We start from the raw sequence: 111,928 nt of genomic DNA, 5'->3' as shown, positions 1-111,928 counted from the left end.
CCTTGCCGAGTGAAGAGACGACACCACCGGTGACGAAGACGAATTTGGTCATAAACCGAGCTTGCCGGGGAAATCGGGATTATACATGAGAGCCCGGCTGCTGCAGCGCCGCATTTAAGACAAGTGGCCTTGCCCGCCAGGCGCTGAGATGCATTCGCCCCTCGCGCCGCGCCCTGCGCCGCCGCCCTGCGCCGCGCCGGCTACCGGCGCGCGATCATGGGCGAATCGCCCCGCATTTCGCCGACGAGATCGCGGATCAACCCGGCCGTCTGATCGGGCTGCTCCATCGGGTAACGATGCGGGGTGCCCGCCTTCAGTCCTGGGTGCCGGCGCGTTCGCGCGTGGCGCGCACCGGCTGGCCCCAGCGGTCGCCCTCGCCCTGGCGCGCCAGTGGAAACTCCGCCGGCGCGGCGGCATCCCATTGCGGATCGCTGATCTCGCCGAACACCTGGCGCAGGCGGTGCCCCCAGGTATCGCGGATCATGCGGAAGTAGGCGTTCTTCTCGTCGATATTGACGAAGCGGGTCACGCGCAGCGAATCGCCCTCGTAGACCAGCAGGTCCAGCGGCAGGCCCACCGAGATATTGGATTTCAGGGTGGAATCCATCGAGATCAGCGCGCACTTGGCCGCCTGGCCAAGCGGCAGCGACGGCTCCACCACGCGATCGATGATGGGCTTGCCGTACTTGGCCTCGCCGATCTGGAAATAGCAGTTCTCCGGCGTGGCTTCGACGAAATTCCCGGCCGCGTACACGTGGAACAGGCGCACCCGCTCGCCACGGATCTGCCCGCCGAAGAGCAGGCTCACATTGAACTCGATGCCGGCCTCGCGCAAGGCATGGGCATCGTGCTTGTGCACCTGGCGCACTGCGTCGCCGACGATGGCGGCCGCCTCGAACATATCGCGCGCAGTCCAGAGCAAGCGCTTCTCGTCCCGGCCTTCGGCGAGTATCTGCCGCACCGCCTGGCTGATCGCCAGGTTGCCCGCCGTCAGCAGCACCATCACGCGATCGCCCGGCTCCTCGAACACGGTCATCTTGCGCGCGGTCGAAATCGCATCGACCCCGGCATTGGTGCGGGAGTCGGAAAGGAACACCAGACCGGCATCCAGCCGCATGGCTACACAGTACGTCATGATCTCGTCTAGTTATGGTGCACGGTCGCCCCGGCGCCCTGCACGGGGTCAGGCCACACTCTGGCGCCGCCCCCCGCGCGGCGGAACACTGTGGCCGGAACACCGCATTCCGCCCGCTTCTGGTGCTTTACGCACCACCTCGCTCACTGCAGCGGTGCAATGGTAATCTCTACCGCCAACCGCTCGCCGTCGCCGCCTTCCCGAATGCCTCGCACCGGCGCAGCCATACGGTAATCGCGCCCGACCGCCAGCCGGACATGGCGCGCGTCGCTCAGGCAAGCGTGCGTCACGTCGATACTGCACCAGAGCGCCTTGTCCGCATCCACGCAGACATCGGCCCAGGCATGGCTTGCCAGCGCGGACGCCGCCGGATCGTAGAAATAGCCGCTGACGTAGCGCGCCGGCACGCCCAAGGCGCGGCAGCACGCCACCATTACCTGTGCCTGGTCCTGGCAAACCCCGCTGCCCAGCCCGAAAGCCCCGCTCGCCGAAGTACCCACATCCGTGCTATCCGCCTTGTAGCGCACCCGCGCGGCAATGCCGCCGGCCAGGGCCAGCAGGGCTGGCACGTCCAGCCCCGCCGCCAGGTAGGGCGCGGCAAAGCGGATCATCTCCGGATTCGCGGTAGTCAGCGGCGTGCTGCCCAGGTAGTACAGCGGCGAGACGCGCGTCTCGCCCGCCGGCGGCGCATCGCAGAAGTACGACACCGCGCCGCTGCCGGGCGGCGTCACCTCTACCACGCCAGAGGCCTCGATCTCCAGCATATGCGCCGGGCCCGACACGGTAAAGCTGTGCACGATATTGCCGAAGCCGTCGCGTGCCTCGGAAAGGTTGCCGGGCACGGACAACTGCCATTGCTGCACGGCCTGCAGCGGGCCCGAACGCGGCGCGAGCCGCAGTTCGTGCACGCTGCGCCGAACCGGCTCGGCGTAACGGTAAACCGTTTTGTGATGGATCTTGTATTTCACGATGTGGCGAGGCCGGCATCACCTCCCACGTAATGTCGTGGATCAGGCAGCCAGCAACGGCACGAGGAAATCCCGGCTGATGCCGTTGCCGAGGTCGCCGATGCGCTCCAGGAAACTGGTCAGGTAAGCATGCAGCCCGACGGCAAAGATGTCGTCGATGCGCGCATATTTCAAATCAGCGTGGAGTTTACCAGCCTGCCGCTCGGTTTCCGAGGATTGCTGGTTTCCGACCAGCGCCAGGATCGCCACCACCTCGTCCATGCTCGACACCAGCGAACGCGGCATGTCAGGGCGCAGGATCAGCAGCTCGGCCACGCGCTCGGGCGTGATCACCGTGCGGTAGATCTTGCGATAGACCTCGAAGCCGGACACCGAGCGCAGCACCGCCGCCCAATGATAGAAATCGTTGGCATCGCGATCGGGGTCGCTGTCGTCCAGCGTGTCGGCCTGGAACTTGACGTCGAGAATCCGCGCGGTATTGTCGGCGCGTTCCAGGAAGGTACCCAGCCGCATGAAGTGGAAGGCATCGTCCTTGAGCATGGTGCCGAACTGCACGCCGCGCGCCAGGTGGGAGCGGAACTTGACCCATTCGAAGAACTGCGAGGGATCGTCGGCCAGGATGCCGTCGGCGATCATGCGCTGCACATCGAGCCAGGTGGTGTTGATGGTTTCCCACACCTCGGTGGTCAGCGAGCCGCGCACCGCGCGCGCGTTCTCGCGGGCCGCCCGCAGGCAGCTCATGATCGACGAGACATTGGTCATGTCCCGCACCATGAAATCGATCACGTCATCGCGCGTGAGCAGGTCGTATTTGTTGTCGAACACCTGTGTCAGCTCGGAAATGTCGAGCATGGCCCACCAGCCCTGTTCCGCCACTTCGGCGGATTGCGGCAACAGCGAGGTCTGGTAATTCACATCGAGCATGCGCGCGGTATTCTCCGCGCGTTCGGTGTAGCGCGCCATCCAGAACAGATGGTCGGCAGTGCGGCTAAGCATGTCAGTCCCCTCGTATGGCGCTGTTCGCCCGCACACCGCCGGCATGGCGGCGGCCGGCGCGTGCATTCTCAAACCATCCTTGCTCAAACCATCCTTGCGTGCACCGCGCCTCAGCGCTCCAGCACCCAGGTGTCCTTGGTGCCTCCGCCCTGCGAGGAATTGACCACCAGCGAGCCCTCCCGCAGCGCCACGCGCGTCAGTCCGCCGGGCACCATGCGCACATCCTTGCCCGACAGCACGAAGGGCCGCAGGTCGATGTGGCGCGGCGCGATGCCGGACTCGACATAGGTCGGGCAGGTGGAAAGCGCGAGCGTGGGCTGCGCGATGTACTGCTCCGGACGCGCCCGCACGACCTCGCGGAAGGTGTCGATCTCGGCGCGCGTGGCGGCCGGGCCCACCAGCATGCCGTAGCCGCCGGCGCCGTGGGTTTCCTTCACCACCAGTTCGTCCATGTGATCGAGCACGTACTGCAGGTCGTCGGGACGGCGGCACATATAGGTCGGGACGTTGTTCAGGATCGCTTCCTCGCCGAGGTAGAAGCGGATCATGTCCGGCACATAGGGGTAGATCGATTTGTCGTCCGCCACGCCGGTGCCGATGGCATTGCAGATGGTGACGTTGCCGGCGCGATAGACCGACAGCAGCCCCGCCGCGCCCAGCGTGGAATCGGGCCGGAATACCAGCGGGTCGAGGAAGTCATCGTCGACCCGGCGATAGATCACGTCGATGCGCTGCGGACCCTGCGTGGTGCGCATATAGAGATGATCGTCCTCCACGAACAGGTCGCTGCCCTCCACCAGCTCCACACCCATCTGCTGGGCCAGGAAGGCGTGCTCGAAGTAGGCGGAGTTGTACATGYCGGGCGTGAGCACCACCACCGTGGGATCGGTGATGTTCTGCGGCGAGACGCCGCGCAGCATGTCGAGCAGCAGGTCGGGATAGTGGGCCACCGGCGCCACGCGGTTGCGCGCGAACAGGTCGGGGAACAACCGCATCATCATCTTGCGGTTTTCCAGCATGTAGGACACGCCGGAAGGCACGCGCAGGTTGTCTTCCAGCACGTAGAACTCGCCCTCGCCAGCGCGCACCACGTCGATACCCGCGATGTGGGCGTAGATATCGCGCGGCACGTCGATGCCGAGCATCTCGGGCCGGTACTGCGCGTTGTTGTAGATCTGGTCGGGCGGGATCACGCCGGCGCGGATGATGTCCTGGCCGTGATAGATATCGTGGATAAAGCGGTTCAGCGCGGACACCCGCTGGCGCAGCCCGCGCTCCAGCGTAGCCCACTCGCTGGCGGGGAAAATCCGGGGAATCACGTCGAACGGGATGGTGCGCTCGGTGCCGCTGTTGGACTCGTCCTTCTCGCCGTAGACGGCGAAGGTAATGCCAACCCGCCGGAAGATCAGGTCCGCCTCGGCACGCTTGTTGCCCATGGTCCCTTCGGACTGTCGCGCCAGCCAGTCCGCGAACTGCTTGTAATGCCCGCGCACGGCACCTGCCGGCAGGGACTCTCCCGCGTGGACTGCTGCTGCCACGCCCTCGTGCCAATCTAGCATCTCGTCGAAAAACCGCGCCGCCATGATGGCCGTTCCCCCTTGATTTGGGCGCCGCCCAAACTGCCGGCAATCCCGTTTTGATTGGCTTGTTGCTCCCGGCACGGCATCTTGCGGCCACCACCCGAGGCCGGCGGCAAGGCCGCGGACCGACTCGTCACGCTTCGAAGTGCTGTACCTGCCGTACCTATAGGATACCTATGGCCACGAAAGCCGCAAGCAGCCTGCATTCGCGCCATCAGACATGGATTAAGCAAGATGTTTGCCAGCCCCTCCTTCAGTCGCACCAACAGGGATCAACAACCGGAAAGCGGAATGCGAAAAACAGAAACGGACCGGCCGGCGACGACACCGCCCTAGCGCGCGACCGCCGCCCCCGTGCACGCCGGCACTTCGGCCAGGATGCGCTGCACCAGGGCTTGCGGCGTCTGGCGGATATCGAGCACCAGGGCATCGCGCGGCTCTTCCAGGGTTTCGAACTGGCTCTGCAGCAGCGCCGGGTTGAAAAAGTGGTCGCTGCGCTCGGCCAGGCGGCTGCCGATCACCGCGGCATCGCCCTTCATGTAGACAAAGGTCACGCCGCCGTCGGACGGCGTCAGGCGGTCGCGATAGGTCTGCCGCAGCGCGGAACAGGTGAACACATGGGTGCGCCCTTCGGCGCGGGCCCCGTCGATCGCGGCGCGCATGGCGGCCAGCCAGGGCCAGCGGTCTTCGTCGGCCAGCGGGATGCCGTTGTGCATCTTGGCCTTGTTGGCGGCGCTGTGGAATTCGTCGGCATCATGGAAGCCGCAGTGCAGGGTCTCGGCCAGCAATTGGCCGACGGTGCTCTTTCCGCTGCCGGAAACGCCCATCAGGATGTAGATCATGTCTGCTCCAACGATCATGGTCGGATGGTTTTCCCATCCTTGTCGGTAGTCCCCGCGCCGGCCGCCGGACGGTTCCGGAAACCATACGGCAATAAAGCCATGATAGGACCCGCATGGGCCGGCTCGGGGTCGCCCCCGTCAGCAATTGGCTGCCGGAGACACAAATGACACAAATAGCAGGGGCGCTGCCTATTGTGCGACGACAGCGCCGGTTTGGACAGCACCCGGTGCATCGGCCTCGGACAGGTCGAGCGCGCTGCCCCCCTCCTCCGCGATCCGCGCATTGCGGCGGAACAGGCCGAACAACCCGCGGCCGACGCTGAAGCTGGCGAAGGCGTCGTCCGGCAACACCGCCGAAGCGCGCGCCGCGAATTCGGCTTCCCTGGCTTCCCTGGCTTCCCCGGCCCCCCCATCGGCGCCACCCAGCCATTCCAGCGTGCCGGCGACGGCATCCACGCGGATACGGTCGCCATCGCGCACGCGCGACAAGGGGCCGCCAGCAAGTGCCTCTGGGCACACATGAATGACCGCGGGGACCTTGCCGGAAGCACCGGACATGCGTCCGTCGGTGACCAGCGCCACCTGGTGGCCGGCATCCTGCAGCGCGCCCAGCACCGGCGTAAGACGGTGCAGCTCGGGCATGCCATTGGCATTAGGCCCCTGGAAGCGCACCACGGCGACCACGTCCCCGGCCAGTTCGCCGGCTTCGAACGCGGCCTGCAAGGCTTCCTGCGAATCGAAGACGCGGGCCGGCGCGTCCACCACCCGGTGCTCCGGCGCCACCGCCGACACCTTGATCATGCCGCGGCCCAGATTGCCCTGCAGCAGGCGCAGGCCGCCTTCGGCGGAAAACGGCTCCCCGGCGGTGGCCAGCACGGTGGCGTCGCCGCTGGTGGCGGCACCATCGCGCCACTGCAGCACGCCGTCGATCATCACGGGTTCCTGCGTATAGCGGGCCAGGCCAGGCCCGGCCACGGTCTGCACGTCCTCGTGCAGCAGCCCGGCGTCGAGCAACTGGCGGATCACGTAGGCCACGCCGCCGGCGGCATGGAAATGGTTCACGTCGGCGGAGCCGTTGGGATACACCCGTGCCAGCAGCGGCGTGATGCGCGAGAGGCGGTCGAAATCGTCCCAGTCGATGATGATGCCGGCTGCGCGCGCCATCGCCACGAGGTGGATGGTGTGGTTGGTCGAGCCGCCGGTTGCCAGCAGGCCGACCACGGCATTGATCACGGCGCGCTCGTCGACGATGCGCGCCAGCGGCAGGTAGTCCGCGCCCCGCGCCGTCAGCGCCAGCGCGCGCTGCGCGGCGGCGGCGGTGAGCGCGTCGCGCAGGCCGCTGTCGGGATGCACGAAGGCGGCGCCCGGCATATGCAGCCCCATGATCTCCATCAGGAACTGGTTGCTGTTGGCGGTGCCGTAGAAGGTGCAGGTGCCGGCGCCGTGATAGGCCTCGCACTCGGCTTCCAGCAAGGCTTCGCGGCCGACCTGCCCGGTGGCGTAGAGCTGGCGCACGCGCGCCTTTTCCTTGTTGGACAAGCCGGTCGACATCGGCCCGGCCGGCACGAACACCACCGGCAGGTGGCCGAACTGCAGCGCGCCCATCAGCAGGCCCGGCACGATCTTGTCGCACACCCCAAGCATCACCGCCGCATCGAAGGTGTTGTGCGACAGCGAGACCGCCGTCGCCATCGCAATGGCGTCGCGCGAGAACAGCGACAGCTCCATGCCGGCGTTGCCCTGGGTGATGCCGTCGCACATCGCCGGCACGCCGCCGGCCACCTGCGCCACTGCGCCGACCGCGCGCGCGGCCTCGCGAATCACGCCAGGATAGCGCTCGTACGGCTGGTGGGCCGACAACATGTCGTTATAGGCAGTGACGATGCCGAGATTGGCGGCATGCTCGACCCGCAGCCTGAGCTTGTCATGCACAGGCAGCGCGGCCAGGCCGTGCGCGAGGTTGGCGCAGGACAGGCCACGCAAGGGTCCCAGCTCTTGCTGGGCACGGTCGCAACGCGCCAGGTAGGCGGCACGGCTGCGCTGGCTGCGCGCGATCGCGCGCGCGGTGACGGCCTGGACTTCGGCGTGGAGGGCTTTTGGCATTGGTGGGATTCCTGGTCGTGATGCCTGATCGTATCCGGGAGGACTGGGGGGACGCATTTGTTTGTAGATTTTCTACATTATATCGAAAGGCAATTTGAAATCACCATGCGCTCGCATCACAAAGCGCCGAATACATGGCACAAATGCCCACAATCAGGGAAAGCCCCAGTCACAATCCAGACGCAAGCAGACGTGACCTCGATTCAATTTATGTAGAATATCTACATACCGTTCGACCCATCGAACCCCGGATTCCGGGGCCAACGCCACCAGAATGCCCCGGCACTGACAGCCTTCCTCCTTACCATGCGCGACCGAATCCTTGCCGTCTACGACACGCTTCGACCCTCCGAACGCCGCCTTGCCGACTATGTCGCCCGCCACGGCGCCAGCGTGATCCGTTTGTCGATGCCCGAACTGGCCGAGCGCGCGGGCGTCTCCCAGCCCACCATCGCGCGCTTTTGCGCCGCGCTGGGCTATGACGGCTTTCGCGAGTTCAAGCTCCAGTTCGCCCAGAACGTCGGCGGCGGCACGCCCTTCGTGCACCAGGACGTCAAGGCCGAAGACCGCCCCGCCGACATCGCCGGCAAGGTGTTCGACCGCACCATCGCCACGCTGATGACCGTGCGCAATGCGTTGTCCGCGGACCAGATCGAGCACGGCATCCGGCTGCTCGCGGCGGCGCGGCGGATCGAGTTCTATGGCTGCGGCAACTCGGGCATCGTCGCGCTGGATATCCAACACAAGTTCTTCCGCCTGGGCATTCCCACCGTGGCCTACTCGGATTCGCATGTGTTCAGCATGTCCGCGGCGCTGCTCGGTCCGGGCGATGTGGCGGTGCTGGTCTCCAACAGCGGACGCACCTGGGACATGCTGGCCGCTGCCACGCTGGCCCGCGCCAGCGGCGCCAGTGTGCTGGCACTGACGCACAGCGGCTCGCCACTGGCCGCGCTGGCGGATGTCTGCGTGTTCTCGGACGTGGAAGAAGACAGCGAGGTCTACACCCCGATGACCTCGCGCATCTGCCACCTGGTGCTGGGCGATGTGCTCGCGGCGGGCGTCGCGCTGGAGCGCGCCGACGTGGTCAGCGCCGGACTGCAGCGTGCCAAGGCCCATCTGCGCGAGCGCCGCATCGCCCAGGCCGAGCCGGCGCATCTCAGCGAGGCGCAAGCGGCGCCGCGCGCCAATAGCGCCGCTCGTGCTGGCGATAAGCCCGCACCTCGTAGGACTCGCCGCGCGTCATAAGGTGGACGGAGCCGGTTTCGTCGCTGCGATAGCGGGCGATGCCGTGCGAGCCGTAGCGATCCCAGATTTCCGGCCGCGGATGGCGGTGGCGATTGCGATAGCCCATCTGGAACAGCGCCAACTCGGGCGCCACCACGGCCAGGAACTGCCCGCTCGACGAGGTGTTGCTGCCATGGTGCGGCACCTGCAGGAAATCGGCGCGCAAATCCTGCACCGGCAGGCGCGCCAGCAGCGCCGCCTCGTCGCGCCGGGCGATATCACCAGTCAGCAGCAAGCTGCGCGCGCTGCCCGCCACCTTGAGCACGCAGCTGCGCGCATTGCTGTCGATGGCGGCGTTCTGCGCCACGCCGGGCAAGGGGTGCAGCATTGTGAAGCGCACCCCGTCCCAATCCCACTGCTGCCCTGCTTCGCAGGGCTGAGCCTCCAGCGAGCCCGCGCTTGCCGGCGGCACCAGCAGCCGATGTCCGGGCGGCGCGCCGGACAACAGGCGCTCGACCTTTAGCGCAGCCATCACATCGCGCGCGCCGCCGGCATGGTCGGCGTCTTCATGGCTGATCACCAGTGTGTCGAGGCTGCGCACGCCCGCGCCGCGCAGGTATGGCACGACGGCGCGCGCGCCCGCGCTGTTGCCCGGCTCACCACGCGTGGCGCCCCACCCATAAGCCGGCCCGGCATCGTAGAGCAGCACACGCGAACGCGTCTCCACCAGCACCGCGGTGCCCTGCCCGATATCGATCGCGGTGGCGCGAAATTCGCCATGCGCGACCGGCTGCCGCCCCGCCAGCACCATCGGCAACAGCAGCACCAGGCCATGCAGCCGCGCCCGCGCGCCGCAGCGCACCGGCGCCAGCAGCAGCAGCGTGCCAGGCACGGCCAGGGCGAGCGCGAACGGCCCGGCGCGCGCAGCCTGCCACACCGCCCACGGCGGCGCCGCCAGCCACTCCAGGCCCGTCACCAGCCAGTGCAGCAGCAGATGCGCGGGTCCGAGCAACCAGCCCGCCAGCGGTGCCGGCGTGGCCGCGGCCAGCAAGGCCAGCGGCGTCACCAGCAGGCTGACCAGCGGAATCGCCACCGCATTGGCCAGCGGCGAGATCACCGACACCTGCTGGAACAGGAGCAAGGTCAGCGGCACCAGCCCGATGGTGACGGCCCATTGGGTGCGCGCGGCCTGCGCCAGCGTGGAACGCAATCGCTGCCACCACGAGGAGGCGGCAGGATCGGCAGGCTGCGCCGCGGCCAGGAAAATCACGCCCACCGCACCGAAGGAAAGCCAGAAGCCGGGCGACAGTACCGCCCAGGGATCGAGCCCGATCGCCACGCATGCGGCCCACGACAACACCAGCGACGCGGGCGGCGTGCGCCCGCTCCATAGCGCCAGCGCGGCCACCACCAGCATCGACACGGTACGCAGCGCCGGAACCTGCATGCCGGCCAGCAGGCCGTACACGAGTCCGGCCATGACCGCCGCCACCAGGGCGGCGCGGCGTGCCGGCCAATACAGCGGCAAGGGCCGCCGCAGCCAGCGGCCAAGGCCGAACGAGTGCCGCCACAGCCAGTATGCGAAGCTGGAAGCCAGTCCGGAGATCATGGTGATATGCAGGCCGGAAATGCTGATCAGGTGGCCAATCCCGGTGCGCGTGAACAAGGTCCAGTCGCGTTGCCCGATACCACGCTGATCGCCCACCACCAGGGCCGCCAGCACCGGGGCAAAACGGGCATCCGGAGGCAGGCTGCCCAGCACGTGGTCGCGTACCTGCGCGCGCCACCGCGCGATCCGCCACGCCAGGCGTTCGCCGACGGCGTCCTGCGGCTCGCCCTGGACGTCGCGCACGTAACCAGTGGCGCCGATGCCGGCCGCCATCAGCCAGTATTCGTAATCGAAACCATGGGGATTGGCCAGCCCGTGCGGCCGGCGCAGGCGTAGCGAGAAGACATAGCGCTCGCCGGGACGCAATTCAGGTGGCGCATCGTCCCAGCTCAACAGGAGGCGCGAGGGAACGCCGGACGCCGCATCCCGGACGCCAGCCTCGTCGCGCGCAAACGCAAAACGCTGGCCGCGCGGGGCCTGTGCCGGCAGGCCCGCCACCACGCCGCTCACCACCAGGTCCACGCCCTCCTGCCCGGGCGCCAGGCGTTCTCCCAGCCTGAGTTCGGCGCGCCATGCCGACCAGCCGAATCCGGCCAGCACCGACAGCGCGATCAAGGCCGCCCGCGCCCAGCCAGGACGGCCCACGCGCATGCGAAGCGCGAGCGCGGCAGCCGCAAGCCCCGCCGCCACCAGGGCCCATGCCGCACCACCGCGCGGCAGCGAGCCTTGTTGCTGCAGCCACCAGCAGCCCGCCACGAAGGCGAGCAGGATCAGACGCATGCCATCTCCCGGGAGGGAAGTCAGTCACGCCTGCTTATACGTCCGTTAGCGGCCGCGAAACTTGTCAGGATGAGACGGGAACGTTGCCAGTTGTTGCGGCTGGCGCCGCGCTCGGGAACATGGTCGCCGCGAAGGCCGCCAGACGGGGCAGCGCGGCCACCGAGTTCTGCCACATCGCCTGCGCCAGCGTTGCGTCATCGAGACCACGCAATTCGCCCAGCACCCTGGCCACGCCCGCCACTTCGGCGGGCGCATTGCGCGCCTTGTGCTGCTCGCCGAACTGGTCGTCGGACAACCACGCGGGCGCGAGGTCCGGCGCGTCGGTTTCCAGCACGATGGCCTCGAGCGGCAACTCCAGGGCCAGTCGCCGGATCTGCCTCGCCCGGCTGAAGGTCAGGTTGCCGCCAAACCCCAGCTTCAGGCCCTGGTCGACAAAGCCGCGCGCCTGCTGCGGGCTGCCGTTGAAGGCATGGGCGATGCCCTGGCGCACGCCAATGCGCCGCAACTGCGCCGCCACCTGGTCCTGCGACCTGCGCACGTGGAGCAGCACCGGCAAATCGAACTCGCGGGCTATCTTGAGCTGCTCGGTGTAGATCCAGGCCTGGTGCGCGGCATCGAGGCCGGGCACGAAGAAATCGAGCCCGATCTCGCCGATGCCGACGAAGCGCGGATCGGCCAGCGAGGCCCGCACCTCGCGGCGCAAGGCATCGAGATCGGACTGCGCGGCACCGGGCGTGCACAGCGGATGGATGCCCAGCGCGTAGACGCAGCTGTCGTGGCGATGCGCCAGTGCCCGCACCGCGGCGAAATTCGACACGGCCACCGCCGGCAGCACGATGCCCGTCACCCCTGCCTTGGCAGCGGCGGTGGCAACGGCATCACGATCGGCGTCGAATTCGCCGGCGTCGAGGTGGCAATGGGTATCGATCCACATGGCAGTGCGTCGGTGTGGCGATGCGCTTCAGCGTTCGCGGTGGAGATGCCCGTCGCGCAGGCGCAGCACGCGATCGCAGCGGCTGGCCAGGTCGAGGTCGTGGGTCACGATCACGAAGCTGGTGCCCAGCGTGCGCGACAGCTCCAGCATCAGGTCGTAGACGCCGCCCGCGGTGTGGTCGTCCAGGTTGCCGGTGGGCTCGTCGGCCAGCACGCAGGCCGGGCCGCCGACCAGCGCGCGGGCAATCGCCACCCGCTGCCTTTCACCGCCGGACAGTTCGCCGGGCCTGTGCTGCGCCCGGTCGCCCAGGCCCACCCTGTCGAGCACCTGTTGCGCCGCCGCGCGCGCCTCTGGCTGCCGCAGGCCGCGGATGCGCATCGGCATGGCCACGTTGTCCAGCGCGGTGAACTCGGGCAGCAGGTGGTGGAACTGATAGATAAAGCCCAGCTCGCGGTTGCGCACGATATTGCGCTCGCTCTCGCGCAGCGCGGTGAAGGGCCGGCCCTTCAGGGCAACGCGGCCGCTGTCGGGGTCGTCGAGTCCGCCCAGCACATGCAGCAGCGTGCTTTTGCCGGAGCCGGACGCGCCCACGATGGCGACCTTCTCGCCGGCCTCCACCTGCACGTCCACGCCCCTGAGCACGGTCACGTCCAGGCCGCCCTGGCGGAAGCGCTTGGTCAGGCCCTCGGCCAGCAGCACGGGCGTGCCCGTGGCGTTGGCCGGCGCATCGGCGGCACCGCCGGCCAGTTCGGCGCGCAACAGGGTTTCACTCATAGCGCAGCGCCTCCGCCGGGTTGACGCGGGCAGCGCGCCAGCTTGGGTAGAGTGTGGCCAGGATGGACAGCACAAAGGAGACGATACCGATGGTGGCAATGTCGTTCACGCGGGGATCCGAGGGCAGTTCGCTGATGAAATAGATATCGCGCGGCAGGAACTGCACATGCAGCAGCCGCTCGATAAAGGGCACGATGATGTCGATATTGAAGGCGATCAGCGCGCCGCCGGCCACGCCTGCCAGCGTGCCGATAAAGCCGATGGCCACGCCCTGCACGATAAAGATCTTGGTGATCGAACCAGGCTGCGCGCCCATGGTGCGCAGGATGGCGATGTCTGCCTGCTTGTCCGTCACGGTCATGACCAGCGTGGACACCAGGTTGAACGCGGCCACCGCGATGATCAGCGTGAGGATGATGAACATCATGCGCTTCTCGGTCTGCACCGCGGCAAACCAGTTGCGGTTCTGCTTGGACCAGTCGCGCAGGTAGAGCTCGCCACTCAGCGTGCCGGCCAGTGCGTCGGCCACCTGGGGCGCGCGCTGCATATCGGTCAACTTCAGACGGACACCCGTGGGACCCGGCAGGCGGAACATGGCTTCCGCGTCCCTGATATTGATCAGCGCCAGCGCATTATCGAACTCGAAATGGCCCGACGAGAACACCCCGGTCACGGTGAACTGCTTGAGCCGCGGCAGCACCCCGGCCGGCGTGATGGTGCCCTGCGGTACCACCAGCGTGACCTTGTCGCCCACCTGCACGCCCATGGCGTTGGCCAGCTCGTTGCCCAGCGCGATGCCGAATTCGCCCGGCAGCAGGCGATCCATGCTGCCGCCACGGAACTGCTTGCCGATATCCGAAACCTTCGGCTCCTCGGATGGCTCGACCCCGCGCAGCAACACGCCGCGCACGGCGTCCTCGCGCGTCAGCATGGCCTGCGCGGCCACATAGGGCGCAGCCCCGATCACTTCCTTGTTGCGCATCGCTTCGGCGGCGGTCTTCTGCCAGTCCGGCAGCGCCCCGGGCCCGACCACCTCGATATGTGACAGCACCGACAGCATGCGGTCGCGCACTTCTTTCTGGAAACCATTCATCACGGACAGCACCACGATCAGCGCCGCCACGCCCAGCGCGATGCCGAGCATGGAAATCATCGAGATAAAGGAAATAAAGGTGTTGCGGCTGGCACGCTTGCTTGCGCGGGTGTATCGCCAACCGATCTGCCACTCGTAAGGAAAGTTCAAGAGGGTTCCTGTTGTCAAGGAGAAACGCCGGCGCCACACCGCCGACGCCGCTTGTCACGTATTGGTTGCGTGCGCCTGCATGGTTGCAACCCGGCCGGGGGGACGATATTTCCGCCGACCGCCAGCCGCAAGTTTACAATCTCGGCACCATGATGACGCACCTGACCCTGATTGTGCCCTTTTCCGTCCCGCCCGGCGCCGCCATCGACGCGGACGGCGGGGGCAACGACGCCATGCTGGAAGCCCTGGTGCGGCAATTGGAGTTGCCGGCGCTGGGAAAGTTGCTCACCCGCGCCAGCCCTGGCCCGCGCGAGCGCCACGACGATCCCTTCCTGCGCTCGCTGCCGCATGAGCGCTGGCTGGCCGAACGTGCCGGGCTCGACACTGCGCGCGTGCCCAGCGCCCCGTTCATGCGCCTGGCGGACATGACCGCCGCCGGCACGGGCGCCGCCGCGGACGACGGCCAGCCCTGGGCCTGCCTGCAGCCAGTGCATATCCACGCCGCGCGAGACCACCTGGTATTGATGGATCCCGCCCAGTTGCACATCCGCCCCGAGGAGTCGGCCGCCCTGCACGCCGCGGTGGCGGACCTGCTGCGGGAGTCCGGCATTACGCTCGAAACGCCGCATCCGGCCCGCTGGTATATCCCGGAAGCCGTGTTCGGGCCGCTTGTGGCCGCCAGCCCGCTGCGCGCCACCGGCCGCAATATCGATGTGTGGATGCAGTCCGGCGAGCGCGCCCGCGACTGGCGCCGGATCCAGAACGAAATCCAGATGACCTGGCACGACCATCCGGTGAACCAGGACAGGGAAGCGGCCGGGGAACTCTCCATCAATTCCGTCTGGCTCCACGGCGGCGGCGCCCTGCAACAAGTACCCCGCCTGGCCGACACAGTACTGACCGGCGACGCCTTCCTGCGTGGCCTGGGGCTGGCCGGCGGCGCGGCCTGCCAGCCCCAGCCGCCACGCCTCAAGGCCATCGAAGGCATCCAGGGCAGCGCCATGGTGCTGCTGGAAGATGGCATCGAAGCCCATATCGCCGAAGACTGGGGCCTGTGGATCGAGCGCATGCACGCGCTCGACGCCGAGTGGTTCGCCCCGGCGCTGGCTGCCCTCGAAAGCGGCCAGGTGCAGGCAGTGACGCTGATGCTGGCCGGTGACAACCACTACGCCGAGTTCACCGTCCGCCGCGCCGACCTGCGCAAGTTCTGGCGGGGCCTGGGGCAGCGCGGCGACTGGCGCGCGCTGCTGTCCGACCTCGCCTATGCCGCCTGACCACCGTTCTTCCGCAAGCCGTACATGACCCGAATCGCCGTTCGCTCCTTTTCCACCGAATTTGCCGGCAAGCTGGCCGGTTGCGGCCTGCACCCCACGCTGGCGCGCATCCTGTCGGCGCGCGGGGTGCGCGAACCCGCCGAACTCGCCACCGAACTGCCGGGCCTGGTGCCGCCCGCCGCCTTGAAGGGCATCGACCAGGCCGCCACCTACCTGGCCGACGCCATCGCCGCCGGCCGGCGCCTGCTGATCGTGGCCGACTACGACTGCGACGGCGCCACGGCCTGCGCGGTCGGCGTGCGCGGCCTGCGCATGCTGGGCGCGCGCATCGACTACATCGTGCCCAACCGCTTCGAGTACGGCTACGGCCTGACCCCGGAAATCGTGGCGCTTGCCGCCAGGCAGGCGCCGGACGTGATCGTGACGGTGGACAACGGCATCGCCAGCGTCGACGGCGTGGCCGCGGCCAATGCGCTCGGCATCGACGTGGTGGTGACCGACCACCACCTGCCCGGCGACCAGTTGCCGGAGGCTGCGGTGATCGTCAATCCCAACCAGCCCGGCTGCGAGTTCCCGAGCAAGAACCTGGCGGGCGTAGGCGTGATGTTCTACGTGCTGCTGGCGCTGCGGGCCGAGTTGCGCCGCCGCGGCGTATTCGACGCCAAGACCCAGCCCCGGCTCGATACCCTGCTCGACCTCGTCGCGCTGGGCACCGTGGCCGACGTGGTCAAGCTCGACAGCAACAACCGCATCCTGGTGGCGCAAGGCCTGAAGCGCATGCGCGCCGGGCGCATGCACGCCGGCGTGGCCGCCCTGTTCCGCGCCGCCGGGCGCGAAGCGACACGCGCCAACACCTTCGACCTCGGTTTCGGCGTGGGTCCGCGCCTGAACGCGGCCGGGCGCCTGGCCGACATGTCGCTCGGCATCGAATGCCTGCTGACCGACGACGCCAACCGCGCCTGGGAAATCGCCCAGGAGCTCGACGGCATGAACCGCGAGCGGCGCGAGATCGAGGCCGGCATGCAGCAGGAAGCGCTGCAGATCCTGGAAGGCCCGCTGGGCGCGCTGGACCCTGCCGCGCGCTTCACGGTCAGCGTGTTCAACGAAACCTGGCACCAGGGCGTGATCGGTATCGTGGCCTCCCGGCTCAAGGAAAAATACCACCGACCCACCATCACCTTCGCGCCGGGCGACGAGGATACGATCAAGGGCTCGGGCCGCTCGATCCCGGGCTTTCACCTGCGCGATGCGCTGGACCTGGTCTCCAAGCGCCACCCCGGCCTGCTGAAGAAATTCGGCGGCCACGCCATGGCGGCGGGCCTGACCTTGAGCGCGGGCGACTTCGGGCCCTTCATGGAGGCATTCGAGACCGTGGGACGCGAATGGCTGAGCGATGAGCAGCTCGCCCGCGTGATCGAGACCGACGGCGATATCGAGGATGCCTGCTTCAGCCCGGAGTTCGTTTCGCTGCTGGAGCAGCAGGTGTGGGGCCAGGGCTTCCCCGCGCCTACTTTCTGTGGCGAGTTCAACGTCTTGCGCCAGAGCGTGCTCAAGGGCAAGCACCTCAAGCTGCAGCTGGGGCGCGGCAGCCAGCGCTTCGACGCGATCTGGTTCAACCACGCCGATTCGCTGGGCGCCAGCGCGCTGGTGGCCTACCGGCTCGACAACAACACCTTCAACGGCGTCACCCGCGTGCAGATGGTGATCGAGCACGCGCAGTAACGCGGCCGCCTTGCCCGCACTTCAACCGCGGGCGGGCAGCAGCCCCGTCGGGTCGACCGGCTTGCCGTTGTTGCGCACCTCGAAGTGCAGCTCGCTGTCGGCGGTGCCCATGCGGCCCACCTCCTGCCCACCCGACACCTGCGCCCCCTCGCTGACCAAGGGCTTGTCCAGGTTGCCATAGACCGTCAGCCAGTTGTCGTCGTGCTTGATGATCACCAGCATGCCGTAGCCGCGCAGGTTGCCGACGTGGATGGCCTTGCCCCCCGCGGCGGCGCGCACCGTGCTGCCGGGCGCAGTGTCGATGCGCAGGCCCTTGCTGGCTGGCGGCCCGTAGCCGGCGGTGACGCGGCCGTCGGCCGGCCATTGCAGGCGGATGCTGGTGGCCGGGGCCCGCGACGGGCCGCTGTTGTCCACGCGCGGGGTATCCCCCACCGCCACCGGCCCGCTGCCGGCGCCGCCGCCCGTGCCGGCACTGGCGCTGGCACCTGCCGGCGGGCGCACCCGCAGCAACTGGCCCACCTCGATGCGATCCGCGCTGGGCAGCTGGTTCCAGCGCACCAGGTCGCGCACCGAGCGCTTGTGCCGCCGGGCGACGGTGTACAAGGTATCGCCGCCCTGCACCCGGTAGTAGCCATCCGGCGCCGGCTCGCTGGCCATGGTGCCGCAGCCCGCTGCCAGGCATGCCGCGGCTGCGGCGGCGAGCAGCCCGAGCGCGCCGCGCCGCGTGGTAATGGTGTCGTCTTTGCTCTGCTTCATGCGTAGTTGTCGTCCATCCCTGTCCATGTCTTGTCGCCGGCGGCACGTCCGGGTCTGCCTTGGCGCACCCGCAACTGTAGACCCTCCCGGGGGAAAACCGTTCGAAATCACGCAACAGACGCCATGGTAGCCGGGGGAAGAGCCCCCGATCCGCTATAATTCAGGGTTTTGAAAGCGCAGGAACATCATGGAAGCAGAACGCCTCAACGCCATCTCCGGTGCCATCTCCGATCTCCGTTCGCGAACGGAAGATCTACGGGGGTATCTTTGACTACGATGTCAAAGTAGGACGGCTCGACGAAGTCAACGGCGAACTCGAGGACCCCGAGGTCTGGAACAACCCCAAGCGGGCCCAGGATCTCGGCAAGGAAAAGAAAATGCTGGAGGGCGTGGTCGGCGTGCTCGGCAAGCTCACCGATGACCTCGGCGGCGCCGACGAGCTGTTCGAGCTCGCGCGCGAGGAAGGCGACGACGACACGCTGGAGGCCATCGAGACCGATGTCGCGGGCTTTGAAGCCATCGTCGCGGACATGGAATTCCGCCGCATGTTTGCCGGCGAGATGGACCAGGCGAACGCCTTTATCGACATCCAGGCCGGCGCCGGCGGCACCGAAGCCTGCGACTGGGCCTCGATGCTGCTGCGCCAGTACCTGAAGTACTGCGAGCGCAAGGGCTTCAAGGCCGAGGTGCTGGAAGAATCCGAAGGCGACGTGGCGGGCATCAAGAGCGCCACGATCAAGGTCGAGGGCGAATATGCGTTCGGCTATCTGCGCACGGAAACCGGCGTGCACCGCCTGGTGCGCAAGTCGCCGTTCGATTCGTCGGGCGGGCGCCACACCTCGTTCTCGTCGGTCTTCGTCTACCCCGAGGTGGATGATTCCTTCGAAGTCGAGGTCAATCCCGCCGATCTGCGCGTGGACACCTACCGTGCCTCCGGCGCGGGCGGCCAGCACATCAACAAGACCGATTCGGCGGTGCGGATCACGCACATCCCGAGCGGCATCGTGGTGCAGTGCCAGAACGACCGCTCGCAGCACCGGAACCGTGCCGAAGCCATGTCGATGCTGAAATCGCGCCTGTACGAGCACGAGATGCGCAAGCGCCAGGCCGAGGCCGACAAGCTGGAGTCGTCCAAGACTGACGTGGGCTGGGGCCATCAGATCCGCTCCTACGTGCTGGACCAGAGCCGCATCAAGGACCTGCGCACCAACGTGGAAATGTCCAACACGCAGAAAGTGCTGGACGGCGATCTGGACCCGTTCATCGAAGCCAGCCTGAAGCAAGGGCTGTAACACGCAGCAGCGGCGCCACGCCGCCGAGGCGCGCCCCGCAGGCATGGGGCGCGGCGCGGCGGCCGGTGCGGCCACTCATCCGCCGGGACACTCTCGACCATGACCGCAGCAACGCAACTGATCATCATCACCGGTACCTCGCGCGGACTGGGTGCCGCGCTCACGCAGGCCCTGCTCAAACCGGGCAACCGCCTGCTGTGCGTGGCGCGTGGCCGCAACCCCGAACTGGAACGGATCGCGTCCGCCAGCGGCGTCAAGGTGGCGTGGCACCTGCAAGACCTGTCGCAGCCGGGTCCGGCGGCGACCTGGCTCGGCAGCGTGCTCGATGCGGTCGAGGAAATCCCTGCCAGCGTCACGCTGATCCTGAACGCGGGCATGATCGAACCGATCGGCCCGATCACCAGGCTGCGGGAACCGACGCTGGTGCCGCACCTGCTGACCAACCTTGCGACGCCGATGACCATGACCGCGGCGTTCCTGGCGCAAACCGAGCGCTTCGGCTGCCCGCGCAAGATCCTGGCGATCTCGTCCGGCGCGGCGCGCCGCCCGGTCGAAGGCTGGAGCGCCTATTGCGCCGGCAAGGCAGGCCTGGACATGTTCGTGCGCTCGATCAACGCCGAATACGCGCAGGCCCCGGCCGAACGCGCCGTGCGCGCCGTCGCGCTGGCCCCGGGCGTGATCGATACCGGCATGCAGGCCACCATCCGCACCGCCGATTTCGCGCAGGCGCAGCGCTTCCGCGATCTCAAGGAAAACGACCAGCTGGCCTCGGCCGACGACGCCGCACAGCGCATCGCCGCGTACCTGGAGCGGCCGGACTTCGGCAGCACCGAGCTCGACGATATCCGCAATACCTGAACATCGCGCGGCCAGCGCCGCGCGGCTCACCAAGACATCATGACCGAATCCAACCGCGCTCCCGCCGAGGCCAACGCCCCGGCCGCAGCCGACGAAAACAAGATCATCGCGGAACGGCGCGAGAAGCTGCAGGCCCTGCGCCAGCAAGGCCCTGCCTTCCCCAACGATTTCCGCCCGACCCACCAGGCCGCCGCGCTGCACGCCCAGTACGCCGAAACCGAGCAGGCCGCGCTCGAAACCAGCCGCGTGGAAGTCGCCATCGCAGGCCGCATGATGCTCAAGCGGGTGATGGGCAAGGCCAGCTTCGCCACCGTGCAGGACGGCTCGGGGCGCATCCAGTTCTACATCAGCCGCGACGCGATCGGCGAAGACGTGTACGCCGGCTTCAAGAAGTGGGACCTGGGCGATATCGTCGCCGCGCGCGGCACGCTGATGAAGACCAAGACCGGCGAGCTGTCGGTGGCGGTGACCGAACTGCGCCTGCTGTCCAAGAGCCTGCGCCCCCTGCCGGGCGACTACTACGGCCTGGCCGACCAGGAACAGAAATACCGCCAGCGCTATGTCGACCTGATCGTCTCGCCGGAAACGCGCGCCACCTTCCGCGCCCGCACCAATGCGATCAGCTCGCTGCGCCGGCACATGGCCAATGCCGACTTCATGGAAGTGGAAACGCCGATGCTGCACCCGATCCCGGGCGGCGCCACGGCCAAGCCGTTCATCACCCACCACAACGCGCTGGACATGCAGATGTTCCTGCGCATCGCGCCCGAGCTGTACCTGAAGCGCCTGGTGGTCGGCGGCTTCGAACGCGTGTTCGAGATCAACCGCAACTTCCGCAACGAAGGGGTGAGCCCGCGCCACAACCCCGAGTTCACCATGATGGAGTTCTACGCGGCCTATACGGACTACCGTTGGCTGATGGACTTTACCGAGGACCTGATCCGCCAGGCCGCCATCGATGCCGGCGGCAGCGCCGTGCTGACCTACCAGGGCCGCGAACTGGACCTGTCCAAGCCCTTCCATCGCCTCACCATCACCCAGGCCATCCAGAAATTCGCGCCGCAGTACACCGACGCGCAACTGGCCGATACCGAATTCCTGCGCGCCGAGCTGAAGAAATTCGGCATCAACACCGGCGCGCCGCAATTCCTCAACGCCGGCCTGGGCACGCTCCAACTGGTGCTGTTCGAGGAAACCGCCGAGAGCCAGCTGTGGGAGCCGACCTTCATCGTCGACTACCCGGTGGAAGTCTCGCCGCTGGCGCGTGCCTCGGATACCCAGCCGGGCATCACCGAGCGCTTCGAGCTGTTTATCACCGGCCGCGAGATCGCCAACGGCTTCTCGGAGTTGAACGATGCCGAGGACCAGGCCGAGCGTTTCCGCAAGCAGGTCGACCAGAAGGACGCGGGCGACGAAGAAGCGATGTACTTCGACGCCGACTACATCCGCGCGCTCGAATACGGCATGCCCCCGACGGGCGGCTGCGGCATCGGCATCGACCGCCTGGTGATGCTGCTGACCGACAGCCCGAATATCCGCGACGTGATCCTGTTCCCGCATCTGCGCCGCGAGGACTGAGGCAACGTTGACCGCATGATGCAGGCCGCCAGGTAATGGAAAAGCCCCACGCAAACGCTGGGGCTTTTTCGTCTGGAGGCGGCACTATGACGGGGTGACTCCCTTGACCTGAGAATCGCGAAGTCCCCTCCTGGTTGACTAGCTGGCGGGCGGTACCGGGGCGGGCCGTGCGCTTTCGCGCGGTGCGACACCTACCCCTGTCAAATCTTGATAATGGTGTCGCTGTAAAGCGCCACCACCGGGTCATGGGTCATCAGCCGCATGGGTTCGACAAGCGCCTGGGCAACAAGAATGCGGTCAAACGGGTCTTGATGGTGCGACGGCAATTCTCCTGCGGCAACCGCATGCTCGGCATCGACTGCCAGAAAACGGTAGCCCGAGTCCAGGAAGTGGCGCATCGCATCTTGGCCGGAAACAGGCATGTCGCCGCGACCCAAGGCATGTTTGATGGCGATTTCCCAAACATTTGCGGCGCTGACCCATACGGTTGTCTTGGGTGAGGCGATGATGTCACGCGCCTTCGGCGCCAACTTTGGGCTGTCCGTAATCGCCCAGAGAGCGACATGCGTATCGAGAAGGAGATTCAAGCCTGCCTTCCACCCATGAACATCCGCGCCACCTCATCGTTGTGCGCGTCGATGGATTCGGGCACCTCGAACACACCTTTTGCAACACCGATGCGCTTCCCAGCAGGGGCGCTCTCCATCGGCACCAGCTTGGCCACCGGGCGACCATTGCGGGCAATGATGATTTCACGCTCCTGTCCTTGCTCGATGGCTTCCACCAGGCGGGACAACGAAGACTTGGCCTGCAACATGTTGACGGCTTGCATCACATTCTCCAATAATGAGGTTAGTCTAGTCTAGCTAATACCGACCGGCAAGCCTCTTGTTGGTGCCAGGCCGGCCTTGTTACAAACGACGGCCTTGAATACAGCCTGCCTCAACCTGCAAACCATTGATTAAAAACGATTTTCCGACCTACATAAGCTTACAAAATCAAACGGAAAACCGCGCCTGGTTCGGCCACACTGGTGTTATCGAGACACTGGCCGGCAGCATCCTTGCCTGGCAGTGCTTCGCGAGGAAAAACAACATGCCGAACCCGACCTTGCAACCATTGAACGAACCCGCCCTGTCCTCGTCGCCGCCCGTGCAGCGCCGCCTGCATCCACTGGTAGGCGCCGCGGCGGTGGCCATCGTGATTGCCAGCCTGACTGCCGTCGCCGCGATGACCGGCGTGCTGCCCCTTGGCAAGGCGACGCAGGATGCGCCCCAGTCCCTGACTGCGCCGATCGCGGCCACCAATGCTGCAGCCGCTGCAGCCGCTGCAGCCGCTCAGCCGGTGGCGCCCGGCAGTACCATCCGCCCACCCGAAACGGCAGCCCCTGAACTGGCGCAGGCGCCTGCCGCCGCGCCCGCCCCGGCACCGGCGGCCCGGCGAGCCGCCCAGCGGAACGCCAACCCGGACGCGGGATATGGCCCCGAGGCGAGCCGCGCCGACAACGGCGCCCCTGCCCCTGCCCAACGCCAGCCGGCGCAAGGCAGCGCCTATACCGGCCACATCGTGGCCATCACGCCCATCGAGACCGCCAAACCGGCCAGCGGCCTGGGCGCAGTTGGCGGCGCGGTGGTCGGCGGCCTGCTGGGCAACCAGATCGGCAGGGGCAATGGCCGCATCCTGGGCACTGTGGCCGGCGCCGTAGGCGGCGGCTTTGCCGGCAACCAGATCGAGAAGAGCGTGCGCAAGGACACGTCCTACCAGGTGCGCGTGCAGATGGACAATGGCAGCTACCGCACCTTCACCTATCATGCCGATCCTGGCGTGCAGGTGGGCCAGCGCGTGCGATTGCAGAATGGGGTCCTGGTCACGGCCTGAGCCGCCGGACGAGGGCTGGAAGTCAAGAAAAGGGCCGGATCACCGGGATCCCTTGCCCAGCCTAAGGCTTCTCTGCCGACCGTGTCGACGAAAATTCTCCGGTGATCTTGCTGATGGGAATTGTGCTGACTACGGTACTTATGTACCCCCCCGGATTGTCGTGCACCTTGACCACAAGACGTAATTTGTCTATGTTTCCGTTAACAAATTCTGTAATGGATGCGCAATGTCGATTCGTGCTCAAGATGTTGTTCCCATCAGCGAGGCGCGCTCACGGTTGACGGAGCTGGCCGAGGACGTAGTGGCAGGTGCCGAGAAGTTGCTGACAAAGAATGGCACTGCCTTCGTGGCCCTTGTCGATGCCAGGAAGCTGGACTACTACCACAACCTCGAGCGGAGAGAACGGGGGCGACTGCTGATGTTGGCCGATGCCGAAAGGGGTATCAAGGACGCACTTGAAGGTCGCGTCAAGTCTCTAGAGGAGATCCGGGAATCCATGCGTCGACATCGACGTGATGGATCCCGCAAATGACGCGGGTCGATTTTGCGGATACTTTCCAGGAGCGGATGGAGACCATTGAAGATTTCATGTTGCTCCGGGACGTGAGTTCAGCGCCGCGGCGAATGGATGCGCTATGGGAAGAGATCTATCGGTTTCGTGATTTAGTGATGACGCATCCCCGGCTTGGCCGCCCCGCCGAGATCCTCGCCGCAGGCTCCGATCAGGAATCGGCGCGACTCAACGATCTGCTCCGACTGGCCGTTGAGGCGGGGGTGCCGGATTTTCGCGAGTACGTCATTCACTCCCATGTCATTCTGTATGCGTACTCCGACTCACGCGTCCTCGTACTCTCGATTCGACATCAGCGAGAGCTGGGATACGCACCGGACGGCGAGTGACCTCCAAAAGCGCTGGCGCCCTGCGTGCCGGGGCTTCCCGCGAATCGGACGGGGGAGCGCCGCCTCCGACCCTCCCCCTGATACTTTCCCCATGCGTGTCCAAATCGAGGTGACCGGCAAGGGGTTCGCCGTTTCAAATGGCGATTTTGAGGTTCGGCCCTTTTGCTTTTTTACTCCGCCTCTTCAATCCAGGCGGACTGGATCGCCTCCAGGATCTTCTCGCCCGAACGTTCGGGCACGTCGGCAAAGCCATCCAGTTCCATCACCCAGCGATGCAGGTCCGTGAAGCGAATCGTGGTGGGATCCACGTCCGGGTACTTGTCGTACAGGGCGGCGGCGATGTCGTAGGTGTCAGTCCACTTCATGGGGAATCTCTCTGTCAGGTCGGCAACGGAACGAGCAGGCGCACAGGCGCTCAGTGCCCTTCCTTGGCGTAATTGATCGTGTACTTGGGAATCTGCACGGTAAGGTCCTCGTCGGCAACAATCGCCTGGCACGAGAGCCGCGAATTGGGCTCAAGCCCCCACGCCTTGTCCAGCAGGTCCTCTTCCTTCTCTTCCGGCTCGTTGAGGGAGTTGAAGCCCTCGCGCACTACCACGTGGCAGGTGGTGCAGGCGCACGACTTCTCGCAGGCATGCTCGATGTCGATGCCATTGTTGAGCAAGGCGTCGCAGACGCTGGTTCCGGTCTTGGCTTCGAACACGGCGCCCTCGGGACAGAGTTCGACGTGGGGCAATACGATGATCTGTGGCATTGGAAAGTCCTGGATTTGGATACGGTGCGAAAGTCCTCGGGGATCAGCCCAGGTCCTCCACCTTGCGGCCGGCCAGCGCGCTCTTGATCGAGCGGTCCATCCGGCGGGCGGCGAATTCGTCGGTGCCGTGGGACAGGGCTTCCACCGCTGCCTTGATGGCGTGGTGATCCTCGCCCTTGGCGATATCGACCGTTGCCGTGATCAGCTGCTCCACGCCGGCACGCTCCTCGGCCGAGAGCAGGTCGCCATCGAGCTCCAGTGCGCGTTGCGTGGCTTCGATCAGGCGCGCGGCGTCCACGCGCTCTTCGGCCAGCGCGCGGCTCTGCATATCGTGCTCGGCCTCGCGGAAGCTGTCCTGCAGCATGCGGGCGATCTCGTCGTCGGCGAGCCCGTAGGACGGCTTGACGGCAATGGTCGCTTCCACGCCGGACTGGGTCTCGCGCGCGAACACGGACAACAGCCCGTCGGCGTCGACCTGGTAGGTCACGCGGATACGTGCCGCGCCGGCCACCATCGGCGGAATGCCGCGCAACTCGAAGCGCGCCAGCGAGCGGCAATCGCTAGCCAGCTCGCGCTCACCCTGCAGCACATGGATGGCGATCGCGGTCTGGCCGTCCTTGAACGTGGTGAATTCCTGTGCGCGCGCCACCGGGATGGTGCTGTTGCGCGGAATGATCTTCTCGACCAGGCCACCCATGGTTTCCACGCCCAGCGACAGCGGGATCACGTCGAGCAGCAGCCAGTCCTCGCCCGGCGCGCCATTGCCGGCCAGCAGGTTGGCCTGCATCGCCGCGCCCAGTGCCACGACCTTGTCCGGATCGAGGTTGGTCAACGGCGGCTGGCCGAAGAAATCGGCCACCGCCTTGCGGATCGAAGGCATGCGGGTAGCGCCGCCGACCAGCACCACGCCCTTGACGTTGTCGGCTGCCACGCCCGCATCGCGCAGCGCCTTGCGTACCGGGGACAAGGTCTTCTGCACCAGCGGCGCGGTCATCTCGACAAAGGTCGTCGCCGACAGCGTCAGATGCACGATCTCGCCGCTTTCCAGCACTGCGTCGATCACCGTGGAGTCGGCCTCCGACAACGCTTCCTTGGCGGCGCGCGCGCGCACCATCAGCAGGCGCATATCCTCGGCCGACAGCGGTTGCAGGCCAGCCTGCTCGACGATCCAGCACATCAGGCGCTGATCGAAATCGTCACCGCCAAGGGCGGAGTCGCCGCCGGTGGCCAGCACCTCGAACACGCCCTTGCTGAGCTTGAGGATGGAAATGTCGAAGGTGCCGCCACCGAGGTCATACACCGCGTAGATGCCCTCGGAAGCGTTATCCAGCCCGTAGGCGATCGCCGCCGCGGTCGGCTCGTTGAGCAGGCGCAGCACTTCGAGCCCGGCGAGCTGGGCGGCATCCTTGGTGGCCTGGCGCTGCGCGTCGTCGAAATAGGCGGGCACGGTGATCACCGCGCCAACCAGTTCGTCGCCCAGCGAGTCTTCGGCGCGCTGGCGCAGCGTGGCCAGGATTTCCGCCGATACCTCGACCGGGCTTTTTACGCCGGCCACCGTCTTGATCTGCACCATGCCGGGCGCGTCGACGAAATCGTAGGGGCTATGCTCGATATGCGCGACATCGCGCAGGCCGCGCCCCATGAAACGCTTGACCGAGGCAATGGTGTTCTTGGGGTCGCGCACGGCTTCGTCCTGCGCGCGGTAGCCGATCTGCGTGCCCTTGGGCAGGTAGCGCACCACCGAGGGCAGCAGCGCGCGGCCGCTTTCGTCGGTCAGGACTTCGGGAATGCTGTTGCGAACTGCCGCCACCAGCGAATTGGTGGTGCCGAGGTCGATGCCGACCGCAAGCCGCTTCTGGTGGGGTGCCGGCGACATGCCGGGTTCGGAGATCTGGAGCAGTGCCATGATGAATCGTCTTTAATCGTGCGGTGGCAAGGCGGCCTGCAACACAGGCCGGTCCCGCGCCGGGGCGCCATTGTGGCATGGCGGCGGCGAACGTGCCGGAAGGCCCTGAACGCCTAGTCTTCCAGGCGGTCGATCGCCTCGCTGGTGTCGTGTTCGATTTTCTCGATGAACATCAATTGCCTGGCCGCGCCGCCGGCTGCCGCGTTGTCGCCGGCATCCAGCAGTGCACCCAGCGCCGCGTGGCGCTCGCGCTTCTCGCCGCGCAACTCGCGCAGCAGCGCATCGAGCCGCGCGACATCTTTTTCCCCGACCGCTTCCTGCAGCGCCTCGCGCCATTCCATCTGCTGCATCAGGAAGGCGGGGGCCATGGCCGTATTGTTCTCGGCCTGGATGTCCACGCCCCGCAGCGTCAGCAGGTAGATCGCGCGCTTGAGCGGCTGGCGCAGCGTGCGGTATGCCTCGTTGGCATGCGCGGCCCATTGCATCGCGACGCGGCGCTCGGCATCGCCGGCATTGGCGAAGCGATCCGGGTGCGCCTGCGACTGCACGGTCAGGTAGGCGGCGTCCAGCGCCGCTTCGTCGACTGCATACCCCACCGGCAAACCGAACAGGGCGAAATAATCGTCTTTCAACACCTTCCCCAACAAAAAAGAGCGGCTGCGCCGCCCCTTTGAACTTCCTTCAGCGTGAAAGCGGCTCGCTGGCCGCGCCGATACCCTGCTACGCCCGGCTCGCCGCCCAAGCCGCCGGCGGCTCCGCCCGATCGCACTTCGGGCAGTTCACCACCTCGCCGATCCGCGCCGCCCGCCCCTGCGCCGTCAGCGTCCACGGACGCATCTGCCAGGGCGGGTCATGGCGCATATGCTGGCCGTGGCCACAGTCGAGTTCCGCCACCCAATGGTTTTCCTCGTCCTGGTGGAAGCCGACGATACCGCGTTTCATCCCATCCCGCGCAAGGGCCTCGGCCATCGCGCGCTCAGACCCGGAACGACTCTCCGCAACCGCATTCGTCCTTGACGTTGGGGTTGTTGAAGCGGAACCCCTCGTTCAGGCCTTCGCGGGCGAAATCCAGCTCGGTGCCGTCGATATACGGCAGGCTCTTGGGATCGACGATCACCTTGATGCCGTGCGACTCGAATACGCTGTCTTCCGGCAACAGGTCATCGACGTATTCCAGCTTGTAGGCAAGGCCCGAGCAGCCGGTCGTCTTGACGCCGAGGCGCAGGCCAACGCCCTTGCCGCGGCGGTCCAGGTAGCGCGCCACATGCTTGGCGGCCTTCTCGGTAAGCGTGATCATCGATGCTTTATCCCTTGATGGATCGCGGAACTCAGGCAGCCTTCTGCTCGGCGCCTTCGTGCTTCTTCTTGTAATCCTCGACCGCCGCCTTGATGGCGTCTTCGGCCAGGATCGAGCAGTGGATCTTCACCGGCGGCAGCGCCAGTTCTTCGGCGATGTGCGTGTTCTTGATTTCCAGTGCCTGATCCACGGTCTTGCCCTTGACCCATTCGGTCACGAGCGAGGAGGAAGCGATGGCCGAACCGCAGCCATAGGTCTTGAACTTGGCGTCTTCGATCACGCCGGCTTCATTGACCTTGATCTGCAGCTTCATGACGTCGCCGCAAGCCGGTGCGCCGACCATGCCGGTACCCACGGCGTCGTCGTTCTTGTCGAACGAGCCCACGTTGCGGGGGTTTTCATAGTGGTCGAGAACCTTGGTGCTGTATGACATTTTGGCTACCTCTTGGCGTATCGGTATTTATGGGGTCTGGCGTGGGGTTTGGCGCTTAGTGCGCGGCCCACTGGATGGAGTTCAGGTCCACACCGTCCTTGAACATTTCCCACAGCGGCGACAGGTCGCGCAGCTTGGCGATCTTGCCCTTGAGCAGTTCGACGGTGTAATCGACTTCTTCTTCGGTGGTGAAACGGCCCACCGTAAAGCGGATCGAGCTGTGCGCGAGTTCGTCGTTGCGGCCCAGGGCGCGCAGCACGTACGAAGGCTCCAGCGACGCCGAGGTGCAGGCCGAACCCGACGACACCGCCACGTCCTTGATCGCCATGATCAGCGATTCGCCTTCGACGAAGTTGAAGCTGACATTGAGGTTATGCGGCACGCGGCGTTCCAGGTCACCGTTCAGGTAGACCTCTTCCATGCCCGACAGGCCGCGCCACAGGCGGTCGCGCAGCATGCGGATACGCTCGTTTTCCGTAGCCATTTCCTCGCGGGCGATGCGGAAGGCTTCGCCCATGCCGACGATCTGGTGCGTGGCCAGCGTGCCCGAACGCATGCCGCGCTCGTGGCCTCCGCCGTGCATCTGCGCTTCCAGGCGCACGCGCGGCTTGCGGCGTACATACAGCGCGCCGACGCCCTTGGGGCCGTAGGTCTTGTGTGCCGAGAACGACATCAGGTCGCACTTCAGCGTGTTCAGGTCGATGGCCACCTTGCCGGTGGCCTGGGCCGCGTCGCAATGGAAGATGATGCCCTTGGCGCGGCAGATCTCGCCGATCTGCTCCACATCCTGGATCACGCCGATCTCGTTGTTCACCAGCATCACCGACACCAGGATCGTGTCCGGGCGGATCGCCGCCTTCAGCACTTCGATGTCGACCAGGCCGTTATCCTGCACGTCGAGGTACGTCACCTCGAAACCCTGGCGCTCCAGTTCGCGGGTGGTATCGAGCACGGCCTTGTGCTCGGTCTTCACCGTGATCAGGTGCTTGCCCTTGCCGGAGTAGAAATTGGCCGCGCCCTTGATGGCGAGGTTATTGGACTCCGTCGCGCCCGACGTCCACACGATCTCGCGCGGGTCGGCGCCAACCAGGGCCGCCACCTGCTCGCGTGCCTCTTCCACCGCGCGCTCTGCGTCCCAGCCGTAGGCGTGGCTGCGCGAAGCCGGATTGCCGAACTGCTCGCGCAGGTACGGAATCATCTTGTCCGCGACGCGCGGGTCTACCGGCGTGGTGGCCGAGTAATCCATGTAGATGGGGAAATGGGGAGTGCTCATCGTTATGACTGCCTTTTAGGGACCGCTATGCTTGACATTGCTCTATGCTCTCTCGCCGGCTGCCCGTCTTACGACTGAGCCAGGCTGAAAACCGAATTCACCACCCGCGGACGCGCGGGCTTTTCCTGTTTGTCCGCCTTGCCCAGCGGCACGGCCGCGGCTTGCGCCACCGGCTCTTCGCGCATGTCGTGCAACACCGCGGGAGACTTGGCGCGCTGCTGGTCGACCAGGTTCCTCAGGGAGACGGAATCGAGATATTCGACCATTTTCTGGTTCAGCGTGGCCCACAGCTCGTGGGTCATGCAGCGAGCRGTGCCTTCATCTCCGTTACAATTGCCCTTTCCCCCGCACTGGGTGGCGTCGAGCGGCTCATCGACAGCGATGATGATGTCGGCCACGGTGACGTCCTCTGCCTTGCGGGCAAGGCTGTAGCCGCCGCCCGGGCCACGCACGCTTTCCACGATCTCGTGGCGGCGCAGCTTGCCGAACAGTTGCTCAAGGTAAGAGAGGGATATTTTCTGGCGCTGGCTGATGCCCGCTAGCGTAACGGGGCCCTGATCCTGGCGCATGGCCAGGTCAATCATGGCGGTTACCGCGAAGCGGCCTTTGGTCGTCAGTCTCATGATGCTGGGGAGTACTTGATCATTTTGGTCGAGTATAAGAGAAGTTGACTAAATCGGTCAAGTACCCCTGCCGCATTGCATCAAACCCGCTCCTCTTCCGGCGCCGCCGCGGCTGGCGTGCGCGGCGGCACGATCAGGGACCAGGGGTTTTTCAGGATGCGCTGCCGCACGGCCGCGCTCAATGCGTGACGGTCRACCCGGCGCAGGCTGCGTGAGCGCAACGCCATATTGAAGGCCAGGGCGAAGCTCACCGCCACGTTAAGCAAGCCCATCAGCGCGATGCCCGCCACCGCCAGCCAGAACGACGGCATCTTCAGCACGGCGATGCCCAGCACGCCGATCGAGGTGCCCACCGCCCCCGTCGACAGCGTGACGTGGCGCACTTCCATATGCGGGCCGAAGAAGCTGAGGATCTCCGGCCCCAGCCCCAACAGCAGGCCCAGCGAGACATTGGCCGCGACCCCCGACATGTTGCGCTTCCAGAAATCCGCCATGCGCATGGCCCCCTGCGCGCCCAGCACGTAGCGCAAGCGGCGGTTGTACGCCATCACGTCGTGCACCTTGTGCAGCGCGAACCAGTTGTCGGCCCAGCCCGCCACCAGGCTGGAAAGCCACAGCAGCACGCCGGTAAAGATGGCATAGAGCGGCGTGGGGCCGAGAATGGAAAAGGACTCGATGGTGGCGATCGCCTTGGCCGGTGTGATCAGGTTGGCACCCAGGATGCGATTGACCAGCCACTGGATCGCCAGCGCGATCGGGAACACTGCCGCCAGGTTGCCGAAAATTGCCGCGGCGTTGGAGCGGATCATCGCGATGGTGTCGTCGACAAAGATCTCCCGGCCCTCCGGCTTGCCGACAGCATCGAGCCGGTGCGCCAGCGCCGGGCCGGTCATCGCCGGCTGCTTGGTGGCCAGTGTGAAATGCGCGAAATGAATCACCAGGAAGCTGCCCGCGTAGTTGAGCGAGGCAAGCAGGCCCCCGATGAACTTGTCCAGCTGCAGCCCGCTGAGGAGGAACTTGAGATAGACGGTGCCCACCGTGATCATCCCGCCGCCGGCTGCCGCCTTCATCAGATCGCGGTACTCGCGGCGGTCGCGCGTAATGTAGTGCTCGCCGGTCTCGGCGGAGCGCTCCACCACCTTGCGTGCCAGTTGCGAGAACGAGGTGCCGGCCAGATGGACGATGCTGCGGCGCGCCTGGGTGGAGCGGATCAGCGCGGCGATCAGACGGGCATGCCGGTGGCGCCGCTGCGGCTCGACCCAGGTTGCCAGCAACAGCTCGATGCGCGCAAGCCGCACTTTCATGCGCTCGATCTGGAACACGACCTCCACCGACACGCCATTCTCCTCGAGGTCGTCGTAGACGCACTGGGCCGCCTGGTGGCAGCCATCGAGCAGCGCACGGAAATAGTTGAGGCGGTGCGCGAACGCCTCGCCGCCTTGCTGCGCCGCCTCCTCCTGGCACAAGGCCTCGGCGGCACTGCCCAGGCGATAGAACGCCGTGTCCTGCACCTTGCCCTTGAGCCGCGAGCGGATCGCCTGGCTCAGGCCGGTGGCACGCACCTGGCTGACCAGCACCTGAATGCTGGTGGCCAGCGTGCGGTCGAAACGATCCCACTCGGGCAGCGCGGCGGTATCACCCGCCTCCGGGTCGTCCGTGCGCAGCACCGCGGCCAGGCGGTCGAGCAGGTCGTTGTCCAGCGCCTCGACCCAGTCGGCATCGTTGCCATCGATAAACAGCAGCGCGAACAGCCCCGCCAGATCGCCGCAATTGGGCGGCGGCGGCAGGAAGCGCGCTTGCAGCCGATCGAGCACCTCGCTCCAGAAACCCGGGTGAGACGCCACGCCGGTATCGCAAAGCAAGGTCGTGGGGTCGTTGTCGCGCACCAGCGAACGCACCATGCTGGCAAAGCGACCCGCCATTTCCGGGTTGCGGCCAAGCACCTGCAGCAGGTAGCGCAGCCGCACGTGCTCGCGGCGGCTCTTGTCTGCCGCCACGCCTTCGGCGCCAGGCAGCCCGTCGCGCCGAATCCAGTAGCCCAGCTCGATCAGCCAGCTGTTACGGTCGGCCAGCGGCGCCTCCGGGTCCGCGGCCGCCAGGATTGCGTCGAGTTGCAGGCTGGCATTGCGGGATTCCCGCCATTTGCGGAACAGGGAACGAAACATGAAACCTCGTGAAATGAATGATCCGCTGGAAGCGGTTCGCGCGTCCGATCAGGCCGCGCCGTCCAGCCCCTTTGCGCGCAGCATGGCGACCACGCCATCGCTGGCGTCCTCCACGTAGTCGAGCACGCGCTCGAAGTCGTCGCCCTCTCCATAGTAGGGGTCCGGCACTTCGTCCGCGGCATGCCGGCTGGCGAAGCTCATCAGCAAGCGCAGCTTGTCCCGGCTGCCCGGTGGGCAGATCGCGTGCAACGCTGCGAGGTTGTCGCGATCCATGGCGAGCAACAGGTCGAAACGCGCGAAGTCCTGCACCACCGCCAGTCGCGCGCGCTGCGCGGACAGGTCATAGCCACGGGCCAGCGCATGGCGCTGGGAACGCGCATCCGGCGCCCGCCCTACGTGATAGCCGTGCGTGCCCGCGGAATCCAGTTCGACCAGATCGGCCAGCCCCGCTGATTCCAGCTTGGCACGCATCACGCCTTCGGCAGTGGGCGAACGACAGATATTGCCCATGCAGCACATGAGAATGGCATATTTCTTCATAGGAGTCAGGTACCTGGGGCTCAGCGAGTAGACGCAAATGCAGCCCGAACGTGCAGATGCGCCACAATGAAATCAGCGACTTACAGGGCGGGTTGAACACTTGTGCCGGGCTTTCGCCGATGTTGCAAACCGGATTCTACCCGCTGCCACCGATGCGCTCGGCCGGGGCCGGCAGGCGGCGCGAACGCGATTCGGGGTGGCTGCACCGTGGCAAACAAGGTGACGCAAAGTCGTCACACCCTCATAATCGCGGGGTGAAATTCCACCTCAGCCCCGTCCTCGTATGGCCCATCCTGCTTTGCGCAACGGTGGCCTGCGCCGCTGAGGCCGGCGCGGACGCTTCCTCGGCTTCAGGYTGCGAAAGGCTGCTCTGCGTCGTCCGGCGCAGCCTGGAGGATGAAATCGGCGCGGCATGCCCGGCACCGGCCACGGCATGCGCGGCGCAACGCGAACCGCTGCGCACCATCGTGGATTTCATTGGCAAGCGCCATGCGGACGATGCCGACGCCTGCGAAACCCTGCTGGAAGTGAACAAGCGCTTGCGCGCACTGCCGCCGAAGGGCTAGCCCGCGCCTGCCGCTACTCCTTTGCTTCGCGGTGGCGCGGCGCGGCTCAGGGCAGCTTGGCCGCCAGCACGTCCAGCTTCTCGATGGAAGGCGGTTTGGCGAAGAGGTCCGGCGCCTTGGCCATCAGGGCTGCCGCCACCTTGCCGGAGAGATGGGCCTGGCGTCCGGCCTCATCGGGAAACGCATCGAATATGCCATACAGGGATGGCCCCAGGCGGAGCGCAAACCATGCCGTGGTACCTGTCTCTTCCTGCACCAGCGGCAGGCCGGAGAGCAGGAATTCTTCCACTTCCTTTTCCTTGCCGGGTTTCGCATGCAGCGGAACCCACAGAGCGAACTTGACCATGAGCCATCTCCTCACTACGGACCGGGATTCCAACTATAGACGGTAGCAAGGCCAACGCCTGCATGCGGCAGGCGCATCGCCGTCAGGACGCCGCCGCGGCCGGCGGCAGATGCTCCCCGTCGCCGCTGGCGCCGAACACCTGGCGCTTGAGCTTGGCCAACTGGTCGCGCACCTGCCCGGCCTTTTCGAACTCGAGATTCCTGGCGTGCTCGAACATCTGCTTTTCGAGCCGCTTGATCTCCTTCGCGACCTGCTTCTCGCTCATGTCCTCGTACCTGGCGCGCTCTTCCGCGGCCAGCAGCTCCGCCTTCACCTCACTCGGGTCGTAGACGCCGTCGATGATGTCCTTGATGCGCTTGACCACGCCGCGCGGCACGATGCCGTTGGCCTCGTTGAACGCAATCTGCCTGGCACGGCGCCGCTCGGTCTCGCCGATCGCCCGTTTCATCGAATCGGTCATCCGGTCCGCGTAAAGGATGGCGGTGCCGTTGACGTTACGGGCCGCGCGGCCGATGGTCTGGATCAGCGAACGCTCGGCCCGCAGGAAGCCTTCCTTGTCGGCGTCGAGAATCGCCACCAGCGAGACTTCCGGAATATCCAGGCCCTCGCGCAGCAGGTTGATGCCGACCAGCACATCGAAGGTGCCCAGGCGCAGATCGCGGATGATTTCCACGCGCTCCACGGTATCGATATCCGAGTGCAGGTAGCGGACCTTGACGCCATTCTCGGTCAGGAACTCCGTGAGCTGCTCGGCCATGCGCTTGGTGAGCGTGGTCACCAGCACCCGCTCGCCGATCGCCACCTTCGCGTGGATCTCGGACAGCAGGTCGTCGATCTGCGTGGTCGCCGGCCGCACGTGGATGATCGGATCGACCAGGCCCGTGGGCCGCACCACCTGTTCCACCACCTGGCCCGCATGCTCGTTTTCGTAGTTGGATGGCGTGGCCGAGACAAACATGACCTGCCGCATCTTGCGCTCGAACTCCTCGAACTTGAGCGGACGGTTGTCCAGCGCCGACGGCAGGCGGAAGCCAAAATCGACCAGGGTGGTCTTGCGCGCCCGGTCGCCGTTGTACATGCCGTTGAACTGGCCCATCAGCACGTGCGACTCGTCCAGGAACATCAGCGCGTCGGGCGGCAGGTAGTCGACCAGCGTGGGCGGCGGTTCCCCCGGCCTGGCGCCCGACAGGTGGCGCGAATAGTTCTCGATGCCCTTGCAGAAGCCAAGCTCGGAGAGCATTTCCAGGTCGAAACGGGAGCGCTGCTCCAGCCGCTGCGCCTCCACCAGCTTGTTCTCCTTGTAGAAGAAGTCCAGGCGCTCGCGCAGTTCGACCTTGATGTCTTCGATCGCCCGCAACACGGTTTCGCGCGGGGTCACGTAATGGCTCGACGGATAGACCGTGAAGCGCGGGATCTTCTGGCGCACGCGCCCGGTGAGCGGATCGAAGAACTGCAGCGAATCGACCTCGTCGTCGAACATGTCGACGCGCACCGCCAGCTCGGCGTGCTCCGCTGGAAAGATATCCAGCGTATCGCCGCGCACGCGGAAGGTGCCGCGCTGGAAATCGGTCTCGTTGCGCGTGTACTGCATGGCGATCAGGCGCGCGATCACGTCGCGCTGGCTGATCTTGTCGCCCGTGCGCAGGGTGAGGATCATCTTGTGGTATTCGGACGGGTTGCCGATACCGTAGATGGCGGAGACGCTGGCCACGATGATGGTGTCGCGCCGCTCCAGCAGGCTCTTGGTGGCCGACAGGCGCATCTGCTCGATATGCTCGTTGATCGAGGAGTCCTTCTCGATGAACAGGTCGCGCTGCGGCACGTAGGCTTCGGGCTGGTAGTAGTCGTAGTAGCTGACGAAGTACTCCACGGCATTGCGCGGGAAGAACTCGCGGAACTCGGAATACAGCTGCGCGGCCAGCGTCTTGTTGGGCGCGAACACGATGGCCGGACGCCCCATGCGGGCAATCACGTTGGCCATGGTGAAGGTCTTGCCCGATCCGGTCACCCCCAGCAGGGTCTGGTACGAAAGGCCGTCCTCGACGCCTTCGACCAGCTGGCGAATCGCCTCGGGCTGGTCGCCTGCCGGCAGATAGGGCTGGTAGAGCTGGAAGGGCGAGCCGGGGAAGGTCGCGAACTTCTCTTCATCCAGCGCAGGCGCGACTTCAACGAGATTCGACATAGGCTGGCAAGGGAAAACCTCAGGAAAACGGGCAGATACGCTAGAATCTTGGGGTTGGCGGCCAGGTATCAAGATGGGGGCCGCCCGCACTCCGGAGCGCAGTCCGGAGCATTCTACGCCTTCCCGTTTTGTTACATAGCTGACCACGAGATCCCAAATGAGTTTGTTTTCTGCCGTCGAGATGGCCCCGCGCGACCCGATCCTGGGCCTGAATGAAGCCTTCAATGCCGATACCCGTGCCACCAAGGTCAATCTGGGTGTTGGCGTGTACTTCACCGACGAAGGGAAAATCCCTCTGCTGCGCGCCGTGCAGGAAGCCGAGAAGGCCCGCCTGACCACCGCCACCCCGCGTGGCTACCTGCCGATCGAGGGCATCGCCGCCTACGACCAGGCCGTGCAGACCCTGCTGTTCGGCAAGGAATCGCCGCTGATCAGCGAAGGCCGCGTTGTGACCGCCCAGGCACTCGGTGGCACCGGCGCGCTGAAGATCGGCGCCGACTTCCTCAAGCGCCTGTATCCGGACGCAAAGGTCGCCATCAGCGACCCGAGCTGGGAAAACCACCGCGCCCTGTTCGAGGCTGCCGGCTTCCCCGTGATCAACTATGCCTATTACGACGCAGCCAGCCACGGCCTGAATTTCGCCGGCATGGTGGCGTCGCTGAAGTCGTACGCGCCCAACACCATCGTGGTGCTGCACGCCTGCTGCCACAACCCGACCGGCGTCGATCTCTCGGCCGGACAATGGGAGCAGGTGGTGGAACTGGTCAAGGAGCGCAACCTGATCCCGTTCCTGGACATGGCCTACCAGGGCTTTGCCGATGGCATCGATCCGGACGGCGCCGCGGTGCGCCTGTTCGCCGAATCCGGCCTGCCTTTCTTCGTCTCCAGCTCGTTCTCGAAGAGCTTCTCGCTGTACGGCGAGCGCGTGGGCGCGCTGTCGATTGTCACCACGGGCAAGGAAGAAGCCCAGCGCGTGATGTCGCAGGTCAAGCGCGTCATCCGCACCAACTACTCCAACCCGCCGACCCACGGCGGCACCGTGGTCGCCACCGTGCTGAACAGCCCCGAACTGCGCGCCATGTGGGAGCAGGAACTGGGCGAGATGCGCGAGCGCATCAAGCTGATGCGCCATGCGCTGGTGGACAAGCTGGCAGCCAAGGGCGTGCCGGGCGACTTCTCCTTCGTCAAGGCCCAGCGCGGCATGTTCTCCTACTCCGGCCTGAACTCGGACCAGGTGGACCGCCTGCGCAACGAACGCGGCATCTACGCCGTGGGCACCGGCCGCATCTGCGTGGCGGCGCTGAACAGCCGCAACATCGACGCGGTGGTCGACGCCATCGCCGCCGTGCTGTAATGCGGCAAGCGTAAAGTGGCGGGAAAGGCGACTTCGGTCGCTTTTCCCACTTCTAGCCATATTTTTTTACGTTTTTTTGCGTTTGTCAGCGAGAAGTACAGCGTTTGTCCTATTGTCTTTTTTCAATGCGAGCGTACCTTTCGGTATATGCTGCGTCGCAAGATCCATAGTGCGCATAATCGCCAACACATTAGCAACTCCGTGTTTGTTGTTGATTGCTGTATTTGTAATGTCAAGGCGTTGAATTCCAGCTTCGCCCCCAGCCTGATAGGGACCCGTCATGCTTTACCAGCTGCATGAATTCCAGCGCTCGATGCTGCACCCGCTTACCGCATGGGCGCAGGCTACAGCCAAGACCTTCACCAATCCCCTGAGCCCGATGTCGCTGCTGCCCGGCGCCACGCGACTGGCCGCCGGCTACGAGTTGCTCTACCGGCTAGGCAAGGAATACGAGAAGCCTGGCTTCGATATCAAATCGGTACGCTCCAATGGCAGGGACATCCCGATCGTCGAGCAGACGATCGTCGAGAAGCCCTTCTGCAAACTGGTGCGCTTCAAGCGCTATGCGGACGACCCCGAGACCATCAAGCTGCTCAAGGACGAGCCGGTGGTGCTGGTGTGCGCGCCCCTGTCGGGCCACCATGCCACGCTGCTGCGCGACACCGTGAAGACCTTGCTGCAGGATCACAAGGTCTATGTGACCGACTGGATCGATGCCCGCATGGTGCCTGTCGACGAAGGCCGCTTCCGCCTGTCCGACTACATTCACTACATCCAGGATTTCATCCGCCACATCGGCGCGGAAAACCTGCATGTGATCTCGGTGTGCCAGCCCACGGTGCCGGTGCTCGCGGCCATCTCCCTGCTGGCCTCGGCCGGCGAGAAGACGCCCAAGACCATGACCATGATGGGCGGCCCGATCGACGCACGCCGCAGCCCGACCGCGGTGAATTCGCTGGCGACCAACAAGTCGTTCGAGTGGTTCGAGAATAATGTGATCTACACGGTACCGGCGAATTACCCGGGCCATGGCCGCAAGGTGTATCCGGGCTTCCTGCAGCATGCCGGCTTCGTGGCGATGAACCCCGACCGCCACCTGTCCTCGCACTACGACTACTACCTGAACCTGGTCGAGGGCGATGCGGACGACGCGGAAGCGCATGTGCGCTTCTACGACGAGTACAACGCGGTGCTCGACATGGATGCCGAGTACTATCTCGATACCATCCGCGAGGTGTTCCAGGAGTTCCGCCTGGCCAACGGCACCTGGGAAATCGATGGCATGCCGGTCCGTCCGCAGGACATCAAGGGCACCGCGCTGCTGACAATCGAAGGCGAACTGGACGACATCTCGGGCGCCGGCCAGACGGCTGCGGCGCACGAACTCTGCACAGGGATCGCCAAGGACCGCAAGCAGCACATCACCGCTGCCAAGTGCGGCCATTACGGGATCTTCTCCGGCCGCCRCTGGCGCCAGGAGATTTATCCGGCGCTGCGCAGTTTCGTGCTCAAGTACCACTGAGCGATTGTGCTCCGCCCATGAAAAACGCCCGCTTGCCGCGGGCGTTCTTCATCATGTTTCCCGCCGCAATCAGGCCGGGCGCCGCGCCAGGTAGGAAAGCAGCATATCGGTGTGCAACTCGGCGAAACGTTCGTGCTCGTCCTGTGCCGCCACATCGCGGCCGATCACCGCGCTGATGGTGTAGCGGTTGGACAGCACATAGTAGCCCAGCGCCGAAATGGTCAGGTAGAGCTGCGAAATGTCGACATTGTCGCGGAACACGCCATTCTTCTGCCCGCGCTTGACGATGTCGGCAAGCACATTGACAACCGGGTTGATCAACTGGTGCAACTGCGTCGATTTCTTCAGGTGGCGGGCCTCGTGAAGGTTCTCGCTGTTGACGAGGCGGATGAACTCCGGATTGCGGTAGTACCAGTCCCACACGAAGCGCGCCAGGGTGCGCACGGCAGCCACCGGATCTTCCTCGGTGATATGCAGTTGCTCTTCCGCGGCACGAAATTCCGCGTATTGTTTTTCAAGGACGGCCAGGAACAAGCCCTCCTTGCTGCCATAGTAGTAATAGAGCATGCGCTCGTTGGTCTCGGCACGGCGCGCGATCTGGTCGACGCGGGCGCCGGCCAGCCCACCTTTGGCAAATTCTTCGGTGGCCGCATCAAGGATGCGGCGGCGCGTTCCCTCTGGGTCCCGCTTGGTTCTGGTTTCGTTTCGCATGCGACGGCTGGTGAATCGTTGTGCGGATTATGGCACAGGGCAACGTGCGCGCACCGGCCCCGGCAAAGGGCGCATCATCTCGCGTTTCTGCACTGCGGCGAAATCGGGGATAATCCCTGCCGCGTACTGCCCCGCAAACCCCAAAGCATTCGTGACCGCCAACCGCCCAACCCTCGCCGATCGCCTCGAAGCCCTGCTGCCCCAGACCCAGTGCACCAAGTGCGGTTTCAATGGATGCCGCCCCTATGCCGAAGCCATGGCAGCAGGCGAGGCGGACTGCAACCGTTGCCCGCCGGGCGGGAACGAGGGCATCCGCCGGCTGTCGGCCTTGCTCGGCGCGCCGATGCTGCCCCTGGACCCCGAGCGCGGCGTGGAACAGGCCCGCGCGGTGGCAGTCATCGACGAGGCGCTATGCATCGGCTGCACGCTCTGCATCCAGGCTTGCCCGGTCGATGCCATCGTCGGCGCGCCCAAGCAGATGCATACGGTGCTGGCGGATTGGTGTACCGGCTGCGACCTCTGCGTGGCGCCCTGCCCCGTTGACTGCATCGCCATGGTGCCCGTCACCGCCGACCGCACGGGCTGGGCCGCGTGGTCGCAAGAACAAGCTGACGAAGCCCACGCGCGCTATCTTGCGCGGCGCTCGCGGCTGGTGCGCGAGCGCGAGGAGAACGATGCGCGCCTCGCGGCCAAGGCCGCCGCCAAGCTGGAAGCGCTGCAGGCGCAGAGCGCGCAAAACGAGGAGGAACGGGCGGCGCAGGCGCGAAAGCAGGCCATCATCCAGGCCGCCATCGAACGCGCGCGCCTGAAGCAGCAAGCCGTGAAACCGCGCAATACGGAAAACGTCTCCCCTGCCGTGCAGGCGCAGATCGATACCGCCGAAGCCCGCCGCGCCAAGGCCGGCCTGGGTGAACCCGACCCCAAACCAACCAGGCACCAATGAACGCAGCCAAGTGCCGCGCCTTGTTCGAGACACTGCGCGAAGTCAACCCGGCCCCCGCTACCGAGCTGGAGTACAGCTCGCCGTTCGAGTTGCTGATCGCCGTGCTGCTATCCGCGCAGGCCACCGACGTCGGCGTGAACAAGGCCACGCGCAAGCTATACCCCGTGGCGCACAGCCCACGGCAGATGCTGGACCTGGGCGAGGAAGGGCTGATCGAATACATCAAGACCATCGGCCTGTACAAGACCAAGGCCAGGCATGTCATCGCCACCTGCCGCATCCTGGTGGAGCAGCACGGCGGCCAGGTGCCGCGCGACCGCGCCGCGCTGGAAGCCTTGCCGGGCGTGGGCCGCAAGACAGCCAACGTGGTGCTCAATACCGCGTTCGGCGAAGCTACCATCGCGGTCGACACGCATATCTTCCGTGTCGCCAACCGCACCGGCCTGGCGCCCGGAAAGGACGTGCAGGTGGTCGAGCAGAAGCTGCTCAAGGTAGTGCCGCACGAATTCCTGCACGACGCGCACCACTGGCTGATCCTGCATGGCCGCTACGTCTGCAAGGCKCGCAAGCCCGAATGCTGGCACTGCGTGATCGAGCCGCTATGCGAATACCGCGAAAAGACCGAGGCGCCGCGCATCTGAGCGCAAGCGCGCCGGGCAGGCACAAAAAAACCGCCTGCTGAAGCGGTTTTTTTCACGGTAGCGCCGTGAAGGCGCGGCCGTTCAAACGATGCGGCAGGCTTCGTCGAAGGACAGGCGCGGGCTGCGCGGGAACAGCTTGTCGGCCTCGCCATACCCCAGGTTCACCAGGAAATTGACCGACCACTTGCCGTCGGGGAAGAAGGCAGCATTGACCTTGGCGGCATCGAAGCCAGCCATCGGGCCGCAATCCAGGCCAAGCGCACGGGCCGCCAGGATGAAATAGCCGCCTTGCAGCGAGCTGTTCATCAGCGCATCGCGAGCGATCTTCTCCGGCTGGCCGGCGTACCACGAACGGGCGTCGGCGTGCGGGAACAGCTTGGGCAGCTGGTCGTGGAAGTTGTTGTCGAAAGCGACGATGGCGGTCACCGGGGCCGCGCGCGTCTTCTCGACGTTGCCTGCGGAGACGCACTCGACCAGGCGTGCTTTCTCGGCTGCGCTCTTGACGAAGACGATGCGAGCCGGCGAACCGTTGGCGGCCGTCGGGCCAAACTTCATCGCGTCATAGATCTGGTGGAGCGCGGCGTCGTCCACCTTGCGGTCTTGCCACACGTTGTGGGTGCGGGCTTCCGTGAACAGCTGGGCAATAGCAACCTGGTCGATCGGTTTCATGCGTTCGGTTCCTGAACAAGAGGTGAGAGCAGGATTGTAACGAAATCGCCGCACTTGTCCCGCCAAGCAATTTGAGCGAGGGGTTCAATTCTCTTGCACATCCTGGCTGGTGCTCTTGCGCGTCAGCCACAGCACGCCTGCGAGGATCAGCCCGCCGCCCAGCGCCTGCGTCAGCCCGACGTGCTCCCCCAGCAAAAGCGCTGCCAGCACCACGGTCACCACCGGCTCCAGCGTGGACAGCATCGACGCCCGCGCCGCGCCGAGCCGCTGCAACCCGGCGAAAAAGGTCAGGATGGCCAGCACGGTCGACAGCAATGCGATCGCCAGCAGTGCCAGCCACCCGGCGAAGCCCTGCGGGAACTGCGGCGGCACGCCCGCCCCCGCCCGCATCACGCCCACCGCGACATAGACCACCGCCGCGGCACCGCACACCACGGTGGTGGTCGCCAGGGGATTGACACCCGCCGTAATGCGCGCGCCCACGATGATGTAGACCGAGTAGATCGCGGCCGATGCCAGGCCGAGCGCGATGCCCAGCGCGGAGCCCTGGCCGCCGCCCACGGTCAGCCCCGCCCCGACCGAGCAGAGTACGAGCGCGATCACGGACGCCGTACGCAAGCGCTCCTTGAGGAAAACGGCGGCGAGGATGGTGACGAAGAGCGGATACAGGTAGAGCAGCAAGGCAACCAGGCTGGCCTGGGCATGGTTGAGCGCGGTAAAGAAGCAGAATGACTGCCCGACATAGCCGATGCCCCCCATGGCGGCCAGCGCCAGCACCTTGCGCCAGCCCGGCAGGCTGACCCCGCGCAGGCGCATCGCCACCGCCAGCGCGAGCGCCGCCAGCACGAAGCGCACCGCGAGCAGGCCGTAGACGTCGGCGCCGGCGGCATAGGCAAAGCGCGCGAAGATCGCCATGGCGCCGAAGGCGCTGGCCGACAGCGCGATCAGCAGCACGCCGGCGAACTGCTCGCGGGCATGGTGGATGCTCGGGCGGGCACTGGCGGGGGAAGAATGGGAAGCGGACATGGGGGCGCGCGGAAGAGGGAAAGCCCGGCGGCGCCGGGCAACGCCGCATTCTAGTGGCTGGCGGCCTGAATCGGACAGCGCTGCGCGGGCCAGCCGGCGCTGCGCTGCAGCAACGGGACGGCTCGTTTACAATAGCGGCATCATGTTCAATCCCTCCCGCGAAGAAGTCCGCCGTTTTTTCTGTGAAGCCTGGCAGAAGCAGCGCGCTGGCAATGTCCTGACGCCGCTCGAAGTCATCGCAGTCGACTGGATCGGCGAACATCCCGAATACCACAGCCTGCTGACCGACACGGAAGGCGCGCTGACCAAGGATTACACCCCCGAAGGCGGTCAGACCAATCCCTTCCTGCACCTGTCCATGCACCTGTCCATCTCCGAACAGGTTTCCATCGACCAGCCTCCGGGCATCCGCCGCGCCTATGAGGCCCTGGCCCAGCGCCTGGATTCGCCTCACGAGGCGCAGCACCAGGTGATGGAATGCCTGGGTGAAATGCTCTGGCAGGCACAGCGCACTGGCCTTCCGCCCGACGCGGAGCAATACATCGCTTCGATCCAGCGACGCGCCAGCCGCTAGGCCGCGCTAGCGTCAGGTGGCAGGTTAATCACCGGCCATGGCGAGAGACTGCCGGACTACAACCGCAAGCTGCCGTGCCATTCCGGCTGGGGTACGCCGCTTAGCCCGCCAATGGCTTGCCGCTGGCCTTCAGGCGGGCGTTGGCCACTGCCGCGGCAAACTGGCCCTGGCCGTGCCAGCCGGTAGCCCGCCCCAGCTTCTTGCCCTTGTGGAAGAACATGAAAACCGGGATGCCATGCAGGCCGAAGCGCTTGCCCAGTTCGGGATGCGCATAGACGTTGGCGTGCAGCCAGTGCAGTTCGAGGGCACGCACCGGTCCGGGATTGGCCAGCATGGCCTTCTTCGCCATCTCGCAATTGAAGCAGTCCACGCCCCAGAAGAACACGCAGACGAGCGCGTCCCCCGCAGCGGCGATGGCGGTATCGATATCGTCACCCGCGACCTCGCGCATGCCGAACGCCTCGAAGGCGCGGTGATCCAGGTGCGCCTCCGCGTCGGCGGCGGGGGTGGCGGCATTGTCTGGCTTGATGGACATAAGCTGCTCCGGCAATGAAAAACGCCCGGGCCAGCGGCACCGGGCGTAGCTTGTGCCGGCCAGAGGGGCGGACAGCGAAAGGGACTGTGCTTATTTGGGCGCCGCCACGGTGACCAGCGCCGGACGCAGTACACGATCGGCGATCATGTAGCCGCGCTGCAGCACCGAGACCACGGTATTGGGCTCCTGCGGAGCGGGCACCACGGAGATGGCCTGGTGCCGGTGCGGGTCGAATTTCTCGCCCACCGGGTTCAGTTCGACGATCTTGCCCTTCTCGAAGGCGCTGGTGAGCTGGCGGCCCGTCAACTCGACCCCTTCGCGCAGCTTGGCGATATCGCCGGAGCCGTCGGCCAGTGCAGCCTGCAGGCTGTCCATCACTGGCAGCAGGTAGTCGGCAAAGCTCTCGATGGCGAACTTGTGCGCCTTGGCAACGTCCTCCTGGGCACGGCGGCGGATGTTCTCGCCCTCGGCCGTGGCCCGCAGGAACATGTCGTAGTGCTCCTTGGCCTTGGCTTCAAGCGCGGCCAACTGGGCTGCCACGCCGCCTGCGGCGGCGTTCTCGGCCTGGCCGGCCGGGGCGGTGTTCAGCTCCTCGCTAGCGGGCGTGGGCGGCGGCGTGGTGGATGGCGTCTGCTTCTGTTCTTCCATGTCGATCCGTATCAATGCAAGGACGCGGCCTGCCTGGTCGCAGGCCGCCGGTTGGTCAATCGGCAAATATAAGCCTGCAAGTGGTGGCAGGCCTCTGATTTTCAAGAGTGCACCGGGACGGTGCGGTGAAACACAAGGTTACAAACAGGAGTGCGCCGAAATAGGGGCCATATTGCATTGCCGCAGCGCCCCCCCTAAGATGAAATCATATAAAAATGATAAAAATAACGGGACTCGAAGATGCATCACAAGTCAGGTCACTCCCGGAAGGTTAGCCATGCATAAGCTGCCTGTTCTGACAGTTTGCCTACTAGCCGCATTATCGGTGATGACAGCCTTCATCTGCCTCTCCGGCGCCCTTACGCCGCGAGACACCGAATACGGCAGTGCCAAGGCAGTGTTCAAGCACTACATCGTTCCCTACGTTCGCTGACACGGCCGGGCGGGTTCGGGCGAGCGCCTGCGCGGCTTGTCCTGGCTCACCCCTTCACGCCGTCGATCTGGCGCCGGTCGCGCTTGGTCGGCCGGCCCTGCAAGCGCGATGCCGGTTCCACGTTAAGCCGCCTGTTCTCGGCATCTTGCCGCCGGCGAGCCTCGCTGGCCTCGGTTTCCGCATACAGTGTCTGGGCAACGGCTGCCGGGCCGCGCGCGCCGGCGATGCCCTTCACCACCAATTCCCAGCGCTGCTGGTGCGCCTCCAGGAAGATCGTGTCGCCCGGCCTGACCTCGCGCGAGTTCTTGCAGGCCTGGCCGTTGACCTGGACCTTGCCGCGCTCCACCGCCTCGGCCGCCAGCGAACGCGTCTTGAAGAAGCGCGCGCACCACAGCCATTTATCGATGCGCAGACGGGCATCGGCCTCGAAGGATACGTTCATGCCATCACTTCCATGTCGTTGGCCAGGCGCCGGTCATGCCGCCGCCCCGCGGGTCTGGGCTTGCGTGCGCCGGGCTTCGAGCTCATGCGGATGGGGCGGCCGCAGCGGCCAGCCTTGCAGGTGCTGCAAGCCGATTTCGGCGAGTCCGGCGATCCAGCTTTCCGCATCGTTGAGGCAAGGAATGTAGTGAAATACCTTGCCGCCAGCCATCTGGAACTCGGAGCGCCCTTCCATGGCGATCTCCTCCAGCGTTTCGAGGCAGTCTGCCGGGAAGCCGGGGCAGAACACGTCGACCCGGCCGGTGCCGACTTTGCCCAGTTCCTGCAGGGTGGGCGCGGTATAGGGCTGCAGCCACTCCGCCTTGCCGAAGCGCGACTGGAAGGTGACCTGGTACTGCCCGGGCTGCAAGCCCAGCGCCTCGCCCAGCAGGCGCCCGGTCTTGAGGCATTCGCAGTGGTAGGGATCACCCAGCTCCAGCGTCCGGCGCGGCACCCCGTGAAATGACAGGATCAGCTTGTCGCCGCGCGCGAAATCCGGCGTGCCGTGTTGCGCCCAGTATGCCCCGACCTGCTGGTGCAGGGCCGCGATATACGCCGGATGGTCGTGAAAATGCTTGACCAGCCGCAACTCGGGCTGGTTACGCCATGACTTCAGCACCCGGAACACCTCGTCGAAACCCGTCGCCGTGGTGGTGCCGGAGTACTGCGGGTACATCGGCAGCAACAGGATGCGTTCGGTGCCCTGGCGGCGCAGCGCTTCCAGCACCGAGGCGATCGACGGGTTGCCGTATCGCATGGCGCACGCCACCGTCACCGCATGGCCATGCTGGTTGAGCAACAACTGCAAGGCGTGGGCCTGGCGCTCGGTATGGACCAGCAGCGGCGATCCGGTCATATGCGCCTCGCGCAGCCAGATCGATTCGTACTTCATCGCGGAAGCGCGCGAACGCAGCGGCAGGATGATGCCGTACAGGATCGGCAGCCACGCCGCGCGCGGGATTTCCACGACACGCGGATCGGAGAGGAACTGCTTGAGATAACTGCCGACCGCCTTGGGCGTCGGCGCATCGGGCGTGCCGAGGTTGATCAGCAGGATCGCCGTACGCGGCGCCTGGCCATGCTGGTAGGCCGGTTCGGGAGTAAACGTCATGCAATTTCCGGTGTGGCGGGGCGGCGCGGGCACAGGGCGCGCGGCCGCCAGGTCTCGCCGAGCTGACAGGATGAAGGGGACAGGCAGTCTGTGAGACCGGGCCAGGACAATACTAGTTCTGGCTGAGCGCGCTGGACAACAGGCGCGCGGTAATGTCAACGATCGGGATCACCCGTTCGTAGGCCATGCGGGTCGGACCGATCACCCCGAGGGTGCCGACGATCTGCCCGTCGACCTCGTAGGGCGCGGTGATGACCGCCATGTCTTCCAGCGGCACCAGCTTGCTCTCGCCGCCGATGAAGATCTGCACGCCCTGGGCGTGGCTCGAGACATCGAGCAGCTTGAGCAGGCCGGTCTTGTGTTCGAAGACGTCGAACAGCTTGCGCAGCTTCTCCATGCTGGACGAGAGGTCTTCCACCTCGAGCAGCTTGCGTTCGCCGGAAATAAAGACGTGATCGTCCTCCTCCTCCTCGGCCATGGCGCTGCTGCCCGCCTCCACCGCCGCCTGCATCAGCTGCGACATATCCATGCGCAGCGCCTGCAGTTCGCCGCGCAGGTGGTTGCGCACATTGTCGAAGCTCATGCCGGCAAAGTGCGAATTGATGAAATTGGCGGCTTCGACCAGTTGCGACGGGGAATATGGCAGCTCGGTCTGGATGATGCGGTTCTGCACATCGCCCTCGGGCGTGACGATGATCAGCAGGATGCGCTTGTCGGAGAGCCGCATGAACTCGACCTGGCGGAACGCCTGGGCGCGGCGCGGCGTCATTACCACACCGGCAAATTGCGACAGGTTGGACAGGGTGTGCGCCGCCGAGGTGATCATCCGCTGCGGCCCCATCTGCTGGCCGCGCAGCTGGCCCTGGATCTTGCCCGTCAGCTCGGCCAGGTTGAGCGCGCCTTCCAGCGACTGGGCGGTCAGCATGGTGTCGACGAACAAGCGGTAGCCGCGCGGCGTCGGAATGCGCCCGGCCGAGGTATGCGGACTGGCAATAAACCCCATCTCCTCCAGATCCGACATCACATTGCGGATCGTGGCAGGCGACAGATCGAGCCCGGAGTACTTCGACAAGGTCCGTGAGCCCACGGGCTGCCCCTCGGCGATGTAGCGCTCGATCAGGGTTTTGAGAAGCGTTTTCGCACGTTCATCCATGATGTTCCCGATTTTACGCAAGTTTACCGCGTTCGGGCGGCTCATCCGTGTTCCGGCCGGGCCGGGGGTGCCGATCTGCTGACAATGGCGGCGGCGATATGGTCTAATCCCGGCATGTCCTCGCTCCCTACGCCCGGCGCCACGCGCGCGCCCTTTCGCACCGTCGCCCTGATCGGCAGGTACGCCACCGCCGGCATCGAGGGGCCGCTGGAAGACCTGGCCGCCTGTATCCTCAAGAACGGCCAGGATGTGGTGTTCGAACGCGAGACCGCAATGGCCACCGGGCTGACCGACTATCCGACCCTGGCGCCCGACGAGATCGGCAAGCATGCCGATGTGGCGGTGGTGCTGGGCGGCGACGGCACCCTGCTGGGCCTGGCGCGCCAGCTGGCCGGCTACCCGGTGCCGTTGATCGGCGTGAACCATGGGCGCCTCGGCTTCATGACCGACATCCCGCTGCAAGACGTGCAATCGGTACTGCCCGACATGCTCGCGGGCCGCCACGAATCCGAGACCCGCATGCTGCTGGAGTCGCAGGTGGTGCGCGACGATGGCGTGATCTTCTCCGCGCTGGCCTTCAACGACGTGGTTGTCAACCGTTCCGGCATCTCCGGCATGGTCGAGCTGGCGGTTTCGGTGGACGGCCACTTCATGTACAACCAGCGTTCGGACGGCCTGATCGTCTCGACGCCGACCGGCTCGACCGCCTATGCGCTGTCGGCGGGTGGCCCGATCCTGCACCCCACCCTGTCGGGGCTGGTGCTGGTGCCGATTGCCCCACACGCGCTGTCCAACCGCCCGATCGTCCTGCCGCACGACGCCGAAGTCTCGATCGAAGTGGCAACGGCGCGCGACGCCAGCGTCAACTTCGACATGCAGTCGCTGACCTCGCTGCTGCCTGGCGATCGCATCGTGGTCCGCCGTTCGGCCAAGACCGTCAACCTGCTGCACCCGATCGGCTACAACTACTACACGACTCTGCGCAAGAAGCTGCACTGGCACGAGTACCCGAGCGAAGACAACCGGCTCTGATCCGGCCCAGATCCGCCCCTGAACCGAACCCACGATGCTGCGCAGCCTGTCCATCCGCGATTTCGTCATCGTCGATACGCTCGACCTCGACTTCTCCCCGGGCTTCACCGTCTTTACCGGCGAGACCGGCGCCGGTAAATCGATCCTGATCGATGCGCTGGCCCTGGTGCTGGGTGAGCGCGCTGACGCCGGCGTGGTACGCGAAGGCGCCGCCCGGGCCAGTATCAGCGCCACTTTCGCCACCCCCGCCGGGCTCGATGCCTGGCTGGCCGAACACGACCTCACCGGCGACGACGGCACCGTGCTGCTGCGCCGCACCGTCGATGCCGGCGGGCGCAGCAAGGCCTTCATCAATGGCGCCGCCGCCACGCTGGGCCAGTTGCGCGACATCGGCGACCGCCTGGTCGACATCCACGGCCAGCATGCCCACCAGTTGCTGTTGCGCCCGGACGCGCAGCGCCTGCTGCTCGATGCCCACGCCGGCCTTGCCGCCCAGGCCGGCGCGGTCGCCGAGGCCTGGCGCTCGTGGCGCGCCTGCGTGCGCCAGCGCGAGACCATCGAGCACCGCTCGCGCGAGATGCAGCTCGAACGCGAACGGCTCGAATGGCAGGTCGGCGAACTCGAAAAGCTGGCGCCGCAAGCCGGCGAATGGGAAGACATCCAGGCTGAATACAACCGGCTCTCGCACGCCGCCGGGCTGATCGAGGGCAGCCGCGCCGCGCTGGAGGCGTTGTCCGAAGCCGATGGCTCGGTGCTATCGGGGCTCAACAGCGTGGTGCAGCGCCTGCGCCAGCTGGAGAACGTCGATCCTGCCCTGGGCGACGTGCTGGCGGCGCTGGACCCGGCCCTGGTGCAGGTCGAGGAGGCCGCGCACTCCCTCAACCGCTACGTCGACCGGCTCGATCTCGACCCGGAACGCCTGCAACTGGTGGAGGCGCGCATGCAGGCGCTGCACACCACCGCGCGCAAGTACCGGATGCCGCCCGAGCAACTGCCGGACGAGCTGCTGGCCCGCCGCCGGCAGCTCGACGACCTCCAGTCCGCCCAGGACCTGAACAAGGCGATGGCGCGCGAGGCCGCGGCCCGAGCCGCCTACCTGACCATCGCCCAGCACCTCGGCGCCGCCCGCAAGGTGGCGGCGGAAAGCCTGTCGGCCGCGGTCACGGATGCCATGCAGGGACTGTCCATGGCGGGCGGCAGCTTCGTCGTGGCGCTGCACCCGCTCGACGAAGGGCAGAGCCACGGCCTGGAACAAGTCGAATTCCTGGTGGCCGGCCATGCCGGCGTGAGCGCGCGGCCCCTCGCCAAGGTGGCCTCGGGCGGCGAACTCGCCCGTATCAGCCTGGCGATTTCGGTGATCACCAGCGAGGCCGCGCCGACCCCGACCCTGATCTTCGACGAGGTCGACACCGGCATCGGCGGCGCGGTGGCCGAAGTGGTGGGCCGCCGGCTGCAGGAGCTTGGGCGCGCCCGCCAGGTGCTGTGCGTGACCCACCTGCCGCAAGTCGCCGCCCAGGCCGGCGCCCACCTGCTGGTCAGCAAGGAGACCAGCCAGCCCGAAGGCATGGGCTCGGTCACCCGCTCGCGCATCCGCGCCCTCGACGCCGCCGGCCGCGTGGTCGAGACCGCCCGCATGCTGGGCGGCACCACCGTGACCGCCACCACCGTGCAGCACGCCGAGGAGATGCTCGCGCAAGGCGCGCGCGGCGCCACCGGCACGGCCCGGGAGCGCCGTTCGCGCCGGGCCGCCAGTTGATTGCCCGCGTCACCGCACCGGGCCGGTAACCGGTAACCATCCAGGAGTCTTTCCATGTCAATCGGCAAACTGCCGCACTCACGCTCACTGGCTCGCCCGCTGCTGATCACTGCCGCCTGCGGCCTGCTGGCCCTGCTCGCACTGAGCGCTTGCCAGGCGCAGCAGCGCCCCTATGCGCCGCCGGCCAACAGCATCAGCGCAGACCGCGCCGTGGGCGACATCATGGTGCGCTTCAGTGCCCCGCCCGTGACCGGCTCCGAAGAGGCCGACCGCCTGCTGGAAGCAATCACCGGGCCAATCCGCTTCGTCGTCAAGCGGCCCATGTCGGGCGGCGTCTGGCTGGTCACCGCCATTTCGTCATCCGCCGATGCTACGGTCGACCAGGCCGTGGCCACGCTGCGCGCTGCGCCGCGCATTGAAGTGGCCGAACCGGACCGCGTGCTCAAGCCGAATCGCACCATGCCCATGGGCCGCGACATGCCGCCAAGCTGAGGCTGGCGGGCAGGTTGTTGTCGATTTGCAGTCGATTAGCCTGACTTGAGTGCGCCATCCCACAGTTTTTTGCGGATGCCGGGGTAATGTTTCTAGAAGTAATTCGTCGAGAGAATTCGAAGTATTTCCATTTCACAAGTTTGCGTTGTTTGTTGTAGTGGCGAATATGGCGCATCAATTTTCGCTGGCCATGGCGCTCAGCCCGACCAGGCGACAATGGCAACACCGGGTCTTTGCACCGCGATCAGTCCGACGCGGGTTTAACAGAGGAAGGTAGACATGCAGCAACGGCTACACCGGTCTTGCAACGCGAAAAGCGTAACGCGCCTCGGCGCCCTGCTGCTGGCGCTGGGTGCCGCCCTCTGGCTGGCGGCACCCGCAGCGGCCAGCGCGACGCCCGGCCCCGCCGCGCGCCCGGCGCCGCCCTACAGTGGCAACTTCATCGTGCGCTGGCGCGACGGCAGCACCAAGGACGCAAGCAGCGGCGGTGCCGCCAGCGCCCAGGTCGACCGCATGCTGAGTGTGCAGCAAAGCACCGGCGTGGCGCTCTCGGTCAAGCGCCAGATGGGCGGCAAGCTGCAATTGCTGAGCGTCGCCGGCAGCCATGCCGCCGATCCCGAAGCCACCGCCGCCAAGCTGCGCCAGGACCCGCGCATCGCGGAGGTGGTGCCGGACCGCTGGCTGCACCTGCACGACACCGTGCCCAACGATCCGGATTTCGCGTTCAACCAGACCTACCTCGGCACCCCCGGCCAGGTGGCGGGTGGCGTGAACCTGCCGCCCGCATGGGACCGCACCCACGGCAGCAGCAGCCTGGTGATCGCGGTGGTCGATACCGGCGACCTGCCGCATCCGGACCTGGCCGCCCGCCTCGTGCCAGGCTACGACTTCATTACCGACCCCATCATCTCCAACGACGGCGACGGCCGCGATGCCGATGCCACCGATGCCGGCGACGGCGTGCCGGCCGGATTCACCTGTCCAGGCGAATCGACGCCCACCACCACGGCCACCACCAATAGCTGGCATGGCACCAGCGTAGCCGGGACGCTCGGTGCGCTCACCAATAACGGACAGAACATCGCGGGGGTGGACTGGAATGCCCGCATCCAGCCGGTGCGCGTATCCGGCCGCTGCGGCGCGCTGCTGTCGGACACCGTGGACGGCATGCGGTGGGCCGGCGGCCTCTCCGTGCCCAATGTCCCGGCCAATCCCACTCCCGCGCGCGTGGTCAACGTGAGCCTGGGCGGCGGCACCTGCTCCGGCATCGAGCAGCAGGCCGTGAACGACCTCGCCGCCAACGGCGTGGTGGTGGTCGCCGCCGCCGGCAACAGCGCCGGTGCGGTCGAGGCGCCCGCCGACTGCAGCGGCGTGGTGGCCGTCACCGCCCATGCCAACGACGGTGAGAACGCCAGCTATGCCAATGTGGGGCCGCAGGTCGCGCTGAGCGCGCCTGGCGGTGGCTGCGGCAATTCCAAGGTCGTGCAGGGCAGCAACGGCGCTACGTGTTCGGTGGCGCAGTCCTTCATTCGCGCCCTCTCCAATGACGGCACCACGTCGCTTGGCAACTACAACGTCATCGACGCCCAAGGCACGAGCTTTGCCGCGCCGCTGGTGTCAGGTGTGGTGGCGCTGATGCTCGCAACCAATCCGGCGCTGACACCCGCCCAGGTGCTTGCCACCCTGAAGAGTACCGCGCGCGCCCATCCGGCAGGCACGTTTTGCACGACCACCTCCGGCGCCGGCAGGTGCGGCGCGGGCCTGCTCGATGCCAACGCGGCCATCATCGCCGCCGCACAGGTCGTCCAGCCACCCCCGCCACCCCCGCCTGCTGCCACCCCTTCCTCGGGTGACGGTGGCGGTGGCGGCGGTGCGCTTTCGTGGCCGCTCGCCCTCGGCCTGGGTGCGCTTGGCTTGCTGCTGAGCTGGTTCGGACGGCGCGGCCAGCCGGCGAAATCGCGCTGATCGAACGGCGCTGGGCCGAGGCCGGGCAATGGGCAATGCCCCGCCTCGGCCGCTCATCCTGCCGCTGGCACGCCTATGCGGGCGGCTGGCCGTGACGGCGCTGCCACCACTCCTGCAGCAGCCACAGCGCCAGGCCGGCCACCGCGCCAGCCGCGTGCGAGATACGCACTACGCCGAAGCCCCACTGCGCATCGAATACCACCGGCGCGAGCCACGACTGCTCAAGCCAGGTCTTGACCAGCACGCCGAGGCAAAGCAACACGCCAGACACGCGCGACACGCCGCTGCCGGCCAGCAGGCGCAGGCCGCCCCACAGTGCCAGCCCGTGCAGCGCCCCGGACAGCCCCCCATACCAGCCCACCGACGGCACCCGGCACAGCGCCAGCTGGACCGCTACGCCGCTGGCAACCAGCACCGCCAGCATCGCGCCGGCACGCGCCTCGCGCCCGATCAGCAGCATCAGGCCCACGGCGGCCAGCAGGTCGGCCAGCCAGTGCTGCCAGCCGAGGTGGACCCACATCGCCGTGAACAGCCGCCACCATTGGCCGGCCACGCCGTGGCCCATGACCGCGTCGCGCAGGTAGAGCCCCTGCGCATGCAGCCAGGGTACGAAAGTGAAAGCGGCGCTCAGGGCGGCCAGCGCCGCCAGCGTGCCCAGCAAGGCCGGCCAGCGCGCGGCGCCGGCCGCGGGCGGGTTCATCTGCCGGCGGCCGCCGCCGGCTCGCCGAACACCGCCTGCCAGAGCGCGCGCACCTGCGCCGCCTGCGGCGCCACGGCCTCCGGCGCGACACGCGCGTGGACCTGGCCGTCCAGGCGCAACTGGTGCTGGCGCGCGCGGAATACGCGATACGCGTCGCCCACCTCGCGCGCCAGCCCGGCATCGATCAGGCCAAGCTCGCCGGCGGTGCGCAGCAGCGCGATATTGCCGGCATTGCGCGTCAGCGCGGGATGGCGGTGGCTGTGCAGCAGCACGAGGTATTGCACCGTGAACTCGATGTCGACCATGCCGCCACGGTCGTGCTTGAGGTCGAACAGACCGCTTGGGTTCGGATGTCCCTCGGACACCTTGTGGCGCATGGCGACAATTTCGTCGCGCAGCGTGGCGGCATCGCGCGGCTGGCGCAGGATCTCTTCGCGCAGGCTTTCGAAGTGCGCGCCGATCGCGGGGTCGCCCGCGCAAAAGCGGGCCCGCGTCAGGGCCTGGTGCTCCCACACCCAGGCCGTGTTGTCGCCCTCGCGCTGCTGGTAGCGACGGAAGCCTTCGAAGCTGGTCACCAGCAGGCCCGCCTCGCCGTTGGGGCGCAGGCGCGTATCGACGTCGAACAGCGTGCCGGCGGCGGTATGGCTGGTCAGCCAGGTGATCAGCCGGCGCGCATAGGCGGCATAGACGTCGGGCGCGCGTTCGTGTTCATCCTCGTAGAGAAAGATGATGTCGAGGTCCGAGGCATAGCCCAGTTCCTTGCCGCCCAGCTTGCCATAGGCGATCACCGCAAAGCGCGGCTGCCCGGCATGCCGGGTGGCAAGCTGGCGCCAGACTGCCGTCAGGGTGACGTCGAGCATGGCATCGGCAAGGTCCGACAGCCGGTCGGCAATCTGCTCCACCGTCAGCAKGCCKTGCAGGTCCTGCAGCAGRATSCGGAAGGTCTCGGCATGGTGCTCGCGRCGCAGGATGTCCATCTGCRYCTCGATCTGCCCGTCCGCCGCATCGAGGCGCGCATCCAGGCGGCTGCGGAAGCCGTTCCAGTCGGGGGCACCGGCCAGCGCGTCGCTGTCGAGCAGTTCGTCCAGCAGTTGCGGATGGCGCGTGAGATAGGCAGCCGCCCAGCTCGACGCGTGCAGCGTGTCGGCCACGCGCGCCATCGCCTGCGGATACTCCGACAGCAGCGAGAGGTAGGAAGCGCGGCGGCTGATGGCATCGAGGAAATCGATGAAGCGCGCGATGGTGCGGTCGGCATCGTCCTGGCGCGAGGCCAGGTCGAGCGCGCGATTGACCAGCAGGTCGAAACGCACCCGGCTCTGCTCCGACAGCGCCCGGTAGCGCAGCGAGGCGCCGATGGCGCGCAAGCGATCGAGCAGCCCGTTGCAATCGCTGAAGCCGGTTGTGGCCAGGCGCTCGCACGGCGGTTCGTCCTGCTCCTCCTGTATCAGTGCCGGCCACAGCGCCTCGCAAGCCGCGTGGGCTTCATCGGGATCGGAGAAGGTCGCCTCGAACTGTTGCGCAACCGGCTCCTGCAGCGAAGAAAGCCGTTCCAGCAAGGCCGGCCAGTCTGCGCAGCCCATCATGCGCGCCACCGCCAGTTGCTCGTCCGGCGCGGTGGGCAGGTGGTGGGTCTGGGCATCGTCGCGATACTGCAGGCGGTGCTCCAGCTGGCGCAGGAAGCGGTAGGCATCGGCCAGCTGCTCGGCCTGGCCGGCCGGCAGCAAGCCATGCTCCACCGCCACCGTCAGGACTTCCAGGGTGGGCCGGATACGCAGCGCGGGGTCCTGCCCGCCGCGGATCAGCTGGAAGACCTGGGCCATGAATTCGATCTCGCGGATACCGCCGCGGCCCAGCTTGATATTGAAGGCGCGCTGGTTCACGCGCAGCCCGCCGCCCGGCGCCGCCAGGCCGCCGCTGCGCTTGGCCGCCTCGGCGCGGATCTGCGCATGCAGCGAGCGGATCGCGGCAATCACGCCGTAGTCGAGGTAACGGCGAAAGACGAAGGGCGTGGTGAGGCGCGACAGCTGCGCGGCGGTGCGCTGCGCGTGCGGGGTATCCAGCGCCGACACTACCCTGCCCTTGATCCAGGCGTAGCGCTCCCATTCGCGCCCCTGCACCATCAGGTATTGCTCCAGCATGCCCAGGCTGCAGGCCAGCGGCCCGGCGTCGCCGTTGGGGCGCAGGCGCATGTCGACGCGGAACACGTAGCCATCGGCGGTCACGTCGGCCAGCAGGTTGATCAGGCGCCGGCCCAGGCGGATGAAGTACTCGTGGTTGGACAGGCTGCGCTGGCCGCCCTGCGTATCGCCGTCCTCGTCGTACAGGAAGATCAGGTCGATATCGGAGGACACATTGAGTTCGCGCCCGCCCAGCTTGCCCATGCCGACCACCATCAGCTCCTGGACCTCGCCGCTGCTTTCCCCGACCGGCCGGCCATAGGTCGGTGCCAGGTCCGCTTCCAGCATGGCCAGGCCGTACCGGATGCCCAACTCGGCCAGGTCCGTCATCGCGCCGGTGACCTCGCCCAGGGTCGACAGGCCGCGCAGATCGCGCTCGATCACCACGCACATCACTTCGGCGCGCAGCTGGCGCAGCGCGCGCTTGGTGGCCTCCTCGACATCGGCCGACGGCTTGTGCAGGACCTTCAGCCGTGCCTCCATCCAGGCACGCGTGAGCGGCTGCGCGCTCGCGAGCGCGACGGTTTCGGCAAGCTCCGGACGGGCCTGCACCATGCGGCGGGTGTATTGGGAATAGGCGGGCGAGTACAATGCCATGCCGGCGCATTCGACCGGCACGGGTTCCGCGGCGGCCACCGTCGCGTACGGGCCGGTGGCCATGTCGGCCACAGCCTGCTTCGCAGTGCCGGAAGTGTTGCCGGGCGCATGTTCGCCGGCAGCGCCGGCAGCGGCGGAAACAGGCGCAGCCGTGGAACTCGTCGGATCAGTGGAAGTCATTCCTGTTACTTGGAAGCGCGTGAGCCGGCCCTGTGCCGGCCCGCGCGTTATGCACGGCCGGTCAGGCACCGAATTGGAGAGCGCCTAGTATTGTCGGATAATCTGCGCATGTCCAGCCGCGCCACCCCACCCGCCGAGCCCGCCACCCCCAGCGGCGGCACGCCGGCGCTCGACGGGGCCGCCGCTGCAGGCTCCTCTCCATTGCCATTTGCCAGGCGGCGCCCGCTGGCATTTGCGTACGCGCTTGGCCGTATCCTGCTGGCAGGCTTGCGCCATCCCGTATGGCGCGGCCTGGGCCGCGTACTGGTGCGCCTGGCCCTGGCGCTGCTGCTGGCGGCGCTGCTGGCCGGCCTGCTGATCCGTTTCGTGCTCTGGCCGCAGGCCTCGGCAGCCCGCACCTGGCTGGAGCAGCGCGGCTCGGTGGCGCTGGCGGCCCATTTGAGCATCGGCCAGCTGGAGACCTACTGGGACGGCTGGCACCCTGCGTTCCATGCCCGCGACGTCAAGGCGGTCGATGCCGAGCAGCGCGTGCTGCTGGCGGCGCGCGCGCTCGACGGCAAGCTGTCATGGCGCTCGCTGTTCAGCATGGACGTGCTGTTCCAGCAAATCTCCGCCAGGCAGACCGACCTGCTGGTGCGGCGCTCCGCCGACGGCAAGCTCCAGGTAGCCGGGCTGGCCGTGGACACCACCGGCGCCCAGCCGCAGGACAACCGGCTGTTCGACTGGCTGCTGGCCCAGGGCAAGGTCGAGCTCACCGACGGCAAGCTGCGCTGGCTCGACGAAAAGAACCGCCTGCCGCAACTGGACGTCGGCAATATCCAGCTCCGCGTGCAGCGCCTGGGTTCGCGTCACATCCTCAAGCTGGAAGCGCAGTCGGCGACGCTCGCGCCCCGCCCCCTGGTGGTGCAGGCGGATTTCCGCCACGAATACCTGCATAGCACCGGCGACTGGCGCAACTGGCACGGCCAGGCCAGCTGGAACCTTGGCCGGCTTGAACTCCCGGTACTGCAGCGCTATACGGCAATCTTCGACCGGGTCGCGCGCGGCACCTTCAGCACCGACGGCACCATCGAATTCCGCGGCGGCGAGGTCACCCGCAGCCAGGCCCGGCTCCGTGCCAATGACGTGGACCTGCAACTGGCTGGCGCGCCGGAACCGCTCAAGCTGGCCAGCGCCCAGGCCTTCGTCATGCACCGCGCCGGGCGCGACCGCGACAACGTCCTGACCATCGACACCCTGCTGTGGCAGCCCGAACCCGCCGAAGGCCCGGCCATGCCGCTTGTGCGGCAGGTCCAGCCTGCCTCGGCGGCCCCGGCCGCCGCCGGCGCCGCGAGTGCTCCCGCGAGCGCGGCGAGCGGAGAAGCCGCCTGGCGCGAAGGCATGCGCAAGGTGACAGTGGGCTGGGCCACCGACAACAAGGGCGCGTTGCGCAAGTTCACGCTGAAGGCGCCCACCTTCGACCTGAACACGGTGCGCGCGCTGGCTACCTCGCTGCCGCTCGACACCGCCTTGTCGCGCCAGCTGCGCGCGCTCCAGCCGTCCGGCCATGTCGACAACCTGGATGTGAACTGGACCCGCGACCGCCAGGGCGTGCTCAGCCGCCGCGATGGCCAGCGCCACTTCAACGTGCAGGGCACGCTGCGCAACGTCTCGGTGCTGGGCCAGCCCGCCGACCCGCCGGTGGGCGCCGACGGCAAACCCCACCTGGGCGTACCCGGTTTTTCGCGGCTCTCCGGCAGCTTCAATTTCGACGAGCGGCAGGGCAGCGCCCGCTTCGAAGGCAGCAATGCCGCCCTGGTGTTCCCCGGCATGTTCGAAGAGCCACGCCTGTCCTTCGACCAGATCGGCGGCGAAGTGCGCTGGACCAATGACAACGGCAAGCTCGCGGTGCGCACCGACGGCGTGCAATTCGCCAACGCGGACACCGCTGGCAGCGTGCGCGGCACCTGGCATGCCGGCGGCGACGGCCACGGCGGCATAGCCGATCTCACCGGCGAGCTGGTGCGGGCCCAGGTCAACCGCGTGCCGCGCTACCTGCCCATGGGCATTCCGGCCGCGACGCGCCAGTACCTGGCCGGCGCGCTGGTGGCCGGCGAAGCCAGCGACGTCAGGTTCCTGGTCAAGGGCGACCTCGAACACTTCCCCTTCCATAGCCCGCACGAAGGCGCCGGCGATTTCCGCGTCGAGGTGCCGATCCAGCATGTCAGCTACCAGATCGCGCCCCACCTGAGTGCGGCGCCGGGCAGCGCCGCCAGCGCCAGCAACGACGGCAAGGCCTGGCCGAACTTCACCGACATCAGCGGCCGCTTGTTGTTCGAGCGCGGCGGGCTGAGTTTCGTGGCGCAGCGCGCCGGCGTGCAAGGCGCGGCCGGCGTCATGCTGCAGGACGTCAACGGCCGCATCGCCGACCTCGGGGATCACGGCCACCTGATGCTGGACGGCAGCGCCAGCGGGCCGATGGCGGGCTTCCTGCGCTTCGTGGCCGCCAGCCCGGTACGCGAATGGACCGGCCAGGTCACCAGCGACATGCGCGCCCGGGGCAATGGCGAGCTTCGGCTCAAGCTCGACCTTCCCCTCACCGCGGCCAATGACGCCAAGGTCGACGGTCAGTTCCGGCTGCCGGGCAACGATATCGTGCTGAGCCCGCAAGTGCCCGTGCTGGCCGGCACCACCGGCGTCGTGGCCTTCAACGAGCACGGCTTCCAGCTCAACGACCTGCGCGCCCGTTTCCTGGGCGGCGAGATGCGCGCCAACGGCGGCAGCCAGGCGGACGGCACGGTACGCGTCGATGTCGGCGGCAATGCCAGCGCCCAAGGCATCCGCGAGGCGCTGGCAGGCTCGCCGATGGCCGGACTGGCGCTGAAGCTGGAAGGCAGCACGGCCTATAGTGCGGTGATCGGTGTGCGCGAGCACCAGCCGCAGATCGCGGTCACCTCGGAACTGTCCGGCCTGGCGCTGGGCCTGCCGGCGCCGCTGGCCAAGAGCGCCAGCCAGGCCATTCCCTTGCGCTTCGAGCTCCGGCCCGCCGCGGCCCGCGCCGGCAGCGAGGAAATGCTGGTGCAATACGGCAACGTGCTCAATGCGCGCTATGTGCTGCGCCGTAACGCCGATGGCGTGGAAGTGCAGTCCGGTGGCATTGGCATCGAGCAGCCTGCGCCGCAACCGGCCAGCGGTGTCGTGGCGGCGCTGACAACCAGCCGTTTCGACCTGGACGCCTGGCGCGGCCTGCTCACCGACAGCGGCAAGGCGAGCCCGGCGGCGGCCGTGGTGCCTTCCTCCTTCCTGCCGGAAAAGTTCTCCGCACGGGTCCGCGCGCTGCAGGCCTATGGCCGGCAACTCGACGATGTCGTGCTGGAAGCCAGCCGCGAGAGCGCCGGCTGGAGCGTGCAGATCGATTCCCGCCAGATTGCAGGCAACCTGCGCTGGCGCAACGATCCGGGCACGCCGGCGGGGGCGCTGACGCTACGCCTTTCGCACCTGAACATCCCCGACTCCGGCGATGTGGGCAACGTTGCCGAGACGCTGCCCGACAACACCAGCGAGTTGCCCGCGCTGGACCTGGTGGCCGATCGTTTCGAGCTGCACGGCCGCGACTTCGGCAAGCTCGAGGTCAAGGCGCATGCCAGCGACGGCGGCGGCGAGCCGGTGTGGACGCTGGAGCGGCTCGTCATCGAACAACCCGGCGCCACGTTCACCGGCAGCGGCAGCTGGCGCATGCCGCGCCGGCTGCGCGAAGGGACCAGCGCCGAGCGCCGCACGCTGCTCGATTTCAAGCTCGATATCCGCAATGGCGGCCAGGTGCTCCAGCGCATGGGCCTGCCGCACATGCTCGCCGACGGCCACGGCACCTTCGAGGGCCGGGTGGCGTGGCGCGGCTCGCCGCTGTCGATCGACTACCCGACCTTGTCGGGCCGCATGAAGCTGAACCTGGAAAATGGCCAGATTCTCAGCGTGGATCCGGGCGCGGCCAAGCTGCTCGGCGTGCTCAGCCTGCAAGGCCTGCTGCGGCTGGCCACCTTCGATTTCCGCGGCGTGGCGGGACAGGGCATGGTGTTCGACGAGATCACGGGCAGCGGCACCATCGAGAACGGCGTGGCCAGCACCAACGATTTCGCGCTCAAGGGCAGCCAGCTGCGCGCCTCGATGACGGGCAGCGCGAATATCCCGCACGAGACGCAGGATCTCGATGTGACGGTGGTGCCGCGCATCAACGCCACCTCCGCCTCGGTGGCGGCGGCCTTTATCAATCCCGTGCTGGGCATCGGCACACTGGCGGCCCAGTTGCTGTTCGCCGATGAGTTCTCCAAGGCCTTTAGCCGCCGGTTCCATATCAGCGGCGGCTGGGCGAACCCGCAGATTGGCAAAGTGAGGGAGAATAAGGCCGAAGCGCCCCGTATCCGCGATGGGGCGAATCGTGTCTACCCGGCGCCATGACCACAACGTTTGCATGAACCGCCCAGGCCCGGGTGCAGCGCGCCCCGCCTCGCCGCCAGCCAAGGAAACCGCTTCATGACCGCTACCGCCTCCGCCTCGACCCCCGCCACGGCACCAGTGCGCGTCGCTGCCATCCAGACCGTCAGCGGTGTCTCGCCCGAGGCCAACCTGGCCCGCGCCGAAACGCTGATCGCGCAAGCGGCGCAAGGCGGCGCCGAACTGGTGTTGCTGCCGGAGTACTTCTGCATGATGGGCCTGCGTGAAGGCGACAAGGTCGGCATCCGCGAGCGCGACGGCGACGGTCCGATCCAGTCCTTCCTGGCCGACGCCGCGCGCCGCCACCGCATCTGGCTGGTGGGGGGCACCCTGCCCTTGTGGTGCGAGGACGAGGCGCGCGTCTACAACACCTCGCTCGCCTACGACCCGCGCGGCGAACGCGTGGCGCGCTACGACAAGATCCACCTGTTCGGCTTTACGCGTGGCACCGAAAGCTACGATGAATCGCGTACCATCCTGGCCGGCAAGACGCCGGTCTGCTTCGACGCGCCGTGCGGCCGCGTTGCCATGTCGGTCTGCTATGACCTGCGCTTCCCGGAGCTTTACCGGCAGCTTGCCGCTGGCGGCGGCGCCAGCTTGATTTTGATGCCGGCTGCCTTCACCTACACCACGGGACAGGCGCACTGGGAGATCCTGCTGCGTGCCCGCGCCATCGAGAACCAGTGCTATGTGCTGGCCGCGGCACAGGGCGGCAAGCACGAGAACGGCCGCCGCACCTGGGGACACTCCATGCTGATCGATCCCTGGGGCGAGGTGATGGCGGTGCTGCCCGAGGGGGAAGGCGTGGTGAGCGGATTGATCGATCCCGCGCGCATGGACGAGGTGCGGCAGAACCTGCCTGCGCTGCGCCATCGGGTGCTGTAGCATATACAACCAGACTAGGCCAGCTCCCCGGAGCCGCCCACATCCCCAGATTTCCACGCGGCGGCGCCATCGCGCCGCCGCGGCACGACGATATAAAGGACAACCATGAACGCCGGCGACCTCGGAATCCGCAATCTCGCCACCGCCCAGCAATTGCTGCTGGCTCCCTACGGCCTCGACGAAGTGAAGCTGCAGCGCGTGCTGGCGGACATCTTCACCCATAAGGTCGACTACGCCGATCTTTACTTCCAGTACACGCGCAACGAGGCGTGGAGCCTGGAAGAAGGCATCGTCAAGTCGGGCAGCTTCAGCATCGACCAGGGCGTTGGCGTGCGCGCCGTATCGGGCGACAAGACCGCCTTCGCCTACTCCGACGACATCAGCCTGGACGCCTTGCTGAAAGCAGGCGCTGCCACGCGCACCATCGGCCGAGCCGGCAGCGGCCGCGTCAAGGTGGCGGGCAAGATGGCCTCCCAGGGCGGGCGCAACCTCTATTCGCCCAACGATCCGCTCGACTCGATGGACGCCGCCGACAAGGTCGCGCTGCTGGAACGCGTGGAACGCATGGCACGCGCCAAGGACCCGCGCGTGGTGCAGGTCATGGCAGGCCTGGCCGGTGAATACGACGTGGTCCTGGTGGCGCGCAGCGACGGCGTGATCGCCGCCGACGTACGGCCGCTGGTGCGGGTTTCCGTCACCGTGATCGCCGAGCAGAACGGGCGCCGCGAGATCGGTTCCTCCGGCGGCGGCGGGCGCTATGCCTACGGCTATTTCAGCGACGAACTGCTGCAGAAATATGTGGACGAGGCGGTAGCCTCGGCCCTGGTCAACCTCGAGGCACGCCCGACGCCCGCCGGTGCCATGACCGTGGTGCTCGGCCCGGGCTGGCCCGGCGTGCTGCTGCATGAAGCCATCGGCCACGGACTGGAAGGCGACTTCAACCGCAAGGGCTCGTCGGCCTTCGCCGGCCGCCTGGGCGAGCGCGTGGCGGCCAAGGGCGTGACCGTGGTGGACGACGGCACGCTGGCCAACCGCCGCGGCTCGCTCAACCTCGACGACGAGGGCAACCCCACCCAGTGCACCACGCTGATCGAGGATGGCATCCTCAAGGGCTATATGCAGGACACGCTCAACGCGCGCCTGATGAAGATGCCTGTGACCGGCAACGCGCGCCGCGAAAGCTACGCCGCGCTGCCGATGCCGCGCATGACCAACACCTATATGCTCAACGGCAACCGCGACCCGCAGGAAATCATCGCCAGCGTCAAGCGCGGCCTCTACGCCGTCAACTTCGGCGGCGGCCAGGTCGACATCACCAACGGCAAGTTCGTGTTCTCCGCCAGCGAGGCCTACCTGATCGAGGACGGCAAGATCACCGCGCCGGTCAAGGGCGCGACGCTGGTCGGCAACGGCCCGGAATCGCTCAAGGACGTCACCATGATCGGCAATGACATGCGCCTGGATTCGGGCGTCGGCGTGTGCGGCAAGGAAGGCCAGAGCGTGCCGGTGGGCGTGGGCCAGCCGACCCTGCGCATCGAGAACATGACGGTGGGCGGCACGGCCTGATACCAGGCTTGCCCGGCAGGCGCGGCCGCGCCTGCCCTCAAGGCCGCGCCTCGTAGACCAGGTTGAACGGCGTTCGCGCCGCGCTGCGTGGAGAACCGGACGGCCACGGTGATGTGCGGGATGGAACCCGATCCGGAGCCTGCCTTGGGACGGCCGGAAATTGAATCGGAGGTGGTGCCCGGCGCTTGCCAAGCCCCGCAAAACACGCTATAAAGATGCTTCGTTGCCCGATGGTCAACCGCCGCTGCCGGCAGATTTGGCAAGCTTGGCGCAATTTCCTGCCATCCCGTAACACGTTGCCGCAAATAACCGACGCCAGTTGAGCCTGAACCCATCCATGTCCGCTAAGTTTTATTTTTACTTTTTTAGCGATCTCACACCGCTGGCGGATGGAGAGGGACGATCGTAAGCGCCCCCCGGAATTCAAAAAAAGCCGCCAGCGAACCTGGCGGCTTTTTTTATCGCGGCACGCACCCAGATCCAGCCCAGACAGCCCAAACAGCCCCAAACACTCGACCCACAATATCCGGAGCCATCATGCTGAAGAACACCGACGACCTGCGTATTCGCGAACTCAAGGAACTGTTGCCGCCGGCGCACCTGATCCGCGAATTCGGCTGCTCCGAAAAGGCGTCCGATGTGATCTACGGCGCCCGCCAGGCCATGCACCGCATCCTGCACGGCATGGATGACCGCCTGATCGTGATCATCGGCCCCTGCTCCATCCACGACACCCGCGCCGCGCTCGAGTACGCCAAGCTGCTCAAGGCCCAGCGCAAGCGTTTCGCCGGGGAGCTGGAAGTGGTGATGCGGGTGTATTTCGAGAAGCCGCGCACCACGGTGGGCTGGAAGGGGTTGATCAACGATCCGCATATGGATGGCAGCTTCAAGATCAACGATGGCCTGCGCACCGCCCGCGAACTGCTGTTGAATATCAGCGAGATGGGCGTGCCGACCGGCACCGAATATCTCGACATGATCAGCCCGCAGTACATCGCCGACCTGGTCAGCTGGGGCGCCATCGGTGCGCGCACCACCGAAAGCCAGGTGCACCGCGAGCTGGCCTCGGGACTTTCGTGCCCGGTGGGCTTCAAGAACGGCACCGACGGCAACGTCAAGATCGCGGTCGATGCGATCAAGGCCGCCTCCCAGCCGCACCATTTTCTCTCGGTGACCAAGGGCGGCCACTCCGCCATCGTCTCGACTTCCGGCAACGAGGACTGCCACATCATCCTGCGCGGCGGCAAGACGCCCAACTACGACGCCGCCAGCGTGCAGGAAGCCTGCGAAGCGATCTCCAAGGCGGGCCTGGCCGCGCGCCTGATGATCGATGCCTCGCACGCCAACAGCAGCAAGAAGCATGAGAACCAGATCCCGGTCTGCGAGGACATCGGCCGCCAGATGGCCGCGGGCGACGAGCGCATCGTCGGCGTGATGGTGGAGTCGCACCTGGTGGGCGGCCGCCAGGACCACATCCAGGGCACACCGGTGGAAAACCTCACGTATGGCCAGTCGGTCACCGATGCCTGCATCGGCTGGGACGACTCGGTCAAGGTGCTGGAAACGCTGGCCGAGGCGGTGAAGGCACGGCGCCTGGCCAAGGGCACCGGCAACTGATCCGGCAGCGACGCGGCCCGGCGCACCGGGCTGTGCCCTGCAAGTGAGCCATCACAGGCAAGAAAAAGCCGCTGGATCCCATCCAGCGGCTTTTTCTTGTCGCGCGGTGTGTGTGTCGGCTTGCTTACTTCTTCAGCACCAGTCCACCCGGCAGCGATTCGATGTAGGCGGCGATGTCCTTCAGCTCGTCACGGGTGAAGGGACGCGGCTTGCCGTCCTTGCCCGTCACTGCCGGATTGGCGTTGACCTGGCCAGCCATGATGGCATTGGAGCGGCCCACCTGCGGATTGTTGGTGATCTGGTAGGCAACCAGGGCGTGGTAGAGGTAGTCGGCATGCTGGCCGGCCAGCTTCGGGTAATCCGGGGTGATCGGGGCGTTCAAGCCGGCACCGTGGCAGGCCACGCAGTTGCCCTTCTCCACCAGCGCCTTGCCGGCGGCCAGGTCGGCAGCCGAGGCCGTGATGGCCGAGGCGCCCAGCACGAGTGCGCCGATCGCGAGCGAAAGCGTCTTAAGCGTATTCATGGATGGGTCCTCTTACTTCTGGGTGTTGTTTTGCGAGCCGGAGGTCTGCTGCGCGTAGTAGGCAGCCACGTCGGCGATGTCCTGGTCGCTCAGGGTCGCGGCAATGCCACGCATGGTCGGGTGCTTGCGATCGCCCTTCTGGTATTCCTTCAGCGCGTTCTCGATGTACTTGGCGTTCTGGCCACCGAGCAGGGGTACCTGGTACACCTCGGGGAAGGAGGCGCGATAGCCGGGAATACCATGGCAACCAATACACATTGCGACCTTGTTCTTGGCGGCGTCCACATTGCCCTTGACTTCCTGGGCTTGCGCAGCCGTTGCGGCCGCGCCCAGCACCACCATCGTGAGGAGCTTTTTCATTGTCGTAGCTGATTGGAAGTGTTAAACCCTGCGTGACCTGCCCGACCGGTCAGAAATGGCTTCAGAATGGGTCCGGCGGACCGCATCGGCCTGCGGCCGGACGTGGGCGCCAGCTCGGGCCGGAGGGATGCCGGCGCTGTCTCCGCCTCATTCTGGAACCATCTCTTTTCAAGCGCCGCCTCCCGGCAAGGACCGCGGGAGTGACAAGGCGGACAGAGCGAGGAGTGGAGTCGTGGACGTGGGGGCGCGTCAAACCGCCGCATTGTACCGCAGGCTGCACGTGACAGTCCAGCATGGCGAGGCCAGCCGCACGCGAACCGAAAAGCTCTTTTATACTGGCCCATTCCGACACGCACAAACCCCTCAGGTTGCCTCATGTCCAACACCCCCAACGCCAGCCAGAACCAGCAGTCCCGTTTCGAAGGCACGCAGCAATACGTTGCCACCGATGACCTCAAGCTGGCCGTCAATGCGGCCCGCGCCCTGCAGCGTCCGCTCCTGATCAAGGGCGAGCCCGGCACCGGCAAGACCATGCTGGCCGAAGAGGTGGCGGCGGCGCTCGGCATGCCGCTGCTGCAGTGGCATATCAAGTCCACCACCAAGGCGCAGCAGGGCCTGTACGAGTACGACGCGGTGTCGCGCCTGCGCGACTCGCAGCTCGGCGACGGCCGTGTCCACGACATCCGCAACTACATCGTCAAGGGCGTGCTGTGGCAGGCCTTCGAGGCCGACCAGCAAGTGGTGCTGCTGATCGACGAGATCGACAAGGCCGACATCGAATTCCCCAACGACCTGCTGCGCGAGATCGACCGCATGGAATTCTATGTGTACGAGACGCGCGAACTGGTCAAGGCGCGCCACCGCCCACTGGTGATCATCACCTCGAACAACGAGAAGGAGCTGCCCGACGCCTTCCTGCGCCGCTGCTTCTTCCACTACATCAAGTTCCCCGACGCCGAGACCATGCAGCGCATCGTCGACGTGCACTATCCGCGCATCAAGCGCGAGCTGGTGGCGGCCGCGCTCGAGTCGTTCTACGAAATGCGCAACCTGCCGGGACTGAAGAAGAAGCCCTCCACCTCGGAACTGATCGACTGGCTCAAGCTGCTGATGGCCGAGGACATCCCGCCCGAAGCGCTCAAGAGTCCGGACAAGAAGGCCGCGATCCCGCCGCTGCACGGCGCGCTGCTGAAGAACGAACAGGACGTGCACCTGTTCGAGCGCCTGGTGTTCATGAACCGCGCCAACCGTTAAGCGCCGCATCGGACCCTCACGCCATGGCACGCTTTATCGATCCCATCACCCTGCGCGGCCAGCACGCCATGCTGGAGCCGCTGCGCCCYGAGCATGAAGCGGAGGTCCAGGCCGCCGTTGCCGACGGCGAACTGTGGAAGCTCTGGTACACCTCGGTGCCGGCGCCGGACCAGGTGCGCGCCTGGATCGACACCGCGCTGCAGATGCGCGAGCATGTTGGCGCGATGCCCTTCGTGATCCGCGAAGTGCGTGACGGCGTGCCGGGCGCGGTGGTGGGCGCGACCCGCTACTTCAATGTCGACGGCACCAACCGGCGCCTCGAAATCGGCCATACCTGGCATGCGCAGCGCGTGCAGCGCAGCGCGGTCAATACCGAATGCAAGCTGATGCTGCTCACGCACGCGTTCGAGCAGCTGGCGTGCATCGCGGTGGAATTCCGCACGCACTGGATGAACCACCAGAGCCGCACCGCCATCGCCCGTCTTGGCGCCAAGCAGGACGGCGTGCTGCGCAACCACCTGCGCATGCCGGACGGCTCGCTGCGCGACACCGTGGTGTTCTCCATCATCGCCAGCGAATGGCCGACCGTGCAGCGCCACCTGCAGTACCGCCTGGACCTGCCGGGGCGCGCATCGTGAACACGCCCGCGAACCACCGCCCCCGCTCCCGGAAACTCTAAGCGAGACCACCATGCTGATCGATTTCTTCTTCTCGCTGCGCCACGCCAAGCTGCCGGTGTCGGTCAAGGAATACCTGACCATGCTGGAAGCGCTCAAGGCCGAAGTGATCTCGCCGTCGATCGACGAGTTCTACTACTTGTCGCGCATGGCGCTGGTCAAGGACGAGAAGCACTTCGACAAGTTCGACCAGACCTTCGCCGCCTACTTCAAGGGCGTGGAAAGCCTGGTCGACTGGAAGTCCGACATCCCGCTCGACTGGCTGCAAAAGACACTGGAGCGCGAGCTTTCCGCCGAGGAAAAGGCCAAGATCGAGGCCATGGGCGGGCTCGACAAGCTGATGGAGCGGCTCAAGCAGTTGCTCGACGAGCAGAAGGAAAAGCACGAAGGCGGCAACAGGTGGATCGGCACCGGCGGTACTTCGCCGTTCGGGCACGGGGGCTATAACCCGGAAGGCATCCGCATCGGCGGGCCCTCCAAGGGCAACCGCACCGCCATCAAGGTGTGGGAGACGCGGGCGTACAAGGATTACGACGATCAGGTCGAACTTGGCACGCGCAATATCAAGGTGGCGTTGCGCCGGCTGCGCCGGTTTGCGCGCGAAGGCGCGGAAACCGAACTGGACCTGGACGACACCATCCACGCGACCGCTGCCAACGCCGGCCTGCTTGATATCAAGCTGCGGCCGGAGCGGCACAACAAGGTCAAGGTGCTGATGCTGATGGATGTGGGCGGTTCGATGGACGACCACATCAAGCGCGTGGAGGAGCTGTTCTCGGCCACCAAGACCGAGTTCAAGCACCTGGAGTATTACTACTTCCACAACTGCGTGTACGACTACGTGTGGAAGAACAACCGCCGCCGGCATGCGGAGAAGATTGCCACGTGGGACCTGATCCACAAGTACACGCCGGACTACAAGGTGATCTTCGTTGGCGACGCCACCATGAGTCCGTACGAGATTTTGCAGCCCGGCGGGTCGGTGGAGTACAACAATCCGGAAGCCGGCGCGGTGTGGCTCAACCGCTTGATCGAGCAGTTCCCGCGCTTCGTCTGGCTTAACCCCGAGCCCGAGGGGCTGTGGCAATACCGGCAGTCGGTGACAGTGATCAACCAGATCATGAAGTCGCGGATGTATCCGGTTACGCTTGCCGGGCTGGAGCAGGCGATGCGATTGCTATCCAAATAAATGCACCGACGCCGTTTGCACCGACGCCGTCTGGAATGACGCGGGCCGCCGCCTGCCTCAGGCGCGCAGCAGTCCGCCCAGCATCCCCCCCTGCCAGCCCCCGCGTCCGAACAGCGTGCGCGCTACGCGCTCGTCATCCAGACCGAAGCTTTGTGCCGCCGCCGCGGCGATCAATCCGTCCAGGTCCGTGGTCGGCGCCAGGTCCCGGCCCTGGTAGAGCGCGCCTTGCGCCAGCCCTGGCCAGTCGGCCAGCACCCGCCCGCCTTTGAGCGCGCCGCCCATCAGCATCGCTGCCGCGCCGGTGCCGTGATCGGTGCCGCCGGTGCCGTTGGCGGCGGCGGTGCGCCCGAACTCGGTGGCCACCAGTACCGTGGTGCGGTCCCATGATGGCCCCAGCCCGTCGCGCAATGCCGCCAGCATGGTGTCCAGCGCCTTGAGCCGGGCGGCCAGCCGTGGCGCCTGCGCGCTGTGCGTGTCCCAGCCGCCGGTCTCGATCATGGCGATGCGCGGTCCCTCCGCGCGCGCCAGGAAGCCGGCTGCAAGACGCCCGAGGCTGGCCGGGTCCTGGCGCGCGCCGGCATCGCCGGCTAGCCCGCGCGCCTGCATCGCGGCGTTCCATAGCGGATGCAGTTGCGCGTCCATCTCATAAAGCTGCCCCACGCGCGTGAGCAGATCGTCCGGCGCGGCCGGCAGGGCCGATGGCGCATAGGAGCTGACCTCGGCGCGCCCGCGCAAGGCTGCCGGGACGGTCGGCGCGAAGGCGATGGCGTTGTCGTCGCGCCTGGGCAGCAAACCCATCAGCCGGTTCAGCCAGCCGTCCTTCACCTGGTAGGGCGCGCCGCCACCGGTCTCCAGCACGTTCTGGCCGTCGAAGTGCGAGCGCTCGCGGTAAGGCGATGCCACCGCCTGCACGAAAAGCGCCTGCCCGGCGGTGTACATGCGCGCCGTCTCCGCCAGCGCGGGATGCAGCGCGAAAGTGCCGTCGAGCCGCGTGGCTTGCGCGGCGTCGATGGCCAGCGCGCCACGCAAGCGGGCGTAGCCGGGATCGGCGTAGGGAATCACGGTGTTCAAGCCATCGGCGGCGCCGCGCTGGATCACGAAGACGAAGCGCCGGTCGGAATCCACGCTGGCGAGCGTGAGCCGTGGCAATGCGAGCATGGCACCCGCGCCTGCGGTAGCGCGGAGGAAATCTCGGCGGGAAAACATGGGGATTACCTCCGTTGGAAATCGGGTGAGACCAGCAGCAAGGCCAGCGCGGTCTGCGCGCTTTCGGCACGCGCGATGGCTCCGGCGGTCGGCGCCGACAGCAAGCCGGCGAGCAGTCTGGGGCCAAGCTCGCGCGCGTCGAGCCGGTCGCCGACGCGCGACGCCAGCCGCTGCGCCAGCTCCACCCGGCGCACCAGCGCGTCGGGCGCGGCCCAGCTCGCGGCGATATCGTCGTAGCCCGCGGGCGATCCTGGCCGCCACACCGGCTGGCCGAGCTGGGCCAGCATTGGCGCAAAATGCTGCGCCCCCGCCTCGCGCAGCCCCAGCCCGCGCAGCGAGGACACGGCCCACTCCCACGGCGTCTTGAACTTGGCGGGCTCGCTGGCCCACGCCTCGGGCGCTTGCACCAGCGTGCGGTACATCTCGGGCAACATCCCGCCGCTGCGCAGATACGCTTCGGACAAGCGCGCCACCAGCGCGGGCGGCGGCGTATCGGCGACGAAGTGCCGGGCCAGCTTGGTGGCCAGGTGATTGGCCGTGGCTTCGCTTTGCGCGAGGTCATGCAGCACCGCCAGGGCCTGCGCCTCGCCCTGCTGCGCGTAAGTGCGGCCGAGGATGGTGCGCGCGCCGGGCTCATGCTGCCGCGGCCGGAACGCGTAGCGCCCCGGCTCGCCTTGCGCGCCCGGGCCGAGGCCGCCGACGCTCCAGCCCGTCATCGCGCGCGCGAACTCGGTCACGTCGGCCTGCTGGTAGCCGCTGCGCACGCCCAGCGTATGCAGCTCAAGGATTTCGCGCGCCAGGTTTTCGTTCAGACCGAGCTGCCGTTCGGGCGCGCGCCGCGCGGCCATCTGCGCGGCCATGCTGTCGGGGCCGATCGAGCGCACCTGGTCCAGGAAGACCTGCATGGCGGGATGGCGCTCCACCGCCACCAGCATGTCCTCGAAGCGTCCGAGCACATGCGGGCGGATCGCCTCGGCCTCGAAGGCGCCGGCCAGCGCGGCCACCGCCGGCTTCTCGACCGAGACCGCGAAGTGGTTGGCCCAGAAATGCACCAGGCGCTCGACGAACGGCGCGGGCGTGATCAGCGCGCTCGTCACGCGCGCGTCCACGGCGTCGCGATAGGCTTGGCGCGTCTCGCGCTGCAATTGCTGACGAGCGGCGGTCCTGGCGTCGGCCTGCGCCTGGCGGACCTCGCGCTGCTGTGCGCCGAACGCGCCAGCCAGTGCCGCCGTGTCCGGCTGTCCGCTCCAGGCTGCCGGCCGTGCCTCGTAACGCTCGAACTGGCCAAGCAGCCAGCCGCGCGGATCGGCCGGCAAGGCCTCGTCCGGGCGCGCGCCCAGCCCGAACCGGTTGACAGCGACGGCCGCGGCCGTCATGGCAGTGTTTGTCATCGATTGCTCCCCCTGAAATCCGCTTCCTGATCGCGGGTGGCGTGGCGTTCCGTCGACGCCCTCGCCGATGTTGTTGTTTGCGGCGTCATGGCGCCGCCTTCGCGGGCCGGGCCGGCGCGGCGCGCAGCGGGCCGCGCTGGACCAAGGCATCGGCCAGCTTCTCCCGCTCGGCGGGCGAAAGCGTGGCCGCGAAATCCACCACACTGCCCTCCAGCCGCCCGCGCACCGCCACATCGGCTTCGCGCGTGCGGGTCAGCGCGGCCGCCAGCTGCTCGCGATCGAACTGCGGCTGCCGCAGCAATTGCTCCACCTGGTGGCGTCCTTCGCGCGCCGCTTCCACGTCCTGCGCAGCGGCCCTGCGTGCCGCGCGCAAGCCCTGCAGGAACTGCCGGCGCTGTTCGCCGTCCAGGCCATCGGCGGCAAACCGCAAGCCGCGCGGCTGGGCGGCCGCGGTACGTTCAACGGCAAACCAGCGGTAAGCGCCGCCGCCAATCGCGCCCAGCAGGAAAATGTTGAGCAGCACGGAAATCGCCAGCGCTACCTTGAGCCGCTTCGGCGTACTCGCATTCATTCGTCGCTCCCGCTATACGGCATGCCACCGAAGCCGGTCGAGGCGTAGGGCAGGTCGATGGCTGCCGGCGCCGGCAGCGTGGCGAGCACCGCCGAGGCCAGCAGCGCGCCCGCCACGGTGCCGGCCAGGCCTGCGCCCGCCAGGCCCAGGCCGGACCACCACCACGGCGCGCGCGGCGCTGGCGCGCTGGCGGCGATGCGGCGCTGCAACGCCGGCGCCGGCATCGCCACCCGATGGGCGCCCAGCAAGCGGTCGAGCGCAGCGGCTTGGTCCAGCGCGTCGCGGTGCTCGGGCAAGGCGGCCATCGCCTGGCCTTGCGCCCGTTCATGGTCCGGCCAGCGCGCCGGGTCGGCACCATACGCCGCGGTCAGTGCGCGAAATCTTTCGGGTGTCATCGCAAGTCCTCGTGATGGCCGTCCTGCGTCAGCAAATCGCGCAGGTTGCGGCGTGCGCGCGCGAGCAAGCTTTCCAGCGCCTCGATACTGATGCCCATCAGCGCCGCGGCCTCGCCATTGGGCAACTCCTGGTAATACTGCAGCACCAGCGCCTCGCGCTGGCGCGCGGGCAGCTTCGCCAGCGCCGCGCCCACGCGCTCGCCCTGCGCCGCCGCCGCCAGCGCGTCCTCGGGTCCAGCCCCCACCGCCGCTGGTTCGGGCGGGGACGCCACAGCCTGCTCGCGCGGGCCACGCAATCGGTCGTAGCAAAGATTCAACGCAACGCGGTGCAGCCAGGTGTCGAAGCGCGCCCGGCCAGGCTGCCAGCGTGCGGCCTGCTTCCACAGCCGCATGAAGACTTCCTGCGCCACGTCTTCCGCCTCGCCGCGATCGCCCAGCATGCGCGTGGCCAGCGCAAGTACGCGCGGCAGCTTGCGCGCCACCAATTCGCGCACGGCAGCCGCGTCATGCCTGCCCACCCGTGCCAGCAGGGCCTCGTCCGGATCGTTGTCGCTCAATGGGTGTGGTCCCGCGTTGCCCGTTCATCCTTCGCCTTGCCGCGCCTGCCCCCGGGCGGGCGCGGCCTCCCTCGTCAGTAGACAAAGACCGGCGCGCGATAGTGGTAGTAGGCAGGCCGCTCCGGCACGATCACGCAGCCGGACAGCGTAGCGGCGACCAGCGCCGCGATCAGAAGGCTCTTCATCGACATCCCCTTGCCATGGCTTCACCGCTACATGTCCACCGCCGGGCCACGCCGGAACCGACGTGCGGCCGGCACATTGACTTGCCCTCGCGCATGACGCTGCTCAACGCGCCCAGTGCCCTTCGACCCAACGCCATTGCGGACCACGCGCCACCCAGTGTCCCGGCACCCAGCGATAGCCGACCCTGGCCGGGCGCCAGTGGCCTTGCACCCAGACGTAGGCGCCATTGCGCCACTGCCAGTGGCCAGGGTCCCAGACATAGCCGCCACGCACCGGCGGAATGGCCTCGTAGCGCACCGGCGGGGGTGCCGCCGGTGCGATCACGATAGCTTGAGCGAATACCGATCCCAGCACGAACGCCGCCGTCATGGCGACGCCCAGCCGGACAAGGCGAGCCGCGGTGCGGCGGCGAGCCCCTGCGTGCGGGGATGCGGGCAAGACCCGGTGCAAAGGTGTCGATCTGCGCATGAGAACCTCCAGTCCGTAGCCTGGCGCGCACTGCGCAGGCTGTCTGTCATGTCTCTTAAACGCAGACGGCCGGTAAATCCGTCGCGGGAAAACGTAAGTTTTGATTACAGCGGGGGCAGCCGCCCGCCGCAAAAGCACACGAAAGGTCGCCGGCGCCTCTCACGCCACCACGTCGACCCCTTCCATGACCCACTGGCGGAAGGTCTGCAACGCCGGCAGATGCTTTTTTTGCTCCGGATAGCAGAGGTAGTAGCCCTTCTTGCTCAACACCCGCGCCGGATGTGCCACCACCAGCACGCCGGTGGCCAGCTCCTCCTCGATCAGGCAGCGCGGGATCAGCGCAATGCCGAGCCCCGACATGGCCGCCTGGGTGAGCAGCGAGAACTGGTCGAAGCGCGCGCCGCTCCATGCATTGCGGGTGGCGACGCCAAGCTCGGCGAACCAGTCGGGCCACGCTTCAGGCACGGTGGTGTGATGCAGCAGGGGAAAGCGCAGCAAGGACGACGGCGTGCGCAGCCGGACTTCGGGCTCCCCCGCCAGCAGCGCCGGCCGGCACACGGGCAGGACTTCGCGGCCGGTCATGTAGTCGGCCAGGCTGCCCGGCCACGTGCCGTCGCCGAAGCGGATGGCGGCATCGAGGTCGGGCTGGGAGAAATCGTAGCCCTGCGCATGCGGCACGAACTCCAGGCTGACGTCGGGATGTTTCTCGAAAAAATGCGGCAGGCGCGGTATCAGCCACTTGGCGCCCAGGGTGGGCATGCTGGCGATATGCAAGGTGCCGCCGCGGCCCTGCCTGGAGATCAGCTCGACCGTGGCGGCCTCGATCTCGGTCAGGCTGGGACGGATACGGTCCAGGTAGCGCTGGCCGGCATCCGTCAGCATCAGGCGCTGGCGCACGCGCTCGAACAATTCCACGCCGAGGAAGCCTTCCAGGCTGCGTACCTGCTTGCTCACCGCGCCCTGGGTAACGTGGAGCTCCCGGGCCGCGGCGGTAAAACTGTTGTAGCGCGCGGCGGCTTCGAAAGCCTGCAATTCAGTCAGCGACGGACACAAGCGTCGCATAGATAACCCCCTACTTCACTACCAAACGGAATGATCGCACGATTTTATTTCGTTTGCGGTCTCATTGCCCAAACAAGCAGAATCGCAAAAAGCCTTCTTCTCTCCTTTGTCTCCCTCCCTTCAGGAACCGAACCATGCAACGCCGTAACATGCTCCGCCTCCTTGCCGCCGCCGCTGGCGCCGCCGCCGCCGGCCTGTCGCTGTCGGCTGCCGCCCAGGGCACGTACCCGACCAAGCCGATCTCGCTGGTCGTGCCGTTCCCGGCAGGCGGCACCACCGACATCGTGGCGCGCATCGTGGCCGACAAGCTCGGCCAGCAGTTGGGCCAGACCGTGGTGGTGGACAACCGCGGCGGCGCCGGCGGCAGCATCGGTACCGGTTACCTGGCCAAGGCCGCGCCGGACGGCTACACCCTGGGCATCGCCACGGCTTCCACGCATGGCATCAACCCCGCCGTGTACCCGCGGCTGTCCTACGACGCCACCAAGGATTTCACCACCATCACCAACCTGGCTTCGGTGCCCAACGTGATGAGCATCAACCCGGCAGTGAAGGCCAGCGACATGAAGGGCTTCATCGCCCTGGCCAAGAGCGAGCCGAACAAGATGGCCTACGGCTCGGCCGGCAACGGCAGCGTCTCGCACATGATGGGCGAGCTGTTCAAGATGAGCAGCAAGACCGAGCTGCTGCATGTGCCGTACAAGGGCGTTGGCCCCGCGCTGAACGACGCGCTGGCCAACCAGGTGCAGGTGCTGTTCGACAACCTGCCGTCCTCGCTGCCCTTCATCGAAGGCGGCAAGCTGCGCGCCCTGGCCGTGGCCTCGCCCAAGCGCGTGGCGGCCCTGCCCAACGTGCCGACCTTCGCCGAACTGGGCCTGCCCGAAGTCAACGATGCCGCCTGGTTCGGCCTGATCGCACCGGCCGGCCTGCCCGCCGACATCCAGGCCAAGCTGCGCGACGCCGCCGTCAAGGTGCTGGCGTTGCCCGAAGTAAAGGCTAAGCTGGAGAAGCTGGGCGCGGTGCCGGTTGGCAACACGCCGGCGCAATTCGCCGCGCAGATCAAGTCCGAAGTGGCGAAGAACAAGCGCATCGCCGCCGCAGCCAAGATCACCCTGGATTAAACGGCGCACACCATGACGGAAGCAGACCGAAAGACCGGGCTCAGCCCTTACCTCCTGCAACTGCCGCAAGGCGAGCGCAGCCCGCTCTTTCTCGATTCGCCGCACAGCGCTACCCGCTATCCGGCTGATTTCCGGCCGGCCGCCGGCCTGCCCCTGGCGCTGCTGCGCCAGGCCGAGGACACCTTCGTCGACGCGTTGTACGCCGACGCTCCCGCACGCGGCATTGCGCTGCTGTGCGCGGGCTTCCCGCGCAGCTACCTCGATGCCAACCGCGGCATCGGGGAAATCGACGAGGCCCTGCTCGACGCGCCCTGGCCCGGCCCGCGCCAGGAAACCTCCAAGACCCGCCTCGGCAAGGGCCTGGTGTGGCGCGTGCTGGATTCCGGCGAAGCCATCTACGACCGCAAGCTGAGCGTGGCCGAAGTGCAGGCGCGCATCGCGCAGTACTACCTGCCCTACCATGCGCAGCTGCAGAAGCTGGCCGACCAGGCCATCGCCAGCCATGGCAGCGCGTGGCACATCAACTGCCACTCGATGCCCAGCCAGGCGGCCCAGTACGCCACCGAGCATCCGGGCCTGCAGCATCCGGACTTCGTGGTCGGCGACCGCGACGGCACGACCTGCGACACGCGCTTTACCGACCGTGTGGTGGGCGTGCTAGAGGATATGGGCTACGACGTCTGGCGCAACCACCCCTACAAGGGCGTGGAAATCGTGCGCGTGATGGGCCAGCCGGCACAGAAGCGCCACAGCCTGCAGCTCGAGATCAACCGCAAGCTGTATATGGACGAAGTGGACCTCACCCACAACGAAGGCTTCGGCAAGCTCAAGGCGAACCTCAACGCCTTGCTCGACGACCTCGACGGTTTCGTGCGCGCTCGCGCGCGCTGAACGCCATGGCGGCCAGCCGCGCCGCCATTCCCCGCCGGGCCGAAGGCTGCACTCTGCCGCACTTCGGCCACCGTCCGGCTTCCGGTAGAACCCTTAAGCGGGGAGATTTCGGAACTTTGCTGCATGGGTTTCCTCTATCATGGCAGACCTTTGCCAACCCCTTATGCTCCAAAGCAACACGATCCCGTGATCCGACGACTCTCTGACCTGATCAGCAGCCGGCTGTGCTCGCTCGCTGCTGCAGTGGCAGGTGCGATCGCCCTGGTGGGCTGCGCCGATACCCAGCTCACCAATGGCGACGCCGCGGCAACGCCGGCCATCGCCACCCCGGCCGCCGCCAAGCCAGCAACCCCGGCCGCAGCCACGCGCCCGCCCACCTCCGAACCCACCAAGACCGTGACACTACCCGCGCAAGGCCGTGTGAGCCTGGCGGAGTACCGCGCGCAGATGCGCCAGCAACTGATGCAATCCGAGAATGCGAGTGCGGATGTGGCCGATTGCGCCGCGCACGCCAGCTGGGTGGTGCCCCGCTCGGCCACCTACGACGCATTGAAGATCCCCACCGGCGCGCTCGGCGCCGACCAGGCCACGGTCGCACCCTGGGACGGCCGCTTCTCGCAAGGCAAGCAGGCGGTACCGGTGAGTTCCGTGGTGACCTTTAGCGCCACCGCCCACAAGCGCAGCGCGCAAGCCCAGTGGGAGCCGGTCAAGGTGCGCTGCGGTTATGCCGATGGCATGATGCTGGCCTATGAACTGCTCGATGGCAGCGGCACGGTCATCAGCGAGCCGGCCGCCGCGCCCGCGGTGCGCAGCGGTACCGCCACGCGCACCAGCAGCAAGGGCCACAAGGGCAGCAAGGGGGCCAGCGCCAAGTCCACCAGGTCCACCTCCTCCAAAGCCAGCAGCAGCGCCAAGCCCGCCAGCAAGAGCACGACCAAGTCCACTGCCAAGAAGACGACGCATTAAGGCGCATCAGGGCACATCAAGGCGCCCCGGCAAATAGCCGCGCCTTCAGCCCAGCTGCTCCAGGATGGCCTGCAACATCGCAGCGCCCAGCAAGGCGCTGCGCGCGCCGTTCCAGCCCACTGCCGGATCGGGCTGGTCGGCGTTGTCCTTGAACGGCATCTCCAGCGTCAGCGACAGGCAGCCAAAGGTATGGCCGATGTATTTCGAGGCCAGCTTGAGCGCGTCCGCGTTGTACTTGCTGGCGGCATAGCCGTGCACGTCCTGGAAGTCCGGCGTAGCGCGCTTGAACGCGCCGATGAAGCGCAACTGCTCGGCGCGCTGCGCTTCGGTGAAGCCGGGCAGCATCTCGCTGCCCGCGACGAAGTTATAGGGCAGGGCCTCGTCGCCGTGGATGTCGAAGAACATGTCGCAGCCGGTGGCCTCGATGGCACGGCGCACGTGGTACACCTCGGGGCTTGCCTGCAGGCTGGGCGCCATCCATTCGCGGTTGAGGTTGGCCCCGGCCGCATTGGTGCGCAGGTTGCCGCGCGCCGCTCCGTCGGGATTCATATTGGGCACGATATGGAAGACGGCGCGTTCCAGCAGGCGGCGCGCCACCGGGTCTCCGGCCCACAGGCCGGTGCCCGTCAGGCGTTGCAGCACGCCTTCGCAGAACCACTCGGCCATGGTTTCGCCGGGATGCTGGCGCGCGATCATCCAGATGGTCTTCTTGCCGTCGCCGGGCGTGCCGACCGTGACCGCGGTCATGTCGCGGCCGTCGACGGTGCTGCCCAGGTGCGACAGGCGTGCCAGAGGCGAGCGCTGGCAGGTGGCAAGCAGCGACAGGTGACGGTCTTCGGAATAGGGCTCGAAGTAGGCCAGCCAGACGCTGTCGTGCTCGGGCGTGAAGGCCACCGTCATGATGCTGCCGTCGAAGCTGGTCGGCACGCGGAACCAGTGCGCGCGGTCGTATGAGGCCACGGCTTCGTAGCCGCGCCAGCCATCGGGATAGGTACAGTCGCCGGCATTGAGGAATTGCAGGCGGCACGCCTGCCCCGCCGCGCCCTGCAGGCGGAAATGGAACCATTGGCGGAATCCGGCGTGCGAATCGGCGCGGATGCGCAGGCGGATATCGCCGGCTTGCGCGAGCGACTCGACTTCGATGGCGCCCGCATCGAAGCTGGCGGAGATGTGCAGAGCAGTGGTCATGGCGTGGAATCTCGGAGGGTTCGGAGGCAGGCCGGCATCGCGCCGGCCCGCGCTGGTCTCTCTTGCGCTTCAGTCGTCCAGGCGCCGGCGGAATACCCAGCGCGCGTCGTCGGAGGCCGCCGCATCGAAGGCGTAGCCATGTTCGGCAAAGCGCTTGAGCTTGGCCGGCTCGGTGATGCGGTGGGTCGCCGCATAGCGGGCCATATAGCCGCGCGCCCGCTTGGCGTGGAAGGAGATGATCTTGTAGCGGCCGCCCTTCCAGTCCTCGAAGACCGGCGTGACGATCCTGGCTCCCAGCACCTTGGGCCGCACCACCTTGAAATACTCTTCGGATGCCAGGTTGACCAGGGTCGGGCTGCCCTCGCTCTTCTGGTCCTTGAAGTCCTCCTGCAGCAAGCGGCTGACGTCGTCGCCCCAGAAGGCATAGAGATCCTTGCCCGCCGCGTTGTCCAGGCGCGTGCCCATCTCCAGCCGGTAGGGCTGCATCCAGTCCAGCGGGCGCAGCACGCCGTACAGCCCGGACAGGATGCGCACATGCTTCTGCGCGAAGGCGAGATCGTCGTTGGACAGGGTGGAGGCGTCCAGGCCGTCGTACACGTCGCCATTGAAGGCGAGCACGGCCTGCTTGCTGTTGGCAGCGGTGAATTCCGTCGACCAGTCCCCATAGCGGGTGGCATTGAGCACCGCGAGCTTGTCGGAGATGTCCATCAGCGCGCCGATATCCTGCGGCGCGAGCTTGCGCAGGCGCTCGATCAACACCGCCGAACGGTCGATGAAACGCGGCAGCGTATGGGTCTTCAGACGCGGGGGCGTCTCGTAGTCGAGCGACTTGGCAGGGGACAGGACGATGAGCATGGCAAAATCGCGGCAACACAAAGGCCAGATTGTAACGAATGCACCCAGACTCCACCGCAGTACCTGCCAATTCCCCGCCGCCCCCGCCATCCCAGCCCGCACCGCGGGTCGTGCTGGACTCCAATATCTGGGTCGACCTGCTGGTCTTTGCCGATCCGCATGTGGAACCCATCCGGGCCGCGCTGGACAGCGGCGCCATTGCCGCGGTGATCCGCCCCGACTGCCGCGAAGAGCTGCGCCGGGTGCTGGCTTATCCGCAATTTGCCCATTTCAGCGTCGACATTCCCGCTGCCATGGCCAAGGTGGACCAGTTGACCACCACCTTTGCCATCCCGGACGAGGCCGAGACGCTGGCTGCCCGGCTGCCCCGCTGCCGCGACACCGACGACCAGAAATTCATCGAACTGGCGCACTTTGCCCAGGCGGCCTGCCTGGTCTCCAAGGACAAGGCCGTCCTCAAGCTCAAGAGCCGCCTGCGCCGGCAGAGCGGCGTGGCCATCATCCTGCCCCAGGCCTTCGCGGACTGGCTGGCGGCGCGCGCGGAAAGCCCCGGGCAGGCGCCAGCCGATCCCAGCTAGAATGCCAGCATCGTTTCCCGCCCATCCTGACCGTCCAGCCTGACGCAGCTTCCCATGCCCACCACCCATCCGAGCGCCTCGTCCGGCGCCAGCACCCCCAGCCCGCTCACCCCGCCGCTGTCGCGCCTGCCCAACGTTGGCACCACCATCTTTACCGTGATGTCGGCGCTGGCCGCCGAGCGCGACGCGGTGAACCTGGGCCAGGGGTTCCCGGATTTCGACTGCGACCCGAAGATCGTCGATGCCGTCGCGCACGCCATGCGCTCGGGGCTGAACCAGTACCCGCCGATGGCCGGCGTGCCCAAGCTGCGCCAGGCCATCGCCGACAAGATCGGCAAGCTCTACGGCCATGCCTACGACTGGGACAGCGAGATCACCGTCACGGCGGGCGCCACCCAGGGCATTCTCACCAGCATCCTGTGCGCCGTGCATCCCGGCGATGAAGTGATCGTGCTGGAACCCTGCTACGACTGCTACATCCCCGCCATCGAACTGGCCGGCGGCAAGGTTGTCTCGGTAGCACTCGATGCGCCGCACTTCCGCATCCCCTTCGACCGCCTCGCCGCCGCCATCACGCCACGCACGCGGATGTTGCTGATCAACACCCCGCACAACCCCACCGGCACCATCTGGCGCGCCGCCGACATGGACCGCCTGGCCGAACTGCTGGCCGGCACCGACATCCTGCTGCTGTCCGACGAGGTCTACGAGCATATGGTGTTCGACGGCCAGCCGCACCAGTCGGTGTCGCGCCATCCCGAGCTGGCACGGCGCAGCTTTGTGGTGTCGAGCTTCGGCAAGACGTATCACGTCACCGGCTGGAAGGTGGGCCATGTGGCCGCGCCGGCGGCGCTATCCGCGGAATTCCGCAAGGTGCACCAGTTCAATGTGTTCACGGTGAATACGCCGGTGCAGTACGGCCTGGCGGAATACATGGTGGACCCCGCGCCCTACCTTGCCCTGGCGGACTACTACCAGGCCAAGCGCGATTTCTTCCGCGCCGGGCTGGCCGCCACGCGCTTCAGGCTGCTGCCGTCGGATGGCACCTACTTCCAGTGCGTGGACTACTCCGCCATCTCGGATATGAGCGAGGCGGATTTCTCGATGTGGCTGACGCGCGAGGTCGGGGTGGCCGCGATACCGGTTTCGGCGTTTTATTCGCAGCCGCGCGAGTCCGGCGTGGTGCGGTTCTGCTTTGCCAAGAAGGAACAGACGCTGGCGCTGGCGCTGGAGCGGTTGAAGGCGCTGTGAGCGCCTGGGGGGAGGAAGCTCAGGGCAGGCAACTGACCGTCTGGCCGGCCGCTCCACTCAGAAGACGCGTCCGTTTTTTTATGATGCGTGTCTTTGATGCGTCAAGCGGTGGAGGTCCTTCGCTACTCCCAGGAAGACTAGCTTCCTGCCTCCCTCTGTCGACGCACCAGTAGCAGTCGAGTGCATCACCGATGCAGGGCTACAGGGGTCAAAGCGTCTCGAGTAACGTCAGGGAGCATGCTTTGAACGCCTGGAATGCCTCATTGAACTCCGGCTTGACACCACCATAAATTAGCGGAATCAGGCGAGACTGATACTCGTGGAGAGTCTGCTCTTCCGACTCTGCAGCAACCAGTGCGTCAAGCAGGCACGCTTTGGGGTCTTTTGCGAACGCCTCATGCCGACGAAACTCGTAAGTGTCGTACTCAACCAATCCCGGAAATTGCGCCTTTGCCTTGTCCACCGTTGTTGAGTCAGCGCAAACAATGCAATAGGTGTCATAAATATGGCGAACCAGCGCAGTATCCCAGGCCTGCAGCATATTCCCTGAGCGATTTTCAGCATGCCTCCGCAGGAAGGACAAAACCTTCTCGGCCAAGGTTTCTTCGACGGCGATACAGTCCAAAGAGGCGGTGGTTCCCTCTAGATCAGCCAGCTTGTTAACCAGATAGCCTATTGGTTTCTGCGCGGTAGGGAATCGAGGTGTTCTTACCGTGAACTCAAGACTAAGATGGGGGCGGAGACTACTGTCGGTTTCATATCGAGATTTGTAGAACCAGGTGGTCGCAACATATCGCTTTTCGTTCTTGGCCACAAATCCATCAGGGTCAGCAACGAAACCGAGGCTCTCCATTTCTCCTACGACGAGATTCTTGAGCTTGCTTAAATTTTCTCGAATGCCGCTACGCGTCAACCCGTGGTCATCAGCAAGGACGACCTTTAAGTCTACATCTTCCGACATTCGTTCGATAAGCCCGTGTGCCTTGGACAAGCTCGTCCCGCCACAAAACACGAAGCTAACATGAGGATGTTCGAGCACAGACAACACATGAAGCGCCTCTGTCACATGGACATCTTTTTCGAGGATGGCGGAAGTTAAGCCGCCAACCTCTTTCTCGACCAAAACAGCATCAATAAGCTCAACCTGTGATCCTGTTATTGTTCTCATACACGATGGTTTGCTTTCCAAAGCCAAGCTTTCGCGCAATGCGTCGGCTGCCCGTATTCAAAACATTACCTGCAGGTATCTGCGTGGTTTTCCCCGAATTGTACTGTCGGATGTTTTGGCTAGGATACACAGTGACCCCCAATTTCTGCAGAGCAATAGGGGCCAGAACATCGACAGGTTTGACGGGGATAGATGCTCCTGACAGGACGCTTTTCTTCGCCTTGGCGTAGACGCCAACGCCCAGTTTTACGACGACCCCCGAAGAGACTAGTTGCCTGAGCGCGCGACTCACTTGGGCTTCGCTACCCATCTTGGCAAATTCCGCCCGCACGAAGACCTMATCCTTGCGACCAGCAATGGCGCGCTTCATTCGTTCCGCGAGAATCATCACAGCCTCCAATCATCCACATATCATATTTTATTTCAGTAACTACTTGAATTAAAAGTAAAATTTACTGCAAATTACGCTCATGGAGTAGCTAGTATAGCAGGCTCTGAGGAGCGAGGGCGCCGGAGACACCATGACGGGACGAACGAAAACGCGCACAGCAAGTGCAAAGTACGGGGTGATAGCGGTTTGACGCCGGCAGGAGCCGCCGGTGGCCCTCGACTACAGTTTTCCTTAGCAAATAACGAAAAAGCGCCCGGCAAAGCTCCCCTCATCCCCCGGGGCCAGGGCTTGGTTCAAGGGGTAACTCCGTCATCATGCCGCTGCGCAATGGAAAACGCCCGCAAGTTGCGGGCGTTCTCCATTGTGCTCTTCTGTGCAAACCCTGCCTTACTGCCGCCCGCTCAGCATCAGCTCCGTATTCGCCTTGCGATCCGCATTCACTTTTTGCACGGTGGGCCGCTCGGCCATGCGCTTCAGGTAGTCCTTGACCGGCAAATCAGCCAGCATGTCCGTGCCGTAGATGATCTTGGTACACGACGAGATCAGCGGGAAGTGCACTACCGCGGCGCAGTCCGCCAGCGTGAACGTATCGCCAGCCAGGTAAGGCGAGAACTTCGCCAGCTTGCCGAACGCAGGAATATAGCGCGCCAGCAGCTTCTTCTGGCGTTCCTTGACGCCGTCGCTGACCTTGCCGCCAAAGAATGCTTCGGGGTAAAGCTCGCGCGCCGTCAGCTCCAGGTACAGCTCCAGGAAAGTCACCAGCTCGCGCACCTTGGCAGCCGCATAGGGGTCGGCGGGCAGCAGCGGCGATTGCGGAAACGTCGACTCGATATAGGCGTCCAGCACTTCGGACTCGCATAGCGGGCCGCGATCGGTGATCATGTAGGGCACCTTGCCCAGCGGCGAGGCGTCGAGATCGGTCTTGCCGATCCAGGCCAGCTCTTCCTCGAACGGCAGGTTTTTTTCCAGCAAGGCGAGCTTGACCTTGTTGTAGTAGTTGCTGGCGGCAAAGCCACAGAGTTTCAGCATGTCGTCTCTCTCCTCATATTTGCGATCCACGGGGGAATCGCGATGAAATCAGGGGCACCGTGTCCTGCTCGTGCCCGTTGAACCGGTATTGTGAGCCATGACAGACTCTGGCGGTCCGCTCTGGCCGATCAGCGCACGCCGCTTGCATCGCCCCACTGTCGCGGATGATGCAAAAAACGTACGATCGTGCTAATTTAACCACACTTTACTGGAAGCACTATGAGCACTTTCACCATCGACACCCTCGGCATTGTAGGCACCGGCGCCATGGGCCGTGGCATTGCGCAGATCGCCGCGCAGGCCGGCCTGACCGTCTGCCTGTACGACGCCAACCCGCAAGCCGTGGCGGCGGCCCGGCAATACCTGCAGGACACTTTCGCCAAGCTGACGGAAAAGGGCAAGATGCGTGTCGAGGACAGCGCCGCCGCGCTGGCCCGCGTGCTGCCCTGCTCCGCGCTGGAGGACCTGGCCGGCTGCGACATGGTGCTCGAGGCCATCGTCGAGAAGCTGGAGGTCAAGCGTGACCTGGTGGCAAAGCTGGAAGCCATCCTGCGCCCGGAGGCCGTGATCGCCTCCAATACCTCGTCGCTGTCGGTCACCGCGATCGCGGTCGGCGCCAGGCACCCGGGCCGCGTCGCCGGCTACCACTTCTTCAACCCGGTGCCGCTGATGAAGGTGGTCGAGGTGATCGACGGCCTGTCCGGCGACCCTGCCGTGGGCGATGCGCTGATGGTGCTGGCGCGCCGCCTGGGCCACACCCCGGTGCGCTGCAAGGACATGCCGGGCTTTATCGTCAACCATGCCGGCCGCGGCATGAATATCGAAGGCCTGAAGGTGGCGCAGGAAGGCGTGGCCGACTTCGCCGACATCGACGCCATCATGCGCGAGCAGGCGGGCTTCCGCATGGGCCCCTTCGAGCTGATGGACCTGACCGGGCTGGACGTCTCGCACCCGGTGATGGAATCCATCTACAACCAGTTCTACCAGGAAGCCCGCTACCGCCCGTCGCCCATCACGGCGATCCGCTCGGTGGGCGGCCTGATCGGCCGCAAGGCCGGCGCCGGCTTTTACCGCTATGCGGATGGCCAGAAGCAAGTGCCCGCCGCCGTGTCCGTGCCCGCCGCGCGTCCCGCCAGCGTGTGGGTGAGCCACGCCGATGAGCGCGGCCACGCCATGGCCGTCAAGCTGATCAGCGCACTGGGCATGACGACCGAAGCCGGCAACCAGCCCTCGGCCGAAGCCCTGATCGTGGTCACGCCGCTGGGCCTGGACGCCACCACCTGCGCGCTGCAGGAAGGCCTGGACCCCACCCGCGTGGTCGCCATCGACACGCTGCTGCCGTTCGAAGCCACCAAGCGCCGCACGCTGATGACCACGCCCGCCACGTCCGCCGCCATGCGCGAAGCCGCGCACGGCCTGTTCGGCAGCGACGGCGTGCCCGTCACCGTGATCCGCGACTCGGCCGGTTTCGTGGCCCAGCGCATCATCAGTTGCATCGTCAATATCGCCAGCGACATCGCGCAGCAGCGCATTGCCACGCCGGTCGACATCGACCTCGCCGTCAACCTCGGCCTGGGCTACCCCAAGGGCCCGCTGGCGCTGGGCGACGTGATCGGGCCGCACCTGGTGCTGACCGTGCTGCGCAACCTGGAACGCCTGACCGGCGACATGCGCTACCGCCCCAGCCCGTGGCTGTGGCGCCGCGCCGGCCTCGGCCTGTCGCTGCTGGCCGAAGAGCAGTAAAAACCGCGACCGCAGGCTTGTCAGAGCCTGCGGTCGTTTCGTATCCGCCCGCATCTGCATTCTTGCATTGGCTTCGTCATGACCGCACAGCTGCTTTCCGAACGCGTCGACTCCACCCTGGTGCTGACCATCTCGAACCCCGAGGCACGCAACGCGCTGCATCCGGACATCTACGCGGCCTCGCAGCAAGCCCTGGAGCTCGCCTCGCGCGACAACGGGATCCGCGCGGTGGTGATCACGGGTGCCGACGGTGTGTTCTGCGCCGGCGGCAACCTCAACCGCCTGCTCGGCAACCGCGCCAAGCCGGCCGAGGTGCAAGCCGAGAGCATCGAGATCCTCAATCACTGGATCGAAACGCTGCACGCCTTTCCCAAGCCCATTATCGCGGCGGTGGAAGGTCCTGCCGCGGGTGCCGGCTTCTCGCTGGTGCTCGCCTGCGATTTCGTGGTGGCCGCCAGCGACGCCAAGTTCGTGATGGCCTACGTCAATGTCGGGCTGACTCCCGATGGTGGCGGTTCCTACGAACTGGCCCGCGCCCTGCCCCGCCAGCTCGCCTCCGAACTGATGATGGAAGGCAAGCCCATCGATGCCGCGCGCCTGGCCCATTTCGGACTGGTCAACCGCGTGGTGCCGGCGGGCCAGGCGCTCACCGAAGCACTGCGCCTGGGTGAAACACTGGCCGCGCGCTCGCCGCATGCCATGGGCCGCATCAAGGCGCTGATCAACCACGCCAGCACCGCGAGCCTGACGGAACACCTGACGGAAGAGCGCGACAACTTCGTGTCCGCGCTGCATCACAAGGATGCGGGCGAAGGCATTGGCGCCTTCCTGGAAAAGCGCAAACCGAACTATCGCTGACCGGCGGCTCAGCCTGGTCAAGCCGCTTCGCCAACCGAACCTGGCCTCGCAATACCACGCCGACCATGCCCGCGCGAACGGGCATATCGGCCAAGCACCGGAGACTTGCATGGAATTGCCGCCCTCGCCCCGCCGCCGCGTCTACCTGATGCGCCATGGCGCCGTGACCTACTTCGACGAAACCGGCCGCCCGGCGCTGCCCGAGCTGGTACCGCTGAACGAAACCGRCCGCGCGCAGGCCAGCGCCGCCGGCCGCGCCTTTGCCGCGGAACATATCCGCTTCGACCGCATCATCGTCAGCGGGCTGCCGCGCACCGTGGAAACCGCCGAACGCGTGCTGGCAGAGCTGCCCGGCATGGACGACGCCGCGTTGGAAACCTGGCCCGAACTGCAGGAAATCCACGGCGGCAAGCTGCAGGGCATCAGCGACGACAAGCTGCGCGACGCCTTTATCGGCGCCTTCGAAGGCCAGGTGCCGGAAGACAAGCGCTTCCTGGACGGCGAAAGCGTCGGCGAATTCCTTGACCGAGTGCTGCCCGCGCTGCGCCGCCTGCGCGACGATCCCAACTGGGACACCGCCCTGCTCGTCCTGCATGGCGGCACCAACCGTGCCATCCTGTCCCACGCCATTACCTGCGGGCGCCGCGTGTTCTACGGCAGCCTGATGCAAACCGCCGGCTGCATCAATGTGCTGGACGTGGGCGACGATCCGCTGGACTGGGTGGTACGCATGATGAACTACTCCCCGCCCACGCCGGTGCACAGCGGCACGCGCCACACCACCATGGAAGTGCTGCTGCACCAGTACCTGAAGTTTCGCGACCTGCGCGGACCGACCCGCTAGCCGCGCCGCGGACAAACGGATTCGAATCTCGGGAAACCCGGAACATACCGAAAACACGGAGACAGCATGAGCACCAACGTATCGAACTTCGAAGGCACCCGCGAGGTAGCCGAGCAGCAACGCTTCGACATGGCCGCGCTGGAAGCCTGGATGCGCGAGCATGTGGCGGGTTTTGCCGGCCCGCTCACCATCGAGCAATTCAAGGGCGGCCAGTCCAACCCGACCTTCAAGCTGATCACGCCGAACCAGACCTACGTGATGCGCGCCAAGCCCGGCCCCAAGTCCAAGCTGCTGCCCTCGGCCCACGCCATCGAGCGCGAGTACCGCGTGATGGCCGCGCTGGCAGGCACCGACGTGCCGGTCGCGAGAATGTACGCGCTGTGCGAAGACGAAACCGTGATCGGCCGCGCCTTCTACATCATGGAATTCGTCGCCGGCCGCGTGCTGTGGGACCAGTCCCTGCCCGGCATGACCCCGGCCGAGCGCAGCGCCATCTATGACGAGATGAACCGCGTCATCTCCGCGCTGCACAGCGTCGACTACCGGGCCATCGGCCTGGGCGACTACGGCAAGCCGGGCAACTATTTCTCGCGCCAGATCGAGCGCTGGACCAGGCAATACAAGCTCTCCGAGACCGAGAGCATCCCCGCGATGGACTCGCTGATGGCCTGGCTGCCCGAACATATCCCCCAGGAAGACGCCGATCTCACCGCCATCGTCCACGGCGACTACCGGCTCGACAATCTCATGTTCCATCCCACCGAACCGCGCGTACTGGCGGTGCTCGACTGGGAACTCTCCACGCTGGGGCACCCGATGGGCGATTTCGGCTATCACTGCATGAGCTGGCATATCGCTCCGGGACAGTTCCGCGGCATTGCCGGACTGGACCATGCCGCGCTCGGCATTCCCGACGAGGCGACCTATCGCCGGACCTACGAGCAGCGCACGGGCCGGCCGATCACGGGCGACTGGAATTTCTACCTGGCGTTCAGCATGTTCCGGATCGCCGGGATCCTGCAGGGCATCATGAAGCGCGTGGTGGACGGGACGGCCTCGTCGGCGCAGGCCCTGGATGCCGGCAAGCGAGCCCGCCAGATGGCGGAGATGGGGTGGGAGTATGCGAAGAAGGCGAAGCAATAACGATTGGATGCTGCGCGAGAGTTGAACGGGAAGACCTCTTCGTTGGTGGAAGAGGTCTTTTTTGCAGCTAGACTTATCGTATCAGATGATGTGTTCTGTCATCTCGATTTGACCGGACGCCCGCCCTCTAGACCCACCTCACACTTCAAGCTATCATCCGACATATACGACGACATACAACAAGACACTTCATCGGAGACAACGCCGTGCCCACAACCCGCCGCACTTTCCTGACGCAGCTCTCAGCGCTTGGGGCCACTTCCACCCTGGGTACCCTGGGTGCGGCCGCCGGCACCCTGATCTCGCCCGCGGTAAAAGCCGCCAGCAACTGGCCCACCCACCCGATCAGGCTGGTCGTCCCCTACCCCGCCGGCGGCTCCTCCGACATCATCGCGCGCCTGATCAGCCGCCAACTCGGTGAAGCGTTGGGCCAACCCGTCGTCGTCGACAATCGTCCCGGCGCCAACGGCAATATCGGCGCCGCGATGGTTGCGCAGGCCGGCACCGACAACCACACCCTGCTGCTCTGCGACCTCGGCGCGCTGGCCATCAGCCCCTCCGTCTACACCAAACTCACCTTCGATCCGAGCAAGGACCTGAAGGGCGTTGCCATGCTGGCTTACTCGCCGCATCTGCTGGTAGTCCATCCCTCGGTACAAGTCAGCAACCTGAAGGAACTGGTGGACCTGTCAAAGCGCAGCCAGCTCAACTTCGCCGTGACCGCCATCGGCAGCGCGCCGCACCTGGCGGGCGTGGCGGTAGCGCAGGCGACCGGCGCCAAGTGGCAATACGTGCCTTACAAGGGTGGCTCGCAGGCCGTGGCCGACACCGTGGGCGGCACCGCCCAGGTGCTGATGAACGGCATGCTGGCCACGCTGCCCCAGGTCCAGGCGGGCAAGCTGAAGGTGATCGGGATCTCCAAGAAAACGCGCATGCCGCTGATGGCGCAAGTGCCGACCATCGCCGAGCAAGGCGTGCCCGGCTTCGAATCGGGCTCCTGGCAAGGCGTGATGGCACCGGCCGGCATGCCCGATGCCCTGGTGGCGCGCATCAGCAGCGAACTGATCCGCATCATCCGCCTGCCTGAAGTTCGCGCGCAACTGGCCGGCCAGGGCGCCGAAGTGGTGACCATGACGCCGCCGGAAACCAACAAGTTCTTTGTCAGCGAGCGCGCGCGCTGGGCGGCGGTGGTGAAGCAGGCCGACGTGCGACTCGACTGAGCCAGCCGCGCGCCGGACAAAAAATGGCCGGCTCGAAAGCCGGCCATTTTTTGCGCAAGCGCCGGCAAAGCACGCTCCACGCTGATTCAGCGAGACGCCTAGTCGCCTAGTCGCCCAGTGCCACCCCCTCGCGGCGCGGGTCGGCGCCGCCGGCCCAGGCCCACGTGCCATCGGGGCGCTGGCGGCGCATGATGGCCTGCGTGCCGCTGGTCATCTCGATCTGCGCCACTTCGTGCCCGCGCTCGGTCAGGCCCTTTACCAGGGCCGGGCTGACCAGCCCGGCCTCCAGTTCGGTCGGTCCGTTGCGGCTGCCGAAGTTGGGCATGTTGATGGCCGCTTGCACGTCCATATTCCAGTCCAGCAGGCCCACCAGCGTCTTGGACACATACTCGATGATCTGCGAGCCTCCCGGCGAACCCACCGTGGCGACCAGCTTGCCGGTCTCGCGGTCGAATACCAGCGTCGGCGCCATCGACGAGCGCGGGCGCTTGCCAGCCTGCACCCGGTTGGCAACCGCCTTGCCGTTCTCGCTCGGCACAAAGGAGAAGTCGGTGAGCTGGTTGTTGAGGATGAAGCCGCGCACCATCAGGTGCGAGCCGAAATAGCTCTCCACGGTGGTGGTCATGGAAATCGCGCCGCCAGCATCGTCAACGGCAACAATCTGCGAGGTGGACACGCGCGGCGGCGAGCGGTCCGGCGCCAGTGCGAGCGTGGTTCCTGGCGGCACGCCAGCCACCGCCTTGCCCATGCTCTGCTCGCCGATCAGGCCCGCGCGGCTTGCCAGGTACTCACGATTCAGCAGCCCCGCGACATTGACTGGCACGAAATCCGAATCCGCCACATAGAGGCCGCGGTCGGCATAGGCCAGGCGCCCGGCTTCGGAAATTGCGTGCACGGCGTCGACCCTTGGCTCGACACCGGCAGGCGTGGCTACCTGTTCAGGTTTCAGCGCGGCGAGCGCGTATTTCGGGTCTTTCGCCGCCAGCGCCTGCAGGGTGCCGAGCATCTGCGCGATCGCAATGCCACCCGATGATGGCGGCGGCATGCCGCAGACCCTCCAGCGCTGGTAATCGCTGCAGATAGGCGCGCGCTCCTTGGCGCGGTAATCCCGCAGGTCCACCAGCGACAGCGAGCCCGGATTGGCGCTGCCGTTGACCTGCTTGACGATCTCACTGGCGATGGGGCCGGTATAGAGCACATTCGGCCCGCGATGCGCGATCTCGCGCAGGGTCCTGGCCAGGGCCGGGTTCTTCAGCATGGTGCCGACAGGCTTTGGCTTGCCATCAGGTGTCAGGAAATAGGCCGCCATCTCGGGCGAGTTCGGCAGGAACTTGTCGGCCGCGATCTGCGTGTAGAGCCGCGGCGAGATCGGGAAGCCCTGCTCCGCCAGCTTGATGGCCGGCTCGAACAGTTTGGCCCAGGGCAGCTTGCCATGCTGGCGATGCGCAATTTCCAGCGCGCGCAGGACGCCGGGGGTACCCACGGAGCGGCCGCCGATCTGCCCTTCGCTGAAGCTCATGGGCTTGCCATCGGGGCGCATGAAGAGGTTCTCATCGGCGCCGGCGGGCGCGGTCTCGCGGCCATCATAGGCCTGCACGCGCTTGCCGTCCCAATACATGATGAAAGCGCCACCACCGATGCCGGTGGCTTGCGGCTCCACCAGCGTCAGCACGGCCTGCATGGCGATGGCCGCATCGATGGCCGTACCGCCCGCGCGCAGGACCTTGCGGCCGGCTTCGGTAGCGAGGGGATTGGCGGCCGCGGCCATATGCTTGTCGGCATAGGTGGTGGCCATGCCCTTCCGGTAGCCGGACGACACTTCCGGCGCGGGCGGCATCGCGGCGGCCGTGGCAGCGGGAGGGGCGGCGGTCTGCGTCGAACATGCGCCTAGCAGCGCAAGCGCAGCCGCGGCGGCCAGCGAGCCGCGCCATAGCGCCGATGAAGTTGCCTGGGTTGCCATGCGATCGTCCTCCTGGAGGGAAAAAAATAGCCATTGTATGGCGCTCTGGCTCTGCAGCGGCACCGTGGCCGCACACCCCCGGGACAGCACCGATGGACCGCGCCGGATAAACGTGGGCCGGCCCGTGCCGAGCGAGACAATCCGCCTTCGCCGCCAGTGCGTGGCTTTTTCTTTGCGCTTTAACCCCGTCAGCCGGCCTGCTTCGTTTCACTGACAGCGCCCTGCCGCCGGCTTCGCCGGCGCGGCCTTTCAGGAGAAGAAAACATGCACAAGCGCTTGGGAGTCCTGGCCATTGCCTTCGCACTGGCCGCATGCGGCGGCCACTCGACGACCACCCCGACCTCGCCGACGCGAGACGGCAACGCCGAACCGGCCGCGCCGCCGTCAGCGCTGCAGCCGGTCTCGCCGCCGCCATCCATGCCTGCCCAGTCCGTGCCCGCAAGCAAGACCCGCGACGCTGCCACGGCCGCCGGCGCCCTTGCCGAGGCGCGCCCGCCCGCCATGCGCGCCCAGCCGGCGGCGCCCATGGCCCTGATGGCCCACCCCATGCCCTACCTGCAGGCCCAGGGCGAGCCGGATCGCGAGCGCTACGGCGCCATCGACGAGAACGGCGTGCAGCAGGTCGCGCAGGCGCCCGTCTCCACCTTCAGCATCGACGTCGACACCGGCAGCTACAGCAATGTGCGCCGCCTGCTCAACGCGGGCCGTTTGCCGCCGGCCGACGCGGTGCGGGTGGAAGAGATGGTCAACTATTTCCCCTACGACTACGCGCAGCCGCGCGACGGCCGTCCCTTCGCCGTGCACGCCGACGCCGCGCCCGCGCCATGGCACGCGCACAACGTGCTGCTGCGCATCGGCATCAAGGCGGCCGACGCGGCCCGCGACAGCCTGCCGGCGGCCAACCTGGTCTTCCTGGTCGACGTGTCGGGCTCGATGTATTCGCCCGACAAGCTGCCGCTGCTGAAGTCCTCGCTCAAGCTGCTGACCAACGCGCTGCGCCCGCAGGACCGCATCACCCTGGTCACCTACGCCAGCGGGACGCGCGTGGTGCTGCCGCCTACGCCCGGCAGCGACAAGGCTGTCATCTCGGCAGCCATCGACGCGCTGGTGGCGGGCGGCTCCACAGCCGGCGCCAGCGGCATCGCGCTGGCTTACCAGGCCGCGCAGCAGAGCTTTATCGCGGGCGGTATCAATCGCGTATTGCTTGCCACCGATGGCGATTTCAACGTCGGCATCACCGACTTCCGCCAGCTCAAGTCCCTGGTTGCCGAGAAGCGCAAGTCGGGCGTCTCGCTATCCACGCTTGGCTTCGGCACCGGCAACTACAACGACCAGTTGATGGAGCAGCTGGCCGATGCGGGCGACGGTGCCTACTCCTATATCGACAACCTGATGGAAGGCCACAAGGTGCTGGTGGAGGAGTTCAGCTCCACGCTCGCCACGGTGGCGCGCGACGTCAAGATCCAGGTGGAATTCAACCCCGCCACGGTCAGGGAATATCGCCTGATCGGCTACGAGAACCGCGCGCTCAGGCGCGAGGACTTCAACAACGACAAGGTCGATGCCGGCGACATCGGCGCCGGGCACACCGTGACCGCGCTCTATGAGCTGACGCTGGCGGACCAGCCCGGCCTGCTCGATCCGCTGCGCTACCAGCCGGCCAGCCCCGCTGCCCGGCCGGGCAAGGGCACCGCTGGCGAGCTGGCCCACATCAGGCTGCGCTACAAGCTGCCGCAGGCCCAGGCCAGCGAGTTGATCGACCTGCCGGTGCAGGCCGCCTCCGTGCGGCCATTGGCGCAAACCGACGACGCCTTCCGCTTCGCGACCGCGGTGGCCGGCTTCGGCCAGGTGCTGCGCGGCGGCAACCATGTCGGCGGCTGGACCTGCGCCGACGCGCGGGCACTTGCGCTGGGCGCGCGCGGCACCGACCGCTTCGGCTATCGCGGCGAATTCATCAAGCTGGTCGACCTGGCCCAGGCCCTGTCGACCCGCCCGGCGCTGGCGCAAGACGGCGAGCCTGCCGGGGAGCCGCCACGCTAAAGCCGCCGCCGTCCGGGCGGCTCGCGCGGGCCGCCCGGCACGATCAGCCCGGCCCGCACGACAGCGGCTGTCATATACTGCCGCGCATGAATACCTGCGCACCGGGTGCCCCACCCTCCAATCGCACTACCGGCCTGTCCGCGCTGCCGGACACCGACCTGATGCTGCTGGTCGCCAACGGCCTGATCGAGCAGCCGGTAGCGGAGCTGTTTCGCCGCCACAACGCGGCGCTGTACAACTATGTGGCCTGGYTGTGCCAGGGCAATGCCGGCGAGGCAGAGGACGTGACCCAGAAAACCTGGGTCAAGCTGATGACCCGTTGCGGCGACTACCAGCCCAGCGCGGCCCTGCGCACCTTCCTGTTCCAGATCGCGCGCAATACCTGGCTGGACCAATTGCGCGGCGCCTACGAGCGCCAGCGCGACACGCTCGACGAGACCCACCTCGCCCTGCCGGCCGACGATCTCAGCCCCGAGGCCGAGGCGCAGTTGCGGCAGAACCTGCAAGGCGTGCGCCAAGCGCTGCTGGCGCTGCCGGCGGCGCAGCGCGAGGTGATCGTGCTGCGTTTCTTCAGCGAGATGAGCGTGGAGGAAATCGCCCTGACGCTGGGCGAGAAGTTCGAGACCATCAAGAGCCGGCTGCGCTATGCCTTCGCGCGGCTGCGCGATAGCCTGGCGGCCACGGCGTCGCAGGAGCGGCTGCCATGAGCGCGGACGAACGGTTCATTGCCGGCGAGGACCGGCTCTCCGCATTGCTGCGGCAGGTCCCCGCCTTTGCGCCGCCGGCCTCGCTGGAGGCCGCGGTGATGGCCGCAGCGCGCGCGGAGCAAGCTGCCCGGAACGCACCCGCGCCGTTGCCGCCCACGGCGCTGCCGCCCAAGCTCCGGGCCTACGCCGAGCAGGCCGCTGCCCCTGCCGACGATGACGGGCAGGACTTCACCCCGCCGGCTGGCTTGCAGGCGTCGGTCATGGCGCAAGCCGCGCGGCTGCAGGCGGCACAGGCAACGCGCCGCAACGCGGTGCTGGAGGAAGTCCGGCGCGGCGACCCACCGCAAAGCGTGCTCGGCGCGCCAGTCAGCGAGGCGGCGCAGGCCTGGCTGCGCGAACAGGCTACGCAGCAGGCCCTGGACGAACAGGCGGCGAAACCGGCCCGGGCCCGCCGCGCGCGGCGCTGGTGGCCAGCGCTGGGCGTGCTCGCCGGCACCCTTGGCGTGGGCGTCCTGTCGCTGCAGATCGTATTGCGCCAGATTGACCTGCGCGGCGGCGAAATCACGTTGCCGGCCAATGCGCCCGCCCCTGTGATGGCCAAGGCGGCAAAGCAGGCGGATGCGACCGAGCCAGCCACGCAGGCGCCGCGCCAGCCTGCAGTTCCGGCCCCGCAAGCCGAAACCGCTGGACGGCCGGCATCGCCGCGCGCGGATGCGCAGGCGCCACCGCCCCCGGCACAGCCCGCGCAAGCCAGCCCGTCCGCGGCGGCCGGCGCGCAACCCCATCGCGCGCCCCCCGCCAAGGCGCAGGCCAAGGCCGCGCCGCGCGAGCCCGACGTGCTCGCGGAGCAGCGCGCACCTGCGCCAGAGGAAAGCGCCCCCGGCGTGACCGGCTCGCTACCCGCCGGGGCGCCGCCCGCGCCCGCGCTGCGCGCGCCGGCCCCCATGGCTGCCATCGCTCCACCCGCCCCGATCGCATCGATCCCACCAATCGCGCCAGCTGCGCCGGCGCCTGCCATCGAGCCGCCCCGGTTGGCGCTGCGCGCCAGCCCGTCGCCACAGGCCGATGCGGCGCGCGCGCCGGCGGTCAGGGGGCAACGGCCGGGAAACTGGACGATGAGCTGGACGATGAACCTGCGGGAGGAACCCCAGTTGGCCGTGGAGCGCCTGCTTTCCGCCCCGTCGGGGGCGGCGCCGGCTGCGGGCGCGCTGCTCGCGCTGCGCGTCACGGCGGCGGCACCGGCAAGCCCGGAAGTCAGGGCCTGGGTCGAGCGGCTATGGCAGGCGGTGCCGGCTGAATACCGGCCCCCGCTGCCCTATGCCGTGCAGGCAGACAGCACGCTGCCGCCGGCCACCGTGCGCATCGAGCGCCAGGCCGACAGCCCGCCCTGAACGGGCGGCGGCGTCACGCGCAGGGCATGGTCAGCCCTGCGCCACCTCGCTCAGGCCTCCGCCGAGCGAGGTGATCACCGCCAGCAACTGCTCGCGCAGCCAGCGATTGGCGCCGTCGTTCTCGCCGCCCGCGTGCCAGTAAAGGTGCAGTTCCAGCGCAGGCACCTTGAAGGGCAGCGAGAGCAGCCGGTTGGCATAGGGCTCGTTGGCAATGCGCGCATAGCGCAGCGGCAGCGTGGCCAGCAGGTCGGTGCAGCTCACCACCCGGCAGGCCGCGGCGTAATGCTGGCAGCGCAGCCGCACCCGGCGCGTCAGCCCCATGCGGTGCAGCGCCTGATCCTCCAGCCCGGCGCCGCGCCGGCGCGATGACACGTGCACGTGCTCCGCGGCCAGGTAGCGCTCCAGCGTCAGCTCCTTCTTCACCAGCGGATGATCGCGGCGGGCCAGCACCACCATCGGGTCGGCCATGAATGGGGCATGGTGGATCGCGGGCGACACCGGCAGCAGGATATCGATCGCGGCGTCGAGCGTGCCGGCCAGCATCTCGGACTCCATCTCGCGCCGGTCGAAGCGGATCGCGGCAATTTCCACCTGCGGCGCCGCCGCGGTCACGCGCGCCATCAGCGGCGGCAGCAAGGTCGATTCCAGCGCGTCGCGCATGCCGATGGTGAAACGGCGCACGGTGGCCGCCGGATCGAAATGCGGCGTATCTTGCAGGGTGCGCGCGAAGGATTGCAGCGCGGCGCGCACCTCGGCGGCCAGCGAGCGCGCCAGCGGCGTGGGCGCCATGCCCTGCCCCCGCCGCTCGAACAGCGGGTCGTCGAACAAGGTACGCAGGCGCCCCAGCGCATGGCTGACCGCCGGCTGGGTCAGGTTGAGCTGGCGGGCGGCGGCCGTGATGCTGCCTTCGCTATGGATAGCGTCGAACACCACGAAGAGATTGAGGTCGATGCGGGAGAGCTGCATGGCAGGCATTCTGGCACGGAATGCAGCGCATTGATACTGTCAAATCCAGAAAATTCATTTTTCTAATTACCTGGATTGCGGTACAGTCCTCCTCAGTCAGCGCAAACCGCGCAAACCGCGCACCGCCGGCGCCGGAGACGGCCCACCGCAATCCGTTGCGGCCCCGCCGGAGGCCGGTCTCATTCAAAGTTGGAGGAGACAACATGCAATTCGAGTACACCCCCAAGGTCAAGGAAATGCAGGCTCGCCTGCTGGCCTTCTTCGACAAGCACATCTATCCGAACGAGAAGCGCTACCACGCGGAGGTCCAGGCCAATCGCCAGGCCGGCAACGCCTGGGTGCCGACCAAGGTGATCGAGGAACTCAAGCCGCTGGCGCGCGAAGCCGGCCTGTGGAATCTGTTCCTGCCCCACTCCAAGCGGGCCCCGGAAGGCCTGTCCAACCTCGAGTACGCACCGCTGTGCGAAATCATGGGCCGGGTGCACTGGGCGGCCGAAGTCTTCAATTGCGCCGCGCCCGACACCGGCAACATGGAAACGCTGGAGCGCTACGCTTCGGAAGAACTCAAGGACAAGTGGCTGGAGCCGCTGCTGCGCGGCGAGATCCGCTCGGCCTTCCTGATGACCGAGCCGGCCGTGGCCTCGTCCGACGCCACCAATATCTCCTGCAGCATTCGCCGCGATGGCGACGAATACGTGATCAACGGCACCAAGTGGTGGTCGTCGGGCGCGGGCGACCCCCGTTGCCAGGTCTATATCGTGATGGGCAAGACCGATCCGGAGGCGGGCCGCCATGAGCAGCAATCGATGATCGTGGTGCCGGCCGATACCCCGGGCATCACCGTCAAGCGTTTCCTGCCGGTGTTCGGCTACGACGACGCGCCGCACGGCCACATGGAGATCGAACTGAAGGATGTGCGCGTGCCGGCCGCCAACATCCTGCTAGGCGAAGGCCGCGGCTTCGAGATCGCCCAGGGCCGCCTCGGCCCGGGCCGCATCCACCACTGCATGCGCAGCATCGGCGCAGCCGAGCGCGCGCTGGAACTGCTGTGCAAGCGTGCGCTGTCGCGTGTTGCCTTCGGCAAGCCGGTGGCCGCCCAGGGCGTGACGCGCGAGCGTATCGCCGAAGCACGCTGCGACATCGAGATGGCTCGCCTGCTGACGCTCAAGGCCGCCTACATGATGGACACCGCGGGCAACAAGGTGGCCAAGGCCGAGATCGCCATGATCAAGGTGGTGGCGCCGAACATGGCCCTGAAGGTCATCGACTGGGCCATCCAGGTCCACGGCGCCGCCGGCGTCAGCGACGACTTCCCGCTGGCCTCGTCGTGGGCGCAGCAGCGTACCCTGCGCCTGGCCGACGGCCCGGACGAGGTGCACCGCAACGCCATCGCCAAGCTGGAACTGGCCAAGCACATGGGCCAGAACCCGGATGAAATCAACATGCCGGTGGCGCGCGGCTTCTAAGTCGCAAAGCCAGTATCACCCCCGGCCCTGCCGGCAACATGGAAAACGCGCAGCCTGTCTGCGCGTTTTTTTCTTCTGTGCTTAAATCGCGCGGTTCGCCAGGTCAGTGGTTGATGTGGCAGTTTAAATGTTCGCAGCAACCACAGCATTCACAGCCAGGAGCCTCATCCGATGATCGACGTCTACAGCTGGCCCACGGCCAACGGCCACAAGGTTCACATCATGCTCGAGGAGTGCGGCCTCGAGTACAAGGTCCACCCCGTCAACATCGGCGCCGGCGACCAGTTCGAGGCCGACTTCCTCAAGATCAGCCCGAACAACAAGATCCCGGCCATCGCCGACCCCGACGGCCCGGACGGCCAGCCCATCTCGCTGTTCGAGTCCGGCGCCATCCTGCTGTACCTCGCAGGCAAGACGGGCAAGTTCCTGCCCGAGGACGTGCGCGGCAAGTATGAGGCGCTGCAGTGGCTGATGTTCCAGATGGGCGGCGTGGGCCCGATGCTGGGCCAGGCGGCCCATTTCCGCGTGTACGCGCCCGAGAAGATCGAATACGCCATCAAGCGCTACAGCAACGAGACGCGCCGCCTCTATGGTGTCATCGACAAGCAATTGTCGAAGCATGCCTGGCTTGCGGGCGACGCCTACTCCGTGGCCGACATCGCCACCTTCCCCTGGCTGCGCAACTGGCAGAACCAGGGTGTGGTACTGGACGACTACCCGCACCTGAAACGCTGGCTCACCGAGATCGCCGAACGCCCGGCGGTCAAGCGCGGCGTGCAGGTGCTGGCCATGGAGCGCAAGCCCCTGCAAGATGACAAGGCGCGCGAAGTCCTATTTGGTGCCGGGCAGTACCAGCGCCGCTAGGCATTGCCCCGGGGCGAGTTCCCCGGGCAGGGTCAATGCAGGGAGACGGACTGCACCCCTCCGACTTCTCCGGCCACTTGCGCCGGCGCCTGCAGGCAGCACAGCAGGCTCGCCACGCGATGGAGCGCATCGATCCGGTACGTTTCGTCGGGATCCGGCGCGAAGACCATGCCGGGCTGCAGGTAGACCACCTGCCGCTCGACTTGCGGCCAGGGCGAATGCCATTGCAGGCACAGCGTCCCCTCATGGCAGGCCGCCCAGTTCAACCCGCCCGCGCGCAAGCGCACCGCCCATTCCCGCTCGCCCTCCGCCAATGCGACAAAGGCCGCGTTGACGCGTGCCAGGCCAGGCGCCAGCGCGTCGCTCCTCCCGGCACCAGATGCAGCCCGCCAGCGCTGCGCCTGGCCCGCGGCAAAGGCGTCGTAGCTTCTCGTGATGCCCGCCCCCACCAGCCCGACGGCGCCTGGATCCAGGATGGCGCGGATCAGCACGGTGTCCTGCAGCGCCGCAAGCTGCAGCCGCTCGGCCTGGCGCAGCGCGTACACGCCGCCGGCGGCCAACAGCACCGGGTCGCCGCCCGCCGGCGTCAGCTTGATGGTCCCGCACAGGCAAGCCCACCACTCGGCACGGGCGGCGACGACGCCCGACTGCATCGCGCCCTGCGGCAGGAAGATGTAGTCGCCGCTGCTGCCCAGCCCGGCGGACTCCGGCACCACCCTCACCTGCAAGCCGACGCGCAGCTGCGAATCGCTTCCGCCGATCAGTACTTCGCCGCGCATCTGCGCGTCGAACAACGAAAAAATACGCATGACACACCCTTCTCCGCATGGTGGAAAAATGTAGCGCCGCGCTTCCCGGGGGTGAATTGCCCTTGAGTCCGAAGCTTTGATTGCCTGGTTTCCTGGTTTCCTGGTTTCTCGGTACCTCGGTTTTCTTGTCTGCTGCCGTCCTGCCGACTTATTCTCCTGCGCTGCCAGTGCCTGAACCCCCTCCCGGCCTGGTCAGTCACATTCGGAAAAGCTTTTACCCGACACTCGCAGGCATCATCCAAAGGTTTGCCGGGATCACGTCGATCACGTCGCCTGTAGTGGTTGCCACCGCCTTCGCCAATATCAAAGACAGCAAGCAACAAGCGGCAAGCAAGCGGCAACAATGAAAACAGCCAAACCCGGGTACGCGCGCTTCAAATCCGCGCACTCCCTCCTGCTGACCACCCGGCACTCCGATCGGCATCATTGTAACCTATAGTGCGTAATACTATAAGGCGTCGCCACAAAGAGGTCAAAGCCTTAGCCTCGATCCGTTTTCCATTACGCATAGCGCCATGGTCGGTGATCCTCTGAAGCTCTTCGGGCTGCATCTTTCGGCGTTGCGCAAACAGCGTGGCTGGTCGCAGGAAAAGCTCGCTCTCGAAAGCGGCATGGCGCGCTCCTACCTGAGCGGTATCGAGCGCGGCGTGCGCAATGTCTCCCTGATCAATATCTGCGCGCTGGCCGGCACGCTTGGCGTGAGTGCCAGCGAAATGCTCAACTTCACCGGTGGCGAGGGCCAGGGCGGCGCCCTGGTGCTGGAGCAGAAGTGCGCGGAGTTCAATATCACGCCCGCGCAGCGCGTCACCGTGCGCCATATGGCTCTGATGACCGACACCGAGCAGGACGTGATCGCGTCGGTAGCGCGCACGATCGCCGTCCGGGCCATGCAGCAGACCTGACCGCCTGGCGCGTCCACTGCCAGCAAGTTCGGCAAAACGCGCTGCGTCGAGGTTGACCCCGCACACGGTCAGCGCCACCTTCTTGCCCGCCAGCGTCTCACGCAGGGGCGCCAGCAACGCCGCGGTGGACACCGCGGTGGGGCGGGCTCCGTAGCCAGCTTCATGTCGCGATAGAGGATGCGCATGGCGTCGCATATCGCCGCGTCGGATACCCACACCATGGCGTCGACGAACTGGCGGCACACGCCCTAGCTGCAGTCGAGCGCATACGGCGCGCGCAGGCTGTCGGCGACCGTGCTGACCCGATCGAGGGCTTGCGGACCCCCGCCTCGAAGCTGCGGTTCATGGCATCGGCGCCCTCCGGCTCGGCGCCATAGACCCGGCAGGCCGGATGGATCTGCTTGACCGCCGCGGCGATGCCGGCGCACAGGCCGCCGCCGCCCACCGGCACCACCGCGGCATTGAGGCCCCTCCAACCTGGCGCATCAGTTCCAGCCCCACCGTGCCGGTACCCTGCGCGACCAGCGAGCCGTCGTACGGCTGGACCATGGTGCGCCCCTCCTGCTCGACCAGTTGCAATGCGTGGTCAAAAGCGGCATGCACATCCGGCAGCAACAGCACCTTGGCCCCGGCCTCCCAGCAGGCGGCTATGCGCGCCGGACTGGCGCTGGCCGGCATCGCCAGCTTGGCTCCGACGCCGACCAGCTTTGCCGCATGGGCCACCGCCATGGCATGGTTGCCGGCACTGGCCGCCACCACGCCGCGCAAACGCGCCGCGTCGTCCATGCGCTCGATGCAGTGGTTGATGTCGCGCGGGCCTCATCGTGGTTGGCGTACTGACGCTGCAACACGCGTTCCATCTTCAGGTTCAGAAAGAACCGCTCCATCACGGCGTTGTCCTCCTATCGACCTTGTCCGAGGAAATTAGACCACCACAGAAAGCGTACTCGACATATCTGGGGTGTGGTTCTGAGGATCAGCCAATGTTGGTAGCAAAGACACTTAAACCGAAGCGGAATTCGAATCGTCTCTATGTCACTAAAGGCGCCAATGGGCTAACGTCGATAGAGACGAAAGGCCACAACAAGCAGCTTCAAGCATTCGCGCGAAAATGAGCACACATCTCACTATCCCGCTTCTGCCTTATCACATCGGCGTTGTCGCCTGGAAGTGCCCATTTTCGGGCAAACGGGCGCCAATCGTCGCTGTGAATTGATCATCCATAAACGGACGTCTCAACGACGAGAATACCGGGAAGAGGTTAATTCCCGATGTGTTCGCGGTCTTCTGGCTTGCATTTAAGAAAACCACCAGGATCTTGACCACCTTGCCCATTAAACCTCATGACGCCACTGCGCCCACCCCGCCTCGCGTGTGCGGCATCCCGGCCAGATTCGACTGCAGTTAGCCGTCCATGCGCGCTACCGGATGCGCGAAGATCAGGCCGTGCTGTTCGAGATTGCGGCAGCGAACTAGCAGAAGTACGGCAGAAAGCGGCCCAGCCCGTCGAAACGCCGCGCGCATTGCCGCGGTCAGCCAGGTGACCTCCGAAGAGATCGACATGTGGCTGCCGCGAGCGGCAATGACAACCGGCCATACGGTTGGCGGGAACCAACGAATGCAATTCAACTGCTGACAGGAGAGGGCCAATGACTACTAAGTAACTACCGTCTCATTCTCTCAGAGCAATCAACGAACAGGAGGCAATATGAGTGCAGCCTTGGATCTCCAAAGTAGCGTCTACAATTTCTTGTATCCAGAGGAACTGACTAGATATCAACACGAAGGAGTCATTGGAAAATTCAGAGACGAGTGGGATGTTGAAGAGACGCAAGCACTTGACATCTTTTCAGAGATGAAGAAATTTCTTTACGTATCCGAGTACGCACAGAAACAATGTATTGAATTTGAAATCGATGAGCCAATTTTAATGATTGATAAAATGTGGCACCAATTCATCCTCTTCACCAACGATTACGATAAATTCTGTAACCACTTCTTTGGAAAGATGCTCCATCACATGCCCTTCTGTTCGGCGCACCTGACACAGAAAATCAAGACACTGTCTCAGAACGGAATAACACTGAACGAACACAAGCGTGAAAGACTGGAGAAACAGCTCTATGTCATCAGCTCGACGTTCGGCGCTGAAACACTGAAGAAATGGTATGTGCACTACGGCAGAAAATACTCGCCCGAAAAGGTGAACATGCTGCAGCGCCCCGCTTTTCATGGGGAACTGGATAAGCTGGGTGTGCCAATCGAGCCGAAAGCCGCTGACAGGATGACGGGCGCCGAACTTATCCAAGGCATCATTCAGCACGTCTCGCCGTCAATGTATTGTGGCGGGAGCAGTTGTGGCATGTATTGCACCTGCAACTCTTCCGGTAATCCTTACTTCTAAAACACGGACATCAAGTGTGGCGCCCCGTTTACGAGAATTCGCATTTGAATCGAAGTAAATTCCAGCCATGGAGTCGGGAATTGAATCAAAGAACGAACGCATCGAATTATGTTTCGCTGTTACTGCTTCGTTATAAATACTACTTTGCGGGGGTAGTTTCGCTGGCATGTTTGAGTGCAATATTGAACACATCGTTCGGCGCCATGCTGAAGTGGCTTACAGACGGGCTACAACGTGGAACACCAGGCGTACTCTTCCCTTTTATCGCGCTGTTCGCATTGCAAAGATTTCTACTTCCGATCGCGGGCGCCACCGGTATGCTGCTTTCAAACAGATTGGCGAATAGAATCGAGAGCGATATTCGAAAAAGCTGGTATGAATATGTTGTTGGCCTGGATTATGGTAGCTCCAGACTGAAAAATTCCGGAGAGTACCAGAAGAAGATACAGGAGGCCGTTGTTTCAGTGCGCACCCTTCTAAACAACACACTAAGATCATTGCTCTCGATAACACTTGAGGCTATCTCAATCGCCCTGTTTGCGATTATTTTCGTTGGCGTGGAGGCTGGATTGGTTCTGCTATTCTTCGCTGCCTTCTATTCCGCATTCGTCATTTATTCAACGAAGAAGAGAATACCCGTGATGAGGGAAATTGCCCAATCGGACGCAGAATGTGCCGCATTCATGCACGATAGTTTTATAAACTCCGGATCAATCTCCCCCGACGTTCGGAATAGTAGGGTAAATCAGCACGAAATCCTTCTCTCCAAACTGGAAAACAAGAAAAATCAGAACGTGAGAAAGCTATTTCTCGACAGCTCCCTTTCTTCTGTAATCTGCCTGACAGCTTGCTTCCTGACTCTCATGGCATATTACCCGCAAGGGAAAAACTCGACGGGCGCGATCATTATGCTGGCAACCGGCTTGGCTCAATTGATAATTCAGATCAATACACTTGGATTCAACTATCGAAGCATCCTGAGCGCCAAGATCGATATCTTTCGAATCTCCGAAGGCCTGACGATCAAGAAAAAAATCAGACCCAGTGTTGCGTCTCCAGTTTTTGGAGCCAAGAGCTATGATTTTTCATTCCAGGACTTCAGGGCTCCTGGCGTCGCAGTAGATGGCACCCCTCCAGTATATGGGGCGATCTGCATTAATTCTGGAGTCGTGAACACGTTAAGGGGTCCCAGCGGCATTGGAAAAAGTACCGTCGCGCGAGCGATGCGTGGGGAAGTTCGGACGTCGGCCGGACAACTGCTCGTCAATGGCATGGACGTGAGCGATATGCAGTCGGATCTGTTGCTGGAAAAGATTGGCTATGTTTCCCAGGATAACACCATCTTTAACGAATCCATAATGCAGAATCTCCGGTATGGGAAGCGTGACGCTACACGCGAGGAAATCATCGAATCGCTTTCCAAGGCCGGGTTGCTAAAATTCAGTGACAACCTTGAATACGTAGTCGGGGAAAAAGGCGGGCGACTTTCCGGAGGAGAGCGCCAACGGTTGATTATAGCTCGAGGGCTGCTGCAGGAATGTGAAATACTGATTCTTGACGAACCGTTTTCAGGATTGGATGAGGAGAGGGCTTATGAACTCGCGGGGACTATAACGGGTCTGGCGAGTGACATGTGCATCTTTGTGATAATGCACCAGCGTCCCGAGTCACTCTTCGATCGCGATACCGCGATCAATCAGCACATCATGGAAGAAAAAAATGGAATAATCCACATCGCGACTCAGAGGTAAAATGCTGAACTCCCCCGAATTCCTGACCGACGGCTTGCATTTCCGACCCTATATTTTTGATTCCATTCCGATCGGAGAGATTGCGACCTGGGATGAAGTCAATTCTCTATTATCCAGCGGATTGGTTGATTACCCGAGAATTAGAGTTTCCAGTGCGGGCAACGCATATAGCAGAAATTATACTGGATTCTTGCGTTATTCGCTCACCGAGAGAGGCGAGAGGCGGCCCCGATTGATCCCCGGAGTTATCCATAAGGCAATGCGGGATGGTTGCACGATAATTATCGATCACTGTGAAGCATTTTTTCCTGGAATTAAAGCTCTGATTGGCGAAATAGGGTCCACATTATATTGCCAGGCATGGGCCAACCTGTACGTCTCTCCACGGGGACCAAGCGGATTTGGATACCATTTTGACGACCATGACATCTTCGCAATACAGATTCATGGCAGCAAACACTGGTCGATACATGCTCCTACGTATCATGCGCCAAATCGGGGTGATAAAAGCTTCTACCTGCCATCGCCTAAGGGCAAGCCGATGAGAGAGCACGTGCTTTCCGCCGGGGACGGTCTGTATTTGCCGTTTGGCTATTGGCACGATGTGGAGACAGTAACCGAAATTTCGATGCATGTGACGATTGGCCTGGACTTCACCAGAAAACTGGATGCCCTGAAACTGATTTCGGAAGAACTCGCCAAGGATCGTTTTTTCCGGGACAAGATCAACTTTTCTATGGCCTCGGTTGAGGCTCGTGAACTGCAAGAGCGATTGGTTGAGGCGATACGGGAACTGGACATGGAGATCTTTCTTACGAGACTGCGTGAGCGGCGTCTCGAGAAAGGATCAAGATTCAATTTTCCTGCATTCTAGAGGCACGATGAATAACGATAAATTTGATCTTATTAAATTTTCCTCTGAAATTCGCGATTTATTGGAGAGTGAGTTGGGGATCTCGGTGGGCAACATGGAGGTTGTCCCGTTTTCCGAGAAGCTGTACAAACTGGTACGCGACCAGGCTTACAATGAAGGCGTGCTGGATGCCAAGCACTTGCTGGATCGAAAGTTGTCCGATATCTCAGAACAGTTTGATTTTCTTTTGAGATATGAATAAAAAGTATTCGATCAAGCAGATAAGAGAAGTCTGGACTAATGCCTATTTGAATGGCGAAGTAGACTGGCTTTCATATCTGGAATCTTCTTCTTTCTTCGTAAAAAAGGGGGCCTCTTTGACCTCCAAATCCGAACAAATAACAAATATAAAGCGAAACCAGGCCAAGCTTCCGGGGAAAAAACATGGCGAAGTGGAATTCAAGGAATCAGTTATGGAAATACGCGAAAGAAGTAACTGGACCACTGTATCAGGTTTCGCCTCATTTAAGAGAAATGGAAAGATCGTTAGCCAGTGTGAATTCTTTGAGTTGTGGCTAATTATCGACGATCGGTGGCAGATCACGTCACTGTGTGTCGAAGATATCGATGGATCTTATGAAATATAACGATATTGCGTATGCACCACGAGGATGAAAAGGCTATGTCGACGGCACCGGCTTTTAACGGTGGGTACCGCGGAGCGAGAACAGGCTCCGACTTTTTGCAACGAATTTATAACAGTCCCCCGGAGCTATGGTATCAGGGAAAGCGAATCGAAGATGTCCGGAGTTTCGGGCCTATCAGAAATGGGGTAGAGACCCTTGCCAACCGCTTCCAGCTCGGTGTTTAGCGAAGCGGCCCTTTCGCTCGACGGCACGCTGCGAGCAGAATCAAGACGAAAAAAGCCCGCGGATGCCCAGGCGGGCAATGGCCCGCAGCAGCCAACGGAGATTTGAAGCCTGCCGCACGGAGCGAAGAAGGGGCGAGCGATATCGACGTCCTGGTGGGCCCATTGGCCGTGGCATATCCGTTGCGGCAACCGCGCCTTACACGCCCAGCATGCCCTGGCGCTCGATGAACGCAATCACCTGCTCCAGGCCCTGCCCTGACTTGATGCTGCCCATGACGAACGGCCGCGCGCCGCGCATCTTGCGCGCATCGCTTTCCATGACGTCCAGGTTGGCACCCACGTAGGGAGCCAGGTCGGTCTTGTTGATCACCAGCAGGTCCGACTTGGTGATACCGGGGCCGCCCTTGCGCGGGATCTTCTCGCCGCCCGCCACGTCGATCACGTAGATGGTCAGGTCCGACAGTTCCGGGCTGAAGGTCGCGGCAAGGTTGTCGCCGCCGGACTCGATGAAGACGATATCGGCATCGGGAAACTTGCCGAGCATGCGATCGACGGCTTCCAGGTTGATCGAGGCATCCTCGCGGATCGCGGTATGCGGGCAGCCTCCCGTTTCCACGCCCATGATGCGCTCGGCCGGCAGCGCGCCGGAGATGGTCAGCAGCCGCTGGTCCTCCTTGGTGTAGATATCGTTGGTGATGGCGACCAGGTCATAGCGCTCGCGCATGGCCTTGCACAGCATCTCCAGCAAGGTGGTCTTGCCGGAACCGACGGGGCCGCCCACGCCGACGCGCAGCGGGGGATTTTTCTTGGTACGGGCCTGGGTCATGTCGGGAACCTTGTCTCGGTGATCGTTTGGAGGCTTGCTCGGTCCGCTCAGGAACGGAACAGACGTGAATATTGCGTCTCGTGCCGCGCGGAAAGCAGTCCCAGCATCGGGGAAAAAGTGGATATCAGCGGCGGCTCGGCATCGGCACGGCGCAGGGCCTCATCGACGGTTTCCAGCACCGCGGGATGCAGCCGGCGCAGGATGTGCTGTCCCGCCACCTGGCCCAGCGGCACCGCCTTGAGCGCGGCTGACACCTGGTTCTCGGCCCAGCTGAAGCAATAGGCCGCCAACCCGTCGCGCTCGTCCACTTCCAGCGCCACGCAAGCCGCGGCGAAAGCGGTCGGCAGGCACACCGGCGACAGTGCCGCGAGCTGCGCGCGCAGCGCGGCATCGCCCCACTCCATCTGCGCCACCAGCCGGGCAAGCGACCAGCCCATCTGTTCGGTCTCCAGCCGCAACTCGGCGCTTTCGCGCGTGGCGTGGAACCAGTTGTTCCAATCGGCAAGGCGCGGTGCGTCCAGCGTGCGCCAATGGCGATGCAGCAGCAGCCATACGGGCGCCTCGCACTGCGACTGCACGTCCAGCAGGTTGCTGCGCACCCATTGCTCCGCGCTATCGGCATCGCGCACGATGCCGCAATCGATCGCGGCCTCGAGCCCTTGCGAATAGCTGAAGCCGCCGATCGGCAATGCGGGCGAGGCCAGGTGCAGCAGGCGGATGAGTTGGGAGAGCTTGGTCACGGGCGCTTCCATGCGTCGCGCCATCCATTGTTGCCCTGCAAATCGGCGGCATCGGGCTTCGGCGAGCGCCCGCCCCCTCCCCCCGCCTCCGATAAACCGCCGGTTTGCTTCCCTCTCCCGCTTGCGGGAGAGGGAAGTTCGGGCAGTTGTGGATGGAAGCGTGGCGGCTCGCTCATGCGTTTGGGGCAAAGGCTCAGTGCTTGTGCCCGCAATGCTCATCATGCACGTGCGGCGCATGATCGTGATCGTGATCGTGATCGTGATCGTGATCGTGATCGTGATCGTGCCCATGATGCTCATGAAACACCGTCTGCGCCGCTGCATAGTCCTCGGCGAACGTAGCATCGTGACCATGCTTGTGCCCGCCGCCATAGGCCCCCGCCTCCGGCTCGAACGGCAGCTCCGCGCGTTCAGCCTGCACGCCGAGCCGCCCCAGCATGTCGGCCAGCACCGGATCGAACTCCAGGCGCAAGTAGCCGCGGCCCACTTCCACCGGCGTGTGGCGATTGCCAAGGTGATACGCTGCGCGCATCAGCGCCCGCGGATCGCTGGCGCCCACCTGCAACACGGACTCCGGCGCGGCCAGCACCTCGACGAAGACGCCGCCCTCGGTGACCAGCAGGTCGCCGCCGCGCAGCACGGTGCCCCGCGGCAGGAACAGCGCCACTTCCTCGCCGTTATCCAGCGTGGCGCGCAAGCGGCTCTTGCTGCGCTGTGCGAAAGGCAGCACGAGCTTGGGCGCGCGGCGCACCAGCACCGCGGCGATGCCGTGCGGGGCGGCGAGGTGTTTGTCGATCTTTTGCAAAGGGGTCCCTCAGAAAAGGAAATAGCGCTGCGCCATCGGCAGAACGGTAGCCGGCTCGCAGATCAGCAACTGGCCGTCGGCCACCACCTGGTAGGTTTCGGGATCCACCGTGACGTTCGGCTGCCAGTCATTGTGCACCATGTCGCGCTTGCTGACGGTGCGCGTGCCGCGTACCGCCGACAGCACCTTTTCCAGCCCATAGCGTCCCCCCACATCGGCGGCCAGCGCGGCCTGCGAGACGAAGGTCAGCGAGGACTTGTGCAGTGCCCTGCCGGCTGCGGCGAACATCGGCCGGTAGTGCACCGGCTGCGGCGTCGGGATCGAGGCATTGGGATCGCCCATCGCCGCCGCGGCGATCATCCCGCCCTTGAGGATCAGGCTCGGCTTGACGCCGAAAAAGGCCGGCTTCCACAGCACCAGGTCGGCCCACTTCCCTACCTCGATCGAGCCCACTTCATGCGCGATGCCGTGCGTGAGCGCGGGGTTGATGGTGTACTTGGCGATGTAGCGCTTGACGCGGAAATTGTCGTGCCCGCCGCGCGCGTCGTTGGGATCGCCGGGCAGCTTGCCGCGCTGCGCGGCCATCTTGTGCGCGGTCTGCCAGGTGCGGATGATGACTTCGCCAACCCGGCCCATGGCCTGCGAATCGCTGGAGATCATCGAGAAGGCGCCGAGGTCGTGCAGGATGTCCTCGGCGGCGATGGTCTCGCGGCGGATGCGGCTTTCGGCGAAGGCGATATCCTCGGCGATCGACGGATCCAGGTGATGGCACACCATCAGCATGTCGAGGTGTTCGTCGAGCGTGTTGACCGTGTAGGGCCGCGTCGGGTTGGTCGACGAGGGCAATACGTTAGGCTCGCCGCACACCTTGATGATGTCGGGCGCGTGGCCGCCGCCCGCGCCTTCGGTGTGATAGGTATGGATGGTGCGGCCTTTGAACGCCGCGATGGTGGCCTCGACGAAGCCGGCCTCGTTCAGCGTATCGGTATGGATCGCCACCTGCGTGTCGGTGGCATCCGCCACGCTCAGGCAAGTGTCGATCGCCGCGGGCGTGGTGCCCCAGTCTTCATGCAGCTTGAGCCCGATGGCGCCCGCCTCGACCTGCTCCAGCAGCGGCGCCGCCTGGCTGGCGTTGCCCTTGCCGAGCAGGCCGATATTCATCGGGTAGGCCTCGACTGCCTGCAGCATGCGCTCCATGAACCAGGGCCCGGGCGTGACGGTGGTGGCGAAGGTGCCGGTGGCCGGCCCGGTGCCGCCGCCGATCATGGTGGTGACGCCGCTCATCAGCGCCTCTTCGATCTGCTGCGGGCAGATGAAGTGAATGTGGCTGTCGATGCCGCCAGCGGTGACGATCATGCCCTCGCCCGCGATCACTTCGGTGCCGGGCCCGACCACGATGGTCACGCCGGGCTGGATGTCCGGATTGCCCGCCTTGCCGATCGACGCGATGCGGCCGTCCTTGAGGCCGATGTCCGCCTTGACGATGCCCCAGTGATCGACGATCAGCGCGTTGGTGATGACGGTATCGACGCAGTCCTTTGCCATGCGCTGGCTCTGCCCCATGCCGTCGCGGATTACCTTGCCGCCGCCGAACTTCACTTCCTCGCCGTAGATGGTGAAGTCCTTCTCCACCTCGATGACGAGCCCGGTATCGGCCAGCCGCAACCGGTCGCCGGTGGTCGGGCCGAACATCTCGGCATAGGCCTGCCTGGAGACTTTC

General features: G+C 65.8%; 111 protein-coding genes (2 of these 111 cut by a window edge). 48 read left to right on the top strand and 63 right to left on the bottom strand.

The window, feature by feature from the left end; all coding sequences use genetic code 11:
- The 7 genes from AC1DQ3_RS03660 to edd all read right to left on the bottom strand — a co-directional run.
- Positions 1-52: the 5' end (the start) of a CTP synthase gene (locus AC1DQ3_RS03660; protein ID WP_477118804.1), read on the bottom strand. 1,601 nt of this gene lie to the left of the window's left edge; 52 of the gene's 1,653 nt are visible here — the first part of the coding sequence; the start codon lies at positions 50-52; its stop codon lies off the left edge, out of view.
- 261 nt (positions 53-313) lie between these two features.
- Positions 314-1,135, bottom strand: a complete 822-nt coding sequence (locus AC1DQ3_RS03655; RefSeq protein WP_477118803.1) for a proteasome-type protease — start codon at positions 1,133-1,135, stop codon at positions 314-316.
- A 143-nt stretch (positions 1,136-1,278) separates the two neighbouring features.
- Positions 1,279-2,103, bottom strand: coding sequence for a transglutaminase family protein (locus AC1DQ3_RS03650; RefSeq protein WP_477118802.1), 825 nt, complete (start codon positions 2,101-2,103; stop codon positions 1,279-1,281).
- Positions 2,104-2,145: 42 nt separating this feature from the next.
- Positions 2,146-3,099, bottom strand: a complete 954-nt coding sequence (locus AC1DQ3_RS03645) for an alpha-E domain-containing protein (RefSeq protein ID WP_477118801.1) — start codon at positions 3,097-3,099, stop codon at positions 2,146-2,148.
- A gap of 110 nt (positions 3,100-3,209) precedes the next feature.
- On the bottom strand, positions 3,210-4,682 hold the full coding sequence (locus AC1DQ3_RS03640) for a circularly permuted type 2 ATP-grasp protein (protein WP_477118800.1): 1,473 nt from the start codon (positions 4,680-4,682) through the stop codon (positions 3,210-3,212).
- Between the two features lie 329 nt (positions 4,683-5,011).
- On the bottom strand, positions 5,012-5,521 hold the full coding sequence (locus AC1DQ3_RS03635; protein ID WP_477118916.1) for a gluconokinase: 510 nt from the start codon (positions 5,519-5,521) through the stop codon (positions 5,012-5,014).
- Between the two features lie 189 nt (positions 5,522-5,710).
- A complete protein-coding gene (gene edd / locus AC1DQ3_RS03630; protein ID WP_477118799.1) occupies positions 5,711-7,624 on the bottom strand; it encodes a phosphogluconate dehydratase in 1,914 nt (637 codons plus the stop codon).
- Between the two features lie 306 nt (positions 7,625-7,930).
- Here edd and AC1DQ3_RS03625 point away from each other — a divergent pair, with 306 nt between their 5' ends.
- Positions 7,931-8,869 carry a MurR/RpiR family transcriptional regulator gene (locus AC1DQ3_RS03625; RefSeq protein ID WP_477118798.1) on the top strand — a complete coding sequence of 313 codons (939 nt, stop codon included), beginning with the start codon at positions 7,931-7,933 and terminating at the stop codon, positions 8,867-8,869.
- Here AC1DQ3_RS03625 and AC1DQ3_RS03620 read toward each other — a convergent pair.
- The 4 genes from AC1DQ3_RS03620 to AC1DQ3_RS03605 all read right to left on the bottom strand — a co-directional run bounded on the left by AC1DQ3_RS03620 (position 8,781) and on the right by AC1DQ3_RS03605 (position 14,188).
- Positions 8,781-11,237 (bottom strand): DNA internalization-related competence protein ComEC/Rec2, encoded by a 2,457-nt coding sequence (locus AC1DQ3_RS03620; RefSeq protein ID WP_477118797.1) that lies wholly within the window; start codon positions 11,235-11,237, stop codon positions 8,781-8,783. The two genes, AC1DQ3_RS03625 and AC1DQ3_RS03620, sit on opposite strands and share 89 nt — an antisense overlap.
- 64 nt (positions 11,238-11,301) lie before the next feature.
- Entirely contained in the window at positions 11,302-12,171 is an 870-nt protein-coding gene (locus tag AC1DQ3_RS03615) for a TatD family hydrolase (protein ID WP_477118796.1), read from the bottom strand.
- 27 nt (positions 12,172-12,198) lie between these two features.
- Positions 12,199-12,945, bottom strand: coding sequence for a lipoprotein-releasing ABC transporter ATP-binding protein LolD (gene lolD / locus AC1DQ3_RS03610; RefSeq protein ID WP_477118795.1), 747 nt, complete (start codon positions 12,943-12,945; stop codon positions 12,199-12,201).
- On the bottom strand, positions 12,938-14,188 hold the full coding sequence (locus AC1DQ3_RS03605; RefSeq protein ID WP_477118794.1) for a lipoprotein-releasing ABC transporter permease subunit: 1,251 nt from the start codon (positions 14,186-14,188) through the stop codon (positions 12,938-12,940). The genes lolD and AC1DQ3_RS03605 overlap by 8 nt, the downstream gene beginning before the upstream one ends.
- A gap of 149 nt (positions 14,189-14,337) precedes the next feature.
- Between AC1DQ3_RS03605 and AC1DQ3_RS03600 the strand changes: the two genes are divergently transcribed.
- Both AC1DQ3_RS03600 and recJ read left to right on the top strand, forming a co-directional pair.
- Positions 14,338-15,462 (top strand): hypothetical protein, encoded by a 1,125-nt coding sequence (locus tag AC1DQ3_RS03600; protein ID WP_477118793.1) that lies wholly within the window; start codon positions 14,338-14,340, stop codon positions 15,460-15,462.
- A 24-nt stretch (positions 15,463-15,486) separates the two neighbouring features.
- Complete coding sequence (gene recJ, locus AC1DQ3_RS03595) at positions 15,487-17,184, top strand: single-stranded-DNA-specific exonuclease RecJ (protein WP_477118792.1); 1,698 nt, start codon at positions 15,487-15,489, stop codon at positions 17,182-17,184.
- Between the two features lie 21 nt (positions 17,185-17,205).
- Here the strand turns inward: recJ and AC1DQ3_RS03590 are convergent, their stop codons facing one another.
- The gene (locus AC1DQ3_RS03590; protein WP_477118791.1) at positions 17,206-17,940 is read right to left on the bottom strand and encodes a peptidoglycan DD-metalloendopeptidase family protein; all 735 of its coding nucleotides are present in this window, start codon (positions 17,938-17,940) and stop codon (positions 17,206-17,208) included.
- 187 nt (positions 17,941-18,127) lie between these two features.
- Here AC1DQ3_RS03590 and prfB point away from each other — a divergent pair.
- The 3 genes from prfB (at position 18,128) to lysS (ending at position 21,668) form a co-directional block, all read left to right on the top strand.
- Positions 18,128-19,232, top strand: a protein-coding gene (prfB, locus tag AC1DQ3_RS03585; RefSeq protein WP_477118790.1) for a peptide chain release factor 2 whose coding sequence is annotated in 2 segments (ribosomal slippage) — positions 18,128-18,208 and positions 18,210-19,232 — 1,104 coding nt in all. Because the reading frame shifts where the segments join, the coding sequence is not laid out codon by codon here.
- Positions 19,233-19,331: 99 nt separating this feature from the next.
- Positions 19,332-20,090, top strand: coding sequence for an SDR family oxidoreductase (locus AC1DQ3_RS03580; protein ID WP_477118789.1), 759 nt, complete (start codon positions 19,332-19,334; stop codon positions 20,088-20,090).
- Positions 20,091-20,129: 39 nt separating this feature from the next.
- A complete protein-coding gene (gene lysS, locus AC1DQ3_RS03575) occupies positions 20,130-21,668 on the top strand; it encodes a lysine--tRNA ligase (RefSeq protein ID WP_477118788.1) in 1,539 nt (512 codons plus the stop codon).
- Between the two features lie 200 nt (positions 21,669-21,868).
- On the opposite strand, the gene AC1DQ3_RS03570 is transcribed toward lysS, so the two are convergent.
- Together AC1DQ3_RS03570 and AC1DQ3_RS03565 are read right to left on the bottom strand one after the other, a co-directional pair.
- Complete coding sequence (locus AC1DQ3_RS03570) at positions 21,869-22,255, bottom strand: type II toxin-antitoxin system VapC family toxin (RefSeq protein WP_477118787.1); 387 nt, start codon at positions 22,253-22,255, stop codon at positions 21,869-21,871.
- Positions 22,252-22,500, bottom strand: a complete 249-nt coding sequence (locus AC1DQ3_RS03565; protein WP_477118786.1) for a type II toxin-antitoxin system Phd/YefM family antitoxin — start codon at positions 22,498-22,500, stop codon at positions 22,252-22,254. The genes AC1DQ3_RS03570 and AC1DQ3_RS03565 overlap by 4 nt, the downstream gene beginning before the upstream one ends.
- Before the next feature lie 263 nt (positions 22,501-22,763).
- Between AC1DQ3_RS03565 and AC1DQ3_RS03560 the strand changes: the two genes are divergently transcribed.
- The 3 genes from AC1DQ3_RS03560 to AC1DQ3_RS03550 all read left to right on the top strand — a co-directional run bounded on the left by AC1DQ3_RS03560 (position 22,764) and on the right by AC1DQ3_RS03550 (position 24,446).
- Positions 22,764-23,546, top strand: a complete 783-nt coding sequence (locus AC1DQ3_RS03560) for a glycine zipper 2TM domain-containing protein (protein WP_477118785.1) — start codon at positions 22,764-22,766, stop codon at positions 23,544-23,546.
- A 226-nt stretch (positions 23,547-23,772) separates the two neighbouring features.
- Complete coding sequence (locus tag AC1DQ3_RS03555) at positions 23,773-24,078, top strand: hypothetical protein (protein ID WP_477118784.1); 306 nt, start codon at positions 23,773-23,775, stop codon at positions 24,076-24,078.
- Positions 24,075-24,446: a type II toxin-antitoxin system RelE/ParE family toxin gene (locus AC1DQ3_RS03550; RefSeq protein ID WP_477118783.1), complete on the top strand. Its 372-nt coding sequence runs from the start codon at positions 24,075-24,077 to the stop codon at positions 24,444-24,446. Before AC1DQ3_RS03555 ends, AC1DQ3_RS03550 begins: the two co-directional genes overlap by 4 nt.
- A 170-nt stretch (positions 24,447-24,616) precedes the next feature.
- On the opposite strand, the gene iscX is transcribed toward AC1DQ3_RS03550, so the two are convergent.
- The 11 genes from iscX to AC1DQ3_RS03495 all read right to left on the bottom strand — a co-directional run bounded on the left by iscX (position 24,617) and on the right by AC1DQ3_RS03495 (position 33,437).
- Positions 24,617-24,811 (bottom strand): Fe-S cluster assembly protein IscX, encoded by a 195-nt coding sequence (gene iscX, locus AC1DQ3_RS03545; protein WP_477118782.1) that lies wholly within the window; start codon positions 24,809-24,811, stop codon positions 24,617-24,619.
- Positions 24,812-24,861: 50 nt separating this feature from the next.
- Positions 24,862-25,200: an ISC system 2Fe-2S type ferredoxin gene (fdx, locus tag AC1DQ3_RS03540; protein ID WP_477118781.1), complete on the bottom strand. Its 339-nt coding sequence runs from the start codon at positions 25,198-25,200 to the stop codon at positions 24,862-24,864.
- Between the two features lie 43 nt (positions 25,201-25,243).
- Positions 25,244-27,106 (bottom strand): Fe-S protein assembly chaperone HscA, encoded by a 1,863-nt coding sequence (gene hscA / locus AC1DQ3_RS03535; protein WP_477118780.1) that lies wholly within the window; start codon positions 27,104-27,106, stop codon positions 25,244-25,246.
- Positions 27,107-27,219: 113 nt separating this feature from the next.
- Positions 27,220-27,738, bottom strand: a complete 519-nt coding sequence (hscB, locus tag AC1DQ3_RS03530; RefSeq protein ID WP_477118779.1) for a Fe-S protein assembly co-chaperone HscB — start codon at positions 27,736-27,738, stop codon at positions 27,220-27,222.
- Between the two features lie 88 nt (positions 27,739-27,826).
- Entirely contained in the window at positions 27,827-28,048 is a 222-nt protein-coding gene (locus tag AC1DQ3_RS03525) for a DUF3565 domain-containing protein (RefSeq protein WP_477118915.1), read from the bottom strand.
- A 34-nt stretch (positions 28,049-28,082) separates the two neighbouring features.
- A complete protein-coding gene (gene iscA, locus AC1DQ3_RS03520) occupies positions 28,083-28,403 on the bottom strand; it encodes an iron-sulfur cluster assembly protein IscA (protein ID WP_017229301.1) in 321 nt (106 codons plus the stop codon).
- Between the two features lie 31 nt (positions 28,404-28,434).
- Complete coding sequence (gene iscU / locus AC1DQ3_RS03515) at positions 28,435-28,836, bottom strand: Fe-S cluster assembly scaffold IscU (protein WP_006160178.1); 402 nt, start codon at positions 28,834-28,836, stop codon at positions 28,435-28,437.
- Between the two features lie 55 nt (positions 28,837-28,891).
- A complete protein-coding gene (locus AC1DQ3_RS03510; RefSeq protein ID WP_477118914.1) occupies positions 28,892-30,115 on the bottom strand; it encodes an IscS subfamily cysteine desulfurase in 1,224 nt (407 codons plus the stop codon).
- Positions 30,116-30,177: 62 nt separating this feature from the next.
- Complete coding sequence (gene iscR / locus AC1DQ3_RS03505) at positions 30,178-30,732, bottom strand: Fe-S cluster assembly transcriptional regulator IscR (protein WP_477118778.1); 555 nt, start codon at positions 30,730-30,732, stop codon at positions 30,178-30,180.
- Positions 30,733-30,812: 80 nt separating this feature from the next.
- The gene (locus AC1DQ3_RS03500) at positions 30,813-32,897 is read right to left on the bottom strand and encodes a site-specific recombinase (RefSeq protein ID WP_477118777.1); all 2,085 of its coding nucleotides are present in this window, start codon (positions 32,895-32,897) and stop codon (positions 30,813-30,815) included.
- A gap of 48 nt (positions 32,898-32,945) precedes the next feature.
- Positions 32,946-33,437, bottom strand: a complete 492-nt coding sequence (locus AC1DQ3_RS03495) for a low molecular weight protein-tyrosine-phosphatase (protein WP_477118776.1) — start codon at positions 33,435-33,437, stop codon at positions 32,946-32,948.
- A 50-nt stretch (positions 33,438-33,487) separates the two neighbouring features.
- Here AC1DQ3_RS03495 and AC1DQ3_RS03490 point away from each other — a divergent pair, with 50 nt between their 5' ends.
- Positions 33,488-34,003 (top strand): hypothetical protein, encoded by a 516-nt coding sequence (locus tag AC1DQ3_RS03490; protein WP_477118775.1) that lies wholly within the window; start codon positions 33,488-33,490, stop codon positions 34,001-34,003.
- 46 nt (positions 34,004-34,049) lie between these two features.
- Here the strand turns inward: AC1DQ3_RS03490 and AC1DQ3_RS03485 are convergent, their stop codons facing one another.
- The gene (locus AC1DQ3_RS03485) at positions 34,050-34,349 is read right to left on the bottom strand and encodes a putative quinol monooxygenase (protein WP_477118774.1); all 300 of its coding nucleotides are present in this window, start codon (positions 34,347-34,349) and stop codon (positions 34,050-34,052) included.
- Between the two features lie 82 nt (positions 34,350-34,431).
- Positions 34,432-36,531: an excinuclease ABC subunit UvrB gene (gene uvrB / locus AC1DQ3_RS03480; RefSeq protein ID WP_477118773.1), complete on the bottom strand. Its 2,100-nt coding sequence runs from the start codon at positions 36,529-36,531 to the stop codon at positions 34,432-34,434.
- 157 nt (positions 36,532-36,688) lie between these two features.
- Here uvrB and AC1DQ3_RS03475 point away from each other — a divergent pair, with 157 nt between their 5' ends.
- The gene (locus AC1DQ3_RS03475; RefSeq protein WP_477118772.1) at positions 36,689-37,885 is read left to right on the top strand and encodes an amino acid aminotransferase; all 1,197 of its coding nucleotides are present in this window, start codon (positions 36,689-36,691) and stop codon (positions 37,883-37,885) included.
- Between the two features lie 66 nt (positions 37,886-37,951).
- Here the strand turns inward: AC1DQ3_RS03475 and AC1DQ3_RS03470 are convergent, their stop codons facing one another.
- On the bottom strand, positions 37,952-38,167 hold the full coding sequence (locus AC1DQ3_RS03470) for a hypothetical protein (RefSeq protein ID WP_477118771.1): 216 nt from the start codon (positions 38,165-38,167) through the stop codon (positions 37,952-37,954).
- Here AC1DQ3_RS03470 and AC1DQ3_RS03465 point away from each other — a divergent pair.
- Positions 38,166-39,407: a polyhydroxyalkanoate depolymerase gene (locus tag AC1DQ3_RS03465; protein ID WP_477118770.1), complete on the top strand. Its 1,242-nt coding sequence runs from the start codon at positions 38,166-38,168 to the stop codon at positions 39,405-39,407. The two genes, AC1DQ3_RS03470 and AC1DQ3_RS03465, sit on opposite strands and share 2 nt — an antisense overlap.
- A gap of 69 nt (positions 39,408-39,476) precedes the next feature.
- Here the strand turns inward: AC1DQ3_RS03465 and AC1DQ3_RS03460 are convergent, their stop codons facing one another.
- Entirely contained in the window at positions 39,477-40,118 is a 642-nt protein-coding gene (locus AC1DQ3_RS03460) for a TetR/AcrR family transcriptional regulator (RefSeq protein ID WP_477118769.1), read from the bottom strand.
- A gap of 151 nt (positions 40,119-40,269) precedes the next feature.
- Here AC1DQ3_RS03460 and rsxB point away from each other — a divergent pair, with 151 nt between their 5' ends.
- Both rsxB and nth read left to right on the top strand, forming a co-directional pair.
- On the top strand, positions 40,270-41,061 hold the full coding sequence (rsxB, locus tag AC1DQ3_RS03455; RefSeq protein ID WP_477118768.1) for an electron transport complex subunit RsxB: 792 nt from the start codon (positions 40,270-40,272) through the stop codon (positions 41,059-41,061).
- Positions 41,058-41,702, top strand: a complete 645-nt coding sequence (gene nth / locus AC1DQ3_RS03450) for an endonuclease III (protein ID WP_477118767.1) — start codon at positions 41,058-41,060, stop codon at positions 41,700-41,702. Before rsxB ends, nth begins: the two co-directional genes overlap by 4 nt.
- Before the next feature lie 81 nt (positions 41,703-41,783).
- On the opposite strand, the gene AC1DQ3_RS03445 is transcribed toward nth, so the two are convergent.
- Together AC1DQ3_RS03445 and AC1DQ3_RS03440 are read right to left on the bottom strand one after the other, a co-directional pair.
- A complete protein-coding gene (locus AC1DQ3_RS03445) occupies positions 41,784-42,371 on the bottom strand; it encodes a malonic semialdehyde reductase (RefSeq protein ID WP_477118766.1) in 588 nt (195 codons plus the stop codon).
- A gap of 84 nt (positions 42,372-42,455) precedes the next feature.
- Entirely contained in the window at positions 42,456-43,397 is a 942-nt protein-coding gene (locus AC1DQ3_RS03440; RefSeq protein WP_477118765.1) for a DMT family transporter, read from the bottom strand.
- A 142-nt stretch (positions 43,398-43,539) separates the two neighbouring features.
- Here AC1DQ3_RS03440 and AC1DQ3_RS03435 point away from each other — a divergent pair, with 142 nt between their 5' ends.
- A complete protein-coding gene (locus AC1DQ3_RS03435) occupies positions 43,540-43,971 on the top strand; it encodes a DUF1841 family protein (protein WP_477118764.1) in 432 nt (143 codons plus the stop codon).
- Positions 43,972-44,071: 100 nt separating this feature from the next.
- Here the strand turns inward: AC1DQ3_RS03435 and AC1DQ3_RS03430 are convergent, their stop codons facing one another.
- The 5 genes from AC1DQ3_RS03430 to hrcA form a co-directional block, all read right to left on the bottom strand.
- Entirely contained in the window at positions 44,072-44,506 is a 435-nt protein-coding gene (locus AC1DQ3_RS03430; RefSeq protein ID WP_477118763.1) for a thioredoxin family protein, read from the bottom strand.
- A gap of 90 nt (positions 44,507-44,596) precedes the next feature.
- Positions 44,597-45,154 (bottom strand): nucleotide exchange factor GrpE, encoded by a 558-nt coding sequence (gene grpE / locus AC1DQ3_RS03425; protein ID WP_477118762.1) that lies wholly within the window; start codon positions 45,152-45,154, stop codon positions 44,597-44,599.
- A 479-nt stretch (positions 45,155-45,633) separates the two neighbouring features.
- Positions 45,634-46,029, bottom strand: a complete 396-nt coding sequence (locus tag AC1DQ3_RS03420) for an RNA-binding S4 domain-containing protein (protein ID WP_477118761.1) — start codon at positions 46,027-46,029, stop codon at positions 45,634-45,636.
- A 33-nt stretch (positions 46,030-46,062) separates the two neighbouring features.
- Positions 46,063-47,178, bottom strand: a complete 1,116-nt coding sequence (hemH, locus tag AC1DQ3_RS03415) for a ferrochelatase (protein ID WP_477118760.1) — start codon at positions 47,176-47,178, stop codon at positions 46,063-46,065.
- A gap of 112 nt (positions 47,179-47,290) precedes the next feature.
- Positions 47,291-48,331, bottom strand: coding sequence for a heat-inducible transcriptional repressor HrcA (gene hrcA, locus AC1DQ3_RS03410; RefSeq protein ID WP_477118759.1), 1,041 nt, complete (start codon positions 48,329-48,331; stop codon positions 47,291-47,293).
- 114 nt (positions 48,332-48,445) lie between these two features.
- On the opposite strand from hrcA, the gene AC1DQ3_RS03405 reads away from it, so the two are divergent.
- From AC1DQ3_RS03405 to AC1DQ3_RS03390, 4 genes are all read left to right on the top strand, one after another.
- Positions 48,446-49,363 carry an NAD kinase gene (locus tag AC1DQ3_RS03405; RefSeq protein ID WP_477118758.1) on the top strand — a complete coding sequence of 306 codons (918 nt, stop codon included), beginning with the start codon at positions 48,446-48,448 and terminating at the stop codon, positions 49,361-49,363.
- Positions 49,364-49,397: 34 nt separating this feature from the next.
- A complete protein-coding gene (gene recN / locus AC1DQ3_RS03400) occupies positions 49,398-51,119 on the top strand; it encodes a DNA repair protein RecN (protein WP_477118757.1) in 1,722 nt (573 codons plus the stop codon).
- Between the two features lie 54 nt (positions 51,120-51,173).
- The gene (locus tag AC1DQ3_RS03395) at positions 51,174-51,611 is read left to right on the top strand and encodes a hypothetical protein (RefSeq protein ID WP_477118756.1); all 438 of its coding nucleotides are present in this window, start codon (positions 51,174-51,176) and stop codon (positions 51,609-51,611) included.
- Between the two features lie 279 nt (positions 51,612-51,890).
- On the top strand, positions 51,891-53,576 hold the full coding sequence (locus tag AC1DQ3_RS03390; RefSeq protein ID WP_477118755.1) for a S8 family peptidase: 1,686 nt from the start codon (positions 51,891-51,893) through the stop codon (positions 53,574-53,576).
- A gap of 73 nt (positions 53,577-53,649) precedes the next feature.
- Here AC1DQ3_RS03390 and rrtA read toward each other — a convergent pair whose 3' ends face one another.
- Both rrtA and glnE read right to left on the bottom strand, forming a co-directional pair.
- On the bottom strand, positions 53,650-54,276 hold the full coding sequence (gene rrtA / locus AC1DQ3_RS03385) for a rhombosortase (protein ID WP_477118754.1): 627 nt from the start codon (positions 54,274-54,276) through the stop codon (positions 53,650-53,652).
- Positions 54,273-57,113 (bottom strand): bifunctional [glutamate--ammonia ligase]-adenylyl-L-tyrosine phosphorylase/[glutamate--ammonia-ligase] adenylyltransferase, encoded by a 2,841-nt coding sequence (gene glnE / locus AC1DQ3_RS03380; RefSeq protein WP_477118913.1) that lies wholly within the window; start codon positions 57,111-57,113, stop codon positions 54,273-54,275. Before glnE ends, rrtA begins: the two co-directional genes overlap by 4 nt.
- A 225-nt stretch (positions 57,114-57,338) precedes the next feature.
- Between glnE and AC1DQ3_RS03375 the strand changes: the two genes are divergently transcribed.
- The 4 genes from AC1DQ3_RS03375 to aroG all read left to right on the top strand — a co-directional run bounded on the left by AC1DQ3_RS03375 (position 57,339) and on the right by aroG (position 65,768).
- Complete coding sequence (locus AC1DQ3_RS03375) at positions 57,339-61,664, top strand: YhdP family protein (RefSeq protein WP_477118753.1); 4,326 nt, start codon at positions 57,339-57,341, stop codon at positions 61,662-61,664.
- Positions 61,665-61,739: 75 nt separating this feature from the next.
- A complete protein-coding gene (locus tag AC1DQ3_RS03370; RefSeq protein ID WP_477118752.1) occupies positions 61,740-62,585 on the top strand; it encodes a carbon-nitrogen hydrolase family protein in 846 nt (281 codons plus the stop codon).
- Between the two features lie 105 nt (positions 62,586-62,690).
- On the top strand, positions 62,691-64,151 hold the full coding sequence (gene tldD / locus AC1DQ3_RS03365; protein ID WP_477118751.1) for a metalloprotease TldD: 1,461 nt from the start codon (positions 62,691-62,693) through the stop codon (positions 64,149-64,151).
- A 537-nt stretch (positions 64,152-64,688) separates the two neighbouring features.
- Positions 64,689-65,768: a 3-deoxy-7-phosphoheptulonate synthase AroG gene (aroG, locus tag AC1DQ3_RS03360; protein WP_477118750.1), complete on the top strand. Its 1,080-nt coding sequence runs from the start codon at positions 64,689-64,691 to the stop codon at positions 65,766-65,768.
- Between the two features lie 124 nt (positions 65,769-65,892).
- On the opposite strand, the gene AC1DQ3_RS03355 is transcribed toward aroG, so the two are convergent.
- Positions 65,893-66,291, bottom strand: a complete 399-nt coding sequence (locus AC1DQ3_RS03355) for a c-type cytochrome (protein ID WP_477118749.1) — start codon at positions 66,289-66,291, stop codon at positions 65,893-65,895.
- Between the two features lie 12 nt (positions 66,292-66,303).
- Complete coding sequence (locus AC1DQ3_RS03350) at positions 66,304-66,651, bottom strand: c-type cytochrome (RefSeq protein ID WP_477118748.1); 348 nt, start codon at positions 66,649-66,651, stop codon at positions 66,304-66,306.
- A 375-nt stretch (positions 66,652-67,026) separates the two neighbouring features.
- On the opposite strand from AC1DQ3_RS03350, the gene AC1DQ3_RS03345 reads away from it, so the two are divergent.
- Genes AC1DQ3_RS03345 through AC1DQ3_RS03335 form a run of 3 tightly spaced genes read left to right on the top strand, consistent with a single transcriptional unit; the run spans position 67,027 to position 69,771 of the window.
- Positions 67,027-67,905, top strand: a complete 879-nt coding sequence (locus tag AC1DQ3_RS03345; protein ID WP_477118747.1) for an AAA family ATPase — start codon at positions 67,027-67,029, stop codon at positions 67,903-67,905.
- Between the two features lie 23 nt (positions 67,906-67,928).
- Positions 67,929-68,543, top strand: coding sequence for a GNAT family N-acetyltransferase (locus AC1DQ3_RS03340; protein WP_477118746.1), 615 nt, complete (start codon positions 67,929-67,931; stop codon positions 68,541-68,543).
- A 52-nt stretch (positions 68,544-68,595) separates the two neighbouring features.
- On the top strand, positions 68,596-69,771 hold the full coding sequence (locus AC1DQ3_RS03335) for a vWA domain-containing protein (RefSeq protein ID WP_477118745.1): 1,176 nt from the start codon (positions 68,596-68,598) through the stop codon (positions 69,769-69,771).
- A 57-nt stretch (positions 69,772-69,828) separates the two neighbouring features.
- On the opposite strand, the gene AC1DQ3_RS03330 is transcribed toward AC1DQ3_RS03335, so the two are convergent.
- From AC1DQ3_RS03330 to gcvA, 7 genes are all read right to left on the bottom strand, one after another.
- Positions 69,829-70,977, bottom strand: a complete 1,149-nt coding sequence (locus AC1DQ3_RS03330; protein ID WP_477118744.1) for a DUF1501 domain-containing protein — start codon at positions 70,975-70,977, stop codon at positions 69,829-69,831.
- A gap of 5 nt (positions 70,978-70,982) precedes the next feature.
- Positions 70,983-72,368 (bottom strand): DUF1800 domain-containing protein, encoded by a 1,386-nt coding sequence (locus AC1DQ3_RS03325; protein ID WP_477118743.1) that lies wholly within the window; start codon positions 72,366-72,368, stop codon positions 70,983-70,985.
- Between the two features lie 85 nt (positions 72,369-72,453).
- Complete coding sequence (locus AC1DQ3_RS03320; protein ID WP_477118742.1) at positions 72,454-72,939, bottom strand: periplasmic heavy metal sensor; 486 nt, start codon at positions 72,937-72,939, stop codon at positions 72,454-72,456.
- Complete coding sequence (locus AC1DQ3_RS03315; protein WP_477118741.1) at positions 72,936-73,334, bottom strand: hypothetical protein; 399 nt, start codon at positions 73,332-73,334, stop codon at positions 72,936-72,938. The genes AC1DQ3_RS03320 and AC1DQ3_RS03315 overlap by 4 nt, the downstream gene beginning before the upstream one ends.
- Positions 73,331-73,891, bottom strand: coding sequence for an RNA polymerase sigma factor (locus tag AC1DQ3_RS03310; RefSeq protein ID WP_477118740.1), 561 nt, complete (start codon positions 73,889-73,891; stop codon positions 73,331-73,333). The genes AC1DQ3_RS03315 and AC1DQ3_RS03310 overlap by 4 nt, the downstream gene beginning before the upstream one ends.
- Before the next feature lie 288 nt (positions 73,892-74,179).
- Positions 74,180-74,446: a YXWGXW repeat-containing protein gene (locus tag AC1DQ3_RS03305; protein WP_477118912.1), complete on the bottom strand. Its 267-nt coding sequence runs from the start codon at positions 74,444-74,446 to the stop codon at positions 74,180-74,182.
- 258 nt (positions 74,447-74,704) lie between these two features.
- Positions 74,705-75,607: a transcriptional regulator GcvA gene (gene gcvA / locus AC1DQ3_RS03300; RefSeq protein WP_477118739.1), complete on the bottom strand. Its 903-nt coding sequence runs from the start codon at positions 75,605-75,607 to the stop codon at positions 74,705-74,707.
- A 134-nt stretch (positions 75,608-75,741) separates the two neighbouring features.
- On the opposite strand from gcvA, the gene AC1DQ3_RS03295 reads away from it, so the two are divergent.
- From AC1DQ3_RS03295 to AC1DQ3_RS03285, 3 genes are all read left to right on the top strand, one after another.
- Complete coding sequence (locus AC1DQ3_RS03295; protein WP_477118738.1) at positions 75,742-76,728, top strand: tripartite tricarboxylate transporter substrate binding protein BugE; 987 nt, start codon at positions 75,742-75,744, stop codon at positions 76,726-76,728.
- Between the two features lie 12 nt (positions 76,729-76,740).
- Entirely contained in the window at positions 76,741-77,619 is an 879-nt protein-coding gene (locus AC1DQ3_RS03290) for an N-formylglutamate amidohydrolase (RefSeq protein WP_477118737.1), read from the top strand.
- A gap of 186 nt (positions 77,620-77,805) precedes the next feature.
- Positions 77,806-78,585: a BspC domain-containing protein gene (locus AC1DQ3_RS03285; RefSeq protein ID WP_477118736.1), complete on the top strand. Its 780-nt coding sequence runs from the start codon at positions 77,806-77,808 to the stop codon at positions 78,583-78,585.
- Positions 78,586-78,630: 45 nt separating this feature from the next.
- Here AC1DQ3_RS03285 and AC1DQ3_RS03280 read toward each other — a convergent pair whose 3' ends face one another.
- Together AC1DQ3_RS03280 and yaaA are read right to left on the bottom strand one after the other, a co-directional pair.
- Positions 78,631-79,773 (bottom strand): M14 family metallopeptidase, encoded by a 1,143-nt coding sequence (locus AC1DQ3_RS03280; RefSeq protein WP_477118735.1) that lies wholly within the window; start codon positions 79,771-79,773, stop codon positions 78,631-78,633.
- Between the two features lie 69 nt (positions 79,774-79,842).
- Complete coding sequence (gene yaaA / locus AC1DQ3_RS03275; RefSeq protein ID WP_477118734.1) at positions 79,843-80,628, bottom strand: peroxide stress protein YaaA; 786 nt, start codon at positions 80,626-80,628, stop codon at positions 79,843-79,845.
- 38 nt (positions 80,629-80,666) lie between these two features.
- On the opposite strand from yaaA, the gene AC1DQ3_RS03270 reads away from it, so the two are divergent.
- Both AC1DQ3_RS03270 and AC1DQ3_RS03265 read left to right on the top strand, forming a co-directional pair.
- The gene (locus AC1DQ3_RS03270) at positions 80,667-81,206 is read left to right on the top strand and encodes a putative toxin-antitoxin system toxin component, PIN family (protein ID WP_477118733.1); all 540 of its coding nucleotides are present in this window, start codon (positions 80,667-80,669) and stop codon (positions 81,204-81,206) included.
- A 54-nt stretch (positions 81,207-81,260) separates the two neighbouring features.
- Positions 81,261-82,457 (top strand): pyridoxal phosphate-dependent aminotransferase, encoded by a 1,197-nt coding sequence (locus AC1DQ3_RS03265; RefSeq protein ID WP_477118732.1) that lies wholly within the window; start codon positions 81,261-81,263, stop codon positions 82,455-82,457.
- Positions 82,458-82,665: 208 nt separating this feature from the next.
- On the opposite strand, the gene AC1DQ3_RS03260 is transcribed toward AC1DQ3_RS03265, so the two are convergent.
- The 3 genes from AC1DQ3_RS03260 to AC1DQ3_RS03250 all read right to left on the bottom strand — a co-directional run bounded on the left by AC1DQ3_RS03260 (position 82,666) and on the right by AC1DQ3_RS03250 (position 85,045).
- Positions 82,666-83,625 carry a nucleotidyl transferase AbiEii/AbiGii toxin family protein gene (locus AC1DQ3_RS03260; RefSeq protein ID WP_477118731.1) on the bottom strand — a complete coding sequence of 320 codons (960 nt, stop codon included), beginning with the start codon at positions 83,623-83,625 and terminating at the stop codon, positions 82,666-82,668.
- On the bottom strand, positions 83,597-84,013 hold the full coding sequence (locus AC1DQ3_RS03255) for a DUF6088 family protein (protein WP_477118730.1): 417 nt from the start codon (positions 84,011-84,013) through the stop codon (positions 83,597-83,599). Before AC1DQ3_RS03255 ends, AC1DQ3_RS03260 begins: the two co-directional genes overlap by 29 nt.
- Positions 84,014-84,403: 390 nt before the next feature.
- A complete protein-coding gene (locus AC1DQ3_RS03250; protein WP_477118729.1) occupies positions 84,404-85,045 on the bottom strand; it encodes a glutathione S-transferase in 642 nt (213 codons plus the stop codon).
- A gap of 219 nt (positions 85,046-85,264) precedes the next feature.
- On the opposite strand from AC1DQ3_RS03250, the gene AC1DQ3_RS03245 reads away from it, so the two are divergent.
- The 5 genes from AC1DQ3_RS03245 (at position 85,265) to AC1DQ3_RS03225 (ending at position 90,853) form a co-directional block, all read left to right on the top strand.
- On the top strand, positions 85,265-86,788 hold the full coding sequence (locus tag AC1DQ3_RS03245; protein WP_477118728.1) for a 3-hydroxyacyl-CoA dehydrogenase: 1,524 nt from the start codon (positions 85,265-85,267) through the stop codon (positions 86,786-86,788).
- A gap of 78 nt (positions 86,789-86,866) precedes the next feature.
- Entirely contained in the window at positions 86,867-87,646 is a 780-nt protein-coding gene (locus tag AC1DQ3_RS03240; RefSeq protein ID WP_477118727.1) for an oxepin-CoA hydrolase, alternative type, read from the top strand.
- Positions 87,647-87,755: 109 nt separating this feature from the next.
- Positions 87,756-88,490, top strand: coding sequence for a histidine phosphatase family protein (locus AC1DQ3_RS03235; protein ID WP_477118726.1), 735 nt, complete (start codon positions 87,756-87,758; stop codon positions 88,488-88,490).
- Positions 88,491-88,556: 66 nt separating this feature from the next.
- The gene (locus AC1DQ3_RS03230) at positions 88,557-89,633 is read left to right on the top strand and encodes a phosphotransferase (RefSeq protein ID WP_477118725.1); all 1,077 of its coding nucleotides are present in this window, start codon (positions 88,557-88,559) and stop codon (positions 89,631-89,633) included.
- A gap of 206 nt (positions 89,634-89,839) precedes the next feature.
- Positions 89,840-90,853: a Bug family tripartite tricarboxylate transporter substrate binding protein gene (locus tag AC1DQ3_RS03225; RefSeq protein ID WP_477118724.1), complete on the top strand. Its 1,014-nt coding sequence runs from the start codon at positions 89,840-89,842 to the stop codon at positions 90,851-90,853.
- A 106-nt stretch (positions 90,854-90,959) separates the two neighbouring features.
- On the opposite strand, the gene ggt is transcribed toward AC1DQ3_RS03225, so the two are convergent.
- Positions 90,960-92,813: a gamma-glutamyltransferase gene (gene ggt / locus AC1DQ3_RS03220; RefSeq protein ID WP_477118723.1), complete on the bottom strand. Its 1,854-nt coding sequence runs from the start codon at positions 92,811-92,813 to the stop codon at positions 90,960-90,962.
- Between the two features lie 264 nt (positions 92,814-93,077).
- On the opposite strand from ggt, the gene AC1DQ3_RS03215 reads away from it, so the two are divergent.
- The 3 genes from AC1DQ3_RS03215 (at position 93,078) to AC1DQ3_RS03205 (ending at position 96,951) form a co-directional block, all read left to right on the top strand.
- The gene (locus tag AC1DQ3_RS03215) at positions 93,078-94,853 is read left to right on the top strand and encodes a vWA domain-containing protein (protein ID WP_477118722.1); all 1,776 of its coding nucleotides are present in this window, start codon (positions 93,078-93,080) and stop codon (positions 94,851-94,853) included.
- A gap of 86 nt (positions 94,854-94,939) precedes the next feature.
- The gene (locus AC1DQ3_RS03210) at positions 94,940-95,560 is read left to right on the top strand and encodes an RNA polymerase sigma factor (RefSeq protein ID WP_477118721.1); all 621 of its coding nucleotides are present in this window, start codon (positions 94,940-94,942) and stop codon (positions 95,558-95,560) included.
- Entirely contained in the window at positions 95,557-96,951 is a 1,395-nt protein-coding gene (locus AC1DQ3_RS03205) for a hypothetical protein (protein WP_477118720.1), read from the top strand. The genes AC1DQ3_RS03210 and AC1DQ3_RS03205 overlap by 4 nt, the downstream gene beginning before the upstream one ends.
- 30 nt (positions 96,952-96,981) lie before the next feature.
- Here the strand turns inward: AC1DQ3_RS03205 and AC1DQ3_RS03200 are convergent, their stop codons facing one another.
- A complete protein-coding gene (locus tag AC1DQ3_RS03200; protein WP_477118719.1) occupies positions 96,982-97,917 on the bottom strand; it encodes a LysR family transcriptional regulator in 936 nt (311 codons plus the stop codon).
- Between the two features lie 203 nt (positions 97,918-98,120).
- On the opposite strand from AC1DQ3_RS03200, the gene AC1DQ3_RS03195 reads away from it, so the two are divergent.
- Together AC1DQ3_RS03195 and AC1DQ3_RS03190 are read left to right on the top strand one after the other, a co-directional pair.
- On the top strand, positions 98,121-99,383 hold the full coding sequence (locus AC1DQ3_RS03195; RefSeq protein WP_477118718.1) for an acyl-CoA dehydrogenase family protein: 1,263 nt from the start codon (positions 98,121-98,123) through the stop codon (positions 99,381-99,383).
- Between the two features lie 171 nt (positions 99,384-99,554).
- Positions 99,555-100,247: a glutathione binding-like protein gene (locus tag AC1DQ3_RS03190; protein ID WP_477118717.1), complete on the top strand. Its 693-nt coding sequence runs from the start codon at positions 99,555-99,557 to the stop codon at positions 100,245-100,247.
- A gap of 32 nt (positions 100,248-100,279) precedes the next feature.
- On the opposite strand, the gene AC1DQ3_RS03185 is transcribed toward AC1DQ3_RS03190, so the two are convergent.
- Entirely contained in the window at positions 100,280-101,056 is a 777-nt protein-coding gene (locus AC1DQ3_RS03185) for a hypothetical protein (protein WP_477118716.1), read from the bottom strand.
- A gap of 80 nt (positions 101,057-101,136) precedes the next feature.
- Between AC1DQ3_RS03185 and AC1DQ3_RS03180 the strand changes: the two genes are divergently transcribed.
- Together AC1DQ3_RS03180 and AC1DQ3_RS03175 are read left to right on the top strand one after the other, a co-directional pair.
- Complete coding sequence (locus AC1DQ3_RS03180) at positions 101,137-101,403, top strand: hypothetical protein (protein WP_477118715.1); 267 nt, start codon at positions 101,137-101,139, stop codon at positions 101,401-101,403.
- A 168-nt stretch (positions 101,404-101,571) separates the two neighbouring features.
- Positions 101,572-101,958, top strand: a complete 387-nt coding sequence (locus AC1DQ3_RS03175) for a helix-turn-helix domain-containing protein (RefSeq protein ID WP_477118714.1) — start codon at positions 101,572-101,574, stop codon at positions 101,956-101,958.
- Between the two features lie 160 nt (positions 101,959-102,118).
- Here the strand turns inward: AC1DQ3_RS03175 and AC1DQ3_RS03170 are convergent, their stop codons facing one another.
- From AC1DQ3_RS03170 to AC1DQ3_RS03155, 4 genes are all read right to left on the bottom strand, one after another.
- Positions 102,119-102,403 (bottom strand): pyridoxal-phosphate dependent enzyme, encoded by a 285-nt coding sequence (locus AC1DQ3_RS03170; RefSeq protein ID WP_477118713.1) that lies wholly within the window; start codon positions 102,401-102,403, stop codon positions 102,119-102,121.
- Positions 102,301-102,744, bottom strand: coding sequence for a pyridoxal-phosphate dependent enzyme (locus AC1DQ3_RS03165; protein ID WP_477118712.1), 444 nt, complete (start codon positions 102,742-102,744; stop codon positions 102,301-102,303). Before AC1DQ3_RS03165 ends, AC1DQ3_RS03170 begins: the two co-directional genes overlap by 103 nt.
- A 360-nt stretch (positions 102,745-103,104) precedes the next feature.
- Entirely contained in the window at positions 103,105-103,293 is a 189-nt protein-coding gene (locus AC1DQ3_RS03160; protein WP_477118711.1) for a hypothetical protein, read from the bottom strand.
- 69 nt (positions 103,294-103,362) lie between these two features.
- Positions 103,363-103,521, bottom strand: coding sequence for a hypothetical protein (locus tag AC1DQ3_RS03155; RefSeq protein ID WP_477118710.1), 159 nt, complete (start codon positions 103,519-103,521; stop codon positions 103,363-103,365).
- Between the two features lie 145 nt (positions 103,522-103,666).
- On the opposite strand from AC1DQ3_RS03155, the gene AC1DQ3_RS03150 reads away from it, so the two are divergent.
- The 5 genes from AC1DQ3_RS03150 (at position 103,667) to AC1DQ3_RS03130 (ending at position 107,613) form a co-directional block, all read left to right on the top strand.
- Complete coding sequence (locus AC1DQ3_RS03150; protein WP_477118709.1) at positions 103,667-104,362, top strand: glycine-rich domain-containing protein; 696 nt, start codon at positions 103,667-103,669, stop codon at positions 104,360-104,362.
- 80 nt (positions 104,363-104,442) lie between these two features.
- Positions 104,443-106,113: an ATP-binding cassette domain-containing protein gene (locus AC1DQ3_RS03145; RefSeq protein WP_477118708.1), complete on the top strand. Its 1,671-nt coding sequence runs from the start codon at positions 104,443-104,445 to the stop codon at positions 106,111-106,113.
- 1 nt (position 106,114) lies between these two features.
- A complete protein-coding gene (locus tag AC1DQ3_RS03140; RefSeq protein WP_477118707.1) occupies positions 106,115-106,987 on the top strand; it encodes a JmjC domain-containing protein in 873 nt (290 codons plus the stop codon).
- 7 nt (positions 106,988-106,994) lie between these two features.
- A complete protein-coding gene (locus AC1DQ3_RS03135) occupies positions 106,995-107,228 on the top strand; it encodes a DUF2164 family protein (RefSeq protein ID WP_477118706.1) in 234 nt (77 codons plus the stop codon).
- Positions 107,221-107,613, top strand: coding sequence for a hypothetical protein (locus AC1DQ3_RS03130; protein ID WP_477118705.1), 393 nt, complete (start codon positions 107,221-107,223; stop codon positions 107,611-107,613). Before AC1DQ3_RS03135 ends, AC1DQ3_RS03130 begins: the two co-directional genes overlap by 8 nt.
- A 420-nt stretch (positions 107,614-108,033) precedes the next feature.
- Here the strand turns inward: AC1DQ3_RS03130 and ureG are convergent, their stop codons facing one another.
- The 4 genes from ureG to ureC form a co-directional block, all read right to left on the bottom strand.
- Positions 108,034-108,663: an urease accessory protein UreG gene (gene ureG, locus AC1DQ3_RS03125; protein WP_477118704.1), complete on the bottom strand. Its 630-nt coding sequence runs from the start codon at positions 108,661-108,663 to the stop codon at positions 108,034-108,036.
- 47 nt (positions 108,664-108,710) lie between these two features.
- Positions 108,711-109,403: an urease accessory protein UreF gene (locus AC1DQ3_RS03120; protein WP_477118703.1), complete on the bottom strand. Its 693-nt coding sequence runs from the start codon at positions 109,401-109,403 to the stop codon at positions 108,711-108,713.
- Positions 109,404-109,596: 193 nt separating this feature from the next.
- Complete coding sequence (gene ureE, locus AC1DQ3_RS03115) at positions 109,597-110,208, bottom strand: urease accessory protein UreE (protein ID WP_477118702.1); 612 nt, start codon at positions 110,206-110,208, stop codon at positions 109,597-109,599.
- Positions 110,209-110,217: 9 nt separating this feature from the next.
- Positions 110,218-111,928, bottom strand: partial view of an urease subunit alpha gene (gene ureC, locus AC1DQ3_RS03110; RefSeq protein WP_477118701.1) — the 3' portion only. It continues 8 nt past the right edge of the window; the window shows 1,711 of its 1,719 coding nt (coding positions 9-1,719); the start codon falls outside the window, past its right edge; the stop codon is at positions 110,218-110,220.

The organism is Cupriavidus sp. 01T418, from assembly GCF_056398885.1.
The sequence above is the reverse complement of the archived record's forward strand: the minus strand, read 5'-3'. Positions and strand labels throughout refer to the sequence as shown.

What these genes read in the sequence shown, in the direction of transcription:
- AC1DQ3_RS03330 (WP_477118744.1), bottom strand. Translation starts at nt 70,977, where the DNA reads ATGTTTTCCCGCCGAGATTTCCTCCGCGCTACCGCAGGCGCGGGTGCC.
- AC1DQ3_RS03485 (WP_477118774.1), bottom strand. Translation starts at nt 34,349, where the DNA reads ATGGTCAAGTTCGCTCTGTGGGTTCCGCTGCATGCGAAACCCGGCAAG.
- AC1DQ3_RS03565 (WP_477118786.1), bottom strand. Translation starts at nt 22,500, where the DNA reads ATGCAAGCCGTCAACATGTTGCAGGCCAAGTCTTCGTTGTCCCGCCTG.
- AC1DQ3_RS03625 (WP_477118798.1), top strand. Translation starts at nt 7,931, where the DNA reads ATGCGCGACCGAATCCTTGCCGTCTACGACACGCTTCGACCCTCCGAA.
- AC1DQ3_RS03445 (WP_477118766.1), bottom strand. Translation starts at nt 42,371, where the DNA reads ATGAAACCGATCGACCAGGTTGCTATTGCCCAGCTGTTCACGGAAGCC.
- AC1DQ3_RS03140 (WP_477118707.1), top strand. Translation starts at nt 106,115, where the DNA reads ATGCTGAACTCCCCCGAATTCCTGACCGACGGCTTGCATTTCCGACCC.
- AC1DQ3_RS03435 (WP_477118764.1), top strand. Translation starts at nt 43,540, where the DNA reads ATGTTCAATCCCTCCCGCGAAGAAGTCCGCCGTTTTTTCTGTGAAGCC.
- AC1DQ3_RS03395 (WP_477118756.1), top strand. Translation starts at nt 51,174, where the DNA reads ATGTCAATCGGCAAACTGCCGCACTCACGCTCACTGGCTCGCCCGCTG.
- AC1DQ3_RS03470 (WP_477118771.1), bottom strand. Translation starts at nt 38,167, where the DNA reads ATGACGGGTCCCTATCAGGCTGGGGGCGAAGCTGGAATTCAACGCCTT.
- gcvA (WP_477118739.1), bottom strand. Translation starts at nt 75,607, where the DNA reads ATGCGACGCTTGTGTCCGTCGCTGACTGAATTGCAGGCTTTCGAAGCC.
- aroG (WP_477118750.1), top strand. Translation starts at nt 64,689, where the DNA reads ATGCTGAAGAACACCGACGACCTGCGTATTCGCGAACTCAAGGAACTG.
- AC1DQ3_RS03580 (WP_477118789.1), top strand. Translation starts at nt 19,332, where the DNA reads ATGACCGCAGCAACGCAACTGATCATCATCACCGGTACCTCGCGCGGA.
- lysS (WP_477118788.1), top strand. Translation starts at nt 20,130, where the DNA reads ATGACCGAATCCAACCGCGCTCCCGCCGAGGCCAACGCCCCGGCCGCA.
- fdx (WP_477118781.1), bottom strand. Translation starts at nt 25,200, where the DNA reads ATGCCACAGATCATCGTATTGCCCCACGTCGAACTCTGTCCCGAGGGC.
- AC1DQ3_RS03615 (WP_477118796.1), bottom strand. Translation starts at nt 12,171, where the DNA reads ATGTGGATCGATACCCATTGCCACCTCGACGCCGGCGAATTCGACGCC.
- ggt (WP_477118723.1), bottom strand. Translation starts at nt 92,813, where the DNA reads ATGGCAACCCAGGCAACTTCATCGGCGCTATGGCGCGGCTCGCTGGCC.
- AC1DQ3_RS03165 (WP_477118712.1), bottom strand. Translation starts at nt 102,744, where the DNA reads ATGGACGACGCGGCGCGTTTGCGCGGCGTGGTGGCGGCCAGTGCCGGC.
- recJ (WP_477118792.1), top strand. Translation starts at nt 15,487, where the DNA reads ATGACCCGAATCGCCGTTCGCTCCTTTTCCACCGAATTTGCCGGCAAG.
- AC1DQ3_RS03390 (WP_477118755.1), top strand. Translation starts at nt 51,891, where the DNA reads ATGCAGCAACGGCTACACCGGTCTTGCAACGCGAAAAGCGTAACGCGC.
- iscU (WP_006160178.1), bottom strand. Translation starts at nt 28,836, where the DNA reads ATGTCATACAGCACCAAGGTTCTCGACCACTATGAAAACCCCCGCAAC.
- AC1DQ3_RS03270 (WP_477118733.1), top strand. Translation starts at nt 80,667, where the DNA reads ATGCACCCAGACTCCACCGCAGTACCTGCCAATTCCCCGCCGCCCCCG.
- recN (WP_477118757.1), top strand. Translation starts at nt 49,398, where the DNA reads ATGCTGCGCAGCCTGTCCATCCGCGATTTCGTCATCGTCGATACGCTC.
- AC1DQ3_RS03290 (WP_477118737.1), top strand. Translation starts at nt 76,741, where the DNA reads ATGACGGAAGCAGACCGAAAGACCGGGCTCAGCCCTTACCTCCTGCAA.
- AC1DQ3_RS03460 (WP_477118769.1), bottom strand. Translation starts at nt 40,118, where the DNA reads ATGCGAAACGAAACCAGAACCAAGCGGGACCCAGAGGGAACGCGCCGC.
- AC1DQ3_RS03375 (WP_477118753.1), top strand. Translation starts at nt 57,339, where the DNA reads ATGTCCAGCCGCGCCACCCCACCCGCCGAGCCCGCCACCCCCAGCGGC.
- AC1DQ3_RS03345 (WP_477118747.1), top strand. Translation starts at nt 67,027, where the DNA reads ATGTCCAACACCCCCAACGCCAGCCAGAACCAGCAGTCCCGTTTCGAA.
- hemH (WP_477118760.1), bottom strand. Translation starts at nt 47,178, where the DNA reads ATGACGTTTACTCCCGAACCGGCCTACCAGCATGGCCAGGCGCCGCGT.
- AC1DQ3_RS03320 (WP_477118742.1), bottom strand. Translation starts at nt 72,939, where the DNA reads ATGAATGCGAGTACGCCGAAGCGGCTCAAGGTAGCGCTGGCGATTTCC.
- AC1DQ3_RS03315 (WP_477118741.1), bottom strand. Translation starts at nt 73,334, where the DNA reads ATGACACCCGAAAGATTTCGCGCACTGACCGCGGCGTATGGTGCCGAC.
- AC1DQ3_RS03645 (WP_477118801.1), bottom strand. Translation starts at nt 3,099, where the DNA reads ATGCTTAGCCGCACTGCCGACCATCTGTTCTGGATGGCGCGCTACACC.
- AC1DQ3_RS03245 (WP_477118728.1), top strand. Translation starts at nt 85,265, where the DNA reads ATGAGCACTTTCACCATCGACACCCTCGGCATTGTAGGCACCGGCGCC.
- AC1DQ3_RS03150 (WP_477118709.1), top strand. Translation starts at nt 103,667, where the DNA reads ATGAGTGCAGCCTTGGATCTCCAAAGTAGCGTCTACAATTTCTTGTAT.
- AC1DQ3_RS03260 (WP_477118731.1), bottom strand. Translation starts at nt 83,625, where the DNA reads ATGAGAACAATAACAGGATCACAGGTTGAGCTTATTGATGCTGTTTTG.
- AC1DQ3_RS03265 (WP_477118732.1), top strand. Translation starts at nt 81,261, where the DNA reads ATGCCCACCACCCATCCGAGCGCCTCGTCCGGCGCCAGCACCCCCAGC.
- AC1DQ3_RS03495 (WP_477118776.1), bottom strand. Translation starts at nt 33,437, where the DNA reads ATGAAGAAATATGCCATTCTCATGTGCTGCATGGGCAATATCTGTCGT.
- AC1DQ3_RS03590 (WP_477118791.1), bottom strand. Translation starts at nt 17,940, where the DNA reads ATGAAGCAGAGCAAAGACGACACCATTACCACGCGGCGCGGCGCGCTC.
- AC1DQ3_RS03200 (WP_477118719.1), bottom strand. Translation starts at nt 97,917, where the DNA reads ATGCAGCTCTCCCGCATCGACCTCAATCTCTTCGTGGTGTTCGACGCT.
- AC1DQ3_RS03405 (WP_477118758.1), top strand. Translation starts at nt 48,446, where the DNA reads ATGTCCTCGCTCCCTACGCCCGGCGCCACGCGCGCGCCCTTTCGCACC.
- AC1DQ3_RS03195 (WP_477118718.1), top strand. Translation starts at nt 98,121, where the DNA reads ATGCAATTCGAGTACACCCCCAAGGTCAAGGAAATGCAGGCTCGCCTG.
- AC1DQ3_RS03215 (WP_477118722.1), top strand. Translation starts at nt 93,078, where the DNA reads ATGCACAAGCGCTTGGGAGTCCTGGCCATTGCCTTCGCACTGGCCGCA.
- iscA (WP_017229301.1), bottom strand. Translation starts at nt 28,403, where the DNA reads ATGATCACGCTTACCGAGAAGGCCGCCAAGCATGTGGCGCGCTACCTG.
- AC1DQ3_RS03185 (WP_477118716.1), bottom strand. Translation starts at nt 101,056, where the DNA reads ATGCGTATTTTTTCGTTGTTCGACGCGCAGATGCGCGGCGAAGTACTG.
- grpE (WP_477118762.1), bottom strand. Translation starts at nt 45,154, where the DNA reads ATGGAAGAACAGAAGCAGACGCCATCCACCACGCCGCCGCCCACGCCC.
- AC1DQ3_RS03240 (WP_477118727.1), top strand. Translation starts at nt 86,867, where the DNA reads ATGACCGCACAGCTGCTTTCCGAACGCGTCGACTCCACCCTGGTGCTG.
- AC1DQ3_RS03655 (WP_477118803.1), bottom strand. Translation starts at nt 1,135, where the DNA reads ATGACGTACTGTGTAGCCATGCGGCTGGATGCCGGTCTGGTGTTCCTT.
- lolD (WP_477118795.1), bottom strand. Translation starts at nt 12,945, where the DNA reads ATGAGTGAAACCCTGTTGCGCGCCGAACTGGCCGGCGGTGCCGCCGAT.
- AC1DQ3_RS03190 (WP_477118717.1), top strand. Translation starts at nt 99,555, where the DNA reads ATGATCGACGTCTACAGCTGGCCCACGGCCAACGGCCACAAGGTTCAC.
- AC1DQ3_RS03555 (WP_477118784.1), top strand. Translation starts at nt 23,773, where the DNA reads ATGTCGATTCGTGCTCAAGATGTTGTTCCCATCAGCGAGGCGCGCTCA.
- AC1DQ3_RS03355 (WP_477118749.1), bottom strand. Translation starts at nt 66,291, where the DNA reads ATGAATACGCTTAAGACGCTTTCGCTCGCGATCGGCGCACTCGTGCTG.
- rrtA (WP_477118754.1), bottom strand. Translation starts at nt 54,276, where the DNA reads ATGAACCCGCCCGCGGCCGGCGCCGCGCGCTGGCCGGCCTTGCTGGGC.
- AC1DQ3_RS03440 (WP_477118765.1), bottom strand. Translation starts at nt 43,397, where the DNA reads ATGTCCGCTTCCCATTCTTCCCCCGCCAGTGCCCGCCCGAGCATCCAC.
- AC1DQ3_RS03135 (WP_477118706.1), top strand. Translation starts at nt 106,995, where the DNA reads ATGAATAACGATAAATTTGATCTTATTAAATTTTCCTCTGAAATTCGC.
- AC1DQ3_RS03420 (WP_477118761.1), bottom strand. Translation starts at nt 46,029, where the DNA reads ATGAACGTATCCTTCGAGGCCGATGCCCGTCTGCGCATCGATAAATGG.
- AC1DQ3_RS03130 (WP_477118705.1), top strand. Translation starts at nt 107,221, where the DNA reads ATGAATAAAAAGTATTCGATCAAGCAGATAAGAGAAGTCTGGACTAAT.
- AC1DQ3_RS03250 (WP_477118729.1), bottom strand. Translation starts at nt 85,045, where the DNA reads ATGCTGAAACTCTGTGGCTTTGCCGCCAGCAACTACTACAACAAGGTC.
- AC1DQ3_RS03305 (WP_477118912.1), bottom strand. Translation starts at nt 74,446, where the DNA reads ATGACGGCGGCGTTCGTGCTGGGATCGGTATTCGCTCAAGCTATCGTG.
- AC1DQ3_RS03280 (WP_477118735.1), bottom strand. Translation starts at nt 79,773, where the DNA reads ATGACCACTGCTCTGCACATCTCCGCCAGCTTCGATGCGGGCGCCATC.
- uvrB (WP_477118773.1), bottom strand. Translation starts at nt 36,531, where the DNA reads ATGTCGAATCTCGTTGAAGTCGCGCCTGCGCTGGATGAAGAGAAGTTC.
- hrcA (WP_477118759.1), bottom strand. Translation starts at nt 48,331, where the DNA reads ATGGATGAACGTGCGAAAACGCTTCTCAAAACCCTGATCGAGCGCTAC.
- AC1DQ3_RS03430 (WP_477118763.1), bottom strand. Translation starts at nt 44,506, where the DNA reads ATGTCCATCAAGCCAGACAATGCCGCCACCCCCGCCGCCGACGCGGAG.
- AC1DQ3_RS03635 (WP_477118916.1), bottom strand. Translation starts at nt 5,521, where the DNA reads ATGATCTACATCCTGATGGGCGTTTCCGGCAGCGGAAAGAGCACCGTC.
- AC1DQ3_RS03475 (WP_477118772.1), top strand. Translation starts at nt 36,689, where the DNA reads ATGAGTTTGTTTTCTGCCGTCGAGATGGCCCCGCGCGACCCGATCCTG.
- AC1DQ3_RS03230 (WP_477118725.1), top strand. Translation starts at nt 88,557, where the DNA reads ATGAGCACCAACGTATCGAACTTCGAAGGCACCCGCGAGGTAGCCGAG.
- AC1DQ3_RS03155 (WP_477118710.1), bottom strand. Translation starts at nt 103,521, where the DNA reads ATGTCGATCTCTTCGGAGGTCACCTGGCTGACCGCGGCAATGCGCGCG.
- edd (WP_477118799.1), bottom strand. Translation starts at nt 7,624, where the DNA reads ATGCCAAAAGCCCTCCACGCCGAAGTCCAGGCCGTCACCGCGCGCGCG.
- iscX (WP_477118782.1), bottom strand. Translation starts at nt 24,811, where the DNA reads ATGAAGTGGACTGACACCTACGACATCGCCGCCGCCCTGTACGACAAG.
- yaaA (WP_477118734.1), bottom strand. Translation starts at nt 80,628, where the DNA reads ATGCTCATCGTCCTGTCCCCTGCCAAGTCGCTCGACTACGAGACGCCC.
- AC1DQ3_RS03175 (WP_477118714.1), top strand. Translation starts at nt 101,572, where the DNA reads ATGGTCGGTGATCCTCTGAAGCTCTTCGGGCTGCATCTTTCGGCGTTG.
- AC1DQ3_RS03205 (WP_477118720.1), top strand. Translation starts at nt 95,557, where the DNA reads ATGAGCGCGGACGAACGGTTCATTGCCGGCGAGGACCGGCTCTCCGCA.
- AC1DQ3_RS03295 (WP_477118738.1), top strand. Translation starts at nt 75,742, where the DNA reads ATGCAACGCCGTAACATGCTCCGCCTCCTTGCCGCCGCCGCTGGCGCC.
- AC1DQ3_RS03350 (WP_477118748.1), bottom strand. Translation starts at nt 66,651, where the DNA reads ATGAAAAAGCTCCTCACGATGGTGGTGCTGGGCGCGGCCGCAACGGCT.
- AC1DQ3_RS03325 (WP_477118743.1), bottom strand. Translation starts at nt 72,368, where the DNA reads ATGACAAACACTGCCATGACGGCCGCGGCCGTCGCTGTCAACCGGTTC.
- ureG (WP_477118704.1), bottom strand. Translation starts at nt 108,663, where the DNA reads ATGACCCAGGCCCGTACCAAGAAAAATCCCCCGCTGCGCGTCGGCGTG.
- AC1DQ3_RS03160 (WP_477118711.1), bottom strand. Translation starts at nt 103,293, where the DNA reads ATGGGCAAGGTGGTCAAGATCCTGGTGGTTTTCTTAAATGCAAGCCAG.
- AC1DQ3_RS03525 (WP_477118915.1), bottom strand. Translation starts at nt 28,048, where the DNA reads ATGAAACGCGGTATCGTCGGCTTCCACCAGGACGAGGAAAACCATTGG.
- AC1DQ3_RS03600 (WP_477118793.1), top strand. Translation starts at nt 14,338, where the DNA reads ATGATGACGCACCTGACCCTGATTGTGCCCTTTTCCGTCCCGCCCGGC.
- AC1DQ3_RS03620 (WP_477118797.1), bottom strand. Translation starts at nt 11,237, where the DNA reads ATGCGTCTGATCCTGCTCGCCTTCGTGGCGGGCTGCTGGTGGCTGCAG.
- AC1DQ3_RS03370 (WP_477118752.1), top strand. Translation starts at nt 61,740, where the DNA reads ATGACCGCTACCGCCTCCGCCTCGACCCCCGCCACGGCACCAGTGCGC.
- AC1DQ3_RS03335 (WP_477118745.1), top strand. Translation starts at nt 68,596, where the DNA reads ATGCTGATCGATTTCTTCTTCTCGCTGCGCCACGCCAAGCTGCCGGTG.
- AC1DQ3_RS03560 (WP_477118785.1), top strand. Translation starts at nt 22,764, where the DNA reads ATGCCGAACCCGACCTTGCAACCATTGAACGAACCCGCCCTGTCCTCG.
- AC1DQ3_RS03550 (WP_477118783.1), top strand. Translation starts at nt 24,075, where the DNA reads ATGACGCGGGTCGATTTTGCGGATACTTTCCAGGAGCGGATGGAGACC.
- hscA (WP_477118780.1), bottom strand. Translation starts at nt 27,106, where the DNA reads ATGGCACTGCTCCAGATCTCCGAACCCGGCATGTCGCCGGCACCCCAC.
- tldD (WP_477118751.1), top strand. Translation starts at nt 62,691, where the DNA reads ATGAACGCCGGCGACCTCGGAATCCGCAATCTCGCCACCGCCCAGCAA.